This window comes from Microbacterium sp. Leaf203 (genome assembly GCF_001421275.1).
Taxonomy (GTDB): Bacteria; Actinomycetota; Actinomycetes; order Actinomycetales; family Microbacteriaceae; genus Microbacterium; species Microbacterium testaceum_A.
Genome location: NZ_LMKF01000022.1, coordinates 376,903 through 473,691, shown reverse-complemented (window position 1 = coordinate 473,691; position 96,789 = coordinate 376,903). Strand labels below are relative to the sequence as shown.

The window sequence follows — 96,789 nt, the reverse complement described above, 5'->3', positions numbered from 1 at the left end:
CGCCGGTGGTGGTGGCGCCGTCGGTGACGCTGTCGCCGATGCCCGAGACGGCGTTGCCGCCGACCGTGATGGGCACGCCCACCGGGAGGCCGATGACGTTGCCGCCGAGGATGCCGTCGGTTCCGTCGGTCACGGTGCCGCCGGTCGAGCCGGTGCCGCCCGTGGTGCCGCCGGTGGTGTCGGCGTCGTTCGAGACGCTGTCACCGATCACCGACACGGCGTTGCCGCCGATGGTGACGGGCAGGCCGACCGGGGCGTCGACGACGTTGCCGCCGCCGATGCCGTCGGTGCCGTCGGTGACGGTGCTGCCGCCGGTCGAGCCGGAGGTGCTGCCGCCGGTGGTTCCGGCGTTGTCGGTGCTGCTGTCGCCGATCACCGAGACCGCGTTGCCGCCGATGGTGACCGGAGCCTCGACCGAGATGACGCCCTGGTTGCCGCCGGCGACGCTGTCGCTGCCGTCGGTGCTGCTGTCAGCCGCGGGGGCCGCGGCCTCGGGTGCGGGCGCCGAGGAGTCGGCATCCGTGCTCTGGCTGTCTCCGATGACCGAGACGGCGTTGCCGCCGACCGTCACGGGGACGTTGACCGACACGAGGCCCTGGTTCCCCGAGCCCACGCCGTCGCTGCCGTCGGTGATGGTGACGGGTGCGGGTGCGGGGGCTGCGGGGGCCGACGTATCGGCGCCGTCGCTGGTGCTGTCTCCGAGCACCGAGACGGCGTTGCCGCCGACGGTGACCGGGAGGTTGACCGAGACACCGACCTGGTCGCCCGAGAGCAGACCGTCGACGCCTGAGGTGTCTGCGGCATTGGCGATGCCGGCTCCGAGGACGGCGAGGCCGCCTCCGACGAGCGTGCCCAGAAGGACACGCGAGTAGATCTTGCGCATGAGAGTTTCTCCTGTAGATGAATGAGGGTGCGCGAAAGCGCGGGGTCGTCTGCCGTGCGATGCACGGTGCGACCGTCCTCAGTCAGGAGAGACGTCGGTGCCGAAGACCGGGGTGCCGGGCAAGTCGTCGTCGACGACGTTCCGGCGGTCGAGAAGAAGCGAAGCGGTGAAGAGCTTGGCGCTGTCGGCGGTGGCGGCGCCCATGCCGCCCGAGCCGGAGTTTCCGGATGCCGACGAGCTGGTGCCCGTGCTGGCGCCGAAGGTCGTGAGGGGTTCGTCGGATCCCCGCGGCCCGGAGGGGGCGCTCTGCGCACCGGCGACGGCGGCAGAGACCTCGCCCGTCGAGGTGGCGCTGAAGACCGTCGCCGCCCCGCTCGAGGGGGCCGTGCGGGACGACGACGGAACGAGGGAGGGATCCGTCGAGAGGATGCCGGTGACGACCGCCGTGGCATCGCTCACGGCCGCTGCCGAGAAGATCTCGGCGGGCACGATGTCGATGATCGGGGTGGTGATGTCGCCACCGGGAACCGTCGGGACGCCCGGAATCGTGGGGATGACGGGGGAGATCGGGGGGAGGGTGCCGACGATGACGGGCAGGGCCGCGTCGACGGCGTCGGTGACGCCCGAAATGAGGTCTCCGAGGCCGATCGAGCTGACCACGTCGCCCACGACGGGGACCGTCTGAACGGTGTCGACCACGGGGGCGACGACCTCGCCCACGACCCCCGAGCCGGCGACGTCGGTGACGACGTCTCCGACCGTGTCGACCGTGCTGCCGACGGTGGAATCGGCGGTGTCGACGACCTCGGACACCGTGTTCGCAACGGTGTCGGTGGTGGTCGTCACGACATCGGCGACGGGGGCGGGTGCGACCTCGGTGACGACCTGCGTCACGGGAGCGACCGTCTCGGTGACGTGCTCGACCGTGGGCGAGACGACCGTTCCGACGACCTCGTCGACCGTGTCGGTGACCTGGTTCACGGTGGAGCCGATGGTGCCGAGCAGCCCGCCCGAGCCGTCGTCCGCAGAGGCGGGAGAGGCCGAGAGAGCGACGGAGAGAGCTGCTGCTCCGAGGGCGGTGGACACGCCGACGAGGAGCATCCGCAGCATGTGCGGTGCCCCCCGACCGGACGCGTTCTCCATGATTCGCCCCCCAAAGGTGAATCTCCGAAACCTGTGGGCGGCGACGTTACGCCCGGATTCACCCGGGCGGAAGAGGTCGGGTGAAATCTAAGTAGTTGGAGGGTGACGAGCGGGTGAAAGGCGACACGCCGGAGGGTGAAGAAAAATTTGACACGGAGGGCTCCGGGTCGGTAGGCGGACGACGAGTTATCCCCCGAGTTGTACACATGTGAATGCTCCTAGCAGGAACCTTCAACGTCCACTTCACACGGGATTTCCCCAGGAAAACTGTGGACAAATAAAGCCCAGATCAACGGCGCATACACGCCCGATATTCGCATCCATCCACGTAGTTCTCCACAGCACTTGTGCACAGCCCTGGCGGCGTTTCCCGCAGTCTCTCCACAGAGTTATCCACAGGTTCATTTGCGTGTGGAGGAAGCGGTATCTAGCGTGGGTGCAGCCCCTCGGGCAGCTGGATCACGTTGCCGCGCGCGTCGATGTCGGACGTCGGTGATTCCATGCTGCCGAGGCCGCCCCGAGCCCCGTTTCCGCGTCGTTCTGCACGCGCGCGAGGCCCGGCCAGGGGTGCCCGAGAACCGAAGGAGAGCCCGTGTCGATCGCCGATATCGCCGAAGAACGTCTCGGAAAGGCGCCGCGCCCCGAGCGCACGCCCCCGCACGACATGCTCGCCGAGCAGAGCGCTCTAGGCGGCATGCTGCTGTCGAAGGACGCCGTGGCCGATGTCATCGAGTCGCTCCGCGGACCCGACTTCTACGTGCCGAAGCATGAGCTGATCTTCGAGGCCATCCTCACCCTCTACTCGCACGGCGAGCCGACCGACGTCGTCGCCGTCACCGACGAGCTGATCAAGACGGGCGAGCTGCAGCGCGCCGGGGGAGCGGACTACCTCCACACGCTCACCTCGATCGTGCCGACCGCCGCCAACGCCGGCTACTACGCCTCGATCGTGGCCGAGCGCGCGATGCTGCGTCGCCTGGTCGAGGCCGGCACGCGCATCGTGCAGATGGGCTACGCGGGCGAGGGCGACCCGGTCGAGCTCGTCAACAGCGCCCAGGCCGAGATCTACAACGTCTCGGGCGATGACAGCGCCGAGGACTACATCCCCCTGACGACGGCCGTGGATGCCGCGGTCGAAGAGATCGAGGCCGCTCGCGGCCGCGACGGGTCGATGACGGGCATTCCCACCGGCTTCGCCGGTCTCGACCAGCTCACCAACGGTCTGCACCCCGGTCAGATGATCGTGCTCGCCGCGCGCCCCGCCATGGGTAAGTCGACGCTCGCGCTCGACTTCGCCCGCGCCGCCGCGATCCGCGCCAACGCGCCCTGCATCTTCTTCTCGCTCGAAATGGGTCGCAGCGAGATCGCCATGCGCCTGCTGAGCGCCGAGGGTCAGATCCCCCTGCAGAGCATGCGCAAGGGAACGCTCGACTCGCGCGACTGGACCACGGTGGCCTCCACCCGCGGTCGCATCAACGACGCGCCCCTCTACATCGACGACAGCCCCAACATGACGCTCGTCGAGATCCGCGCGAAGTGCCGTCGCCTCAAGCAGCGCGAGGGCCTGAAGATGGTCGTCATCGACTACCTGCAGCTGCTCACCAGCGGTAAGCGCGTCGAGTCGCGCCAGCAAGAGGTCAGTGAGTTCTCGCGTGCGCTCAAGCTGATGGCGAAGGAGCTGCAGGTTCCGGTCATCGCCCTCTCGCAGCTGAACCGTGGCGCCGAGCAGCGCGCCGACAAGAAGCCGGCCCTGAGCGACCTGCGTGAGTCGGGCTCGATCGAGCAGGACGCCGACATGGTGGTGCTGCTGCACCGCGAGGCCGCGTACGAGAAGGACTCCCCGCGCGCCGGCGAGGCCGACCTGATCGTGGCGAAGCACCGTAACGGCCCGACCGACACGATCACGGTCGCGTTCCAGGGGCACTACTCGCGGTTCACGGACATGGCGCCGGGGATGTAGTTCATCCGGCGGTAGGTGCGCCGTGCAGTTGGCGGCTTACGCGGCTATCCGACGTTCATCAGCATGCGGTGTTCACGTCGACGCCGCCGAGCACGCCGTGACGGCCGCAGCGTCGGTTCGGGATCGAGCCCTTCGAGGGGTGTGGGAACGTGTCCCCCGAATGGCGGGTGCCGGAGCGCGGTCGGCATCGATAGCCTCCGAATGAACTCGAGTGGGGGTCTTGAGTCAAGCGTGGCCCCCGACGAGATCCTTGGGGGACGGCGAAGGATGTCGTCACGAGTTGCCCAATGCCTATGGGGGCGAGGGAGGGAACGATGCAAGAAGAGCTTGTGCCCCCAGTGGCGATACAAGAGGGAGCCATCTTTCGCGTGCGCCTCTGGGCCCCTCCGTCCGCAGACGGCTTCGCGTGGCAAGTGGACGACTGGGAACTGACCAACGGTGATCTCGACCAAGCCCTGCGGTGGGCTGATGAGCATGCCCAGGGAAACCCGTACGAGCTCTTCGTACGGGCAGGATCACCCGACTTCTACCGCCTCCGCGGCAAGCCGGCTGACGGTGGCGGCACTCAAGAAACCATCATTCTTCGCACCGACTCGACCCGCGAATAAACGAGAAGTGCAGAGATGTCCGCGACTGATCGCCCCAACCGCCCGCGCCGCGTGACGCGCCGCCGCAGAATGGCGGCCGCACCCCAAGCAGAGCAGAACCAGGAATCGGCTTGGACATCAGAGAACCCGCTTCCGGAAGGCGTCACCATGACGTCCACCGGGGATGGCGCTGAGCTGACCTTCACGTTCGACAAGTAAGACGCGCGACCTGCGTCGGGCACCCATCGCGGTGTCCGACACAGGTCGCAGTCTCATACCGCTTCCCGTGCGAGACACCTCACCCCTCCGCCCTGACTCGGCACATCCCGCATGGCGACCCCCAGCCGACAGCTATCGAGCCGGCGTTCCGCATCGAGGCGACCCCCAGTCCTCCCACCCTGAGGAACCGACACGCTGAGACGATGACGTTGCTCGACGACTACGTCGTGAGGACGACCGCTGGTCGACCGCTGCTCATGGTGATGGATGCGGCGTTCGACGCGAGCACTCGTACGGGAACGCCGGTGCGGATCGCCTGATCATCATCGGTCTGGCCGGCACGATGATGAAGGGGTTGCCGCGAGTCGCGGTTCATCGACATGTCGTCGGGGACGTGACCAGGGTGCTCACGGCTTCCAAAACCCCAGCGTGCACAGCAGCACGGTCTCGTCGTCGGCGCCCGCCGGCGGGTCGATGGCCGGCGGGAAGACGCCCCACTGACGCCACTCGTCGGCGTGCGGGGTGACGTGTTCATTCATCCCCTCGATGAGCTCGGGGGAGAGGTGGAACGGGATGCCGAACTCCTTCGCGATCGACCACGCCTGGAAAGCGCGGTACGTCGCGAGGTGCGCGAAGCCCTCGTCGGCGGGGTAGTCCCCGTAGGTGAAGTGGAAGGTACCCGCGAACTCACCCGCGCGGACCGCGGCCGTGGCCTTGTCGTTGAGGGCGTCGTACGAGGCGATCGGATCGTCGCCCATCAGGTCGACATCGGCGAAGGGGTCGCCGTCGGCGGCCGCGCGTCCCGCGATCACGGCGGGAACCCAGGCTTCGTCGTAGGCGTGGCGCTCGAGGATGCCGAGCAGCGTCGGCGACTCGAGCTGACTCCACTCCTTCGGCACGGATGCCGAGAAGTCATCCGGATCGAGCTGATCGACGACCTCGCGGAGCGCGGCGTCGGCGTGGAGGAACAGAGTGGCGGGGCTCATGGTGGGGAGGGTACTCCGGGGTGACGACATGGGCTAGGCCAAGCCAGGACCGTCGCACGTTGGCGCCGGAGTCGACGACCTGCGCCAGTGCAGGCGTGAGTGGGCGCGAACGAGCAAGATAGAGAGGGTTGCGTCCCGAAGCGCGTGCTCCCGAGTCATTCAGGCTCCGAGACCGCGGCTGATTCACAACGGGCGCTGGGGGGAATGTCTTGACTATCGATACGCGTCAGATCATCGGCGGCTCCGTCGACGACCTGGCAGAAGGCCTGCGCCCGTTCATTGAGCGAGTATTCGCGGAACGTCTCCCCGGGGGACCTTCGTGGGTTCAGATCGTGGCTCACAAAGATGAGCTCGCGGGCAGACCCACCTCCCACCATCACGCAAATGACGTCGGACTGATGTTGCGAGTGATGACTGAGAAGCTGGGTAACCTCGGGTACCCCTTTGATGGTCACCTTTCTCGCCAAGCCACGAATTGGGCGAGCGAGATGCGCGAGGTGCGCAACAAGCATGCGCACCAGGTCGAGTTCAGTCTCGCCGAGACGTACCGCGCTCTCGACTCGGCTGAGTTGCTCCTCCGCGAAGTCGGCGCGATCGACGAAGCGCAGCGGATCGCGGCACGTAAGCCGGTAGTGCTCTCGGCTTTGGGTGGCGGGGCTGCCGGCCGCTCGCTCCCCGCGCCGCCTAGCGCGCCGACAAGCGCGAGGCTCCCCGCGCCACCGACAACCGTGCTCCCTTCATCGACCGACCCGGCCGCCTCCGCCGCACAATCCGTCGCGTCGGAAGCGGAGACGACATCGCCCCTCACCCGCCGTCAGCTGCGCGAGCAGCCCGAGACGGACGCATCGGTGCCCCCACCTGCGCCGACGCCGAGCGCGCGTCTCTCGCTCGACGCGGTCAGCGAGCTCAGCTATGCCATGGCGCACGCGCGCATCGTTCCCGTGCAGGAGGTGCGGGTCTCTTACGCCGGGCCCGAGCTTCGCGGAGCATCTCTCGAGATCGAGGCAGCCACGGCCGGCGGTTCCCTGGGGGCGCCCAAGGTCGTGATCCTCGACCTCGCGCCCGGTCTGAAGACACTCGCGGGGCTCGACCTGCTCTCGCTCGATCCCGCTCCGATGCTCCAGGTTGATACGGAGCAGCCTGGCTCCATCACTCTCACTCTGCGCGGACCGGACGGCGGATTGATCGCCGAGCATCGGCATCCGGTCACTGTTCTGGCCGCGAACCAGTGGATCGCCCGGGAGCTGCACCTCGGCCTCGAGCTTCTCGCATCATTCGCTCAGCCGCAGGCGGCCGCACTGACGCCTGTCCTTCAGCGAGCTTCGGACCTGCTGGGGCAGTCGAGCGGTCGCACGGAGCTTGACGGTTATCAGAGTGACAACCCGGCGAGGGTGGACGCCATGGTCGCGGCCATCTGGGATGCAGTGCGCGAATGCGACATCCGTTACGCGGAGCCTCCTGCGAGTTGGGGCCTGAGCGGTCAAAAGATTCGCACCCCGCAGGAGGTGCTCGAGGGACGGCTCGGAACGTGCCTCGACACGACGTTGACGCTCGCCGCGTTGCTCGAACAAGTTGGGATCAACTCGACGTTGTGGATGGTGGACGGGCATATCTTCCTCGGGTATTGGCGTGAGAACGGCAGCCTCGGTCTGCCCGCGACCACCGACATCGAGGAAGCGGTCAACCTCACAAAGCTGGGTCGGATCTCGTTGCTCGAGACGACGCAGGTGACCGGTGGTGCAGCATCCGCCACGTTCGACGTCGCCCGCGCTACGCCCCAGGCGTACCTCGAAGCCCGTCGCGATGAGATCCTCGGCATCACTGACGTGCGCGCGGCCCGGGAGAACGGCATCTTCCCGCTGCCCAGTCGTACCGTGGGTCCCGATGGTGAGGTGACCGTCGTCAAGTATCGACCGCTCGACCGCGTCCTGGCGCCGTTCGTCGCCGACCAGCGCGATGCGCAGGGCCGCGCACTGGCTCCACCGCGGGTGGCGCAGTGGAAGAACGCACTGCTCGACCTGAGTCTCCGCAATCGCCTCATCAACTTCACGAGTCGCGCCGGGTACCAGCTCGCGGTGCCCGGCGCGGCACTCGGCCGGCTCGAGGACATGATCAACGGAGGCGCAAGCGTCACGCTTCTCGCGTCCGACGACGTTCCCGAGATCGCGCGAGAGCGGGGCATCCGCTTCGGTCGCGACCGCGACGATGCCGAACGAGAGGCGCTTCTGGCCGATAAGCGGCAGGCGCACCTGACTGACGTCACGCAAGCGGCCTATACGGCGAGGCTGCGCGCTCTGGCCGCGAAAGCCAAGACGGTCACCGAAGAGACCGGCGCGAACAACCTGTACCTCGCGTTCGGCACCCTGCGTTGGGAGTTCAACGACCGGCAGCTGCAGTCGCCGCTCGTTCTCGTCCCGGTGACGTTGGAAAGTGTGTCGCGTGGCCAGTCCTTCCGCCTCGTCCTCGACGAAGCGGGTGCGTCCACGCCGAACTACTGCCTCCTCGAGAAGCTGAAGGTGAGCTTCGGCATCGAGGTGCCCGGGCTCGCGAATCCGGCGACGGATGCCGCGGGGATCGACCTGGGCGCAGCGTTCGATGCGGTACGCCAGGCGATGGTCGACGCCAAGCGGCCCTTCGTCGTCGAGGACACCGTGCACCTCGGCATCCTGCAGTTCGCGAAGTTCCGCCTGTGGAAGGATCTCGACGACAACTGGGAAGAGCTTGCGACGAACTCGCTCGTCACCCACCTCATCAGTTCGCCGAACGAGGCGTACGTCGACGCTGTACCGGCGCCGGTCGACGTCGATCTCGATGCGCTCTCGGCGCAGGTTCCCGTCTCCGCGGACTCTTCGCAGCTCGAGGCCGTGGTGGAAGCCGTCGAGGGTCGCACGTTCGTGCTCGAAGGTCCTCCGGGCACCGGTAAATCGCAGACCATCACGAACCTGCTGGCGCGGTCGTTGGCCTCCGGCAAGCGCGTGCTCTTCGTCGCAGAGAAGCGCGCGGCGCTGGAGGTCGTGAAAGATCGATTGGATGCCGTCGGACTCGGCGCCTTCTCGCTCGACCTGCACGACAAGGGTGCGCGGCCGAATGCCGTGCGCGAGCAGCTCCGGGCGGCGCTCGACGCCACTGCCCGGCCCGATCGGGCCGCGCTGTCCGCACAACGTGAGGCGGCGGAGTCCAGTCGCGGAGCGCTGTCGCGCTACGCGCAGCGGGTGCACGAACCGAACGCGGCGGGTCTGTCCCTGTACTCGGCTCGATCGCAGCTGCTGGCATCGGCGACGGACATTCCGCCACTGGATGTGCCCCACTCTCTGGTCGCCTCGGGAGATCACATCGACCAGCTGCGCGCGACACTGCGTGCGCTTCCCGCGGTCAGTGATCTCGCCCGTCCGGCAGCCACCCATCCGTGGGGGTTCGTCGACGATCCCGCTATCGATGCGGCCTCTCTGCACAGCGCGGCCCGCGCCTTCGACGAGGCTCTCGCAGCCGTCGGCCCGAGTGAGCTGGTGTCTCGCGCGCGTGAGCCCCAGCAGATGGAGGCGTGGGCGGGTGTCGCTCGGGCGCCGCGCCATGCGCTCGATGCCCTCGACCGCGTTCAGCCCGAGTCGATCGACGATCTCGCCCGGCGGCTCGCAACGGCGGCCGCGCAGCCGCCCGCATGGTTTGCGCAGGTCGATCCGCGGGTGTTCTCTCGGAACGTTCGCGAGATCCACGCCACCGCCCTGGCTGCGGATGCGTCCTCGTTCTTCGGCCGCAAGAAACGTCGGCGTGCAGTGCTGGCCCAGTTCGCGGCCGACCTGCGCGTCGAGCAGACCGCGATCGACCTGCGCGGTCTCTCTACGCTGACCGGCGCCATGGCCGAGACGGCTGCACAGGTCGACGAGCTGCGCGGTGAGCTGCAGCGACAGCCCGTCGCGGTTGCGCCCGCCGATTTCAATCCCTACATGCCCGGCGCGGCGGAGCAGGTGGGCGCAGCCCTCACGTGGGTGGGGTGGCTCTCGCGGACGCTCGCTTCCGATGTCTCGCCTGCCGGAGATCTCCGCTCCGACCTGCGCCGTGTCTACGAGACGACGGCCCCCGATGCGGCGTCGGCCGAGCGGTACGCGGCGCTCGCCGCGGCGTGGCGGGCGATGGCAGCTGCCGCAGGAGGCGGGGCGTCACGTGACCCCCTCGCCGCCTGGGCCGGCGATGAAGGAGTCGCATCGAGCTGGGAACGCACGCGTACGGCGCGGAACCCCGCGACGACCGAACCGGTCACTCTCGGCCGCTGGATCGACCTGCTCCGGCACGTGGAGCCCCTGCGGCGACATGGGATGAGCAAAGTGCGGGAGGCGATCCTGGCGGGGCGCGTCCGTGCTGACGACGCGGCGCTCGCCTTCGACAAGGGGGTCGCGTCGGCGTCCCTCGAAGAACGCGAGGACGCCACCGCACTGAACGACTTCGATCCCGCCGCGCACAACCGGACGATCGGGCGGTTCGCCGCGAGCTCGGCAGCCATCCGCGGCGAGCTTCCGCGGGCTCTGCCGGCTGACATCCTCTCCCAGCGGCGGTTCGACCCGACCTTCGACGGCGGCGAGATGGGCGCGCTCAAACGTCAGCTCTCGCGGCAGCGTGGTGGGGACAGCGTGCGGACGCTCATGGACAAGTACGGCGAACTGATCACCCAGATCACGCCGTGCATGCTGATGAGTCCGGAATCAGTCGCCCGGTTCTTCCCCGCCCGCGCCGGGATGTTCGACATCGTGGTGTTCGACGAGGCTTCGCAGATTCGCGTCGCGGATGCCGTGGGGGCAATGGGGCGAGCGCGTTCTGTCGTGGTCGTCGGAGACTCCAAGCAGATGCCTCCGTCGACCTTCGCCGAGGTGACGGCCGATGTCGACGAGGCTGAGGCTGATGCGGGTGTCGTCGCGGATGAGGAGTCCATCCTCACGGAGTGCACCCAAGCGCGGGTTCCGAGCAAGTGGCTCTCGTGGCACTACCGCAGCCAAGATGAAGCGCTCATCGCCTTCAGCAACCACCAGTATTACGAGAGCCGCCTGTCGTCGTTCCCGGCGCCACTGCGTGAGTTCACCGCGTCTGCACCCGGCGCGCTCGCCGCGACGAAGCCCGACTACGGTCTCTCGCTCGTGCGCGTCGACGGTCGGTTCGAGCGTTCGGGTGGGCGTGGAGTTCTTCGAACGAACCTCGTCGAAGCGCAGGCGATCGTCGACGAGGTGGTCCGTCGGTTCGCTGCCGCCGGCGACGCGGCGCCATCGATCGGCATCATCACGTTCAACGTTCAGCAGCGCGACCTCATCGACAACATGCTGCGTGACGCCGCGGACGAACGCATCGGTCGCGCGCTCGATGAGCGCGATGGATTGTTTGTGAAGAACCTCGAAAGCGTGCAGGGCGACGAGCGCGACACCATTCTGTTCTCGGTCGCCTTCAGCAAGAACGAGCGCGGAATGCTCCCGCTGAACTTCGGGCCGCTCTCGCGTGCGGGCGGAGAACGCCGGCTGAATGTCGCGGTGACTCGTGCGCGACGACAGGTCGTGCTGTATGCGAGCTTCGATCCCGCTGAGCTTCGTGCCGAGCAGACCTCGGCCCGTGGGCTCAAAGACCTGAAGTCCTACCTCGAGCTCGCCGCCCGCGGAGTCGCACCCACCGATGACTCCACGCTTCGGGTGCCCGTTATCGATCGGCACCGTGACGAGATCGCCGCGGTTCTGACCGAGCGTGGACTCGTCGTGAAGACGGACGTCGGACTCTCGGACTTCCGTATCGATCTCACGCTGGCATCCGTGTCCGACCCCGCCCAGCCGCTCATCGCCGTCCTGCTCGACGGCGAGGGGTGGCGCGCGCGCCGCACGGTGGCCGACCGCGATGGCCTACCTGTCGATGTCCTCGGCGGGTTGATGCGCTGGCCGGGGATCGAAAGGGTGTGGCTGCCGGAATGGCTGGATGATCCGGATGCCACGGCCGACCGCCTCGTCGCGGCGGTTCAGGCCGCCGAGGCCGGTGGTCGGTCTGTGTCAGACGCGCCGGTGGAGCGGGTCGAGGATCTCGATGAGCCCCCAATGGAGGAGCCGGTTGAGCTTCTGCGCGCGGCAATGCCGGCAGAACAGAAAGACGAGGATGCCGTCAGCGTGGCGCATCCGCACGTCCGCGCCTTCGTGCCCTGGCCGATCCCCGTGTCCGGGGGAGTCTCTGTGCTCGACGCTCTCCCGAGCCCGTCTGCTTCCGGGCGGGTTCGCTCCGCCATCGTGGAGGCCATCGCCGCCGAGGGGCCGATCTCTCGAGCACGCTTGGCGCGAGTGGTGGCGGAAGCATTCGGACTGTCACGTGTATCGGGCGCCCGGGCCGCAGCGATCCTCCGGCTTATCCCGGATGCTCACACTCGCCAGGGCGACGAGCAGTTCGTCTGGCCTGCGGACGCGGATGTGTCGACGTGGCGAGACGTTCGCACGAGTAGCCCGGGGGAGAGCCGACCGCTCGAGTCCGTCGCTCTGGAGGAGATCGCGAACGCGATGGCCGTTGTCGCTGAACTCGGCGGTGGGGTGCGCGAGGACGAGATCAAACGAGAAGCTCTGCGGCTGCTCGGTGGAAAGCGGATGACGACGCAGATCTCCGAGCGACTTGCCGAGGCGCTGACGGTGGCGGTGGCCACCCGACGGGTCGAGCTTGCGCCGTCGGGAGCGTATGTCGCGCGATTCTGATTCCCGACGGCGGATAGAGTGACGTCGATTTACCTTGGGGGCGCAACATGGTGCGAGGATTCGCAGTCATCGATCTCGAGACGACAGGTCTCTTTCCGCAGAAGCACGATCGCATCGTCGAGGTGGCGATCGTGCATGTCTCACCGACGGGCGTCGTCGAGGGAGTCTGGGAAACACTCGTCAATCCGATGCGCGACATGGGTGCGCAGCGCATCCACGGCATCAGCGCCGCTGCGGCCGCGCGAGCTCCGGAGTTCAGCGCGCTTGCCCCGTCCATCGCCTCGTTGCTACGCGGACGGGTGCCGGTCGCGCACAACGCCAGTTTCGACGCGCGATTCTTGTCTCACTCGATGCAGCAGGCCGGGCTGGCCTGTCCCGATCACGCGTACTGGATGTGCACGATGCAGCTCGCGGGCACGTTCCTGCCGGGCAATCGGAGTCTCGCCGACTGCAGCGCCGCCATCGGATATGCGATGGAGAACGCTCATCGCGCCTCGGCCGATGCCCTCGCTGCGGCAGCGCTCCTTCGCGCCTACATCGGCGCGGGTCACGATCCCGCATGGTGGGATGGGTGGCTCGCGACCCCGGGGGAGTGGCCGGATGAGCCGTGCGATACGACAGCGTGGCTGGCGCGCACGGACTCCGACACGGCGCCGCGGTCCGTTCTCGAGCGGCTGCACGTGGACGTAGCGGTCGATGCCGCCGTCGACGACGGCGCCCTGAGCCTCGACTACCTCGCTCTGCTCGACCGCGTCCTCCTCGATCGGTACATGTCCGCCACGGAGACCGAGGACCTCATCCGTTTCGCCGCCGACCTGAACCTTTCGAGCACGGCGGTCCGCCGAATCCACCGCGCCTACTTCGACGGGTTGGTTTCGGCGGCCTGGGCGGACGACCAGCTCACCGCTGACGAATGGGCCGATATCCAGAAGATCGGCGGCCTGCTCGAGATCGACGCGCAGACGATCGCCGGCGCCGCTTCGAAACCGGATGCCGCANCCCGCCGAGATCGAGCGGCGTGGTTCGACATCCTCACCGAGCGCGGTCTGATCCCGAAGGACAGCATGGTGAAGAAGGCCAAGGTGCTCGTGGCAGCCGATCCCGATTCGATGTCGGGGAAGGCGCGGCAGGCGCGGGCGTGGGGGATTCCGATCATCACGGAGGAGGGGCTGGAGAGGTTGATGGGGCTGGGGGCTGCTGACTAGCGGCGCCGCGGCGCCTCAGCGTGTAGGTGGCGCTCCGGATACGGCTTCGCGGTGATCGAGTCGTGTCACGAATTCGGGGGGCGCGAGGCGCACGCCGCGAATTGATCTGCGGTGTTTGACGTCGAGTACACCGCCGAGCTCGGTGAGGACGGGTTCGCCGAGCCGTGCACGGATGCGGAGCGTCCGCTGGTGATGATCCTGCGTGAGTATTTGGGGTACTGAGCGCCACCCCCGCGTTCTCTGTAACCGCTCCTATCGTGGTGCGACAAGCTGCATAAGTTGGTCGTAGTCAGACACGACGTCGTAGGTGACCTCTCGATCAGAATCTATGTTCAGCGTTGCGAAGAACCTACGCGCGCACTCGATCTTCGCGTTCTCGACGCCCTTGAGCTGAAGCGTGGACAGAGATCCTTTGGTCTCTGCGACGAAGTAGACGTGCTTGACACTGCCCTCGCGGAAGGCGATCGCCCAGTCGGGGTTGTAGTCGCCGACTGGCGTGGGGATGAAGAAGCCGCGCGGCAGCTTCGAGTACACGACGACCTCGTCGCTGGTGTCGAGCTCGGTGACGAACGATCGTTCCACCTTGGAGTCGGTGACCACGTATTCGTAGACGCTCTTCCTCAGCTTGTCCCCCGCCTTCGACAGGTCTTGGGCGGTTTGGCTCTCGGTAAAGATAGATGAGTCGTAATGGTCTTCGAGAGCGTCGTATGTGAGGTGCTCGACGATGACGGCCGCCTTCTGCTCGTTGATGAGCCGTGCCGTCTCGGTGATGAATTGCTCGGGGTTCTGCTTGAACTTCGCAAACGTCGCCGGGTTGATCCCAGTGAGGATCGCCGCGCAGGTCCGCCGGGTGAGCTGAGTCTTCTCAGCGATCTCGCCGAGCAAGTCGTACTTCACCGTCGAACCAGCTGAGAGTGCGGACTCTTCGATCTTGGTGGTCGCGACCTTGAATCCCTCACCTGCCTCGAGCTGTGTGGCTTCGAGGGAAGCGAGTTGGACGCCCCTCTGCACGACGTACTGCATGACGGTCACCGTAAGCGCCTTGTCGAGCGTGTGGATGCAGTTGCGGATCAGCTCGGTCGAGTCGAACTCCACCTGGTAAACCGCCTTGTGGTTGATCCGCCCCCACAGCTCCTGAAATTCGCGTCTGTGGAAGTTCGACTCGTTGAGAGGGACCTTCTTCGGCTTCCGCCCATCAGCCGGTGCAGGGATGTCAAGGTGGAGGGAGTCGATCAGCTCCGCGACCTGGTGGTGGTAATGCTCGAGCCCCGCCGGCATCGCCGGGATGTCGAGGTCAGCGCGGCCAATCCATTTGTCGGTGAGGTGCTGTTCGTAGTCGATGAAGCCATTCGTTGTGAGCCAGAACTGCAGTTGCTTCGCCTGGTCGTCTGTGATCGTGACCTTCTCGCCCGTCGTGGGATCCTCCACGACCTTGCCCGCAAAGAACTCTGGGCTTGCCTTGCGAGGTCGGGCGCTGAGCGACTCGACGATCTCCCTCTGCAGCGCGGCCACAAAATCTGAGTACGACTCGTCTGTGACGACGGTCAGCTCGTTGATGTCATGCACAGTGACGGGGTTGTCCATCCGCTCACCGTGTTGGTCGACCGCCAGGCGCAGGCCGCGCCCAATTTCTTGTCGTCGTGTGGTGGTGTTGTCGCTCTTCTTGAGCATTCCCATGACGAAGACGTTCGGGTTGTCCCAGCCCTCTCGCAGGGCCGAGTGTGACCATATGAACCGCACGGGCTCCTCGAATGACAGGAGTCGCTCCTTGTCCTTCAGGATGAGGTCGTAGGCCGCGACGTCGTCGGACTGGCCGGCGGTCTCACCCGTCTTTTTTACGGAGCCGTCCACCTGGTGCCCGGATTTCTTGTCAATCGAGAAGTAGCCCTGGTGGGTCTCGTTCACGGGGATCGACTCCAAGTGGGCGCGGTACCGCTCGGACGCTTCGTCGAGATCCATCTGGCTAAGAAAGTCGGTGACGAGCGCCTCGTACTCTTCCTCGAAGACGCGGGCGTACTCACCAAGCGTGTCTTCTCGGGCGTAATCGCGGTACTTACCGACCTCATCGATGAAAAATAGCGAAAGCGCCTTGATGCCCTGCGCGTACAACGTGCGCTCCTTGTCTAGGTGCGCCCGGATGACCTCTCGAATCTGGATCCGACGCTTCGCGTCGTCGGTCAAGTCATGGGTGACTTGCCCCGCGAAGATGCGTTCACCGTTCGAGAGCTCAATGAAGTCTTGGTTCGCGTCGACATCGATGACGACGAGATCCTTATACGCTTCGATGCCGTTCGAGATGTCGTGAAGCCTGGAGCCCTTCGACACGCGCACAGACTTCGGTCTCGGACTCGAGCTTCCCGCGGGCTGCATATAGAGTTCAACGCGCGCCTTCGGGAAGTCAGCTCCCTTGCCAACTTCGAGCCCGTCCACGTAGAGATAGGCGGTGCTGCCAGGCAGACCCTTCACCGTTATGCCGCGCACGGCGATTTTCTTCACCAGCTTCTTGTTGTAGGCATCCAGCGCGTCTAGACGGTGAACTTTCGTGCGTTCGATCTTGTGCGTCGCCGAGTACCGCAACGCGAACAGGGCGTTGAACAGACTCAACGCTGCCAGTGACTTGGATGCCTTTTTACCGTCGCCTTCGATCTTTTGAGGCTCATCGATGATCAGGATCGGCCGGTTCGCCGCAATCACGTCGATGGGCTTGCGTGACTGGAATTCATCGAGCGCCTCGTAGATGCGACGGGCATCTTTCCCTGTCGCGTTGAAGGCTTGCGTGTTGATGATCATCACCTGCACGCCGGCATCGGATGAGAATCGCTCGAGTTCGTGCAGGCGTGACGAGTTGTAGACGAACGTACGGGGCTTCGTTCCGTAGGTCTGCTGGAAGTGCTCGGCGGTGATGTCGAACGACTTCTTCACGCCCTCACGGATCGCGATGCTCGGAACGACGACGATGTACTTCGACCATCCATACCGCTTGTACAGCTCCATGATCGTCTTGATGTAGACGTACGTCTTGCCGGTGCCGGTCTCCATCTCGACGTCGAGGTTGATGGGCGCGGCAGGCGACGTCACCAGGCTCTTCGACAGAGGCAGACCACGCGCAGTCTGGATGCCGTGGACGTTCGCCAAGAGCTGCGGCATCGAGACGCTGATCGCGGAGTTGCGCAGACCCGCATCCTCAAGAAGCGTCGCGGCGGCGTCTCTGCCCGGGTCGATGCGGTACTTCACCCCGTCGGCGAACGGCTGACCCGCGAACACGTCGACGACGGCGTTGACGGCCTCGGTCTGGTACTGCTGGACCTTGAACTGAAGCTTCATACCGTGCCCACCTGCTGATCTTGTCTAGTCCGGTACCCGCGAATACAAGAACTCGCCCGATTTTCTGGGTGCCCACAGCCCGCCCCATGTATACCGCTTGTGTAGCTCATCGTTCCTAGACGCATAGCTAAACAAGCTCCCAACGCGGCTTCTGCTGGGTGCCGGCGTTGCGGATCCTTCCGTCCCGACGCATCTTGCTGAGCAGGTTCGTTACTTTGGATCTTTGCTGGGTGGCGTCTAGCACGTCAGGCAGATACTTGCCCAGCAGCCCGTCGATCTCCTTCCGGGACGCTCCACCGTACTGGCGGAGGTAGTCGATGATCAGCTGCGAGAAGTGCGCGTCGTCTTGCGCGCGCGTGCGGATATAGTCCGCTTTGCGTTCCGTGGCGGCGGCAACCGCCGCGCTCACATGCAGATGGGGGCGTCGTCCCTCGATGAGCTTGGCTTTGCGCAGCCGTGTGACTGCCTCGTCGGTGATCGGTAGACGCTTCTGCACCCGGTCAAGTGCGAGCACGTCGTCCAATGGCAGGTCGGTACGCACCATGAGCAGCTGCGAGTATGCCGCGTCGATGACAGCGCCGGGAATCGTCAGTCTGACCTCGTCCGACCGGGAGAGGTCGTAGTCCGGCAGCGGAAGGAACCGGCGCACTTGGTCCTGCACCATGCGATGGATGCCGTAGCCCATCTGGTCGATGAGGTTGAGTTCCGTCATCGCCTCGACGAGGAACGGGTTGCGGTACTTCCGTGGAATCCGCTCGTCGAGCGCATAATCGTCAGGGGTGCCGTCGTAGAACTCGCCGACGCTCTCGAAGACGAGCTTGTCGACATGCTCGGTGACGATGACCCGAGAGTCCTTTGTGTAGTCCTGATGCGCGATGCAGTTGTACAGCGCCTCGAGGATGCTTCGCTCGTCGTACTTGCTGATCTCGCGGTAGATGAGCTCATTGGGCGGCAGTAGCCGCAGTTGTACATTCCTAATCTGACTGGCCAGCTCAGTCGCGTTGAGAAGGAACGGGAGTCGGAAGTGTTGATAGGCCGATTCCTGTCCGACGAGCTTCCACGTCAACTGCGCGGGATGGGGACTCAATAGATGGGTCGAGGTGTCGGCGCCGAGTAGCAGGAGCGCTGCGCGCGTGATGTCTCCGTCGCGCGTCAGCCTGGCCTTGGCGAGGAACTTCGCGTCACTCCAGGAAGCGATGTCTGCAGCGGGAATGCGGGATGCGTTCCGCTCGGCAAATCCCTGGCGGGCGCGGGCTATCGCAGTGGGGTCGAGGTGCTCGATCGCGGCCGAGCGGACGGCAACCGCGGTCCAGTCGGCTGCCAATGTCTGAGCACGGATCTCGTCGAGCTTCGACAGATGCAGCGAATCCAGGCTCTCACCGCTGCGCGCGTAATAGTGCCCCTTCCACGCAATAGGGATTCCACGGGGTGCAGGAGGAACCTTCAGCAGGATTACGCGCCCATCGGGATGGGCGAGCTCAAGAATCTCGCCGAAGGTCGCACTCGGCTCAGCGCTCTCAGCGACCTGCATCTTCAGGCTCTGCAGCCGATCAAACTCTCGGCGGTAGGGAGTGCCGACGATCTTGCGGGTCGTGTTCCTGACACCGAACACGAGCCAGCCCGCGTCCGCACCGCGCAGGTTGGCTTCGTTCGACAGCGCCGAAAAGTACTTGCCGATATCGTTCGTCGAATACCCTTCGCCTGCTTCTTTGAACTCGACGACTTCGTTCTCCCAACCGGCGACAAGCTGATCGAGGAGTGCGGAGGTTTCGGCGGGAGTCATCTATACGGGCCTCAGATCGTTCGAACGTCAGTCTCGGGCGACACCTCGCGGAAGATCTGTTCGGCGTTAATTCGCGCAGCATCGGTCTTGAAGCCTGCGTCCAGAAACACGGCTCGTAGCGGATGCCGCGCGGCGATCCTCTTCAGGAGATCGTCGTTTAGCTCCTCGGCAAAGCACGCAATCAGAGCATCATCGTCGACAGAGAGGACACGCCGGGATGCAATCTCTTCGACGGCGATCGGAGCTGCGAGGTCCAGACCCCAGTCGAGCAGCACCTCGAAGAGCAGATCCTCGTCGGTGCGATCGGGCTTCACGCTATCAACAGATTCCGAGAGCACGGCCTGCACCAGATCGTCTGCGGTAGAGAGCGTGTCGGCCATGTTGCTCGTCTCGATGTGCAACGAGCGGAAGCCCACGTCGAGGCTCGCACTCTGCTGTCCCGCCCCTTGACTTATTTGGGCACCTGCGCGGCGTAAGCGGTCGCGGGCGACGTCGGCAATGGATACGTAATCAGGGTGGTCAACCGCCTCGTCAAGTTGCACAAGGATGAATCGCCTATGCCCGTGATCGGCTGCGTTGAGCTTCATTACGGCGTGGCCAGTCGAACCGGAGCCAGCGAAGAAGTCTATAACCAGGGCTCCTCGATCTCCCTGCGTCACCGAGCTGATCCACTTTGCCAGGACATCGACGTCCTTTGTGTAGGGGAACACGTCGCTATTAAGTAGTTTTTTCAATGCGTAGGCTGCGCTAGCGCGCTCTTGGCTGAAGACAGGCTTGATGGCCTGGGTATCCATCTCGTCAAGATATCGCTTCAGTCGAGGAGTGCTGGTGTGATCTGGGCCAAATATTACCCGGCCTTGGGAAATGCGCTCAGCCATCGTAGTGGGATTAAACCGCCATCCCTCCTTTGGCATCTTTACCGGGACCCCGGTCACCGGGTGAGCAAGGTCGTACCGCGACGTACCGGTAGCAGAGGGCTTCGCCAGATTGTCGGATTGGAACGGTCGACCAGTCGCGTCCAACTGGTCGTATCGGAAGACTGCTGGCTCGAGGTCACCTCGCATCTCACGGAGTCTCTTGCGGAAAACAGGAGTGGCTTCGTTTGGATCGTGCCCCGAGGCCTCCCAGACTTCCCTCGCCAACTCCAGCACCTGTGCGTGGCCTTTTTTGGGTTCCGTCCAACGCACATCTCGCTCGATCAGGCAGGCACTGTTCCTGGCATAGATGAGCATGTAGTCGATGCCTTGAGATGTGAAACGGGCGTCATTCTTGCTACCACCTTGCCAAACGACATTCGCAAGAAAGTTGTCACCTCCAAATACTTCATCAAGCAAAAGGCGAAGGTTCCCGTGCTCGTGATCTGCGATCGCGACGATGGCAACACCGTCGTCGGCCAGAAGGCTGCGCGCCAGTTTTAGTCGTGAGTACATCATGCTGAGCCAGTCGGAGTGAAACCGACCGTTTGCTTCGGTGTTTGCGACGAAGCGATCCCCGGTTTGTGACTTCTGACCAGACCGCTTCAGGTACTCGGTGGTCGACTCGGCGAAGTCATCGTCGTAGACGAAGTCATTACCGGTGTTATAGGGCGGGTCGATGTAAATGAGCTTGACCTTGCCAAGATAAGACTCCTGCAGCAGCTTCAGCGCCTCGAGGTTGTCACCTTCGATGAAGAGGTTCTTCGTCGTGTCGAAGTCCACCGATTCCTCGCGCACGGGTCGAAGCGTCTTGGCAATGGGTGCATTCGCTGCGAAGGCCGCAGCACGCTTGCCGGGCCAGTCGAGCTGATAACGCTCGTGGGGCCCCTCGACAATGTGGTCGGCGAGCTCCTGGCGGAGCAGGTCGAAGTCGACGGCGCGACGGGGGGCGCCATCGGCATCGTGTGACTCGGTGATGACCATCGGGAAGAGTTCCGCGAGCTTGTCGATATTCGCCTGTGTGAGGTCGGGGGATGTCATCCGGAGCTTCTCCATGGTCACTTCTGCTCTTCCAGTTCTGCTTGCTTCGACCGCAACATCCGGCGCAACTCGACCTTCCGATTGAGCTGCTGTTCTGAGCGGATCTTGCGCTCCAGCCCCGCGACCTCCCGCTGCAGTCGACGCACCGTCGCCAGCCTCACGCCAACATGCGGGAGGTCTTCGCCTGGTCGAACCTTGATAGGAGTCAGCGGCGCGAGCAGAGCGGAGTAGAGCGCGTCTAATGAGATCGCAGTCGGCAAGGGTACGCGTTGAATGTCCGCTGGCATCCATCGCGTCGAGTAGTACGCCGGTGCCTTCGACGTTCCCATGCCCCGCGGCTTGTGGGCAGCAACCATTCGAACCTCGCGGCGAGCCCCCGCTTCGCGCGTGATCTCAAAGAAGATCGGATTTGGGATCGCCTTGTCGATGACAGCCAGCACGGCGTCAGCAACATCGTTGCGCTTGCCATCTACCTGGAGTACTTCGATCTCGGGCACAGCGTCAGTGCTCGGCAGATTGATCGTTTCCTCTGCGATCTTATGCGTCCAGGTGATGCGCTGAACGTCGGCCACGAACTTTTCGCGCACTCCCGCAGTCACTAAGCCGTTCTCATAGAGCTTCTCTTTCGGGAGGCGGGCGCCGAGATAGCTGACGTTGGGCCACTGGTAGAGACCATCGGTCATTGCGTGCCCGCCGAATCCACGACAGCGATGAAGGCGATCAACTCGAAGTCATCGAGCCCCGCGATGTGCTGCGTGAGCGCCGTCGTGTGGCCGCCACGGAACAGGCTGTCGATATCGCGTCTTTCTGCGACGTCGGTCATCGATCGGATCGCATCCGTCAGGAGCGCCGAGTATTTGCCCATTTCCGAACCCTCTTTGGTGGCCTCATTGAAGATGTGGGTGACCTCGGCGACGGGCTCGTCATGGGGACGGGAGCCGGCGCGTACAAGGTCGAGTAAGCGCTTCGCTTCGGTGTGGTCAGCGATGACTCCCCCCGCGTCATCGACGTAGAAAAGGTAGTGCGGGTGGAGGCGGTTACCCCGGTTCGCGGCGGGGTCGGCGTTGACGTTCTTGAGGGCGAATATCACACCTGGCAGGAGGCCTATCGCAGGGTCTGCAGGTATAACTGCATGCAAGCCGCGCGGGGCGGTAGCGATGTCGCCGTACTGGTTCATGTATGCGAGCAGGTCCATACGGAAATCGTTGAGGCCGAGATCCGTGATCGATACACCTGCACGAACATCCTCGAGTTCGATGTTCTCGTTCTGCAGTTTGCGCAGCTGCTCCCTGCGGAAGGCGGCATCCGAATCCTCCGGGTTGAGCACGTTGTCGTCGGCTGAGCCGGCGAGGTCGGCGATTACCATCCGGTTCTCGACCCGCTCCTTGAGGTTGATGTACTCGTCGAGCGAGATATCGGGCCAGAAGTTGACGAGCTGGATGACCTCGTTCATTGAACCGATGCGGTCGATACGTCCGAACCGCTGAATGATCCGCACAGGGTTCCAGTGGATGTCGTAGTTGATGAGGTAATCGCAGTCCTGCAGGTTCTGACCCTCGCTGATGACGTCGGTGCCGATTAGCACATCGATGTCGCGGGTTTCCTTCGGCATCGTGAGGTGTCGCTGTTTGGACCGGGGCGAGAACATCGACATAATCTGCTGGAAGTCGAAGCCCGTGCCGATCGTCGACTTTACGCCGTGGCTACCGCCGGTGATCACCGCGCATTCCAGGCCCGCCGGCTGGAGATCCGACGCGAGCTCGCTGTAGAGATAACTCGCGGTGTCGGCGAAGGCAGAGAAGATGAGCACCTTGCGGTTCTCCGGGTTGAGGGGGTGCTCTGCCTTCTGCTGGACCATATGCCGCAGCTTGCGCAACTTAAGATCGTGCGCCGGGGTCACCTTGCGCATCTCGTCGAGGAGCTCGCGCAGTGTCTCGCGGTCATGCCAGAGGTCTCGCTGCCACGATTCGACGTCGATGTCGTTGATGTCGATGCGGATCTTCTCGCCAAACGACAACGCCTCGACGTTGGCGTCATCCTCATCGTCGAGGTCGAAGTCGAGATCATCTATGTCGCGGATCTCGGGGAGTGAGCCGGAGTGGCTGCTAAGCCGCGTCAGCGTGCTGTCGACGGCAGACTCGATCTTCGCCAACGTCAAGCGGAAGGCCTCGACCGAACTCTCGAGACGCTTGAGCAGGTTGACCGTCATGAGCTTCTTGAGACCCTCTTCGCGACCTTGCTGGCCGAGGTTCGAGCGAGCGCTGCCGGTCGTGACGTCGTAGAGGTCCTCGTACTTGCTGATGCGGCTCGGGAACACGTACGCGAGGGGCGTGTAGACGCCTAGCGTCAGCATCTGGAGTTGCTCGAAAATCTCGTTGAACGAGGGGACGTCCGCGAGGTCGGTGAGTGGCTCGCGGATCGATTCCGGCGGCAATCGTTTCGGGAAGGCACCGATCTCGCTCGTGTCGTAGAACGCCTGAATGTGCTTACGCGACCGTGCGATTGTGACCGCGTCGAGCAGCTCAAAGAAGTCGAAGTCGAGCATCTGCAGGATGCGGTCGGCCGTGCGCTCTTCCGCAGGCAGCTTGGACCACTCATTAAACACCGCCTGTGCGTCGCGGAATACTCGCTCAACTGATGTCGAGAGCGTGAGCTTCGCGGCGAGGGTGTCGCTCTCGCCCTCGTAGGCCAGCTGCAGCTGATTCTTGAGGTCGTTGAAGCGGTTGTTCACCGGTGTCGCAGACAGCATCAGCACTTTTGTCTTCACCCCTTCGCGGATGACCTGCCGCATGAGGCGCTGGTAGCGCGACTCTTTCTCTTCGGCGTAGTCGGCGTTGCGGAAGTTGTGAGACTCGTCGATGACAACGAGGTCGTAGTTGCCCCAGTTGATGCGGTCCAACCTTAGGCCCAGCGACTCACCTCGGGTGCGGGAGAGGTCGGTGTGCGCGAGAACGTTGTAGTTAAACCGGTCGCTCGCAAAGATGTTTGTCGTGAGATTGGCGTTGTAGTTCGTCCAGTTCTCCGCAAGTTTCTTCGGCGCGAGGACCAGGACGGACTTATTGCGGAGCTCGTAATACTTGATGACCGCCAGTGCGGTAAACGTCTTTCCCAGGCCGACGCTGTCGGCGAGGATGCAGCCGTTGTACGTCTCGAGCTTGTTGATAATGCCGGTCGCGGCGTCTCGCTGAAAGTTGTAAAGGCTTTGCCAGACCTTGGTGTCCTGATAGCCGGTGCGGTCGTTCGGGAGTACGTCTTCACTGATGTCGTCGAGGAACTCGGCGAAGAGGTTGTAGAGGATGAGGAAGTAGATGCGCGCCGGCGAGTTCTCGGCGTACACGCTCGCGATGTGGTCGTATACAGCCTGGGTGACATCGGTCAGCTGTGAGGGGCTCGCCCAGATCTGGTCGAACAGATTGAGGAAGTTGCTTGCCTCGGTAGCGCCTTCAAATTTCGTGACCATGTTGGAGACTGCGTTGCCGCGTTCGTACCCGAGGTCTGCAGTAGTGAACCCCTGCAACGGCATGTACGCGGCACCATTGTTGACGACAGCGAACTGTTGCATCTGATGGCCGCTGGCGTTCGATCGGAAGGTGACCTTCTCGCGTACCCAGGCGGCGCACTCGCGAGCGATCGCACGTTGCGTCAGCCTGTTGCGGAGACGGACCTCGAACTCCGAGCCATAGAGAGATGACTCGGAGTGCGGGATGAAGAACTCGCGACGATCCTTTCGCAGCTTGTCCGTAGCCTGACCATTGCTGAACGACGGGGACGTGAAGATGAACTCGAGTTCCTCGACACGCTCGAGTTCCTCGCGCAGTGCTTCGAACGCGAAGATCGAGAAGGTCGATGCAGCGATGCGCACCTTGGATCCGCGGGTGATCTCGGACTTGAGGTCATCACCGAGTAGGTCGGAGACGTTGTCTATGATTCGCACGGCTTCGCGTCCCCTCCTCGCCCTCACTGAACCTGTCCGCGGCCCGGACGGAATAACCCGCGGGAGCGCGGGTAAGGCCGATCCTAACCAGACCCTCGGAACCGGCGGCGCTCAACTCGCGCCCTCCACCTTTGCAGGAGCCGCACCCCTGCGTCTGGGCTCCTGGCGGCTGCGTCGGTGCGAAGTCCCGCCGCCGGCGGGCTGGGCGAGGAGGCTGCCAGCGGGCTCCCTCGGCCGAGGGGGCTCGTCTCGCGTCCAGCGCGGGGTCGGCGGCGGCGCCGTTTGCGAACAGATGTCGTTATCTTCTGGCTTGCGAAGCGCCGGTCTCTCGCGAAGATCAAACGCAGTGCGCAAGTATCGGCACGTGGAGACCTTCAAACGGACACCGTTGCAGCTGTTCAACCTTCCGCAGCACTTCTATATCCCGCTTTTCCAACGCCCGTACGTGTGGCGGGAGGAGGAGCAGTGGGCTCCACTCTGGAGCGACATCCGTCGGGTCGTAGAGCGCCGCGTCGGCGACCCGCGATTGACGGCTACTCATTTCCTCGGGGCTGTCGTGCTGCAGAGCCACCAGGCGCGCGTGGGTCGTCTTGCCACGTGGAACGTCATCGACGGGCAGCAGCGACTCACCACACTGCAACTCTTGGCCGACGCGACGTCGGCGATCTTGGCCGACGCGGGCGACTTACGGCTTGCTGCTCAGCTTGAGCGGCTCACGCACAACGACGACATCTTCGTCGAAGAGGGGGGCAGTCGCCTCAAGGTACGTCACTTGAACAAGGACAGAGCAGCGTTCGATGAGGTGATGACGGCGGAACCGCCGGTCGACCACCGCAGCCTCGTCCAACACGAATCGCAGATCGTTCTCGCGCACGCATATTTTTCACGCGTGGTCGAGCAGTGGCTCGGAGCCGCGGACTCCGAAGATTTCTCCACAAAAGCAAAGGAACTTGCGACGGTACTAGTCGACGGCCTGCAGTTGGTGTCGATCGAGCTCGAGGCGTCCGAAAATTCGCAGGAAATCTTCGAGACCCTCAATGCCCGCGGCACCCCGTTGACCGCGGCCGACCTGGTGCGCAACTTCGTCTTTCAGCTGCTGGCGGAGCAGGGCGACGACATGGCGAAGGCCTACGAGGAGGACTGGCCCTTCGAGACCAAGTTCTGGTCCAAGGAGGTGAGTGTCGGCCGCAACCTGCTAAGTCGTAGCTCCCTGTTCCTGAATCAGTGGCTCGTCGCACGTACTGGTGAGGACGTCAGCCCGCAGTCGACTTTCACCCGCTTCAAGTCCTATGTGGAGTTGGAGAGTGCGGTGTCGATGGCTGAACTCCTGCGGGCCATCAAGGTGCAGGCCTCCCAGTACGAGTCTTGGACCGAAGCCGCGGGCCGGCGAGGCGGAAGCCTGACTCGCACGGAGATGGCGGTTTACCGTATGCAGGCTGCAGGCGTAGAGGTCTTGAAGCCCCTGCTCATCTGGTTGCACGAGCCGAGCCGAGGGCGGTCAGAGAAGACGATTGACGCGATCATCAACGCCGCAGAGAGCTGGATGGTCCGCCGCCAACTCCTGCGCCTGACGGGAAGCGATCTGGGGCGCATCGTCACTGACGTCATCGCCGCCAACTCGGAGGCGTCCGAAGCCGAGCTCATTGATCGCGTCGTGAGCCAGCTCGCGCGACTCAATGTCACGAGTACTTACTGGCCAGGCGACGAGGAGATCCGTCAAACACTCGCTACAGAGTCCGCATACACGCGGTTCCAGCGCGGACGGCTGCGCATGATCCTCGAGGCGGCGGAAGACGAGTATCGCCGAGCGACAGGTCAGCCGCAGATCGAGCGGATGGGCTATCCGATCGAACATCTCTTGCCTCGCACCTGGACGGAAACCTGGCCGGTCGCGGACCGGGACCAGGCCGAAGAGCGCCAGGCCCGCGTGCACCGGCTCGGGAACCTCACGCTGTTGACTCGATCCCTCAATTCGAAGGTGTCGAACAGTGCTTGGCCAACGAAGCGGTCAGCTCTGCAGGACCACAACACCATCACGCTCACCGGCCGGGTCATCAAGCGGACCGAGACTGAGCCCTGGGACGAAGAGCTCATCGACGAGCGGACAAATGAACTGATCGAGACCCTCCTGCGGGTCTGGCCGGTTCCCGAGGGGCATCACGGGAAGGTGGTTGACCCGCAGACGAAAGCTGGCGACTGGGTCGAACTCAAGCACCTGGTCGAGAGTGGGATGATCGCTGCGGGCGACAGGATCGTCGCGACGCACCGCGACTTCAAGGGGCGCGAAGCGACGGTCACTGCTGACGGCGCGATTCTGCTCGACGGCAAGCGGCATACGTCACCGTCTGCAGCGGGATTTGCCCTGCGTCAGAAGGCCACAAACGGGTGGTACTTCTGGGCCGTGCGGGACGGGCGTCGGCTTCGGGATGTACGGGCGGAGTTTCAGAACTCGATGCCGGCGGATGTCGGGTGATTGCGCTCGGAGCGGCTGATGAGGTCGGGGTTGGTGCCCGGTCGTGATCTTCGATATATATCAGAAAGGGGGATGTCACAGATGAGCGGTGAGATTGAAGGCGTCAGCAAAGATGTCGATTGGAAGTCGTCGAGCGGTTCGATTCAATCCCCAGCGGTGAGTTCGCTGCCCGGTGACTTCCAGGACCGGGTCTTCCGAGCAATTGCGGTGCAAAGACCTGCAGCGACGGCATACATCAAGGAAGTCCGACGTAAGAGGCCCGACGCTACGCCGGCCGAGGTCATGAGGACTATCGAGTCCCAATACGTGGCGACGACGACCGCTGCAAGTGCCGCCATCGGCGCGTCGGCCTCCATCCCCGGGGTCGGTATTCCCGTGGCAATCGGTCTTGGCGTCGGCGACCTCATCTTCTTCTACGAGACCACGGCGTTGTTTGCCCTCTGCATGGCGGAACTCCGTGGGATTCCCGTTGATGACCCTGATCGCGCGAAGGCCATCGTCCTTGGCTCGCTGCTGGGCGAGAAGAAGCGCAACAAGGTCACGAGTCTCGTCCTGACGGCGCTTCCTGCGGGCGCAACTATCGCTGCAGGACGGACAGCAGCGACCGCCGTCGCGAGTGGCGCGTCATCGAAGTGGGGCGATCTTATTGCCGAGCAGATCCCGGAGTCCGCGCTCGTCCCTGTGACGATGGTCCTGGCACGCGAGGCGGTCGCCAAGGGCGCCGTGATGGGCACCGTAAAGATCAGTTCGAAGGCCATCCCTGTCATCGGTGCCGCGGCAGGAGCGGCGACCAGTTTTTACTTCGGCAGCAGCGTGGTGAAGTCGTGTCGCACCGGTTTCTCCGAACCGATGCAGTCCTGGCCCGAGTGGCTCGAGCTGACTGACGCAGATGGTGATGGCATCCCCGATCCTTCCAAAGCAGTCCTCGCGATGCGCGCCGCGTCAGAGTCCGCGAAGGACTTTGGAGAGAGCGTCTGGGGGAAGGTTGTCGACGCCACCGAAGTCTTCCGCAGCGTCGATATCGACGGCGACGGCATTCCGGATGAGGCTCGCGCGGTGACGGCGACAAAGAACGCGGCGAAGGCGGTGGGAGATGCCACCGGCTCGGCGGCACGAGTCTTAGGCGATGCCACCGGTACGGCGGCAAAGGCGGTCGGTGGCGCTGCTGTGGGAACGGCGAGCGCGGTGGCCGGCCTGTTTAAGCGAAACAAGCGAGCTAACGCGCCCGACGGCGCAGGGGAGATCTCGGAGGCCCCCGGCGAAGACGAGGCTGAGCAGCGAGGCCCCTCAACATAGTCGTGTGCACGGACCCCACCTACCTCACGGTCGGATTCTTGGGTGCCCCGGTAAGGTGCCGCTCCCATCGCGCGGGTCGCGCCCCGGCCACGACGTCCACGCCTTCGCGGGCGACGGGACCGTCTCGGTGGTAGACGACGACCGATGCGCTCTCGAGGCCGGATCGTGGTCGTGGGTGCGCTGGCGGCATCCTTCGGTCGGTTCGAGGTGGCGATGGAGGTCGTCGGGCCACCCGAGCTGGCGGAGGCGTTCGCGGCGCAAGCGGAGCGGTTCGCGCGTGCCGGAAGAGGATCCTCCGCCGGAGGAGGCAGGCGAGGAAGCTAGCGGCATGTGGTCATGCGCGGGAAGCCGGGGTTGACGATGAAGGTGCGGTGCGGTGCGGTGCCGCGACGAGGTCGGCGTCTGATGAGGCCGGTCGGCGGCCGCGACGCGCAGCGAGTGCGCGCCGCGACCGCACACGTCACTCGGCGGTGACCGACGCGCTCCACGTTACGCCGAAGCGGTCGGTCAGCATGCCGAAGCCGGCGCTCCACGCTGAGGCGGCGAGGGGTTCGACGATCGTGGCATCCGTCGACAGGGTGTCCCAGTAGCCCTGGAGCTCCTCGAGGGTGGGGGCGCTGATCGAGACGAACAGCGACTGGTCGGTGACCGTCGTGTTGTTCTCGCGGTGGGTGGAGCCGGGGGCGGCAATGCCTCCCTCGGTGCGGCCGGGGATGTCGTAGCCCATGATGCGGAAGCCGTTCTCACCGGCGACCAGGCCGAAGACGACCTTGTCGGCGCCGGGGATCTCGGCCGGCATGCCGAAGTCGGCGTAGGTGTTGACGACGAGGTGGCCGCCGAAGACGGACTGGTAGAACTCGAGCGCCTGGCGGGCATCGCCGCGGAAGTTCAGGTGAGTGGTGGTCTGCACGGGCATGGTTGCTCCTCGATGAATGGGCCGGGATCGGCTCGTGAGATCACGTTCCCACCCGTATAGGTCGGTTTCTGTCCTAGACCGCGACTACGGTCGGATGCATGGCCACGACGTCGCGATTGCTCACCCTGCTGTCGCTGCTGCAGGCGCGGCGGGACTGGCCGGGGTCGGTGTTGGCCTCGCGGCTGGACGTCAGCGACCGCACGGTGCGGCGCGACATCGATCGCCTGCGCGAGATGGGCTACCGGATCGAGACGACGATGGGCCCCGACGGGGGATACCGCCTCGACGCGGGAGCCGAGATGCCGCCGCTGCTGTTCGACGACGATCAAGCGCTCGCGGTCGCGATCGCTCTGCGCGCGGCTCCCGCGTTGGGTGCGGAGATCGGCGAGGCGGCGGTGCGTGCTCTCGCGACGATGCGGCAGGTGCTGCCGTCGCGGCTGCGGCATCGGCTTGACGCTGTGGAGGTGACGACGGTGGGCCGCCCGGGGGAAGCGCCAGTCGCTGCCGTCCCGCTGGAGGTGCTGCTGACGCTCGCTCAGGCGGTGCGCGATCGCGTCTCCATCCGCTTCGACTACCTGCCGCGGGAGGGGGACGGCGCCGAGCCCGGTCCACCGCGGCGGGTGGAGCCCCATCACCTCGTGGCATCCCACGGCCGGTGGTACCTGCTCGGGTGGGACCTCGAGCGCGAGGACTGGCGGCTTTTCTCGGCGGACCGCGTGCGACCTCGGGTGCCGCACGGTGCTCCCTTCGTGCCGCGGGTCGTGCCGGGCGGGGACGTCGACGCGTTCGTATCCGCGCGGTTCAAGGGGTCGGACACGAACGAGTGGCCCTGCCGCGGGACCGTGCTGTTGCACGCGCCGGCGCGAGACGTGCTGCCGTTCGCGGGTGACGGCATCGTCACCGCCGTCGACGACGAGCGCTGCACCCTCGAGGCGGGATCATGGTCGTGGGGTGCGCTCGCCGCATCGTTCGGGCGGTTCGAGGTGGCGATGGAGGTCGTCGGGCCGCCGGAGTTGGCGGAGGCGTTCGCGGTGCAGGCTGGGCGGTTTGCGGCGGCGGGCTCTTCCGCGGGGGAGCCGCGGCGAGGAAGCTAGCGGCATGACCCAGCCCCTCCGCTACGCCATCAACGTCTCCCTCGACGGCTGCGTCCATCACGAGGCGGGTCTGCCGCCGGATGCCGAGTCCATGGCGTTCTGGACCGACGAGCTGCGCCGCTCCGACACCCTCCTCTACGGCCGCGTCACCTACGAGCTGATGGAGGGCGCGTGGCGCCAACCGGAATCGGGGGAGTGGCCGGACTGGATGGATGCCAGTGAGGTCGCGTTCTCGGAAGTGATGGATCCGATGCGGAAGGTCGTGGCATCCGGGACTCTCAACTCTGCCGACTGGAACGCCGAATTGGTCCGGGATGACGTGGTCGAGGCTGTTCGGCGGCTCAAGGGGGAACCGGGGCGAGGGATCGCGCTCGGTGGGGTGACGCTTCCTGGTGCGCTCGCGGCGGAGGGGCTCATCGACGAGTTCACGTTCGTCGTGCATCCGGTGATTGCGGGGCGGGGGCCGCGGTTGCTTGAGGGCGTGCGGGATCAGATGAAGCTCGAGCTCGTGGAGCGGCGGGAGTTCCGCTCTGGCGCCAGCGTGCAGCGCTACCGGCCGGTGTAATGCGAAAGAGCCCCGCGCGAACGAGTCGCGCGAGGCCCTTCGAGCAGGACGGACTACGCCTGCAGGAACGGGTAGTCCGTGTAGCCGTGCTCGTCGCCGCCGTAGACGGAGGCCTGGTCGACCTCGTTCTCGTCGGCGCCCTTCTCCCAGCGGGTGACGAGGTCGGGGTTGGCGATGGCGGGGCGACCGACGGCGACCAGGTCGGCGAGGTCCTTCTCGACCACCGAGACGGCCTCGTCGCGCGTGGTGACGCTCGAGAAGCCCGAGTTGATGATGAAGGTGCCGCCGAAGGTGCGGCGGAGGTCCTGGATCAGGTCGCCGGCCGGGTCGGCGTGCAGCACGCTCAGGTACGCGAGGCCCAGGGGAGCGAGGCCCGATACGAGCGCCTCGTAGGTGGCGCGGGTCTCGGCGTCGTCGGTCTCCCAGACGTCCTGGATGTTGTGCGCGGGCGAGATGCGGATGCCGACGCGCGTTGCGCCGACCTCGGCCACGACGGCCTGCGCGACCTCGATGACGAAGCGGGCGCGGGCCGCGGGGGATCCGCCGTACTCGTCGGTGCGCTGGTTCGACGCGGGCGAGAGGAACTCGTGCAGCAGGTAGCCGTTGGCGCCGTGCAGCTCGACGCCGTCGAAGCCGGCATCCACGGCCTTGCGGGCAGCGGCGACGAACTCGTCGCGAACCGTGGCGAGCTCAGCGGTCTCGAGCGCGTGCGGCACGGCGTAGGCGACCTTCGTGCCGTCGGCGAGGCGCGTGTCACCCTCGATCGCGATCGCCGAGGGGGCGACGATGCGGTCGGTACCCGTGATCTCGGGGTGCGTGACGCGTCCGCCGTTCATGAGCTGCATGAAGACCGTGCCACCCTCGGCGTGCACCGCGTCGGCGACCTTGGCCCAGCCCGCGGCCTGAGCGTCGGTCACGATGCCGGGCTGACCCGGGTACGCGCGCGACTCGTCGCTCGGGAAGACACCCTCAGTGACCAGCAGGCCGATGCCGGCGCGCTGCGCGTAGTACTTCGCGACGATCGGTCCGGGGACTCCGTCGGCGCCGGCGCGCAGGCGGGTCATCGGGGCGAGCGAGACGCGGTTGCGGACGCCGATTTCTCCGACGGTGGTGGGGCTGAACAGGCTCATGGGTGTCCTTTCGTGGGGGAACAGGGCCGTGCCACCCAACCCGCGGTGCGCAGCGGGTATTCCGCATGCGCAGGTTGTCGGCGTGTCGTCAGGCGGGGTTGTGGCCGACGGGCGGGCTTCGCCAGGATCGGGGCATGAGCACTACCTCGAGGAAGCGATGATGGCGCGCGCTCCGTGGAACCGTCCGGGTGAGTCGGCGCAGACTCGTCGGCTCCGCATCGCGATGTTCTGGACGGCGGTCGTCCTCGTCGTGGCCGTCGTCGGCATCCTCGTCTACTTCGTCGTGCGGTCGGCGGGGATCGCCGGGCTCTGAGGGGCGCCCGCGTCAGCGCTGGTGGCTGAGGCGGCGGGAGGCCCGGGAACGGTTTGCCGTCACGTGCGACCGCCTCAACAGGCGTCGCGCAGACATACGCTGGGGTCCCAGCCACCCACCGGAGGACCCTGCGATGACCGAGAACCCCCTCGCCCACCGGCTCGACTACACGCTCGCCGAGCTGGATGACGACGCCCTCTCGGCCTCGCCTTTCGAGCTGCTGCAGCAGTGGCTGACGGATGCCGCAGACCAGCCCGAGCCGAACGCGATGGTCGTGTCGACGGTGGATGCCGAGGGCCGGCCCACGTCGCGGACGGTCCTGCTGCGCGGGATCGACGACGACGGCGCCCTGTGGTTCTTCACCAACCGCGACTCGCGGAAAGGGCAGGCGTTGGCCGGGAATCCGGCGGTGTCGATCCTGTTCCCCTGGTACGCGCTGCAGCGACAGGTCATTGTGCTCGGCACGGCCACGCCGCTGCCGCCGGAGCGCGACGACGCGTACTTCGCCTCGCGGCCGCGCGGCTCCCAACTGTCGGCGTGGGCGAGCCACCAGTCGGAGCCCGTGGCATCCCGAGCCGCTCTCGAAGAGCAGATGGCCGAGGTCACCGCCCGGTTCGCCGACGATGAGGTCGTGCCGCGGCCTCCGCACTGGGGCGGGTACCGGGTCGAGCCGCGCGAGATCGAGTTCTGGCAGGGCCGGCGGTCGCGGCTGCACGATCGGGTCGTTTTCACGCGGGATGACGACGAGTGGGTGGGGCAGCGGCGGCAACCGTGACCTGTACCGGGTCGTCGCGCAAGGGGCGCTCCCGAAAGTCCCTCGCGCCGCCCGGCCCCGTAGATTCGACCCATCCCGCACACGCGGGTCGCGACGCGAATCATCGGGGGTAGGGCCAGATCATGGCGAAGAAGAACACCGATGCGCGTCAGCTCGACGACAAGGCGTTCGTCCAGGCGACGTCCGAGGCGAAGTCGCGGTACGGCCGGTTCAACCTCGCGATCGTCGGTGCTTCGGGCGTGGGCAAGTCGTCGCTCGTCAACGCGGTGTTCGGGCGCGACTGGGCGAAGGTCGGGCGCGGCTTGCCGGTCACGCGCGGCGTGCACTTCTACAGCGACGACTCGCTCGGTATCTGGGACGTCGAGGGGTTCGAGATCGGCTCGCCCGTTCCGCCGGATCAGCAGCTGCGCACCCACCTCGACGCGATCGCCGCCCACCCCGGCGACCACCAGATCTCGGTCGTCTGGTACTGCGTGCGGGCCGCCGACGATCGGCTGACCCCAGCCGACATCGCGATGATCCGGGAGCTCGACGCGCGGGGGCTGCCGGTGATCCTCGTGTTGACGAAGGTCGACTGGATCAAGAACCCCCTCACCGGGCACCAGGGCATCGCGAAGGATCTGGAGGCGTTCGTCGAGTGGCTCAACGACCCCGTCGACCCGAACACCGGTGAACGACTGCGCATCCCGTACCGGCAGGTCGTCCTCACCTCGACCCGCGACAAGAACGGGAAGGGCAAGGGGCACGGCCTCGGTGACCTTGTCACGCAGACCCTCGAGCTCGCCCCCGAGCGCGACAAGGACGCGTTTCGCATCGCACAGCGGCTCAACCTCCCGTGGAAGAGGGAGATGGCGCGGCCGATCATCGCCGCGGCGGCCGCGGCCGCCGCGGGGGCTGCGACCGTTCCGCTTCCTGTCTCGGATGCTGTCACGCTGGCGCCGATCCAGCTGACGATGATGGGCCGCATCGCCGCGATCTACGACCTCGAGGTCAAGACGATGCTCTCGGCCGGCGCGCTCGCGCAGTTCGGCGTGCAGGTCGCGGGGCGGGCGCTCGCGACGAGCTTCCTCAAACTGATCCCGGGCGCCGGGATCGTCGTGAACGCGGCGGTCGCGGGTGCGCTGACGGCGGCGACGGGCGAGAGCTGGCTGAAGATCTGCGAACTGTTGCACACCGGCAAGATCGACGTGCGAAAGCTCGACCAGGAGTGGGCGAAGTACGCGCCCAGCTTCATGGACGTCGCACGCAAGCTCGTGGAGCGGCGCGTCACGAAGAGGGGCTGAGCCACACCTTCCGCACGCGCCAGTCCGCGTCCCACGCGACGAGGTCGGCGCGCATTCCCGACTCGAGGAGCCCCCGCGCGGGGTCGCCCAGCGCCGCCGCGGGAACGGACGTCGCCGCTCCCACGGCATCCGACGCGGCAAGACCCAGGTCGACGATGGCCGCGCGCACCGCGCGGTCCAGCGTCAGCGTCGACCCCGCGATCGTGACGCCGTCGTCGAGCAACGCGCGGCCGTCCGCGACGTGCACGTCGAGCTCGCCCAGGCGGTACGCGCCGTCGGCGTGGGCGGCGGCGGCCATGGCATCCGTGATCAGGGCCACCCGGCGCGGCGCCGAGGTCAGCAGCATGCGGGCGACCGCGGGGTGAACGTGCACGCCGTCGAGGATGAGCTCGAGGGTGACGCGGTCGTCCTCCAGAGCGGCCGGCACCGGACCCGGCAGCCGGTGGCCGATCGCGGGCATCGCATTGAGCGCGTGGGTGAGCAGGGTGGCGCCACGCGCGATCGCCTCGCGCGTGAGGGCGTAATCGGCCTCGGTGTGGCCGATCGCGACGCGGATGCCGAGGGCGGTGAGCTCCGTGATCGCGTCGAGAGCTCCGGGGAGTTCGGGCGCGAGGGTGACCTGCCGGACGAGGCCGGGCTCGGCATCCCGCACGAGGTCGAGGACGGGTCCGTCGGGGAGAGCGAGCGCGCCGGGGTCGTGCGCCCCGCGCCGGGCGGGTGAGAGGCAGGGGCCCTCGAGATGCACGCCCAGAATCGCGGGATCGGACCGTCGTGCGACGGCGACGTGAGTGAGCTGCCGACGCAGGACGTCGAGCGGAGACGAGACCAGGCTCACGAGGGTCGCCGTCGTACCGTGGCGGCGGTGCGCGGCGACCCCGGCGGTGATGGCATCCGTTCCGTCGTCGAAGGCGTGCCCGCCGCCCCCGTGCACGTGCAGGTCGATCAGGCCGGGGGTCAGGGTCGCCCCGCCCAGGTCGATGCGCTCGGACGCGCGCGGAGCGAGCCCCGTGCCCACCTCGGCGATCAGACCGTTGTGCACCCGCACCCACGCGTCGGGCAGGTCGCGCCGCGCGTCGACCACCCGGGCGCCCGTGAGCAGCAGGTCGGCGGTCATGCCGAGGCGATCTCGCGGTGGTCCCAGGCGAAGCGGTAATAGTCGCGGTGCTCGAGCTGAGCGGCGGCCGCCTCATCGACGATGACCACGGCCCGGCGGTGCAGCTGGATCGCGGATGCCGGGCACGACGAGGTCAGCGGCCCCTCGACGGCCGCGGCGACGGCGGGGGCCTTCGCCTCGCCGAAGGCGAGCAGCACGAGCACGCCCGCGTCGAGGATCGTGCCGATGCCCTGCGTGAGGCAGTGCGTGGGGACCTCGTCGATGCTGTCGAAGAACCGCGCGTTGTCGGCGCGGGTCGCGGGCGTCAGCGCCTTCAGGCGCGTGCGCGAGGCGAGCGACGAGCCCGGCTCGTTGAACCCGATGTGCCCGGTGCGGCCGATGCCCAGGATCTGCAGGTCGATGCCTCCGGCCGCGGCGATCGCGGCTTCGTACCGCTCGCCGGCCTCGGCGAGCGGACCCTCGTCGTCGCCCGGAACGCGCACGAGCGACGGGTCGAGTCCGAGGGGGCCGACGATGTCGCGATCGACCACGGCGCGGTAGCTCTCGGGGTGTCCGGCGGGCAGGCCCACGTACTCGTCGAGGGCGAAACCCCGCACGGCCGACAGGTCGAGCGAACGCTCCGCCAGGGCCGCCCACACCGGCAGGGGCGTCGAGCCGGTCGCGAGTCCCAGCGTCGGGTCGCTGCGGCGACTCAGCGCGGCGACGATGAGGTCGGCGGCGATGCGGCCGGCATCCGCCTGGTTCTGCACGATCGCGATCTCGGTCACGAGCGGGCCTCCGTTCGGGGGGTGGTCGGCTCAGCCAGGATGACAGGTGCGGTCCACGAGCGGGTGACCTCGGGTCGCTGCGCGGCCTCGAAGGCCAGCATCGCGGCCCCGATCCGGCCGGCGTGCGTGCCCAGGGCCGCGGTCGTCAACCGGGGGGCTTCTCGCCACGCGAGCGCCGCGGTCAGCCGTTCGCGCAGGGGCTCGAGGAACGCGTTCCCGGCCTGCGCGACGCCACCGCCGAGCACGATCACCTCGGGGTCGACGAGCAGGGTCAGGGTCGCGAGCCCCGTGGCCAGGGCGTCGAGCCCCTCCGACCAGACGCGGGCGGCGACGGGATCCGTGTCGACGCGGGCGATGACCGACGCGGCATCCGGAGTCTCTCCGTCGATCAGCGGGGCGCTCGCCGCGTACCGCCGGGCCAGGCCCGCGCCCGAGAAGTACACCTCGAGGCAGCCGCGCTGACCGCACGCGCAGAGCTCGCCGCCGGGCACCACCGGGATGTGACCGAGCTCGCCGGCCCCGGAGATGGCCCCCTCGACGGCCCGTCCGTCGGAGGTGAGGGATGCCGCGACCCCGGTGCCGATCGCCGCGAAGACGACGTTGCGCGAACCGGCGGCGGCGCCGTAGGCCCCCTCGGCCGCACCCGCGGCGCGCACGTCGTGGTCGACCGCGACGGGGAGTCCGGTGGCGTCGGAGAGGAGACGGGCGAGGGGGACGTCGGTCCACCCGAGCGTCGAGGCGTAACGGACGGTGCCGGTGGCGCTGTCGATCAGGCCGGGGCTGACGACACCCGCGCCGACGACCGAGCGGCCGAGGGCCCCGGCCGCCGCGACGAGGTCGGTGAGCAGGTCCGCGATGCGCGTGACCGTCTCGGCACCGGAACCGCCGGTCGCGATGCGCGAGCTGTTCAGCACGTGGCCGTCGATGTCGACGAGCGCGCCCTTCGCCGAAGTGCCGCCGATGTCGACGGCGATCACGGCCGGGTGCGACGCGCGGTCGCTCTCGCTCACCGCGAGCACCGTGTCGCGGATCACCGACTCGTCGGTGACGAGGTGTCCCCGACCGGAGGCGACCTGCGCGCGCAGGTGCACCTCACGGGCGCCGGTGCGCTCGAGCAGCGCTGTCACGTTGTGGGCCCGGACCGAGCCGCCGACGAGGACCGTCGGCATCCGGGTGCCCTCCGACCGCGCGCGCAGCGCGGCGAGCACGTCGGCCCCCTCGCCGGCCGTGGCCTTTCCCCCGGAGGTGAGCACGCGGGCGATGCCGTGGTGGGCGAGCGTGTCGTAGGCGTCGAAGAGGTCCACGGTGTCGTCGAAGGCCTTGTGGAAAGTGATCGGCACCCCTCCTGCGGCGGTCCGGATCGCCTCGAGTGCCTGTTCGTCGACGTGCCCGTCGACGGTGAGCGCGCCGAAGACGATGCCCACGGGCACCCGACTGGTGCGCGCCAGGGCGGCGATGGCGCGGACGTCGGCCCGCATGACGCGCAGCTCGTCGTCGGAGTAGACGAAGTCGCCGCCGCGCGAGCGGACCATGATCTGCACACCCACGCTCCGCACCGCGTCGAGGACGGACTCGATCATTCCGAGGCTGGGCGTCGTGCCCCCCTCGAGAAGGTCGGCGCACAGCTCGACGCGATCGGCGCCCGCCCGCTCGGCGGCGAGCACCCCCGCGAGGTCGTCGACGCAGATCTCCACGAGGGCGCGGGCGCGCGCGGGGGACTTCTGGGCGAGGGATGCCGGGTCTGCGGCGGTCGTCACGGTGCGGCGCTCGCTGCCGAGGCGTCGAGCCACGCCCGCACGTCGCGACCCACCTCGATCGAGCCGACCGGGACCCCGCCGCCGAGGATCGGCAGCTCGACGAGGTCGCCCGCGTCCGAGATGTCGGCGCCGAGGGCTTCGAGGACGGTGAGGGCCACGAGCGTCGTCGCGCGGGGGTTGCCGTCGAGGATCTTCATCGACACCGCGGCCCCGTCGGCCGTCGCCATGCCGATCACACCCTCGGCGCCGCCCTTCGACAGCAGCCCCGGTACGCGCAGCATGGCGTCGGTGTTGGCATGGTGGTCGCCGCCGACGAAGCGGGGGTACGACCGCATGGCATCCGCCACTCTCCGCTCCGACGTGCCGGGGTCGGCCGTCACGAGGGCGCGGAAGATGCGGGCGATGCCGAGGGGCGAGACGCTGAACAGGGGCGCTCCGCACCCGTCGACGGCGTCGTGCGCCACCGTCTCGCCCGACAGGCGTTCGAGCGTCGCGCGCACGAGCCGCTGCAGCGGGTGCGAGGGGTCGAGGTAGGTCGCCGTGTCCCACCCGTTGACCGCGCAGGCGAGCAGCATCGCGGCGTGCTTGCCCGAGCAGTTCATGCGCACGCGCGAGCGCTGCTCGCCGTCGCGGATGAGACGTTCGCGGGTGGGCTCGTCCTCGGGCCAGTCGACCGGACACCCGAGGGCGCTCTCGTCGAGGCCCGCACGGGTGAGCAGATCGCGCACGACGTCGACGTGCACGTCTTCGCCGGTGTGGCTGCCCGCGGCGATGGCGAGGTCGGCTCCGTCGATGTCGGCCCCGGCGAGCAGGCACGCGAGGGCCTGCACGGGCTTGACGGTGGAACGGGGCAGGATCTGTGCGCCGCTCCCGGTCTGCCAGGCCACCGATCCGTCGGCGGACAGGGCGGCGATCGAGCCGAGGTGGCGGCTCTCGACGACACCCGAGCGGATGACGACGGCGAGGTCGGCCAGGGGGGAGGGAACGGGGGGAAGGGTCGTCATGGGTGGTTCTTTCGATGCCGGGGCGAAGGCGGATCAGCGGTCGACGGGGGCGTTCGGGGTGGTGAGGCCGGCCGGGGCGACCTTGGCGGGGGTCGCGAGGCTGCGGCGGCCCGGTCGCTTCTGCAGGCGAGCGGCCAGGCCCGAGAGGCCGCCGTTGAGCGCGAGGAAGATCACGGTCACCACCACGAAGGTCTGGATGAGCAGGCCGTTGAAGCTCGACAGCACCTGCCCGCGGTACAGCAGCTCGGTGAACGCCACGATGTAGCCCAGCGACGTGTCCTTGAGCAGGCTCACCAGCTGGACCACGAGCGAGGGCGCGACGAAACGCAGCGCCTGGGGCAGGACCACCTTGCGGTCGACCTGCCAGCGGGTCATACCGAGGCTGAGACCGGCTTCGGTCTGCCCGCGGGGCAGGGCGAGGACACCCGCGCGGATGATCTCGGCGAAGGCGGCCGCGTTGGCGATCGTGAGCGGGATGACGAGCTTCCACAGCACCGGGAAGTTCAGGCCGAGCTGGGGGAGGCCGAAGAGCATCAGGTAGATGAGCAGCAGCACGGGGACCGTGCGGGCGACCTCGATGTAGGCGGTGCAGATCCAGCTGATCCAGCGGACGCGGCTGAGACGCCCGAGGGCGAGCAGCAGGCCGAGCACGAACCCGAACGCGGCGGTCAGGGCCGCGGCCTGCAGCGTGCCGAGCAGGCCGACGCCGAGGTACTCCCAGATCGCGATGTCGAGGAACGGCAACCACCGGTCGCTGTCGAGCTGGCCCTTCGACGCGAACTGCACGAGGGCGAGGGCGATGAGGCCCAGGATGACGACCGCGCTGACGAGCGACCAGATGAGGATGCGGCGGCGAGTACGGGGCCCGGGCTCGTCGTAGAGCGAAAGGGGGGAGGTCATCGGCGGATCCTCAACTTCTTCTCGAGGCGGCCGGCGGTGAGGCCGATCGCCAGCGCGAGCACCATGTAGATGAGCCCCGCCGCGGTGAAGATCAGGATGGGCTGAGCCTCGACGAGGTTGAGCTTGTTGGCGGCGCTCGTCAGCTCGACGACGCCCACCGCCGCGGCCAGGGCGGTGTTCATGGTGAGGGCGATCATGACGTTGCCGATGGGCTGGATCGCGGCCCGCAGCGACTGGGGGATGACGAGCACGCGCAGGGTCTGGCCGAGCGAGAACCCCAGCGCGCGGCTGGCCTCGATCTCGCCGCGGCTCACGGTGTTCACGCCGCTGCGGACGGCCTCGGCGACGTACGCCGCTTCGTAGAGCGTGAGCACGATGATCGCCGTCGGCGTCAGGGGCAGCAGGAATCCGGCATCCGGCAGGGCGAACACCGCCAGCACGAGGAGAACCAGAAGCGGGACGTTGACGAAGAACTGCACGTAGGCGAAGGCGGCCCAGCGCAGCACCGGCACCGGGCTGATGCGCGCGGCGGTGACGAGCGTGCCCAGCACGATCGATCCGATGCCCGCTGAGACGGCGAGCAGGATCGTCGTGCCGAGCGCTTGCGCGATCGGCCCGGCGCTCGAGGCGAAGAAGTCCATGGGGTCCTCAGAGGAGCGTGAGAGGGGAGGGGAGACCGGCGCCCGTCATGTGCGGAACGGACGCCGGTCGGTCAGGGGATCAGGAGCCGGGGACGCTGCCGATCGCGGGGGGAGTCGGAGCGCTCGACTCGACGGCCGAGCCCAGGGTGGCGTCCCAGATCTTGGCCCACGAGCCGTCGTCCTGGATCTTCTTCAGCCAGTCGTTGATGAACGACTTGAACTGCGCGTCGTCCTTCTTCAGACCGATGCCGTACGCCTCACTGGTGAAGGGCTGGCCGACGACCTTGATGCTCTTGTCGTCGATGGCGTGGCTCGCGAGCAAGGTGAAGTCCTGCACGTACGCGTCGCCGCGGCCCTGGGTCAGGGCCTGGAGGGCCTGCGGGTCGGTGGCGAAGCTGACGATGTTCGCGGTGGGCTGCTTCTCGGGCACGGCCGTGACAGCGGGGGTGTTCGCGCCGACGATGACCGTCTTGCCGCCCAGGTCGTCGATGCCGTTGATGTCGGTGTTGTCACTGCGGACGGCGACGGCCAGACCCGACTCGAGGTAGGGGCCGGCGAAGTCGACCTGCTCGGCGCGCTTCTCGGTGATCGTGTACGTGTTGAAGACGACGTCGACGGTGCCATTGGCGAGCAGGGCCTCGCGGGTCTCGGACGCCGGCGGGACGATCTCGACGTTGGGCTCGCCGAGGATGTAGATGGCGAGCATCTTGGCGAGGTCGGCGTCGAAGCCCTGCACGTCTTCGGGGTTCGTGGGGTCCTGCTGCGACAGCAGGGGGGCGTCGAGTGCCTCGGCGACGATGAGCTTGCCGCGTGCCTTGATCTTGGCCATCGTCGAGTCGGAGATGAGGGCCGCGGCGTCGGCGACGGGCGCGTTCGCGTAGACCTCTTCGAGGCTGCTGGCCTTGGCCGACGCGCTGGGGTCGGACCCCGGGACGGCCGCGGTGCCGGACGAGCACGCGGCGAGAGACGCGACCGTGGCCGCGGACGCCAAGAGGACGAGGCCTCGGCGAAGGATCGAGCGAGAGGAGATCACGGGTACTGCCTTTCGGTTGCGGGTGCGTGCGGAACGAGCCGCGTCGGGGGCGGGGAGGATGTCAGTGGGCGAGGATCTTCGACAGGAACGCCCGAGCGCGGTCGCTCTCGGCGTGGGTGAAGAAGCGCTCGGGGGTGGTGTCTTCGACGATGCGTCCGTCGTCCATGAAGATCACGCGGTCGGCGGCGCGGCGGGCGAAGCCCATCTCGTGCGTGACGACGACCATCGTCATGCCCTCTTCGGCGAGCGAGGTGATCACGTCGAGCACCTCGCTGACCATCTCGGGGTCGAGGGCCGAGGTCGGCTCGTCGAAGAGCATGAGCTTGGGCTTCATCGCCAGGGCGCGGGCGATGGCGGCGCGCTGCTGCTGACCGCCGCTGAGCTCGCCGGGGAAGCGGTCGGCCTTGTCGGCGATGCCGACGCGGTCGAGCAGAGCCAGTCCCTCTTCCCGCGCCTTCTTCAGCGGCACCTTCGACACGATGCGCGGGGCGAGGGCGACGTTGTCGAGAACCGTGCGGTGTGCGAAGAGGTTGAAGGACTGGAAGACCATGCCCACCTCGGCGCGCAGGTCGGCGAGCCCGCGTCCCTCGCTCGGCAGCGGGACGCCGTCGATGGTGATGGTGCCCGAGGTGATGGTCTCGAGACGGTTGAGGCAGCGGCACAGCGTCGACTTGCCCGAGCCCGAGGGGCCGACGATGACGACGACCTCGCCGCGAGCCACGTCGAGATCGATGTCCTTGAGCACGTGGTGGTCGCCGAAGTGCTTCTGCACCTCGCGGACCGCGACGAGGGGCGCGGAGGCGGGGGCTGCGGGGGAGGCGGGCGTCGACACGGGGGTGGATCCTTCCCGCGGACTCGCCGCGATATCGGGTACAGCCGACGCGGGAAGTGATTTCCGCGTCCTTGGTGAAATCAAACTAACGAGGCCATGTTACAGAGATAATTCGAGACAGAAACTCCAAGTTTGGAATAAGATACCGGTGTGAAGCCTCTCCACGCGGCCCTACCGACCTACAGCCCGCAGACGCTCGCCGTGCTGACCCCGCTGCGCACGGGCGCTGCGCGATCTCGAGCCGAGCTCGCCGCCCACACGGGCCTTTCGCCCTCGACCGTGACCGCGCGCGTCGATCCGCTGATCGCGGCGGGCGTGATCGTCGAGGACGGCACCGACGATTCACGCGGCGGTCGCCGACCCCGGCGCCTCGCGGTCCGCGGCGACCTCGGCACGGTGGCCAGCGTCGACCTCGGGGTCGAGCGCAGCACGATCGGGCTGGTCGACTACGCCGGCTCCTCCCTCGCCCACCGGCACCTCGTGCTGGATCTGGCGGAGGGCCCGGATGCCGTTCTCCGCCGCGTCGCAGAAGAACTCGCTGCGCTGGCGGCGGCGAACGGCGCGCCCACGGTGACGGGGGCGGCGATCGCGCTGCCCGGGCCGGTGTCGGCGGAGACGGGTCGGCTCGTCGCGCCGTCGCGCATGCCCGGCTGGCACGACGTCGACGTCGCGGCCCTTCTGTCCGACGTCCTCGGGGTGCCGGCCCTCGCCAGCAACGACGCCAACTGCATGGCGGTCGGCGAGCTCGTCGGGGGCGATCCCGAGGCCCTCAATCAGGTGTTCATCAAGGCCGGATCCGGGATCGGGTCGGGGGTCGTCGCGGGCGGACGGCTCTACACGGGCCGGAGCGGGGCCGCTGGTGACATCAGTCACGTCACCGTGCCCGGTGCGGCGCCGGTGCCCTGCTCGTGCGGGCGCGTCGGCTGCCTCGACGCCGTGGCGAGCGGGTCGGCCCTCACCCGCGCGGCCCAGGAGGCCGGACGCGACGTCTCCGACGTCGAGACGGTGATCGATCTCGCCCGAAACGGGGACGCGCTCGCCACCGGCCTGCTCCGTGAAGCGGGGAGCATGACCGGCGGTGTCCTCGCCACGATCGTCAACTTCTTCACCCCCGACCGTCTCGTCGTCGGCGGCTCACTGAGCGCCTCCGACGTCTTCATCGCCGCGATCAAGTCGAAGCTGTGGGCCGACTGCCTGCCCATGGCGACGGAGAAGCTCGAGGTCGCCGTGCCGCGCCACCCGCGCACGGGCGGCATCCTCGGGGCTGCGCGCCTGTTCCTCGACGCGGCCTTCGGGCCGGAGTCCGCTCGCTCGGCCCTGCGAGTCTCGGCTCGCGCCTAGCCTGCGGGGCCCGCTCGGGCGCGGCGGTGGGCCCGTCCCGCAGCGGGCCCACCGCCTCTGCTGATCCTCAGCGGGTCGAAACCACGTCCCAGTGCTCGCGGATCAGACCGCCGTCGACGCGGAACAGATCGGCCGCCAGCAGCGGGTCGTCGGGCTTGGCGCCCACCGCCTGCGAGAACGTCCAGACGATGTCGCCGTCCGACAGCGAGATGACCGACTGCTGCGCCGGGAACTGGACGCCGCTGCCGAAGAGCTGCCTAATCGCGGCCGTCCCGTTCGGGGCGATGGAGTTGTGCTGCAGGTACGCGGGGTCGAACGCCCGGTCGAGGATCGACACGTCCTTGTCGCGGAACAGCGTGTTGTAGGCCGAGACGGCGAAGACGCGGTTCTTCTCCTCCTGCTGCTCGGTCGGGGGCGGGGTGGGCTGCGACGGGCGGTAGAGGTCGCTGAACATCGTGTTCGTGTTCCCGCTGGCCGGGGTGCCGGTCGGTATCGCCTGGTCGAGCGACCAGTGTTCGACGATCTTGCCGTCCTGCAGGCGGAACAGATCGACGGCCGCGTCACCGCGGCGCTCATCGCTCGGGTCGGGGGCGATCTGCCAGTGCACCGCGACCAGGTCTCCGTCGGACGCGAGGTGTTTGATCACGGCCTGAGCGCCGGGGAGGCGTTCCCGGTCGGCCGCGAACTGTGCGAGGAGCCCCTGCGGGCCCGATGCCGTTCCGCTGCCGTGGGCGATGGCATCCGGAGCCACGAGCTGACCCGCGATCGCCTGCGCGAACGGGCTGTCGGGATTGGCGAACGTCGTGGCGAAGAGCGTGCGGATGAGGCAGGCGTTGAACTCCTCGGCGCCGACGTTCTGCCGGTCGTCGGAGGAGGCCGTGGACGCGGGCGATCCGGTCGTGGGTGCGGCGTTGGCGGGTGCGGCGACGACGAGTCCGGCGACGATGGCCGCCCCGGCGACCAGGGCGGCCGCGCGGGTGATTCGGGGGGTGAAGGGGGGCATGGTGTTCTCCTACGCAGTGCGGATCTTCGAGTCACCGTTCCGTCGACTCGTGGTCCTCTCGGCGACGGTGACCGGTGGAGACACGAGCACGCGATCGGCGGCTCGTGGAGTACAGGCAGGATCGCAAGATCCCGTCGCGCGCACACGTACGCACCTGATCGTTAGGTACTGACCTCGAGGTCGGATTCGTGGCGACGGCGGTCGACGCTGGGCGGATTCATAAGCCCGCCGGCCGCTCAGGCGTCGCGCAGATCGGGGTCCGACGCCACCCGGTCGGCCGCGCGACTGCCGACGATGCCGCCCGCGACGAGTCCGGCGATGATGACCACCGCGGTCAGGGCGGGATGGGCGTCTGACAGGGCCGGGACCGCCAGCGGCAGGACCGCGACACCGACCGCCACGAGAGCGAACACGCTATAGGGGAGCACCGCGGCGCGGTGCCCGGCCCGCCACGCCGCGTCGCTCTGCTGGATGGCGGGAAGCCGGATGCCGACTCCCCAGCCCCTCGGGATGACCCCGCGCCCGCACAGGGCGAGGATGGGGATGAAAGCGAGACCGACGACGGCGAGGATGATCGCCCCTGTGCTCATGGCGAGAGGATACGCCTGACATACGCTCGCCGTCGTACGCTCCACGTGATGTCCTCGTCAGATCGCGCCCCGCGGCTTCCGCGTGTGTTCCGGGAACGCCGGGGCCTGCTGTTGGCGATCGTGGTGCTCGTGATCGCGGTCGTCGCGGGGGCGAGTCTCACCAGCGCCAAAGATCACGCGGTGCGCGATTCCGTCGCTCCCGTCGAATGGCGCGGGGCCTTGGACGGAGCCGTGCCCGGGAGCGAGATGCGCATCCGGCTGCAGCGAGACGGTACGGCGGAGGTCGTCGACGCCCCGCGCGGAGACGTGACGCGTCAGGACCGCGACGAGGCCCGGCAGAACCGCAACGGCCGCCGGCACCTCTGCTTCGCGCCCGCGGGGACGGGCGTCTACACCGGGCCCGCCACCTGGGAGGTCGTCGGCGAGTGGGGGATCCGGGTGCAGTTCGACGATTCGTCGCTCATCCTGCGCGCGGGCAAGGGCGGCTCGGTGCTGCGCGACCCCGACTGGAACAGCCCGCGCATGCCCGAGTGCGGCGAGAACGGCAAGAGCTGGCGGTTCACGCGCGTCGACTGAGCACGGCCCACCCCGCCCCGGGCCGTGAAACGCTGGATCCGAAGGAGGGATCGACCATGACCGACCCCACACCCGCCGACCGGCTGCGCGCGGCCCTCGAGCACTCCGACGCCTCGGCCCGGCTGCAGGCCGCGCTCGCCGCGGGAACGCGACCCGATGATCGCTACGTCGACGTGCTCGTGGCGCGGTGCGCGGTCGAATCCGACTTCTTCGTGCGCGACATGCTCACGTGGGCGCTCACGCGCCACGACCCCGCGCGCACCGTGCCCGCCCTGCTCCCCTCGGTGGGGTCCGAGATCCCCCAGGCGCGGAGCCAGGCCCTGCACACCCTGTCGAAGATCGGCGACCCGGTCGCCTACACGGCGATCACGCCCGCGGTGCTGCGCGACAGACACCCCGAGGTGGCCCGGGCGGCCTGGCGGACGGCATCCGGACTCGTTCCCGACGATCAGCGCGAACGCCTCGCCGACGAGCTGTCGACGCAGTTCGGCCGGGGCGACCACGACACGCAGCGGAGCCTCAGTCGGGCGTTCGCCGCGATCGGCTGGCGCGCCGAGCCCACCGTCGAACGCGCGGCGGCCTCGCCGTACGACGTCGTCAGCGCGCACGCGCGGGCCACCGCGATCATCATGGACGACCCGGATGCCGACTTCGCCGCCGCCGCGGTCGAGGCGCGGCGCCTGGTCGCTCAGCGCGCGCTGCCCGCGGAGGACTGAACGCGGCTCAGTGGTAGTGCGTGACCCAGGCCCACAGCGGGGGCCGACGGCGTCGCGCCGACGTCTCCCGGGCCTGGTTCACGGCGCGGAGCGCGGTGACCGGCTCGGCATCGGTGGTGACGGCGGCCACGGCGGTGGAGTCCGCCGAGACCGCGGCGACGGCCGGTGAATCCTCCGGCACGGGCCCGCTCCGCAGCTCGTGCGCGAGATCGGCCACCTCGCCGGCGGTCGGACGCCCCGCGGGGTTCGGGTCGGTCATGGCCGTGAGCAGCACCTCCCAGCCGTAGCCGAAGCCCTGCGGCACTTCGGGGTCGTAGTCCAGGGGGCCGAGCACGAGTTCCTGCATCGCACCGCCGCTCAACGGACCCTCGGCCGTGAGCATCTCCTGCGCCAACAAGCCCAGGGCGTAGATGTCGGATGCCGGTGTCGCGGGCTCTCCGTGCAGTCGCTCGGGCGGGAGGTATTCGGCATCCGGATGCGTCTGCGCGGTGGCGGGCCGGGCGCCGAGCACCTGCGTCACGCCGAAGTCCGCGAGGACGGCGGTGAAGGGGCGGGGCGCGGCGCGCTCGGGGCGCAACAGCACGTTCGACGATTCGAGGTGCTGGTGGACGATGCCGACCTCGTGGATCGCGGCGAGGCCCTCGGCCACGTCTTGGAGCAGTCCCGCGGCGAAGTCGGGAGCCAGCGCGCCGTGGTCGTCGAGATGATGGCGCAGGGTCGGACCCGGGATGAGCTCCATGACCAGGTAGCCATGCCCCTCGCGCGTGAGGTGCGCGTCGTACAGCGTCACGAGCGACGGGTGATCGAGGGCGGTGAGGATGCGCGCGGCCGCGAGTCGCCGCCGGGGATGAGCGACCTCGTCGGGGTCGAGCGGAAAGACCTTCACCGCCACATCGCGCGCGAGCACGTCGTCGCGCGCACGGTAGACGGTGCCCTCGCGGTCGGAGCCGAGGGGCTCGATCAGCCGGTAGCGCCCCGCGAAGGCACCCCTGAGCGACGGGAGCGTCGCGTCGGGGGTGCTCATCGGATCTTCGTGGAGAGGCCGGTCGCCGTGCGGGTGGAGCTCGGACAGGGTCGTCACACGAGGGGGTCGCCGTTGTCGCTGGTGCGACGGGTGGTGACGCTCTGGCCGCTGGCCGGGTCGACGGTGGAGCGGGTCGTGGACTCGACCGAACGACGACGGAACATGAAGACCAGGCTGATCAAGAAGATGACGACGCCCGCGGCCATCAGGATGTACCCGATGGTCTGGAGATTCGCCACGCCACCGAGGTCGAGATTGACCGCGAAGGCCAGGATCGCGCCGATCACGAAAAGTGCGATGCCGCTGCCGATACCCATGGGAAACTCCCTCGTTGCTGTGCTTGTCTAGGGATCGCAACCGGTGATTTGGACCTTCGCCGGTCGCGATCGCTCAAACGTTACTGAGCGAAACGCTTTTGCTGCGACCGATGGCGCGGCGCATTCCCGGGGTGCATAATGGACGACCTTCAGCGCAGAGTCGACGCTTTCGCGGCGCTCGGAGACCGCGGTCGTCTGCAAATCGTCGACCTTCTGGCGGTCGGTGACATGTCGTCGAGCGAGATCGCCGCCGCCCTCGGGATGAAATCGAACCTCGTGGCCTTCCACACCAATGTGCTGCACGAGCGGGGAATCGTGCGGAGGGTGCGATCCGAATCCGACGGGCGCCGCACGTACCTGCAATTGATTCCCGAGGCGTTCTCGGCGCTCGGGGCCGTGCCCACCCCGGTCGCGGGGCGCGTCGTCTTCGTCTGCACGGCCAATTCCGCGCGGTCACAGCTAGCCCAGGCGATCTGGGCGGACCACAGCGACATTCCCGCCGCCTCCGCCGGAATGCATCCCGCCGATCGCGTGAATCCCGGAGCGATCGATGCGGCCACCCGACATCGCATTCCCCTCGACCCGGATGCCGTGCCCCGATCACTCGACCAGGTGGCGCGTCCCGGCGATTTCCTGATCAGCGTCTGCGACCAGGCGCACGAGCAGATGCGCGGTCGCGACGACGTGCACTGGTCCATCCGCGACCCCGCCAAAACCGGCAGCGTCGAGGCGTTCGACACGACCGTCTCCGAGCTGCGCTCGCGCATCGCGACGGTGGCCGCGCAGCTCGTCGGGGCGTGATCGAAACAGGAGCTGAGGGAATTCATAAGAATCTCTCGGGTTGTGATTCAATGCAGTAGCTCGCCTCGCCGATCGTCGGAGATCGGGACATTCCGGGCGCGGCCCATTCCATTGGCAATGCTCCCGATCGCCCGCGCGTGCGCTGCCTTTTCTCCTGAGAGGGACACCCGTATGTCTATCGACACTCCGCGCACCGCCACGGCATGGCGCCGCGCCGCAGCCATCGTTTCCGCCGGAATCCTCACCACCGCTCTCGCGGTCGGCGGGGCCAGCGCCGCGCAGGCCGTTCCCGTGCCGGTTCCCACGCTTGAGTCGAGCTCCGCCCTGGCGACGCCCACCGGTGCGCTCACGCTGACCGCGAAGGACTTCGCGCCGAACAGCGCTCTGGCCTTCACCCTCGACAACGAGCCGCTGACCGTCTCCTCGGTCAACGGCACGGCCGAGGTCGCGGACCAGAACGGCACGTACGAGGGCTTCACCCTCCTGCCCCAGAACACGACTCCGGGTGAACACACCATCACCGTGACGGGCGAGGTCGACCCCTCCGCCGTGCTCCTGCGCGCCCTGCCCGCCTCGGCGAGCGCCACGATCACCGTCGTCGCCCAGCCCGCCTCGTCGGTGATCCCGGCGACGCAGTCGTTGTCGTCGTACCTCAAGAACGGCGTCACCGCGACCTTCTCGGGCTTCGCCCCGGGCGCCACGGTCTCGTTCGGCATCTCCACCCCCGGAACGGGCGACCAGGCCGGCCCTGACGCCGTCGCCGACGCCACCGGCACCGTCACGCTGCGCTTCGTGCCCGAGGTCGGCACGAACTACGCCAACGAGGGCGAGTACTTCCTCAGCGCCTTCAGCGACGGCGGAGCCGTCCGCGCCGCGCCGCTCACCTTCGCCGTCACCGCGGACGCGGCTGCCGGCGCTCCCGTGGCTGGCCCCGCGACCCCGGTCAAGCGCGCCGCGACCTTCACCGGCTGATCGCCACGGTTCTTCGACGCCGGGCCGGGACTTTCGTTCCGGCCCGGCGTTCCCGTTTCTCGCCCCACCCCCAGGAGTCCCCCGTGTCCACCCGCACGACCGTCTGCGCCGGCGCCTCGGCGCTTCTGACGATCCTCTTGCTGGCGGGATGCACTCCCGCGGCCACCCCGGACGCAGTCCCCTCGGCGACCGTCGAGGCGCAACCGATCCCCACCGCGACCCCGACGGCTTCGGCACCCGCGGCGACCGCCACCTCGGCCACCGCCACCGGGCCGACGCTCGAGGTCTTCGCCGAGCCCGGCGGCAACGTGACGACCACCCTGACCAACCCGCAGGAATCCGGCGCCCCCCTCACCCTGCTCGTCGCCGCGACGCAGGGGGACTGGCTGCGGGTGCACCTCGCCCAGCGGCCCAACGGCAGCACGGGGTGGGTCAAGGCCGACACCGTCCAGCAGCACCGTCTCGAATACAGCCTCGAAGCCTCGACCGAAGCCAACACGCTCACCCTGCTCAAGAACGGGCAGGTGGTGAAGTCGTTCAGCGCGGCCACCGGCACCGGCGGTACGCCGACCCCGCACGGCGCGTTCTTCATCACCGAGCTGCTCGAGCCGACCAACGAGGGCTACGGCCCGTTCGCCTTCGGGCTCTCGGCGTTCTCGGACGTGCTCTCGAGCTTCGGCGGCGGGCCCGGCCAGATCGGCCTGCACGGTACCGACGACGTCGAGAGCATCGGCCAGTCGGCCAGCCACGGGTGCATCCGTCTGTCGAACGCCGACATCACCGAGCTGGCGAACCTGCTGCCGCTCGGCACCCCCATCACCATCAGCTGACGGCGGGGGCGGTCCTCACGACCCCGACCGCGCGGTCAGCGCCGGGATCAGCACCGGGGTGCGATCGCGGTAGGCGCGGTAGTCGGCCCGGTCGCCCCAGCGCTCGTCGGCGCGCTTCTCGAGCAGAGGGATGCCGCTGACCCGGGTCAGCAACAGCACCACGAACAGCGGCGACAGCACGGCGACCCACTGCCAGCCCTGCAGCACGGGGACGGCGACGACGAAGACACCGACCCACACGAGGATCTCGCCGAAGTAGTTGGGGTGGCGCGACCGCGACCACAGGCCCGTGCGGATGAACTCGCCCTTGTTCGCGGGGTCGGCGCGGAACGCCTGCTTCTGCAGGTCGGCGACGACCTCGAACACCATCCCGGCGAGCCACACGACGATTCCCGCGACCGCGAACCCGTCGAGGGGCGCCCGGTCGGCGGCATCCGCGCTCATGGCGATCCAGGCTGCCGAGGCGGTGAGGGCCACCCAGAGCCCCTGGATGCACCACACCTGAAAGAAGCGCAGCGGGTTCGTCTTGATCTCGTCGAAGCGTCCGTCGGTGCCCGCGCGGTGCACGCGCGCGAAGAGGAACGAGCCGAGACGCGCCGCCCACACGACGACCATCGCGGCGAGGATCCACCCGCGGGCGTCCTGCGCGGGGGCGAGCAGGGCGAGGGCGATCGAGACGGCGATGAAGGTGAGGCTGCCGGTCAGGTCGAAGAACCGCTCGGTGCGGCGCACGGCCGAGGGGATGAAGACGAGGAACTGGATGACGAAGGCCGCCGTCACGGCGATCGCGAAGACCGGGATGCCACCGACGAGCGCCCCGCGGAAGCTTCCGGCGACAGCGAGCCCCGCGCCGACGACGAGGGCCACCACGACCGCGACGAGCGCCGTCCGGTTCCGGGTCGCGGGCGACCGTTCCGAGGTGGAGGGAACGGGTGCGGTCATGATGCGGCTCCTCGGTACAGGGTGTCGATCGTCTCGGCGGCGCGGTGCAGGACCTCGCGGCGCTTGATCTTGAGAGTGGGGGTGACGAGCTCGCGGTCGTCGAGGTCGGCGAGCACGAGGGTGAAGCGACGCACCTGCTCGCTGCGCGACACGAGGGCGTTCGCCGCGTCGACGGCGGTCTGCAGGTGCGCGGTCAGGCGCGGATCGTCGACCGCGCGGAGGGCCCCGGGAGTGCCGGGCTCGAGCGCTGAACCGTTCGCGGCCAGCCACGCGGCCGACTGTTCGGGATCGAGGATCAACAGGGCCGAGAGGTAGGGCTTGCCCTCCCCGACCATGACGGCGTGCTGCACGAGCGGGCTCGCTTCGATCGCGCCCTCCCAGCGGGCGGGCACCACCGTCTTGCCGTTCGAGGTGACGATGACGTCTTTCAGACGCCCCTCGAGGATCAGGCGCCCCGCGTCGTCGATGCGCCCGAGGTCACCCGTGCGGAAGAACCCGTCCACGAACGCCTCGGCGTCGTGACGCGGATCGCGGTACCCCGAGAACACGCCCACACCCCGCGCAAGCACCTCCCCCTGCGGGCTGATGCGCACGGTCGAGCCGGGGAGCGGGAGCCCCACGGTGCCCGAGGCGATGCGCCCCGGGAGATTGCCGGTGAGCGGCGCGGTCGTCTCGGTCAGGCCGTAGCCCTCGATGACCGGAACACCGATCCCCCGGAAGAACAACGACAGATCGCGGTCGAGGGTGGCCCCGCCCGACAGGAAGTACCCCACGCGACCACCCATCACCGCGCGCAGGCGCGAGTAGAACAGGGCGTCGAAGACGACCTTTCGCACGCGGAAGCCGAACGGAACGCGGCGCGGGTGGCCGGCATCCTGGAGTTCGGCGAAGCGACCGCCGCGGATCGCGGTCGAGACCGCGCGGGCCCAGACCCGGTCGAGGTTCTTCTCGGCGGCCTTGTCGGCGGCGGCGGACTGGATCTTCTGCAGCACCCGCGGAACCGCCACGAGGAAGGTGGGGCGCAGCACGGCGAGAGCGGGGACGACCTGCGCCGGCTCGGAGAGGTGCGCGATGCGCATGCCGCTCGCGATGCAGATGAGCTGCAGGCCGCGGGCGAGCACGTGCGCGAGCGGCAGGAAGATGATCGTGTTGCCCTGCGGATTGACGACCTCACGGTAGGCGGCGGCGATGTTCAGCACCTGGCCGAGGAAGTTCGCGTGCGTGAGCACGGCCCCCTTGGGCTCACCCGTGGTGCCCGAGGTGTAGACGATCGTCGCCGGGTCGTCGTGGCCGGCGAGGGTGCGTCGGCCCTCGAGCTCGGCATCCGAGATGTCCGCGCCCCGAGCGCTGAGCTCGTCGAGCGAGGGGACGCCGTCGACGCCCGCCATCGCCCAGGTACCGAGCGTCTCGCTCTCGGCCTGCGCGAGCGCGTCGGCGAGCAGGTCGGCGTGGGCGCGCGTCCCGGCGACGGCGAGGCGCACGCGGGCGTCGCGCACGATCGCCTCGACCTGCGAGGCCGACGACGAGTCGTACACGGGAACGACCACACCCCCGGCGAACCACGTGGCGAGATCGGCGACGGCCCACTCGTAGCGCGTCGGCGCCATGATGGCCACGGTGTCGCCGGGTTGGAGCCCCGCACCCACCATCCCCTTCGCAAGGGCGCGGACCGCGTCGAGGAACGCGACGGTGGTGACGGGCTTCCACCCTCCGTCGGCCGGCACTTCGAAGGCGATGTGATCGGGCGCCTCCTCCGCGCGGCGGACGAGCAGATCGGTCACGTTGGTGAACGCGTCCAGGCTCGCCAAAGCGGGCGTGTACGTCTCGAACATCATTCCTCCGGGCGAGTGCACGGCCCTCGGGTGGGGGACCGCCACGCATTTTTCGGAGGAAGACGCCGATCGGATTGCCGCCGCGCGAGCGGGGTCAGGTGCTGTGCACCTCGACGGCGCGCGAGAGCATGTGGACGAGGAAGGCCTCGCCCGCCAGGATGGCGGCCAATCCGAAGAGGGATGCCACCCCCGAGCCGCCGTCGGTCGCCGACGACGTGAAGGCGATGGCGGACCCGCCCGCGACGGCGAGCACGGCCACGCCGATCGAGAGGGCCCGGATCGCGGCGGACGCGCGGGAGACGGCGAGGATCATGATCGCTGCCTGAACGATCGTGGCGCTCCCGCCCAGGAGGAAGAGGGGGGTGTCCCCCGAGAACGACAGGAAGAGGATCCCGAGCGCCGTGAAGACCACGGCCGCGGCGATGGCCAGGATCCGCGCTCGGCGGACCCTCGTCGTAGGCGGCAGATCGCCCCGATAGCCCGTGTTCATCGGCATCCCTCTCGCTCGTCCCGGCTCGCGGCCGGGAACCGCCAGCGTAGCCACGACGCCCCGCGGGGGCCAGGATCGCGGCCCTTTCCGTGCACGAGAAGGGATGCCGTCGCCGTCAAGCCCCGGCCCTTCCAGGCATTTCTTGACACTCGACCGGTAACTTCTCCCGGGTCGGTGTGGACTCGTGCGCCCCGCACGGGTCGCTCATCGCCGGCGCGAGAGACGACACGGAGGCGACGACCATCAGCACCATGACGGCACCCGTGGCTCGCGTGACGGCCGCGCCGACGGCATCCCGTCCCGCGAATCCCGCCCGTCACCTGCCCTCTCTGACGGGGCTCCGCTGGGCGACGGCGATGCTGATCTTCGGCCACCACCTCATGGCGGTCGAGTACTTCGGCGGCACCGCCGGGACCGTCTGGGCCTTCGTCTTCGAGGCCGGCAAGACCGGCGTCACCCTGTTCTTCATCCTGTCGGGCTTCGTGCTCGCCTGGGGTCACAAGCCGCACCAGAGCGCCGGGTCGTTCTACTGGCACCGCTTCGCCCGCATCTACCCCCTGCACCTCGTCGGGGTGGGGCTCGCCCTCGTCGCCGCGGCGACCCTCGTGCCGGAGATCCAGACCGCGGGACGAGCGCCCCTGGTCGCGAACGTCTTCCTCGTCAACGGCTGGGTGCCGGACTGGTGGCAGGCCGGCAACCCCGCCAGCTGGTCGCTCGTGTGCGAGGCGTTCTTCTACCTGAGCTTCCCGTTCCTCATCCGCCCCCTCGTGCGCCTGTCGGACCGCGCGCGCGGCGGCGTGGTCGTGGCCGCGCTCGTGCTCGTCGCTCTGGCCCCCCAGATCGCCGCGATCTCGCCCGTGCCGATGTCGGCGGCATCCACTCCGCTCCTGCGCCTGCCCGAGTTCGTGCTCGGCGTCACCCTCGCGCTGCTCATGAAGAGCGGAGGCTGGATGCCGTGGAAGCTGCGCTACACGCTTCCCCTCGCGGTCGCGGGCTACGCTCTGTCGGAGGCGCCCCCGATCCCCGGCACCGACATCCACCCGGGCCTCGCCGCCACCGTCGGGTCGTTCGCCCTGCTGGTCGCCTCGCTCGCCGCGGCCGACGCGCACGGTCGCTCGACCTTCCTCGCCCGCCCGCTCTGGCAGGAGCTCGGACGCATGTCGTTCGCCTTCTACCTCGTGCACCTGCTCGTGATCGCGTCGGTGTCGTCGTCGTGGCCCGAGGGGCATCCGCAGCTGCCGTGGCGGCGCGCTCTGCTGCTCGCGCTCGCCGCGTTCGCCATCGCCCTCGCGATCGCGTGGGTGCTGCACCGGGCCGTCGAGATCCCCGCGCAGAAGTGGCTGCTGCGCTACGACCGCTCGCGGCGCGTGTCCGAAGGCACCGGGGCTGCCGTCGGCGGGACGACGGGCGCGTCGACGGCCGCTCGCGCCGCCTCTCGCTAGGCTCGCGGAATGTTCGGAGCCCACTTCCTCTACCTCTTTCTCATGTGGGGCGTGGCCCTGGTCGCCGTCGGGGCCGTGCTGTACGTCGCGGTGCGCCTCGCCGTGCTGCACGCGCTGAAGTCGCACACGCGCTGGGTCGAGTCCGGCCAGCGCTGACGCGGACCGCGCCCGCCGCGAGAACAGGGGGCGCGACGAGAACAGGCCGATTCGCGGCGGATCGTCCTGTTGCGACGACTTCTCCTGTTCTCGTGGCGGGCGGGGCGCCGGGGTCGCCACACCCGACCCACCGATCGTCCAGAGTCGCCTCGGTACACTTCCCTGTGCCCGAAACACCCCTGAGCCCCGATCGAGACGCCGCGTCGGCGGCATCCATCGATCCGACCGAGCTCGAGATCGCGCTGCGCGTCATCGACGCCGCCTCCTCGCTCGACCCCGAAGACCCCGCGTACATCGCCCTGCGCCGCCAGACCGGCAAGCTCTACAAAGACGTCAAGCGTCAGTCGCGCAAAGAGAAGCGCCAGCGCATCGCCGACGCGGATCGCGCCGTCGTCGCCGCCACCGCGACCGGAGCCGCCGACCGCATCGACGACGAGACGCGCGGCATCCCGCTCGCCACGCGCACGACCACGCCGTTCGCGGGGGAGCTCATCAAGGCGCGCGCCTGCTACATCTGCAAGCAGGACTACACGCTCGTCGACGCGTTCTACCACCAGCTCTGCCCCGACTGCGCGGCCATGAGCCACGCCAAGCGGGACGCCCGCACCGACCTCACCGGCAAGCGCGCCCTGCTCACCGGCGGCCGCGCCAAGATCGGCATGTACATCGCGCTGCGGCTGCTGCGCGACGGCGCGCACACCACCATCACCACGCGCTTCCCGCGCGACGCGGTGCGCCGCTTCTCGTCGCTGCCCGACAGCGCCGACTGGATCCACCGGCTCAAGGTCGTCGGCATCGACCTGCGCGACCCCGCCCAGGTGATCGGGTTGGCGGAGTCCGTGGCATCCGACGGTCCTCTCGACATCCTCATCAACAACGCCGCGCAGACGGTCCGGCGCTCACCGGGGGCGTACAAACCCCTGGTGGATGCCGAACTCGCACCGCTTCCGGACGGCCCCCTGCCCGAGCTGGTCACCTTCGGCCACACGAACGACGCCCACCCGTTGGCGCTGGCGCAGTCCGTCTCGGCGCATCCGATCCTCGCCGCGGCCGCGCGCACCGCCGACGAACTGACCGCCGAGGCGATGGCCGCCGGATCGTCCTCGCTCGAGCGTCTCGCCGCGGGCACCGCCATCGACGCGGGCGGTCTCGTGCCCGACGAGGACCGCATCAACAGCTGGACGCAGCACGTCGACCAGGTCGAGCCCCTCGAAATGCTCGAGGTGCAGCTCGCCAACATGACCGCGCCGTTCCTGCTCGTGAGCCGCCTGCGCCCCGCGATGGCCGCATCGACCGCTCGTCGCAAGTACATCGTCAACGTGTCGGCGATGGAGGGCGTGTTCGGCCGCGGATACAAGGGCCCGGGCCACCCCCACACGAACATGGCCAAGGCCGCTTTGAACATGCTGACGCGCACGAGCGCGCGAGAGATGTTCGAGACCGACGGCATCCTCATGACCGCCGTCGACACCGGCTGGATCACCGACGAGCGCCCGCACTTCACCAAGGTGCGCCTGGCCGAAGAGGGCTTCCACGCCCCGCTCGACCTCGTCGACGGCGCGGCCCGCGTGTACGACCCGATCGTGCGCGGCGAGGCCGGCGAAGACCTGTTCGGCATCTTCCTGAAGGACTACAGCAAGGGCAGCTGGTGAGCTGACGCGCGAAGCGCGGCGGTCGCAGCGGGTCAGCCCGCGGGCAGGAAGTACTCGCGAGCGAGGGGCGCGATCTCGAGACCGGATGCCGTGGCCGCGGTGACCCAGCGGAGCTCGGCGATCTCGGCATCCGGGATCGGCTGCTGGTCGCCGATGTCGACGCGGAAGACCTCGGCCACGACCTCGAACCCCGGTTCGTTCGCGGCGCTCGCGGCGTACGACCCGAGGGGCTCGAGCTCGTCGGCGCGGACGCGCAGACCGACCTCTTCGGCCAGCTCCCGCGCGAGGGTCTCGGCGGGCGTCTCGCCGGCCTCGGGCTTGCCGCCGGGCTGCATGAACGCCGTCGTGCCGGCCTTGCGCACGAGCAGCAGACGCCCGTCGGCGTCGGTGATGACCGCGGCCGAGACGTGGATGCGGCGCGGGGGAGGGGCATCCGGGATCACTTGGGCACGGTAGCACTCGGGCGGGGGAGGGCCCGAGCGCGTCGAGCGTCCAGAACACCCGGACGTCTCTCGAGATCGTCCGGGTGTCGTGGACACTCACGCACGGGGGTGGCCCCGGGTCAGAGCGCGCCGCGCCGGATGCCGGTCACGATCGGCCGCGTCGACGCCAGGGCCGCGGCGACCAGCGCGAAGCCCGCGGTGAAGGTCAGCGCGATCGTCAGCACCGACAGGGGCGCCACGATCAGGCTGATCCCGACGATCGGGAACGCGAGCATCAGGCCGAGCGCGGCGCCGCCCACCGAGGCCCATCGCAGCGGCACCATCACGGTGATGCGGCGGGCGCGGCGGAGTTCGGCATCCGGGATGCCGAGCCGGTCGAGACCCACGATCAGCTCGCGCTCCTCGAGCACCGACGCCGCCTGCGTCACCCCCACCGCGCACGCGAGCAGCACGAAGGCGATGCCGAGGGTCACGAGGACCCCCGTGCGGATGTCGGACATCAGCGTCCCGGCGTCGCTCGCGACATCCGCGATCGAGAGACCGCATCCGGCCACGACGGCGATGAACGACACGAGCGCCATGCCCGACACCCGGCGCCACGCCGGTCCCGCGTGCGCGGCGAGCTCGCGACCGGCGACCAGCTGGGCGGCGGTGCGGGCATGACGGGCCATCGCCCGACCGCGGGCGGCGACGATCGGCGCGCCGATGAGGTTGAGCAGCGCGAGGGCCCCGGCGAACAGTCCGAAGAGCACGGCCATGGTCACGGCCGGCCCGAGCAGCTGACCGAGGGCTCCGAGATTCGACACGAGCATCACGACCCCGACGATCAAGACGCCGCCGACGACGAAGGCGGTCGTCCTCTTCGCGGGCGCCTCGCTGCGGGTGCGCACACCGAGCGGAGTCACGGCGACCTTGCGCAGGCTCGCGGCCGCACTGACCGCACCGATGAGCACCACGGATGCCACCACCCCGGCGCCCAGCAGCGGATCGACGACCACGGCCCCGACGCCCACCGGGCCGCCGAAGAACGGCAGCAACCCCACGAGGGGGAGGAGCGCAGCATAGAGGGCGACCCCCGCGACGGCTCCGGCGGCGGCGATCGCGGTGGCCTCGAGCACGGTCAGCGACCACAGCTCGCGCGTGCTCGCACCGAGCAGGCGGAGGGTCGCGAGCCGGTCGTTGCGGCGACGACTCGTCAGACGGGCCGCCGCGGCGCCCAGGGTGATCAGGGGCACCGCGAGCAGCACCAGGGCGAGGACGGCCAGGATGCCGTAGAGCCCGCCCTCGGCTCCGGCCCGGGGATCCACGAGGAACATGCGCGCGCCGCCGGCGACGACCAGCAGCAGCGCGGTGGTGACGGCGAACGCGACGACGGGGAGGGCGATCGCGGCCCGGCCCTGGCGCGCGGGGCGCGAGAGCAGGCGGGCAAGGGGCAGGACGGTGCTCATCGGGCCGCCTCCGTCGAGGTGGAGGTGGGGGCCGAGGCAGGGGCCTGGGCCGAGGTCGCGGCGGGGGCCGGCCAGAGCGGAGCCGCCTCCGGCGTCGCGCTCGCCGGACGCGCCGGCTCCGCGGCATCCCGAGCCGAATCGCCCACGATCCGCCCGTCGCTCACCCGCACGATCCGCGAGCAGCGGCGGGCGACGTCGGCATCGTGCGTGACCATCACCAGGGTGCGGCCCTGGCCCGTGGTCGCGCGCAGCAGGGCGTCGAGCACCTCGGACGAGGTGGCCGAGTCGAGGGCCCCGGTCGGCTCGTCGGCGAACACGACGGGAGCGCCGGTCACCTGGGCGCGCGCGATCGCGACACGCTGCGCCTGACCACCCGACAGCTGCCCGATGCGCCGGCCCTCGAGGCCCGCGAGCCCCAGGGCGGCGAGCCAGACGGCCGCGTGCCGCTCGGCATCCGGCCGGCGCATGCCCTTCAACAGCAGGGGGAGTGCCGCGTTCTCGACCGCGGTGAGTTCGGGCAGCAGCAGGTGCTCCTGGAAGACGAATCCGAGCGACTCGCGGCGCACCCGAGCTCGCTCGCCCTCGATCAGTCCGACGAGCTCGCGCGGGGCCGTGCCGGGGGCGCTCAACACGATCGAGCCCGCGTCGGGGGCGATGACCGCCGCGAGGCAGTGCAGCAGGGTGGTCTTGCCCGAGCCCGAGGCGCCCATCACGGCGACGGACTCGCCGGCGCGGATCGTGAGCGAGACGTCGTCGAGGGCGCGCAGCTCGCCGTACTGCTTGACGAGGCCGGAGGCGGTGAGCACAGGTGAGGAGGTCATGGTTCCATCCCAGCGATCCCGGCCACCCGGGGCGTCCGTCCCGCGAGGTATCCGCGTCGTCCTCGGGATCGATCTGTCGTTCACCCTCCGAATTGGTCTTTTCGCCCCGCAGAGATCGCACGCATGAGGTCCGCTCGAGCGTGCTCGGCGCCGGGCAGCGGAGGACGGCCGCCCCTCTCCGGTCGGCTGGCTCAGATCCCTGGGTGTCAGCCCGTGCGGAGGGTGTGTTCCTCGAACCACTGCTGGACATTGCTGAGTGAGGGCGGATTCTCGCCAGCGACCGTCCGAACGAAGCGGTCGCCCTCGTCGGGGTCGGCCGTCAGGGTGTACCCGTTGAAGTCGTAGAACACTGCGGTGAGGTACCAGCTCAGCCGTTCGTTGCCGTCCAGGAGTGGATGGTTGTGGTTGATCCCGGTGAAGAGCACGGCGGCTTTGCGGTGGATGCCTTCGTGGACCTCTTCGCCGAAAACCGGCATGGGGGCGGCGAGGGCGGAGAGCAGGCCGCCCCGATCTCCGTAGTGGAAGCCTTTATCCGCGATGAGCTCGTCGACGTCCTCGGGATGGAGGTATTCGGTCACTGGGAGAGTCGGTCGAGGAGCTCGGCGTCTCGGTTGTCCACCTGGGCGATGGCGTCGCGGAACCGGCGGCGCCGTTCGGCGCGTTCGTCCAGGTGCAAGACTGCCTGCTCGATAACGGCGTTCTTGCTCATCTGCATCACGGCGGCGAGGTGTTCGAGGCGCGCTTCCGCCTCGTCTGACAGGCGAACCGTCATGACCATGGTGGCGTCCTCCCTCTCTGGTTGCATCGAGATACGGCGCAGGGTCGGGGAGGGGTGGCGCCAGCGGTTCGGTGCCCCGTCTGGGCGGCGATCGCAGAGAACCCTGACAGATATGGCAAGGGCTCGATACGCGGTCCGCCGTTCACTCTCCGGTCTCCTCGCGCTCACCCGCGGCCGCCACACTGGGCTCCGTGATCCCCTTCAAGGCGACGGCGGCGGTGCTCGTGGCATCCGCCGTCTGGCTCCCCCTGGCCGCGGACGGCGCCGCGCCGAGCGATGACTCGATGGTCATCCAGGTGCAGGTGCCCGCGCGCACGGGCGCCCCGACCACTCCCACGCCGACGCCCGCCTCGAGCGCGGTTCCGGATGCCACGACCCCCCGCCCCGGCGCGCTTCCCGCCACGGGGGCCGAGGTTGCGCTGTGGGGTGCGGCCCTGGCCGTCGCGGCCGTGGTGGCGGGCGTGGTCATCCGCTCGCGGCGGCGCCGCGCCTGAGGCCCTGCGACGCGCGGCATCCCCGCCCCCAGGCTCGGTGATTCGCGCAACCTCAGCCCGAATCAGGCCCCGGCGACGGAGGTTGTGCGAATCCCTGAGCCTGTGCTCACGGCCGCACCCGCAGCGCGGGGTTCGACCGGCGGCCGCGACGCACCCGATCTCAGCGATTCGCACAACCTCAGCCCTGGCACGGCGCCGGCGACAGAGGTTCGGAGGATTCCTGAGCGTGTGCCACGGGGCGCGAACGCCGGAGCGGGGCGCCCGCTCAGTCGATCCAGAGCACGATGCCGCGGAGACCCGTGAGCACGGCCGCGACTCCCGCGCGCACCGCCGCGCCCGCGCGCTCGGGTGTGAACGTCGACGGATCGTACGCGGCGGCGGTGCCCAGACCCTCGCCGCGGTAGGCGGCCCCGGTCCAGTCCGCCGCGGTGACGTTCTCGGTCGGCTCGGCGAGCTCGGCGCCGACGATGAGGAACTGGCGGTCGAGGTGATTCGCGGTCACCGTCGCGAGCGGGTCGACGAGGGCGTCTCCCGCGCTGATGATCAGGTCGGGATTGAGCTCCATCGCGCGCACGGCCCCGTCGATCATGTCGTCGTCGGCGTGCACGACGCGCAGGTCGGCGTGGGTCTCTTCCGCCCAGTCGCGCACCGCGGCGACGAGGGTCGCGGTGGGAGCGTCATCGCCCACGGTGAGCAGGGCGACCCGGTACCCCGCGGGGGCGGACACCCCGTTCCACGAGCCGGGGGCGGGAGTGTGCGTCGACTCGGGCGCCGGAGCCGTCGCGGGAGCGAAGCCCGGCGCGGGGGACCCCACGGCCGCGGGAGCGGGGCGCATCGCCGACCAGCCCTCGTCGCTCGCGCAGCCCGCCAGGACCGCCACCACCGCCGCCGCCGACACCGCGGCCAGGACCCGTCGCTTCACCCCCTCACCCTGAACCGTTCAGGTGGCGCGCAGGAGAACACCGCCCGCACGTTTCGTTTCCGTTCGCCCCACCGCGGGCAACCGTTCACGACGAGCGCGCACGATCTCCGACGGAAAGGTGCACATGTCTGACTCTGTTCGACGCGTCCTCGCGCGCGTCCTGCTCGTGGCCGCGGGGATCGCGGCGCTGCTGTCCCTGGCGGCGCCGGCCTCGGCCCACGGCATCCTGTCGGTCGTCTACGCGAACCTCGAGAGCGGCGGCACCGGCGTCGTGCGCGCCGAGCTGCAGCTCGAGTACGACCTGCTCGTCGTCTCGGCCGCCGACGCCGAGAAGGACGACCCGCTCTACCAGGAGGGGATGGCCGCGTTCCAGGACGGCGACGCGACAGCGCAGGCCGCCGTGCTCATCTCGCACCGCGACACGATCGCCCGCTACGTCAGCGAGCGGTTCCGGATCACCGCGTCCGGGGCGGCGTGCACCGCGCGCATGGACGACGACATCTCGATGACGCGGCAGGACGGAGTGCCCTACGCCGTCGTCACCCTCGAAGACGCCTGCCCGCCGTCCGAGAACGGGCACGAGATCGCGGCCTCGCTCTTCCCCGACGCCGAGGGCTACGTCACCGACACCAAGACGATCCTCACGTACAACCTCGACCTGCACGAGGGCAGCACGGTGCTGGATGCCGAGCACCCCTCGTTCACCACCGCGCAGTCGCCGCTGGAGCGGTTCTGGGAGTTCTTCCGCCTCGGCGCCGAGCACCTGCTGACCGGGATCGACCACATCCTCTTCCTGCTCGCGCTGATCGTCGGATCCCGGCGCCTGCGCGAGATCGTGATCGCCGCGACGACGTTCACCATCGCGCACTCGGTGACGTTCATCCTCGCCGCGACCGGGGTGATCGCCGCTCCCCCCGAGGTGGTGGAGCCGACCATCGCCCTCTCGATCGCGGTCGTCGCAGCGTGGTACCTCTGGCGTCTCGTCCGCCGCGATCAGGCCGACGAAGACCTGTCGAAGGCCCACGGCTTCCTGCGGCTCGACCGCGCGGGCTGGCTGCGCGTCGCGGTCGTGTTCGTCTTCGGTCTCGTGCACGGTCTCGGCTTCGCCTCGGCGCTCGGCATCGACGAGCCCTGGTCGTGGACGCTGCTGTGGTCGCTGCTGGTGTTCAACGTGGGCATCGAGGCCGTGCAGATCGGCATCATCGTGATCGTCTTCCCCCTGCTGGTGCTGCTGCGCCGTCGCGCCCCGCGCGTGGGGATGTGGGTCAGCGCCGCGATCGCGGTCGTGGTCACCGTCGCGGGACTCGTCTGGTTCGTGCAGCGCATCCTCGGCATCGAGTGACGGGTGTTGGCGCAGCCGATACGTGTGCTGAGTCAACAATTCACTCGGACGACACCCGGCGGGCGGAGCGTGGGATGCGCTCGCCATCGGTGAGTGTGCACCAGAGACCCCCTCGAAAGAAACGGACAGCCATGTTCCTCACCGCATCGACGTCGCACGGGACGCGCACGCGTCGCCGTGTCTCGTGGATCGCAACCGCCGCGGTCGGCGCCTCCCTCGTCCTCACGGGCGTGGCGAGCGTCCCGGCGGCGATGGCCGACACCACGGCCACCCTCACCGGCGTCATCCTCGGCGTCGGTGCCGACCAGTCGCAGCGCATCGTGACCTGGTACTCCTCGGCCGACACCGCCCAGACGGTGCAGCTCGCGCCCACCTCGGCGCTGACGGGCGGCCAGTTCCCGGCGTCGGCGACGACCTTCTCGGCATCCGGAACGGCGAACATCGCCGCGAGCGGCGGCTTCAACCGTCACGCCACGATCACCGGCCTCGCCGAGAACACGGCGTACTCGTACCGCGTCGGCTCCGAGGGCAACTGGTCGGACACCTACGCCTTCAAGACGCAGTCGTTCGAGGGCGACTACGACTTCCTCTTCTTCGGCGACCCCCAGATCGGGTCCTCGGGCGACATCGCGAAGGACCAGGCCGGCTGGCAGGACACGATGAACGTCGCCGTCTCGGCCAACCCGAACGCCGAGATGCTCGTCTCGGGCGGCGACCAGGTCGACTCCGCGAACCGCGAGGACCAGTGGAACGCCTTCCTCGCCCCCGACGCCCTGCGGCAGATCCCGTGGGCGGCCACCATCGGAAACCACGACGTGGGCGGCAAGGCCTACGAGCAGCACCTGTACACCCCCAACACCGACCGCTCCGGCGCCTACTACCGCAAGGGCTCGGGCAGCATCGGCACCGAGTCGGGCGGTGACTACTGGTTCATCTACAAGGACGTGCTGTACATCGACTTGAACAGCAACAGCTACGCCACCTCCCAGGGCGGCGGCGGCGACGACGCGCACATCTCGTACGTCACCGACGTCGTGAACACCCACGGGGCGGATGCCAAGTACACGGTGCTCGTGTACCACCACGCGATCTACTCGCCGGCCGATCACGCGAAGGACTCCGACAACAAGGTCCGTCGCACCGACTTCCCCACCGCGTTCTCGAAGCTCGGCGTCGACCTCGTTCTCCAGGGCCACGACCACAGCTACTCGCGCTCGTACGAGATCAAGAACGGCGCCAAGGCGAACGCCGACGAGAAGCCCGGTCAGGACGAGGTCTTCGAAGGCCCCGGCGGCGTCGTGTACGTCACCGCCAACACGGCATCCGGATCGAAGTACTACGACATCACCACGCCCGACAGCAGCGGAACGAGCGGTGCCGGCAACGGCGCCGACCCGCTCAACCCGGCGAACTACTGGTACAACTCCGTGCAGAACCAGGAGCACGTGCGCTCGTACGTCAAGGTCCAGGTGAAGAAGGACCAGCTGGTCGTGCAGAACATCCGCTCCGGAACCTGCGACGCGCCCAACGCGGCCGTCGAGCTGAAGAAGGTGCTCTGGTGCGGCCCCGAGAACGGCTCGAAGCCCGCCGAAGCCGTGGGCACGATCCAGGACGAGGTCACCATCCACCCCAACCACGGCGACGGTCAGGACATCCAGGTCGACGTCCCCACGGGCGCTCCCGGTGAGTTCGGGTGGACCATCAACGGCCACAACGGCCTGGTCGACATGGGCACCGCGCAGGAGAAGAACCTGCAGTACTTCGAGGCCACCGGTCAGATCAACCCGATCACCGTCACCGACACCCGCGCGAGCAAGTCGCCGTGGTCGGTCTCGGCGTCGGTGGGCGACTTCGTCGACGACGGCAAGACCTTCAAGGGCTCGTTCCTCGGATGGGCGCCGAAGGTCGTCACCCCGGGTGCCGGAGCCGTCGCGGGTGCCGCGGTGAACTCCGGGTACGACGGCGGCGACGGTCTGTCGGTCTCCCGCCTGCTCGGTTCGGCTCCCACCGGTCACGACCGCAGCGCCGGAGTCGTCGGCGCCGACCTCGACCTGAAGATCCCCAACACCATCGACAAGGGAAGCTACCGCGCGACCCTGACCCTCACCGCCCTGGCCGGCTGACCAGAGCGAACAGCGCCGGCGGGGAGCTCGTCTCCCCGCCGGCGACCCTCTCGAAGGATCCCCCATGACTCGACTGCCCTCCCTGTCGCGGGTCGCCGCCCTCGCCCTCGCCGCCGCTGTGATCGCCGGGGGCGCGTGGAGTGCCGCGCCCGCCCTGGCCGCGACCGACGACGTGACCTGGACCGTGCGGACCGCCTCGAACGCGCTCGGCGCCGATCGCACGAACTACAGCTACGCGCTGAACCCCGGCGCCCACCTCGACGACGCCCTCGTGGTCGCCAACCGCGGTGCCGAGGCCGTCGAGCTCGACGTGTACGCCGCTGACGGCTACACCACCTCGACCGGCGCTCTCGATCTGCGCATCGCCGGCGAGCAGTCGGTGGGCGTGGGCGCGTGGGTCACCGTGCCGCAGCGTCACGTGACCGTCCCGGCCGGTCAGACGGTCGAGGTGCCGTTCGCGGTCGACGTGCCCCAGAACGCCACTCCGGGCGACTACGCGGGCGGGGTCGTCACCTCGCTCACGGTCGCCGACGCCTCCGCGAACGTCAACGTCGATCGTCGCCTGGGCATCCGCACCGGCATCCGTGTCGGGGGAGACCTCGCCCCGGCGCTCGCCGTCGACGACCTGCGCGTCGGGTGGGACGGCGGTTTCGTGCCCTTCCTCTTCGGCGACGCCACCGTGCACTACCGCCTGCACAACACCGGGAACGTCTCGCTCGCGGCCGAAGAGGCCGACGCGGTCACGGGTCCGTTCGGGCTCGCGCGTCTCGATTCCGCGCCCGACGACGCGGCCCCCACCCTGCTGCCCGGCGAGAGCTGGGAGCGCGACGTGCGGGTTCCCGCGGTGGCCGCGATGGGTGTACTGATCGCGTCGGTGTCGGCGACCCCGATCGTGACGGATGCCGCGGGCTCCATCTCGACCCTCGATCCGATCGAGGTGTCGACGTTCGGGTGGGCGATTCCGTGGCCGCTGCTGCTCCTGGTCGTGCTGATCGTCGCGGGGGCGGTCTTCGGTCCGCGTCTGCTGCGCGAGCGCCGTCGCCGGGCCCAGCAGGCGGAGGACGAGCGCGTGGCCGCCGCCGTCGAGCGCACGCTGGCCGAGAAGGAGCGCCAGCTCGTCGAGTGACCGGCGGGTCATCGACATCGTCATGGGGATCGACGTCGGCGACCCGCCGGAGCTTCAGTTGTACCCGAGGATCACGCCCGATTCGAGGTCGACGTCTGAAGACGCGAAGGCGGGGTGATCGGAACCGTCTGCTTCACTCACCCGACGATTCTGCCGCCGCCCCGGGGTGGGGCGAGGGTTCCTCACGGAACGCACACGGGAACGATCCGCGACGTGAGGACGACGAACGGACCGGGCCTCTCGGCTCGGTCCCTCGGTCGTGTATCGGTCGGTCAGAAGTGGATCGACGGCCCGTGCGCGATCGGTGTCGCGGGCCGGTAGTGGATGACCTCCGCCTGGACGGTGGCGGGCACGATCGCGGCGGTGACGGCGGGGCCGACCGTCAGCAGCGCCCCGAGGACGACGGCGACGACGGCGAGACGGGATGATCGGGCGGGGCTCACGGACGGGGGGATCACGGCTTTTCCTTCGATCGGTTCGGCAAGACGATCGTATGGTGAAAAACCTACGCGAAGGTGAGCAATCGGCTGAGAACGCCGTCGGCTACCCCCTCGGTGCGGGCGTCCGACCGGCTTCCCGGCCCTCGAACGCCGACGCCACGACATCCGCCACGTCGTCGAGAGCCGCGTCGTCGCGACTGCTCAGCCACCACTCGACCAGCCCGTCCACGCTTGCGCGCAGGGCGGCGGCGACGATCGGGATCGGGGTCTCGAGCGTCCGCCCCGTCGCCGTCGACCAGCGCTCGATGCTGTCCGAGATGGCGCGGATGCTCGCTTCGATCTCGCTCTGCGCGGCGGCCCGCAGGTCGGGATGGGAGCGGGCGGATGCCGTCAGCTCGCTCACGACGCGGTACTCGCTCTCGTGTCGGCGCAGGTCGCGCGCGAGTCCGCGCAGTGCGAGACGCACGGCCGCGGCGAAGTCGTCGAGGGCGAGGTCGTCGGCCCACACGGCCTCGAGGGTGCGCTGGGATGCGCGGTGGAGCACGGCCTCGACGAGGGCGGTCTTGGATCCGAAGGCGTAGGTCACCACGCGATGTGCGACGCCGGCGCGCTCGGCGACCCGGCGCAGGCTCAGTGCCGACGCGCCCGCATCGGCCACGACGGCGAGGGCGGCGTCGAGCAGGCGTTCGCGGCGCTCTTCGAGGGGGAGGTAGTCACGGGTGGGGGCCTCGGCGTTCACGGCGTTCTCCAAGCGATCGGGGCGGTCGAGTCTCGCATACTGAATATATCCACACGGACCAATTGGAGACGCGATGACCGACCTGCACATCACCCCCGCTCGAGAGGCCGACCTCCCCGCCGCCGCGCGCGTGCTCGCCGAGGCCTTCCGCGATGATCCCGTGATGGCCGCGATCCTTCCGGGCGGTCGCCGCATCGAGCGGCTCACGACCCTGTTCACCGCGCTCCTGCGGGGCGCCGCCTTCGAGACCGGCAGCGTCGACCTCGCTCGTCGCTCCGACGGGGACGAGATCCTCGGGGTGGCCGCGTGGGAAGGCCCCGGCGCGGCATCCCTCCCCTGGCGCCAGCTCCCCGGCTACCTGTCGGCCCTCGGCGTCGCCGGCATCGTCCGGGCGGCGGCCCTGTCGTCGCGGCTGGCGCGTCACCGCCCGCGGTCGCCGCACTGGTACCTCGCCCAGATCGGCGTCTCGCCCGCCGCGCGCGGACTCGGCGTGGGCGGTGCTCTCCTGCGCTCCCGCCTCGAGACGCTCGACGTCACGCGCACGACCGCCTACCTCGAGTCGTCGACCCCCGACAACCGCCGCCTCTACGGCCGCCTCGGCTTCGAAGAGCTCGCGCCGATCCCGGGGATCCGCGGGGCCTCGCCGATGGCCATGCTCCGCCCGCCCGCGCCCGCGCGGCACGCGGTGCCCGCCCGAGCGGTCTGAGGGGGCGTCCCGGGCAGGCATCTCGACGTCGAGCGTCCACAAAGTCCGCTCAGGCGCCGAGGAATAGACTGGGCGACATCGACACCGTCTCTCCGGGACCCTCCGTGACCACTCCTTCTTCCGAGCGCGCCTTCGACGTTCGCCACGTGCAGCTCGCGCGCGCCCTTTTCGCGGCGCTGGCCGCCGTCATGGTCACCTTCTCGTCCGACCACTCCGCCCCCCTCGGCCTCGGGGTGTTCAGCGGCTTCGCGCTCGCGACCGGGCTCGTCTTCGCCCTGTCGGTGTGGCTCGTCCACCCGCGCGGCCAGCGCCTGATCCCGGCGCTGCTCGCGATCGTCTCGATCGTCGCGGGCATGGTCGCCAGCGTCGGCACCTGGCGCACGACCGGCGTCTTCTTCGGCGTCGTGATCGCGTGGGCTCTCGTCTCGGGCGCGATCGAGCTGATCGGCGCCCTGCGCCAGCGCAAGACGGTCGGGGCCGCGGGTGCGCGAGACGGCGTGCTCATCGGCATCCTGAGTCTCGTCCTCGGGGTCGTGCTGCTGCTCCCGATCCAGCAGTACGCGCTCGACTACAGCATCGCCGGGGCGGGTTCGTTCACGCTGACCGGCATCACCATCGCCGTGGGTCTCTTCGGCGGGTACGCGGCGGTCGTCGCCGTGTTCCTCGCGATCGCGGGGTTCTCTCCGCGCCGCACCGAGCCCGTTCCGGCCGTACCCTCCGAGGAGGCCGCGTCATGACCGACAAGCCCACCACCCGCCGCGACCTGATGAAGCCCGTTCAGCTTCTCGGTCTGGCTTTCATCGCCGCCCTGTTCGCCGGGTTCGTCACGCTCATGTCGATGGGCTTCTTCCAGACGCGGCCCGCCGACCAGATCCAGCGCGCGCTGATCGTGGGCCTGGTCGCCGCGGGAGCGACGTTCATCGTCACTCTCGTCTCGCTGGCGCTGCTGCTGCTGGCCGTCGACCCCTCCAAGGTCACCGCCACGGTCGACCGTCCGCTGCTTGTTCCGAAGAACGCTCCGGATGCCGACGCCCCCGAGGCCGCGGCCGCGCCCGAGTCTCCGCGTGCCGACGACGGCCCCACCGAGCCGCGCGCCTGACGCGCCGATCGCGACCCGCGACTACCGGCGCGGGTCGATCATCGTCATCCCCGCGGGTGACGCCGAGTCCATCGTCGGCAGCAGGTCGGCCGCCTCGGCGAGTCCCACCACGCGCTCGATGAGCTCCTGCGGTCGCAGGGCGCCGCTCTCGATGAGCGAGAGCATCTCGGGATAGTCCACCGCGGCCATGCCGTGGCTGCCCAGCAGGTCGAGTTCCCACGCGATCACGCGGGCCATGGGCATCGAGGTCATGCCGTCGGCGGTCGGGAGCAGCCCGATCTGCACGTGCCGCCCGCGTCGACGCAGGCTCAGGACGGCGTCGCGCGCCGTCTGGGCGCTGCCGACCGCGTCGACCGAGACGTGGCTGCCGCCGCCGGTGATCTCGTGCACGGCCGCGGCGATGTCGGACCCGTCGGCGACCAGCGTGTGCTCGGCCCCGAGCCGCTTCGCCGCGTCGAGAGCCGCCGGGGTGCGATCCACCGCGATGACGCGCGCGCCCAGGGCGGCGCCGATCATCACAGCGCTGAGGCCCACGCCGCCCGCGCCGACGACGGTGATCCACTCGCCCGCCTGCACGCGCGCCCGCCCCGTGAGCGCGCGGTAGGCGGTGGCGAAGCGGCAGCCGAGGGCGGCCGCGGCCTCGAACGAGACGTCGTCGGGAATGCGCACGACGTTCGTGTCGGCCGCGCGCAGCACGACGTGCTCGGCGAAGCTCCCCCACTGGGTGAAGCCCGGCTGCTGCTGGTCGGGGCAGACCTGTGCGTTGCCGCCGAGGCACCACTCGCAGGCCCCGCAGCCCATCACGAAGGGCACCGTCACGCGGTCGCCGACGCTCCAGCGCTGCACGCCCTCGCCGACCTCGACGATCACGCCCGCCAGCTCGTGCCCCGGAACGTGGGGGAGTGAGACGTCATCGTGCCCGACCCACGCGTGCCAGTCGCTCTTGCACAGGCCCGTCGCGTGCACCTCGACGACGACCCCGCCGGCGGGGGCGCTCGGGGCCTCGACCTCGCGCACCTCGAGGGGTTCGGCCAGGGCATCCATGATCATCGCGCGCATGGCATCCATTCTCCTGCTCCGCGTGCGCGGCCCGCGCGCGGGGGTTCACGCCCGCGGACAGCGCCTCGCGCGCCGCCCGCCCGTCGCGTGTCCAGAACACGCGGACGCTTCGGGATTTCGTCCGGGTGTTCTGGACGCTCACGTCGCGTGAGCGGCGACGTCAGGCGTGCCGGCGGCGGCGCAGAAGAAGCAGACCCGCGCCGAGACCCCCGAAGACCAGGGCCAGGATGCCGAGGGCCAGAGGCATCTCGGAGCCGGTGGCGGCCAGACCGCTGCCGGCCGCCGCGGTCCCGCCCGATCCGCCGACGGTGCCCGCCGGGGTGCCGGGGGTACCCGCGCCCGTTCCGGAGCCGTCGCCCGCTCCCGCGTCCTCCCCCGGTGCGGCCCCCGCCACGACCGTGACGGTCGCGGACCGCGCCTGCTCGAGGTTGCCGGCCACGTCGGTGGAGCGGAACTGCACGAGGTGGTCTCCGGCGCCGGTGAGCGTCACGCTCGAGCCCGCGGTCCACGTCGTCCCGCCGTCGAGCGAGTACTCGGTCAGGGCGACGCCCGAGGTGGCATCCGTCGCCTGGAACACCACCGTCGCCTCGGCGGGTGCCAGGGCCTGGAACACCGCGGCCGGCTGCATGAGGCGCAGCAGCGTCGAGGGCTTCTCGGTCGAGGCCTCGGTGGTCGGGGCGGCCGTGTCGATGCGGATGGGGAGCGATCCGGCGACCTCGGGCACCTCGGTGCCGTTCCACAGGGCGCGGTAGTCGACGGTGTGGTCGCCGTCGGTGGTGACGTCGAAGTCCGGCCCCGTCTGCCACGCCCCGCCGTCGATGCGGTGCTGCACCTCGACGTCGGTGTTGCCGTCGTGCGACAGGCTCACCGGTACGGGAGCGGCGGTGTACCAGCCGGCGGCGTTGGGCTGCGTCCGCAGGAACGGCTCGATGTGCGCGATCCCGCCGGCCTCGGCCACGAAGAACTCGGGGATCTTCAGGTACGACCCGGGGGTCGCGAAGGTGAAGCGCAGGCCCGTCGCCAGGACCTTCTGGAACGACAACGTCGTCTCGACGCCGTTCGTCACCGTGGGCGCGTCACCGGTGAGGGGCAGCGGCTTCCACTGGTTGTCGTGGTAGTCCCGGTACTCGAGCGAGACACCCGCGATCGATCCCTCGAGGTTCGTGAAGCGCACCTCGTTCAGACGGTGGATCTCCAACGTCTCCATCGTGAAGGTCGCGGAGTCCTTGTAGCCCGCGTCGGTCCAGGTCGACCACGCCGTGCCGAGTCGGCCGTCGCACGCGTTGGAGGCGGGCATCGTGGCCCACTTCGTCTGGTGGAAGGATGCCGACACCGTCGTGCCCATATCGCGGCACACGTTCACGGCCGAGGCGTTGCCCCACACGTCGACCTCCGAGATCGACTGCCACGTGTTCGCCTGGCTCGTCAGCCGGAGCCGCAGGGCGCTGGCCGCCGGAAGCGTGCGGGCGTCGATCACGGCCGTGGGGGCCGGGGCGCTGGCATCCTGAGCGAGGGTCGCCTCGACCGCGGTGTCCTTCCATGCGCCCGAGGCGTCGCGGTACTGCACCTGGATGCGCGAGGGCCAGGTCGCCGTCGCCCCGTCCTTGTAGGTGTGCACGACGATCGAGTCGAACGTGCGGTCGGTGCCCCAGTCGAACTGCAGCCAGCTGTCGCGCGGGTAGCCGTTTCCGGTCCAGTCGTCCCAGCCCTTGGCCGTGGGGTTGCCGTCGGTGAGGGTGGCGACGAGGTCGGAGCGGCTCGACGCGGTGACCGTCGCCTCGGGGGCGATGTCGGCGATGCCGGGCTCGGCGACCGTGATCGTGCGTTGGAACGAGCGACCGGCGGTGAAGTTCGCGTCGGCGGCGAGGGTGCCGGTGATCGTCTGCGGGCCGAGCGCGCTCGTGTCGACCGTCGACCAGGTGACGGCGACCGGGGCGGTGCCGGCGGAGGTGTCGACGGGGACGCTGGTGGGCAGCTGCGGGGTGGCGCCGCGGCGGACGGTCTCGGGCAGACCGGTGGTCACGGCGCGCCAGGTGCCGTGGCCGAAGCCCTTGTCATCCCAGTACGAGGCGTCCCATCCCTTGCCGTAGCGCGCGGGGTCCTCGGCGGCGGGGTTGTGCATCTCGAGGCGTCCGTTCTCGCCCACCGTGAGCGGGAGCCAGACGTAGGTCGAGTCGGACTTGCCCTCGTTCCAGCGGTCGCCCATGTAGACGAACTTGCCCGGCTCGAGTTCGAACACGTTCGTCGTCTGCGAGCCGAACGTCGAGCGGCGCACGTCGCCGATCGAGAGCAGGCCGTCACCCCCGTCGGGGATGGCGTTGTACGAGACGGTCTCGTTCACGTCGTTCGCGTCGACACCGCGGATCCACGTGCCCATCAGGTTCTTCGTCGTGTAGTACGTCTGCGGGTTGGGCGCCCAGCCGGTCGCGCCCGAGGTGACGACGCTGTAGGTGCCGTCGCGCTCGAAGATCGCGGGCGCCTCGAGGTGGCCGCACTCCTTGACGATCTGGAAGTCCTTCCCCCGTTCGGGCGCCGCGGGGGTCCCGTCGGCGAAGACGTAGGGGTAGCGGCCGTCTTCGGAGTACTGGTTGACGTCGAGGGTGTCGCGATCGGTGGTGTGGGTGACGTTCGTGTAGGCGTCGTCGAGGGCGGCGACGTAGAGGCTGTAGTTCTCCTCCGACGAGTACGAGATGTAGGCCTTGCCGTCGTCGTCCTGGAACACCGTCATGTCGCGCGCCTGACCGGGGACCGCGTACTGCGTGCAGGCCTGGTAGTCCGTGCGGTTGGGCATGCGGAAGGCGCCCGTCATGCGGAACGGGCCCGCGGGCGAGTCCGATACGGCGACGGCCGCCATCGACCGCGCGTAGGTGCTGCCGCCGGGCTCGGTGCGCCCGTCGGCGTGCCACCACATGACCCACTTGCCGGTCTTGGCGTTGTGCAGCACCTTGGGGCGCTCGAAGATCGCGGTGTAATCCGAGTTCTGCGTCGAGTTGAGGTGGTACGCGAGGGCGTCGATCTTCTCGGTGCGCGGCTGGCCGTTCTCGTCGACGGTGTCGTACAGATCCTCGAAGTAGGGCGTGAGCAGGTCGTCCCGCGTCGAGATGCTGCGGAGCGCGTCTCCAAGGTTCGTCCAGTTCTTGGCATCCGTCGATCGATACACCGCGACGCCGGGGCTGTTCCAGTAGCCGTTCGTGCGGTCTTCGCCGTACCAGTAGTAGACGGTCTGGCCGTTCTCTTCGGTCGTGACGACCTGCCCGCCGTGCGCCTGGATGTGCCGGCCGTCGGTGTCGTACCAGGCCGGTTGGAAGTAGTCGGCCGCGCCGAGGCCGGGGTCGGCGAGCGGCTGGAAGTTCGTGTAGGTGACGGGCGGGTCGATCCGGGGCACGCCGTCGTTCGGATCGGTCGGCACGCCGCCCGCGGCGCTCGCCGCGAGGGGGGATGCCAGGGCTCCGGCGACCACGGCAGCGGTCACGGCCGCGAGGAGCGTGCGCACGAAAGAGGAAGAGGGGCGTCGAGGCGTCATCGCGTCTGTTCCGATCTGCGCCGCGACGGTGCGGCGCACGACGGCCCGGGGGCCGCGGTGGGGGATGTTGACGTCAACACTATGGGGCACCGGTGCGCGACGTCCAGGGGCAGTTCGCGGTGGGGTGCTCGCCGACGCGAATGCCGCCGGCACGACGCGGGCGCGAGAACACGTCGAGTGTCCAGAACAGCCGGACGCTTCCGAAGATCGTCCGGGTGTTCTGGACACTCACGGAGGGGGCGGGGCGGCGGCGCGTACCGCGCCCGCAGCGCGTTACAGCGCGTCGACCACCTGCGACGCGAGGCCCGCGTACGCGGCGGGGGTCAGCGCGAGCAGGCGCTCTTTCGCGGCGTCGCCGATGTCGAGACCGCGCACGAACTCCGCGAGCTCGGGGCCGCCGACGCGGCGTCCGCGCGTGAGGTCCTTCAGCAGCGCGTAGGGGTCGGTGATCTGCGAGCGACCGGCGGCGATCTCGGCGCGCACGACGGTCTGGATCGCCTCGGCGAGCACTTCCCAGTTCACGTCGAGGTCGGCCAGCAGCACGTCTTCGGCGAGCGAGATCTCGGTCAGGCCCCGCTGCAGGTTGTCGAGCGCGAGCAGCGAGTGTCCGAAGGCGACGCCGATGTTGCGCTGCGTGGTCGAGTCGGTGAGGTCGCGCTGCATGCGGCTGGTGACGAGGGTGGATGCCAGAGTGCTGAACAACCCGCCGGCGATCTCGAGATTCGCCTCGGCGTTCTCGAAGCGGATCGGGTTGATCTTGTGCGGCATCGTCGACGAACCGGTGGCTCCCGCGACGGGGATCTGCGTGAAGTAGCCCAGCGAGATGTAGGTCCAGATGTCGGTGGCGAGGTTGTGCAGGATGCCGCCCGCGTGACGCGCGCGGTCGTACAGCTCGACCTGCCAGTCGTGCGACTCGATCTGCGTGGTGACCGGGTTGAAGCCCAGGCCGAGCGACTCGATGAACGCGCGCGTCAACTCGGGCCAGTCGACGTCGGGCTCGGCGGCGACGTGCGCCGACCAGGTGCCGGTGGCCCCCGAGAACTTGGCGAGGTACTCCCCGGCGTCGAGCTGACGGATGACGCGCTCGAGGCGCCACGCGAACACGCCGATCTCTTTGCCCATGGTCGTGGGCGTGGCCGGCTGCCCGTGCGTGCGCGAGAGCATCGCGGCGTCGCGGTGCTGCGTCGCGAGCTCGGCGAGGGCGGCGGTGACCGAGCGGAGCTTCGGCAGCCACACGCGCTCGACCGCGCGCTGCACGGTGAGGGCGTAGGCGGTGGAGTTGATGTCTTCGCTGGTGCACGCGAAGTGGGTCAGCTCGGCGAGGGCGGTGAGGCCCAGGGTGTCGAGGCGGTCGCGCACGAGGTACTCGACGGCCTTGACGTCGTGGCGGGTGACCGCTTCTTTCTCTTTCAGCCACGCGATCTCGTCGGCGCCGAACTCCTCGTAGAGGGCGCGCAGGCGCGTGCGGTCGGCGTCGGAGACGGGCGAGGTGCCGAACAGCGAGCGGTCGGTCAGGGCGAGCAGCCACTCGACCTCGACCTCGACGCGGGCGCGGTTGAGACCGGCCTCCGACAGGTAGTCGCCGAGGTCCGCGACGGTGGCGAAGTACCGTCCGTCGAGCGGGCTGAGGGGCTGCGGGGGCAGAGAGGACACGGGTCTCCCGGGGGTTGCGCGAACGGGTCAGCCCGCGGAACGGATGGCGGGCTCGAGCTGTCGGAACAGGGCCCTGCTGGCGCGTTCGATCATACCGAGCACCTCGTCGAACATCGGGGCCCCGGCGTAGTACGGGTCGGGGACGTCGAGGGTTTCGGCATCCGGAAGGAAGGACTGCAGCAGGGCGATCTTGTCGGCGTCGTCTTCGTCGCGCGCCCACCCGCGCAGCACGCGCTCGTGGCTGCGGTCGAGGGCGACGACGAGGTCGTTGCGCTCGAAGTCGGCGTACTGGAACTGCCGGGCGCGGTGCGAGGAGCCGTCGTAGCCCAGGCGGTCGAGAGCCGCGAGGGTGCGGTGGTCGGCGCGCTCGCCGACGTGCCAGTCGCCGGTGCCGGCCGAACTCGACGCGATGTGCGCCCCGAGGCCCGAGGTGTCGGCGATACGGCGGAACACGACGTCGGCCATCGGCGAGCGGCAGATGTTGCCACTGCATACGAACACGACGCGGAACGGCGCGTCGGGGTTCGCGGTCATCCCCCCATCATGGCGGTGATGGGCCTCGAACGCATCAGCGGCGTTCGCGCTCCTCGCGCCGCGGACGCAGGATGCCGCCCAGGACGGCGTTGATGATGCCGATGAGCAGCGCCGCCACGACCGTCAACCAGAACTCGCCGGTGCGCAGGCCCCAGTCCCAGTTCTCGGTGATGACGCCCGTGAGCCACAGCAGGAAACCGTTGATGATCAGCGAGATGAGCCCGAGCGTCAGGATGTAGAGCGGGATCGCGACGATCTTGACGACGGTGCCGATGATCGTGTTGACCAGCGCGAAGATGAGCCCGACCACGAGCAGCGTGAGCAGGACCTGGAACCACTCGCCCGGGGCGAAGGGGATGAGCCGCACCTGCAGGGCGGGCAGCAGCGTGACGATCCAGATGGCGAAGGCGTTGACGGCGACGCGGACGACGAAGCGCATGCCCCCATCGTGGCACGGCCCGCCGTCGCGCCGCGGGGTTGTGGAGAACGCCCCGCGCGCTCGAGGCCTAGGGAGGACTCGCGGGGGGAGATGCCCCCGAAAGTGGGACTGACGCGCACGGCGGGCCCCGGTTAGGCTCGCGGGGTGAGTGAAGACCCGGTCCTGCCCCGTATCCGCCCCGAGATCGCCGCGCTGCCCGCGTACCGGCAGGGACGACAGGCCAGCCCCGACGCCTTCAAGCTCTCGAGCAACGAGAACCCCTTCGAGCCGCTTCCCGGCGTCCTCGACGCGGTCGTCGCCGCGGGAGCCTTCAACAGATACCCGGATGCCACGGCCGCCCGCCTGCGCGAACGCCTGGCCGCACGGTACGGCGTCTCGCCCGACGAGGTGCACGTCGGAGCCGGCAGCGTCTCGGTGCTGGCGCAGCTCCTGCTGGCGACCTCGGGCCCCGGCGACGAGGTCGTCTACGCCTGGCGCTCGTTCGAGGCCTACCCTTCGCTCGTCGCGGTCGCGGGGGCGAAGAGCGTGCAGGTGCCGTTGACCGCCGACTCGCGTCACGACCTCCCCGCGATGGCCGCCGCCGTCACCGAGCGCACGCGCCTGGTGATCGTGTGCAGCCCCAACAACCCCACGGGGCCGACCGTCGGTTACGACGAGTTCGCCGCGTTCGTCGACGCCGTGCCGCGCGACGTGCTCATCGTCCTCGACGAGGCCTACGCCGAATTCGTGACCGACCCCGCGTCGGTCGAGGGCAGTCGGGTGCGCGCGGTGCTCGGTCGCCCGAACGTCGTCGTCCTGCGCACCTTCTCGAAGGCGTACGGGCTCGCGGGTCTGCGTATCGGCTACGCGATCGGTCACACCGGAGTGCTCGACGCCTCGCGCAGCACCGCCATCCCGCTGTCGGTCACGGCGGCCGGAGAGGCCGCGGCGATCGCGAGCCTCGATGCCGAGAGCGAGCTGCTGCACCGCGTGAAGGTCATCGCCGAGCGACGCGACCGCCTCGTCGGCCGCCTTCGCGAGGCCGGGTGGGATGTCCCCGACGCCCAGGGCAACTTCGTGTGGCTCGCCGCCGGCGATCGCACGGTCGAGGTCGCCACCGCTTTCGAAGAGGCCGGGCTCATCGTGCGTCCGTTCCCGGGCGACGGCATCCGCATCTCGATCGGCGAAGAGGAGTCGCTCGACCGCGTGGTCGAGGTCGCCGCGTCCACCGCCCCACACTGATCCGCGGCGGCGCCTTTGTCGACAACGAACGCCGAATCACGGCATCCGTTGTGCACCTCATGCGGTCTCGCGCATGGGTCGCGCGTTAGCGTGGGTTCATGACCCCGCTCGACGACCCCGCTCTCGTGCGCGTTCTGGCAGCCGACGGCACGCTGGCCCCCACGCCCGCCGCCGAGCGCTACCTGCCGCTCATCGACGCCCTGACCGACGCCGAACTCGAGACCTTCTACCGCGACATGGTCTCGATCCGCGCGTTCGACGTGCAGGCCACCAACCTGCAGCGCCAGGGGCAGCTCGCCCTGTGGCCGCCGTCCTTCGGGCAAGAGGCGGCGCAGGTCGGCTCCGCTCGCGCGGCCCGCGCGCAGGACCACGTCTTCCCCTCGTATCGCGAGCACGTGGTCACCCGCATCCGCGGCGTCGACCCGCTCGACATCATCCGCCTCATGCGCGGACTCACCCACGGCGGGTGGGACCCGACGGACCCCAAGAACGGCAACACGCACATCTACACGCTCGTGCTCGGTGCGCAGACGCTGCACGCCACGGGCCTGGCGATGGGCCTGGTGTTCGACGGCAAGAGCGGCAGCGGCGACCCCGAGCGCGACGAAGCCGTGATCGTCTACTACGGCGACGGCGCCTCGAGCCAGGGCGACGTTCACGAGGCGATGGTCTTCGCCGCGAGCTTCCAGACCCCCGAGGTGTTCTTCCTGCAGAACAACCAGTGGGCCATCTCGGTGCCGGTCGCGACGCAGTCGCGCTCGCCGCTGTACAAGCGCGGTGAGGGCTACGGCATCCCGAGCCTCCAGGTCGACGGAAACGACGTGCTCGCGAGCTACGCCGTGTCGAAGGTCGCCCTCGACGAGGCGCGCGCAGGCGGCGGCCCCCGCGCGATCGAGGCGATGACGTACCGCATGGGCGCGCACACGACCAGCGACGACCCCACCAAGTACCGCACCTCCGACGAAGAGAAGGCGTGGGCCGGGCGCGACCCGATCGCCCGCATGCGCGCCTACCTCGAGGGACGCGGCGCCTCGCAGCAGTTCTTCGACGACGCGGATGCCGAGGGAGCAGCCCTCGCCGACGACGTGCGCGTACGCACGAACGAGCTCGGCGGCATCCCGCGCGTGCACATGTTCGAGAGCGTCTATTCCGAAGCCCACGCGTTGATCGCCGAGGAGCAGCGCTGGCTCGACGACTACGAGAACTCGATGGAAGGGGGCGCGCAGTGACCGACAACATGCCGATCAGCCGCGCGCTGAACGCCGGACTCCGTCGCGCGCTCGAGACCGACGACCGCGTGCTGCTCATGGGTGAGGACATCGGCCCGCTCGGCGGCGTCTTCCGTGTGACCGAGGGCCTGCAGAAGGACTTCGGTCCGCGCCGGGTCATCGACTCCCCGCTCGCGGAGTCGGGGATCGTCGGCACCGCGATCGGTCTCGCGATGGGCGGCTTCACGCCCGTGCTCGAGATCCAGTTCGACGGCTTCGTCTTCCCCGCCTTCGACCAGATCACCTCGCAGCTCGCGAAGATCACGAACCGCCACGAGGGCGCGGTACGCATGCCCGTCGTCATCCGCATCCCCTACGGCGGACACATCGGCGCGGTCGAGCACCACCAGGAGAGCCCCGAGGCGTACTTCACGCACACGGCAGGGCTCCGGGTGGTCAGCCCCTCGAACGCGAATGACGCCTACTGGATGATCCAGCAGGCGATCGAATCGCCCGACCCCGTCGTCTTCCTCGAGCCGAAGGCCAAGTACTGGCAGAAGGGCGAGGTCGACCTCGAGGCCCCTGCGCTGCCGCTGCACGCGAGCCGCATCGTGCGCCGCGGCACCGACGTCACGCTCGTCGGACACGGCGCGATGGTGACGACCCTGCTGCAGGCCGCCGCTCTCGCCGAGAGCGAAGGCACGAGCTGCGAGGTCATCGACCTTCGTTCTCTCTCGCCCGTCGACTACGGCCCCCTGCTCGACTCGGTGCGCCGCACCGGCCGCATGGTCTACGCGCAGGAGGCGCCGGGCTTCACCTCCCTCGGCTCCGAGATCGCCGCGACCGTCATGGAGAAGGCCTTCTTCGCCCTCGAGGCACCCGTGCTGCGGGTGTCGGGGTTCGACGTGCCCTTCCCGCCCGCGAAGCTCGAGGGCACCTATCTGCCCGACGCCGATCGCATTCTCGAGGCCGTCGACCGGTCTCTCGCCTACTGACCCTTCCCGCTTCCCACCCGTGGACCGCGAGACTGCACCCCGCTGACGAGTCGGTGACATTCCGTCGCCGACTCGTCAGTGAGATGCTGTTTCGCGAGCAAAGGACACCATCGTGACCGAGCAGACCTTCGTTCTCCCCGACGTCGGAGAAGGCCTCACCGAGGCCGAGATCGTGCAGTGGCGCGTCGCGCCCGGTGACGCCGTCGCCGTCAACGACGTGATCGTCGAGATCGAGACGGCCAAGTCGCTCGTCGAGTTGCCGTCGCCCTACGCGGGCACGGTCGGAGAGCTGCTGGCATCCGAGGGCTCGACCGTCGAGGTCGGCGCGCCGATCATCACGATCGGATCGACGGATGCCGCCGCCCCGGCGCCCGCGGCCCCGGTCAGTGTTCCCGAGCCCAGCGACCCCGGCGGAGCGGTCCTCGTCGGGTATGGCACGGGTGGCGCGGTGTCGTCACGTCGCCGCAAGCCCGCCGAGCGCCCCGTGAAGGCCTCGGTCGGCGTGGTCGCCAAGCCCCCGATCCGCAAGCTCGCGCGCGACCTCGGCGTCGACCTCTCGGCGGTCACGCCCAGCGGCCCCGCCGGAGAGGTGACCCGCGACGACGTCGTCAAGCACGCCGAGCAGGCGAGCGTCTTCCGCAACATCGAGACGCCTGCGTGGGGCGCCGTGCGCGAGGAGACGATCCCGGTGGCTGCTCCCGCGGCGCCCGCGCCCACGGCATCCGCCCCCGCCTCCGACGCCCGCGAGGAGTCGATCCCCGTCCGCGGCGTGCGCAAGGCGACCGCCAACGCCATGACTTCGAGCGCGTATTCGGCACCGCACGTGTCGGTGTGGGTCGACGTCGACGCCTCGCGCACGATGGAGCTCGTCAAGCGCCTCAAGGCCTCGCCCGACTTCGCCGACGTGAAGATCTCGCCGCTGTTGATCATGGCGCGCGCCGTGATCTGGGCTCTGCGCCGCACGCCGATGATCAACGCCGCCTGGGTCGACAGCGAAGACGGTGCGCAGATCTCGGTGCGCCACTACGTGAACCTCGGCATCGCCGCGGCGACCCCGCGCGGCCTGCTCGTGCCGAACATCAAGGACGCGCAGTCGATGAACACGCGCGAACTGGCCAAGGCGCTCGAAACCCTCACCCTAACCGCGCGCGAGGGCAAGACGAGCCCGGCCGACCAGACCGGCGGCACGTTCACGATCACCAACATCGGTGTCTTCGGAGTGGATGCCGGGACCCCGATCATCAACCCCGGTGAGGCGGGCATCATCGCGCTCGGCGCGATCCGCCAGAAGCCGTGGGTCGTCGACGGCGAGGTGCGCCCCCGCTGGGTGACCACGGTGTCGGGCTCGTTCGATCACCGCGTGGTCGACGGCGACGGGATCTCGCGGTTCATCGCCGACGTGGCATCCGTGCTGGAGGAGCCGGCGCTGCTGCTGGACTGAGCGGCGCGCGCCACTGCCGGCGCGCAGGGGGCTCAGGGTAGCGAAGGGTGCTTTTCGACCGGCGTGGGCCGCGTGGGGATCAACAGCGCCAGCACCAGGGCGATCGCGGCCGCCCCGATGCCCATCAGGAACGACACCTGGAACGCCTGCGAGGTCGGGACGCGCGTCTCGCCCGAGCCGGTCGATAGGGTCGCGAGCACGACGCCGACGATCGCGGCGGCCGTGCTCGTCCCGAGCGAGCGCGCGAGGGCGTTCAGGCCGTTCGAGGCGCCGGTCTCGCTCGGCGGCACCGCGCGCATGATGAGCATGGGCATGGCGGCGTAGCCGAAGCCGATGCCGAAGCCGATCAGGATGTTCGCGACGACGAAGTGCCAGACCTCGGTCGAGAAGACCAGGCTGAAGCCGTACGCGAGGATCAGCGAGATCGAGCCGGCGACCAGAAGGACGCGCGGGCCGATCGTGCGCGCCAGGGTGCCCGAGATCGGCGAGAGCACCATCATCACCAGGCCCGAGGGCATGACCACGAGGCTCGCGGCCAGCAGCGACAGGCCGAGTCCGACGCCGGTCGCGACAGGAAGCTCGAGCATCTGCGGGTATGCGACGTTCGAGGTGAACAGAGCGAAGCCCATGGCGACGGATGCCAGGTTGGTGAGCAGCACGGGGCGGCGCGCGGCGACACGGAGGTCGAGCAGCGGGTTCTCGACGCGCAGCTCGTACCAGCCCCACACGAGCAGAACGAGGATGCCGCCGATGGCGAGGCCGAGCGTCAGCGGCGAGGTCCAGCCCCACGAGTTGCCACGCGAGACCGCGAGCAGCACGCCGATCAGGCCGATCGCGAGGCCGACGGCGCCGAGGTAGTCGAAGCGTCCCGCGGTGCGCAGCACGCTGACGGGGACGATCCACAGGATCAGCACGAAGACGATCGCGCCGAGGGCTCCGGCGATCCAGAACAGCCAGTGCCAGTCGGTGTTCTCGGCCACGAGGGCGCTAATCGGCAGCCCCAGGGCGCCGCCGACGCCGAGCGTCGCGCTCATGAGGGCGATCGCGCTGTCGACGCGGTTCTCGTGCAGCACGTCGCGCATGATCGAGATGCCCAGCGGCACGACGCCCACCACGGCGCCCTGCAGCGCGCGACCGATGATCATGCCGATGATCCCGGTCGACAGCGCCGCCACGACCGAGCCGAGCATCATCACGATCAGCAGCACGAGCACGATGCGGCGCTTCCCGTACATGTCGCCCAGGCGGCCCGCGATGGGGGTGATGACGGCGGCGGCGAGCAGCGTCGAGGTCACGACCCAGGCGGTGTCGTCGCGCGAGGCGTTCAGCAGTTGCGGCAACTGCGACTGGATGGGCACCACGAGGGTGAACATGAACGAAGAGCACAGGCCCGCCAGGGCCAGGATCGCAACGACCAGCCCCTGGGGGCTGTTCCGGGACAATCTCTTACGCGCGCTTTCATCCCGTGACATCGCTCTCCAGGCTACGCCTCCGCTGTGAGCCCGCGGGTCGATGAGGCGTGCGATCATCGCCGATGCCTCGGCATCCACCCAATCGATTACTCCGCGTGACAGCCCGTTACCGGTCGTAACGCCTCGAATTCCGATCCCGGATGCCACGTGCTGACGTGGTCTCATGACTACTCGCCGCACCGCACGCCTGGCCACGATCCTCAGTGCTTCCGCCGCTGCCCTGATGCTGACCCTCACCGGTTGCGCCGGGGGTGCGGCATCCGGAGACGACTCCTCGCGCATCGTCCTCGGCGCCGACGACGGCAACGAGGCGCACTGGACGGTGCTGAAGCAGAAGCTCGCCGAGGAGGGCATCGACCTCGAGGTGCGCACCATCAACGACGGCGTGCAGCTCAACCAGGGCGTGCAGGACGGCGAGCTCGACGTGAACCTCTTCCAGCACCTCATCTACCTGTCGCAGTTCAACGTCGAGAACAACGGCTCGCTCGTTCCGGTCGGTGCGACGGCGGTGTACCCGCTCGCGCTGTACTCCGAGAAGTACCAGGACGTGAAGGACCTGCCCGAGGGCGCGAAGGTCGCCATCCCCAACAATCCGACCAACCTCGCCCGCGGTCTGCTCAACCTGCAGACGGCGGGGCTGTTGACGCTCAAGGACGGCGGCACCGCCTTCTCGACGCCGGCCGACATCGTCTCGACCAAGGTCGAGCTGCTGCCCGTCGACACGAACCAGACCGTCACCGCGCTCAAGGACGGCAGCGCCCAGGCCGCGATCGTCAACAACACGCAGGCGCAGAAGGGCGGGCTCGGCGACGAGCTCATCATCTTCAAGGAAGACCTGAACAACCCGCAGCTCGCTCCGTACATCAACGCGTTCGTCACGCGCGACGACAAGAAGGACGACCCGCGCTGGGCCAAGCTCGTCGAGGCGTACCACTCGACCGAGGTCGAGGCGGCGGTCACCGAGCTGAACCAGGGCAACCTGCAATTCAAGACCGAGTGGACCGGCGCGCAGCTGCAGGACGAGCTGACGAGCCTCGAAGACGCCCTCAAGGCCCAGAAGGGATGACCGCGGTCATCGAGCTGCGGGGCGTCACGAAGAGCTTCCGCACCGATCGCCGCACCTCCACCACCGCCGTCGACGACGTGTCGCTCTCGGTCGAGGAGGGGTCGATCGTCGGGGTGATCGGATACTCCGGCGCCGGCAAGTCCACCCTCGTCCGGCTGCTCAACGGGCTCGAGCAGCCGACGTCCGGCACCGTCGAGGTGCTGGGAGTGAACGTGGGGGATGCCACGGAGGCGAAGCTCCGCGACCTGCGGCGCCGCGTGGGGATGATCTTCCAGCAGTTCAACCTCTTCACCTCGCGCACGGTGGCGGCCAACGTCGCGTACCCGCTGAAGGTGGCGGGGTGGAAGAAGGCCGACCGCGACAAGCGCGTTGCCGAGCTGCTCGACTTCGTCGGCATCGGCGATAAGGCGAAGCAGTACCCGCGGCGCCTGTCGGGCGGGCAGAAGCAGCGCGTCGGCATCGCCCGTGCGATCGCGACCGACCCGCGCATCCTGCTCGCCGACGAGGCCACCAGCGCCCTCGACCCGCAGACCACGGCCGAGGTGCTCGACCTGCTGCGAGAGATCAATCGCCGCCTGGGCATCACGATCGTCGTCATCACGCACCAGATCTCGATCGTGCACGAGCTGTGCGATCAGGTGATCGTGATGGACGGCGGACGGGTCGTGGACAGCGGGGACACGTACCGCGTGTTCGCCCACCCCCGCGCCGACCTCACGAAGCGCTTCGTGGCCGCCGTGACGCAGGGCGTGCCCTCGGGCGAGGCGCTGGCGGCGCTCGCCGCGGGCGGGGGAGAGCTCGTGAGCGTCGAGGTCAACGAGTTCTCGAGCGAGGACGTCTCGGCGGTGTTCCACCGCCACGGCGTCCGTCATTCCGTCGTCTACGGCGGGGTGACCGACGTCCTCGGCCGACAGCTCGGCACCCTGACCTACCGCGTGCACGCCGACGACCTCGATGCGGTGGTTGCGGAACTGCGCGCGCACACCGACGTCGTCCTTCCGGCGAGGGAGGTGCGCTCGTGAACAAGTGGGGCACCCTGACCCCGGTGCTGATCCAGTCGATCGGCGAGACCGTCTACATGGTGGCCGTCTCACTGCTGATCTCGGGCGTCGCGGGACTCGTCATCGGGGCGCTGCTGTACGCGACGCGCCCCGGGAATCTCTTCGCCAACCGAGCGGTCTTCGCGGTCGCGAACCTCGTGATCAACCTCATCCGGCCGATCCCGTTCATCATCTTCCTCACCGCCGTGGCCCCGGTCACGCGCGCGGTGACGGGGACGACCCTGGGAACGGATGCCGCGATCGTGCCCATCACGATCATGGCCACGGTCGTGATCGCCCGCGTCGTCGAACAGAACCTCGTGGCCGTCGATCCCGGAACCGTCGAGGCGGCCCGGGCCGTGGGCGCGCGCCGCATCGGCGTGCTCTTCGGCGTGGTCATTCCCGAGGCCCTCGCCCCGCTGATCCTCGGCTACACGTTCATGTTCATCGCGGTCGTCGACATGTCGGCGATGGCCGGGTACATCGGCGGCGGCGGACTCGGAAACTTCGCGATCATCTACGGCTATCAGCAGTTCAACCAGCAGGCGACGTGGGTGACGGTGGCGATCATCGTCGTCATCGTGCAGGCGGGCCAGCTGATCGGCAACGCGCTGGCGCACCGCATTCTGCGCCGCTGACGGGGCGGCGGGGGTGGCGCGTCCGCCCCCGCGCTCCGCGCATGCCGAACAGCCCGCCTACCCTCGGAGGATGAGCCTCCCCCGCACCCTCGCTCGCTGGCTGCTCGGTGCCGCACTCGTGTTCACCGGCACCGCGCATCTGACCTTCGCCCGCGACGCGTTCGTCGCTCAGGTGCCCGCATGGCTTCCGCTTCCGGTCGACGTGACGGTCGTGGCATCCGGGGTCGTCGAGATCGCCCTTGGACTCGCCCTCCTCGTCCTCGGCCGTTGGCGCGTTGCGGTCGGCTGGATCGTCGCGGCCTTCTTCGTCGCGATCTTCCCCGGCAACATCGAGCAGTTCGTCCGGGGCACCGACGCCTTCGGCCTCGACACCGACCTCGCCCGCGGCATCCGCCTGCTCTTCCAGCCCGTGTTGGTGATCTGGGCGCTGTGGTCGACCGGGGCGTGGAAGGCGTGGCGAACCCGAAGACGAGTTCGCTGAGCCGCATCTCGCATCCCGCGCCGCGCCGCGGCACCCCCTCTCGAGTGTCCAAAACACCCGGACGATTTTCGAATCCGTCCGGGTTTTTGGACACACAACGGAGTGAGGGCCCCGCTCCGTGGAGCGCGCGCGGTATCGATTTCGTCTCGGCATTTCCCGCCCGCGCATCTTGCATTCGTAATCCGTCCAGGTGCCTTTAGCGCGGTCGGGCGATCTGCATTCCCCTGAATAGACTCGCGAAGTCGTCCAAACGGGGGAAGGGGAATCCATGCGATTCCGGAATGCAGTGGTCCGAACGAAGGCGGCGGTGGCCGCGTGACGAATGCGACGCCGGGGTGGTACCCCGACACCGAGACTCCCGGACGCCTGCGCTGGTGGGACGGCCGCCAGTGGACGAACGACTTCACCCCGCTGCCGCCCGCGCCGACCGTGACCACCGCCCCTCCGCCGGCGGCGCCGGGCGAGGCGCGCCCCTGGTTCTCTCGCGTTCCGGTGTGGGGCCGGGTCGTGGCCGGCCTCGTCCTGCTCGTGGCGCTGTGGCTGCTCGCCCCGTTCGTCGCGATGGTCGCCCTCGTCGTGCTCGTCACCGGGATCGTCTCGCTCGCGCGCAACACCCCGACCTGGCTGCGGTTCCGCTCGCGATCGAGCGCCGCGATCTGGACGGTCGCCGCCGTCGTCGCCTTCGCGATCGCGGGAGGCATCACGGGGGCCACCTCGCCGAAGAACGCGTCTTCCGTCGCTCAGGCGGTGCCGGCGGCCACGGCTTCTCCGACGCCGTCGCCCACTCCCACGGCATCCGCCACCCCCTTCGCCGACGATCAGGCCGCGCTCGCCGCGTTCGCGGGACAGCCGGGTACCGTCGCCGACGCCTCGGCGACCACCGACAAGACAGCGCTTTCGGTGCTCGACACCCTCGCCGTGAAGGGACGCGCGCCGAAGACCGGGTACGACCGCGCCCAGTTCGGTCAGCGCTGGCTCGACGTCGACCGCAACGGATGCGACACCCGCAACGACATCCTCGGCCGCGACCTGAAGGATGCCGTGCGCTCCGGAACCTGCCGAGTGACCGGCGGCACGCTCGCCGACCCGTACACGGGGCGGAGCATCGCCTTCGTCCGCGGCCAGGGCACCTCGGAGCTCGTGCAGATCGACCACGTCGTCGCGCTGTCCGACGCGTGGCAGAAGGGCGCCCAGCAGCTCACCGCCGACCAGCGCGCGAGCTTCGCCAACGACCCCCTCAACCTGCTCGCCGTCGACGGCGCGGCCAACACGCAGAAGAGCGACGGCGATGCGGCCACCTGGCTCCCCGCGCAGAAGAGCTACCGCTGCACCTACGTCGCCGCGCAGATCGCGGTCAAGGCCACCTACGGGCTGTGGGTGACCGAGGCGGAGCGCGATGCGATGAAGCGGGTGCTCGAGGCGTGCCCCGATCAGCTCGTGCCGACCTCGGCCTTCGCCGCTCCGGCGCCGGCCCCGGTCGTGGAGCCCGAGCCGGTCGTCGCTCCGGTCGTCGCGCCCGAGCCGGCCCCGGCGCAGCCTCAGCCCGCCCCCGCCGAGCCCGCGCCGGCGCCGCCCGCAGAGGACGCGTACTACGCCAACTGCGACGCCGTTCGCGCGGCGGGCAAGGCGCCCCTGTATCGGGACCAGCCGGGTTACCGGTCGAAGCTGGACCGCGACAACGACGGCGTGGCCTGCGAGTGATGAGCGCGCCGCTCACCCGCTGAACGCCTGAGACGCGCCGCTCCCTCATCGGGGGCGGCGCGTCTCACATAGTCGGCAGAGGGCCGGATGCCCTGGCCCCGGGCCCGGGCCGGGCGAGACCGGCCATGGTCCCTTCGCTCAGGCGGAGGCGGCCCCGCGCGTCAGCCCGAGGATGCAGCCCTCGACCGCGGCGACCCGCACCCGCTGGGTGTCGGCGTGCAACACGCTCTGGCTCACCGCCCCGACGTGAGCGGCGACGACCGCGCGCGTGAAGAGGGCGGGGTCGATCACCGGATGCAGGCCGATGCGCGAGAGGCACTCGACGAGCAGCGGCTGCAGCGTGTCGTGGAAGTGATCGGTGTGCGCGGTGAGCAGCATCCGGACCTCCTCGTCGTGACGCGCCCGCGTGATGAGCACCGAGCGGATCGCGTACCACTTCTCCTCGGGAGGGAGCCCCTCGACGACGCCGCGCACGATGTCGTCGAGGGTCGGCTGCTCGCTGCTGCGGGCGTCGCCGAGCATGTCGCTCAGCAGCTCGAACACCAGCTCCGCCTGCTGCTCGTAGACCGCGAAGAACACCTCGTCGACCGAGCGGAAGTTCGAGTAGAACGCCCCGCGCGTGTACCCCGCGCGACGCGTGATGGCCTCGACGCTCACCGAGGTGCTGCCGGTCTCGTCGAAGATCGCCTCGGCGGCCGCGATCAGTGCGGTGCGGGTGCTGCTGCGGCGTCGCACGGGCTTCGGCGCCTCTGCGGGGGTGGTCGTCACGGGCTCCACGTTACGCAGCGGCGGCGCGGTTCACCCCGTCGAGGTAATCGACGACCGGGCGGACGGGGGCGAGGGTCAGGTCGGTGACGATGTGCGAGGCGCTGACGATCTCGCGCACGGGGAGGTCGGCCATCGGGGCGAGCGCGTGCTCGAAGAGTTGCAGGCGGGCGGGTCCGGTCCACGCCTCCTTCACCACGATGTCGGTGATCTCGGTGCGCACGAGGTGCGCCGCGCGCACGCCCTGCGTGAAGACGTCGGGCACGAGCTTGACCATGAAGGTCGGCACCGTGATCTGCGCCTTCGCCTCGTCGAGGTCGAGCGGCTCCCACTTGTAGCCCATGGTGGCCGTGGCCACGCGCTCGCCGCCGCGATCGAGGGTGCCGACGAGGGCACCCTGGTCGACGCGCAGGTCGGGGGTTCCGGTCACCTTCGGGTAGGCGCTGAGCTCTCGCCCCGACACGGTGGCGGCGAAGTTGTCGAGGTACATCGCGTGCAGGTACTCGCCGCGCTCGCCGTCGAGGGTGACGGGGATCGCCTGTCCCGACTCGACGTAGGGGCCGTAGCCGTCGACCTCGCCCATCTTCATGACCTCGAAGCGCACGAGCGGCTCGTCGATCTCGAGCGGCTCCGGAACCACGGCGCGCAACGCCTCGGCATCCGTTCGATAGACGACGTTGAAGTACTCGCGGTTCAGGAAGCGCGTGGCCCGCAGCGGGTAGACGGGGGCGGTCAGCGGCGTGGTGCCGCGGCGGAGGATCTCGAGGGGGTTCATCGGTCATCACCTGTTCAGTACGAAGTGTATTGAGTACAGTGTGTATCGAGAGATTCGCATCCGCAAGGCGACCCTCTGCTCCACGAGAGGAAACGACATGAGCGTCCAGCTGCCCCAGAACATCGCCACCCGACCCGTCACCGTGATCGGGGGTGGCACGCTCGGTCGTCGCATCGCGCTGATGTTCGCCAGCGGAGGGGCCGACGTGCGCATCTTCGATCTCGCGGATGCCGTGCGCTCCGCCGCCGTCGCCTACGTCGAACAGACGCTGCCCTCGGTGGTGGCAGCCCGTGAGGGGGCCGTCGCCGGAACCGTGCAGGGCGCCGACGAGTTGGCATCCGCCGTCTCGAACGCCTGGCTCGTCGTCGAGGCCGTGCCGGAGCGCATCGAGCTGAAGACGTCGGTGTTCGGCGACCTCGACCGCCTCGCGCCGGCGGACGCCATCCTCGCGAGCAACTCGTCGTCGTTCGCGTCGCGCCTGATGATCGACGAGGTCGCGACGCCCGAGCGCGTGCTCAACATGCACTTCTACATGCCGCCGCAGCAGAATGCGGTCGACCTCATGAGCGACGGAAAGACCGCGTCGGAGGTCATCGCCTTCCTGCAGGAGCAGCTCCCGAACTTCGGGGTCTTCCCGTTCGTCGCCCGCCAGGAGTCGACCGGCTTCATCTTCAACCGCATCTGGGCCGCCATCAAGCGCGAGGCCCTCGCGGTCGTCGCCGACGGCGTCTCGACCCCCGAAGACGTCGACGCGATGTGGCGGGTCAACTCCGGCGCCCCGGCGGGCCCGTTCCAGATGATGGACCAGGTCGGCCTCGACGTCGTGCTCGACATCGAGCAGCACTACGCCGACGAGAACCCGCACCTGCCCGAGGGTCCGCGCGAGCTGTTGAAGAGCTACGTGGATGCCGGCAACCTGGGCGTGAAGTCGGGCCGCGGCTTCTACGACTACAGCGAGAAGGCCGCCGCCGCCTGACCCGCGGGGCGTCAGGCGCGCGCGGCCTCGGCCTGCAGCACCTCGACCAGCACGTCGAGGCCGCGGTGGGCGTCGGCATCGCCGATCACGGCGGGCGGCACCACGTGCACGCGGTTGTCGGCGGTGAAGCCGAGCACGCCTTTCTCGAGCATCGCGGCCTTGATCGCGCCGATGCGTGCGGCGGCCAGAGGCTCGCGCGTGGCCTGGTCGGCGACGAGCTCGACGGCCCAGAACACGCCGCGACCGCGCACCTCGCCGACGAGCGGCGAGTCCTCGGCCAGCTGGCGCAGACGCGGGCCGATGACCTCCTCGCCGATGCGGCGAGCGTTCTCGATCACGCCCTCGTCGGCCATCGCCTGCTGAGCGGCGACGGTGGATGCCGCAGCGAGCGGATGACCCGAGTACGTCAAGCCACCGGGGAAGACGCGTTCGTCGAATACTGAGGCCACGGCATCCGAGATCGCCACGCCACCCACGGGGACGTATCCCGAGTTCACGCCCTTCGCGAAAGTGATGAGGTCGGGCCGCACGTCGAACGCATCGAACGCGAACCACTCACCCGTGCGGGCGAAGCCGGCCATGACCTCGTCGAGGATCAGCAGGATGCCGTAGCGGTCGGCGATCGCGCGGACGCCCTCGAGGTATCGGGGCGGGGGTACGAGCACGCCCGCGGTGCCGGGGATCGTCTCGAACAGGAACGCCGCGATCGTGTCGGGGCCCTCGGCCTGCACGGTGCGCTCGAGGTGGCGGAGGGCGCGCTCGCACTCCTGTTCGGGGGTCTCGGCCCAGAACTCCGACCGGTAGAGGTAGGGGCCGAACACGTGCACGTGTCCGCGCGAGTACTCGTTCGGCATGCGGCGCCAATCGCCGGTCGCCACGATCGCCGACCCGGTGTTGCCGTGGTACGAGCGGTAGTGCGACACGATCTTGTCGCGACCCGTGGTCAGGCGGGCCATGCGGATGGCGTTCTCGTTGGCATCCGCCCCGCCATTGGTGAAGAAGACCTTCGAGAACCCCTCGGGGGTCCGCTCGAGGATGAGCTCGGCCGCGTGCGCGCGCGTCTCGTTCGCGTGCGCGGGAGCGACCGTGGTCAGCTGCGCCGCCTGCTCCTGGATCGCGGCGACGACCCGCGGATGCTGGTGCCCGATGTTGACGTTGACGAGCATGCTCGAGAAGTCGAGGTAGCGTCGGCCGTCGGCATCCCAGACCTCCACTCCCGAGCCCCCGGCGAGGGGGAGCGGTGCGAGCGAGCCCTGCGCCGACCACGAGTGGAAGACGCTCGTGCGGTCGCGGTCGCTGATCTCGGCGTTGCGGGGAGTCGAGAGGGGTGTCGGCATGCCTCCAGTGTGAAAGCGTCGCGCCGTGCCGGGGAGCGCCGATCTGTCGGTAATCTCTACGGACGATCGACAGTTTGGCCCGCCATGCCCGCGACGCTCCGCACCCTCCTCGACGACCCGTCGTTCCCCCTGCGCGTGCTGACCCGACTCGACGACGACGCGCTCGATCGGCCCCTGTCGTGGGTGCACAGCTCCGACCTGGTCGATCCGACCCCGTACCTGGAGGGCGGCAACCTGCTTCTGACCAACGGGGCGCAGTTCTCTCCGGATCCGGATGCCGATGAGGCGCTGGCCTATTGCCGACGCCTCCGTGAGCTCGGGGTGGCGGGCCTCGGCTTCGCGACCGACATCATCCACGACCGCGTGCCCGAGACCGTGGTGCGCGCGGGCGAGGCGGCCGACCTGCCGATCGTCGAGATCGCCGATCGCGCGCCGTTCATCCGCATCATCCGCTTCGTCGCCGACATCATCGCCGCCGAAGGAGCCGCGCGCCTGTCGTGGCTGCTCGATGCCCAGCGCGCGGTGGCCCGTGCCGCGGTGCGCGAGGACGGCCTGCGTGAGATCCTCGCCACTCTGTCGCGCCTGCTCGACGCCTGGGTCGAGCTGTACGACGCGGTCGGCGGTCGCCTGTCGTCTCCGGGCCTGCGCGGGGCGCCGGCCGAGGTCGAGGCCGAGGTCGGCCGCGACGTGCGGCGCCTGCTCGAACGGCGGACCGCTGCGAGCCTCGTCGTGCCCTCGGCCGGCCACGCGCTGGTCCAGACGATCGGGCAGAGCGGGCGACTGCGCGGCGTGCTCGCGGTAGGCGGACCCGAGCCGCTCGACCCCGCGGGCCGGGATCTCGTGGCCTCGGTCGTGGCGCTGGCGAGCATCGCGCTCGAGCAGCAGCGCGGACTGCAGTCGGCCCTGCGCGGCGTGCGTGCGGGCGTCGTCGACCTGCTCGTCGACGGACACGGCGACACGGCGCGGCGCGTGGCCGCGTCGGCGCTCGGGGGTCTTCCCGCGGCGCCGTACCTCGTCGGGGTCGTGCGCGGGGCGGCAGCGCTTGCGGGACTGCACGACGAGCTCGACCTCGTCTCGAGCGACCCCGCCCGCATGTTCTCTGCCGAGCGCGACGACGACATCATCGTGCTCGTGGCGGACGACGCGGCCCCCGCGCTCGCGGCGCTCGCCGCGCGACGGGGTCTTCACGTCGGAACAGCGCGCCACGAGGCGGGTGACGATCTCGCCGAGAACCTGCGCCGTGCCGTGCACGCGGCTCGCGACGCCGAGGCGGGCACCCTCCGCGCCTACGACGACCTGGCCGGCCGCGGCCTGATGGGTGCGCTGCGCGAACGCGGCGGCGAGGTGCTCGCGCGCTCCCTTCTGCAGCCCCTCGAGGCACTGCCGGCCGCCGAGCAAGAACGCATGCGTGAGTCGGCGCGGGTCTGGCTCGACGCCAACGGCGCCTGGGATCCCGCGGCGCGGAGCCTCGGCATCCATCGCCACACCCTGAGGGCGCGCATGGCGCAGCTCGAGCAGGTGCTCGAGCTCGACCTGTCGAGCTTCGCCGCGCGCGCCGAGCTGTGGGCCGCACTGGAGCTGGCGGGTCCTCCCGCCCGCGCGTGAGGGGTCACCTTCTGTCGCTTCGGCGCGCGCCAGGCGACGCTTCTCGACCCCTCACGCGAAGCGCGGGACGGAACGACGGATGCCGCGACCCGAGGCTCGTGGGAGCCCGGGGGCACGGCATCCGGTGCCGACGACTCAGCTGTTCTGGGGGAAGCCGAGGTTGATGCCGCCGTGGGTGGCGGGGTCGAGCCAGCGGCTGGTGACGGCCTTCTCGCGGGTGAAGAAGTCGAAGCCGTGCACGCCGTAAGCCTTCGCGTCGCCAAACAGGCTCTTCTTCCACCCGCCGAACGAGTGGTAAGCCACCGGCACGGGGATCGGCACGTTGATGCCGATCATGCCGACCTGCACCTCGTGCTGGAAGCGGCGGGCGGCTCCGCCGTCGTTGGTGAAGATCGCCGTGCCGTTGCCGAACTCGCCGCCGTTGATGAGGGCGAGGCCCTCTTCGTACGTCTTCACGCGCACGACCGAGAGCACGGGGCCGAAGATCTCCTCGGTGTAGGCGCGCGAGGTGGTCGGCACCTCGTCGAGCAGGGTGGGGCCGAAGAAGAAGCCCTCCTCGTGCCCGTCGACCGAGAATCCGCGGCCGTCGACGACGATGGTCGCGCCGTCGGCTTCAGCGATGTCGACGTACGAGGCCACCTTCTCGCGGTGCGCGCCCGAGATGAGGGGGCCCATGTCGGGCTCGTCGGCATCCGCTCCGTTTCCGATGCGGAGCTTCGTGATCCGCTCGGTGACCTTGGCGATCAGCTCGTCGGCGACCGGCTCGACGGCCAGCACGACCGAGACGGCCATGCACCGCTCGCCCGCGGCGCCGAAGCCGGCGTTGATGGCGGAGTCAGCCACGAGGTCGAGGTCGGCGTCGGGCAGCACCAACATGTGGTTCTTCGCGCCGCCCAGGGCCTGCACGCGCTTGCCGTTCTTCGACGCGGTCTCGTAGATGTACTGCGCGATGGGGGTGGAGCCGACGAACGAGATCGACTGCACCTCGGGGGCCTCGAGCAGTCCGTCGACGGCGACCTTGTCGCCCTGCAGCACGGTGAAGGCGCCGGCGGGAAGGCCCGCCTCCTTCCACAGGCGCGCGAGCCAGAGCGAGGCGGAGGGATCCTTCTCGCTCGGCTTCAGCACGACGGCGTTGCCGGCGGCGAGGGCGATGGGGAAGAACCACATCGGCACCATGGCGGGGAAGTTGAAGGGGCTGATGATGCCGACGACGCCGAGCGGCTGCTTGAGCGAGTACACGTCGACGCCGCTGGAGGCGTTCTCGCTGTAGGCGCCCTTGATGAGGTGCGGGAAGCCGGTCGCGAGCTCAACGACCTCCTGGCCGCGGGCGATCTCGCCCATCGCGTCGGAGAGCACCTTGCCGTGCTCGGCGGTGAGGATCTCGGCCAGCTCGCCCTTGCGCGCGTTCAACAGCTCGCGGAACGCGAACAGCACGCTCTGGCGCTTCGCGATGGAGGAGCCGCTCCACTCGGCGAAGCCGCGACTGGCCGAGGCGATGGCGGCCTGGATGTCGGCCTCGCCGGCCAGGGCGACGTGCGCCTGCACCGCGCCGGTGGCGGGGTTGTAGACGGGGGCGGTGCGTCTGCCCGTCGGGGCGCTCTCGGCGCCGTCGATCCAGTGCGCGATGACGGGGAGGTCGTGGTCGGTCATGGATCCCAGTAAAGAGATCCCGACCCGGGTCCGCCGTCGACAATCGGGCGACCGCACCCGTGAGGGGAGGACAGATCGGCAGGATGCCGGATCCTGAGAACCTCGTATGCGGTACACCCTGAGTTTGAGAACGATTATCAACGGCGATACGGTTTCCTTATGACCCGCCGCATTCTCGCCCCCGTCGTCCTCGGGGCCGTCTCCGTTCTCGCGCTCGCCGGCTGCGCCGGAGGCACCGCCTCGCCCGCTTCGTCGGACTCGTCCGGAAAGGTCAAGGTCGTGGCATCCACCGACGTCTACGGCTCGATCGCCCAGGCGGTCGGCGGCGAGTACGTCGATGTGGCCTCGATCATCACCTCGCCCAGCCAGGACCCGCACGAGTACGAGGCGAGCGCGCAAGACCAGCTGACGCTGAAGAACGCCGGTCTCGTGATCGAGAACGGCGCCGGTTACGACGCGTTCATGGAGTCCCTCATCCAGGCCAGCGGCACGGCGGCTCCCGTGCTCACCGCCGTGGAGTACAACCACGACTACCCCGGGTCGAAGGATCACTCCGACGACGACGCGAGCCCCGCCCCGAGCGAGAGCGCCGACGATCACGCGCACGCCGAGGGCGACGGTCACGACCACATCGAGGGCTTCAACGAGCACGTCTGGTACGACCCCCACACCATCGAAGACCTCACCGAGGCCATCGCCGACGAACTGGGCAAGATCGCGCCCGACCACGTCGCCGACTTCAACGCCAACGCCGAGGCCTTCACCCAGCAGATCGCCGGTCTCGAGGACTCCCTCGACGCGATCAAGGCGAAGGATGCCGGCAAGAAGATCTTCGTGACAGAGCCGGTGCCGGTGTACCTGACCACCACCGCGGGCCTCGACAACGCGACCCCCAACGAGTTCAGCGAGGCGGTCGAAGAGGGCCAGGACGTCCCGCCCGCGACCCTGCTCGAGTCGCTCCAGCTGTTGGACTCGGGTCAGATCACCGTCATGATCGTCAACCCGCAGACCGGCGGCGCCGAGGTCACACAGGTGCAGAACGAAGCGAAGTCCAAGAACATCCCCGTGATCGAGTTCACGGAAACGCTCCCCGAGGGACAGACTTACATCTCGTGGATGCAGAGCAACATCACGGCGCTGTCCGACGCGCTGGCGGCGTGAGCGCGACCGCACCGCTGCGCATCCGCGGAGCCGCCCTCGAAAGAGGGGGCCGGGAGCTCTGGGCCGGGCTCGACCTCGAGGTCGAGCCCGGCGAGCTCGTCGCCGTGCTCGGACCCAGCGGCTCGGGCAAGACCACGCTGCTGCGCGCGATCCTCGGGCTCGAACGCCTCAGCGGGGGATCGATCGAGGCGCTCGGAGCCCCGGTGCGCCGCGCCGGCAACCGCCGCATCGGCTACATCCCCCAGCAGCGCCCCCTGCCGCGCGAGACGCCCCTCCGCGGCCGCGACATCATCGGTCTCGGGGTCGACGGGCAC

Annotated in this window: 81 protein-coding genes and 1 pseudogene (1 of these 82 only partly in view); 39 read left to right on the top strand and 43 right to left on the bottom strand. The window is 69.1% G+C overall.

Annotation, left to right across the window (positions count from 1 at the left end; translation table 11 throughout):
* Both ASE56_RS17200 and ASE56_RS03425 read right to left on the bottom strand, forming a co-directional pair.
* Positions 1-883 (bottom strand): chaplin family protein (locus ASE56_RS17200; RefSeq protein ID WP_056224949.1); only part of this gene is annotated, 883 nt, incomplete at its 3' end.
* 78 nt (positions 884-961) lie between these two features.
* Positions 962-1,993 (bottom strand): hypothetical protein, encoded by a 1,032-nt coding sequence (locus ASE56_RS03425; RefSeq protein ID WP_056224947.1) that lies wholly within the window; start codon positions 1,991-1,993, stop codon positions 962-964.
* Positions 1,994-2,618: 625 nt separating this feature from the next.
* Between ASE56_RS03425 and dnaB the strand changes: the two genes are divergently transcribed.
* Entirely contained in the window at positions 2,619-3,986 is a 1,368-nt protein-coding gene (gene dnaB, locus ASE56_RS03420) for a replicative DNA helicase (RefSeq protein WP_056224944.1), read from the top strand.
* 1,213 nt (positions 3,987-5,199) lie between these two features.
* On the opposite strand, the gene ASE56_RS03410 is transcribed toward dnaB, so the two are convergent.
* Entirely contained in the window at positions 5,200-5,778 is a 579-nt protein-coding gene (locus tag ASE56_RS03410; RefSeq protein WP_056224939.1) for a hypothetical protein, read from the bottom strand.
* A 209-nt stretch (positions 5,779-5,987) separates the two neighbouring features.
* Here ASE56_RS03410 and ASE56_RS03405 point away from each other — a divergent pair, with 209 nt between their 5' ends.
* Positions 5,988-12,476 (top strand): DUF3320 domain-containing protein, encoded by a 6,489-nt coding sequence (locus ASE56_RS03405; protein WP_056224936.1) that lies wholly within the window; start codon positions 5,988-5,990, stop codon positions 12,474-12,476.
* Positions 12,477-12,523: 47 nt separating this feature from the next.
* A pseudogene (locus tag ASE56_RS18020) lies at positions 12,524-13,474 on the top strand (exonuclease domain-containing protein); the annotation flags it as partial.
* A 459-nt stretch (positions 13,475-13,933) separates the two neighbouring features.
* On the opposite strand, the gene ASE56_RS03395 reads toward ASE56_RS18020, so the two are convergent.
* The 5 genes from ASE56_RS03395 to ASE56_RS03375 all read right to left on the bottom strand — a co-directional run bounded on the left by ASE56_RS03395 (position 13,934) and on the right by ASE56_RS03375 (position 24,677).
* Positions 13,934-17,005 (bottom strand): type III restriction-modification system endonuclease, encoded by a 3,072-nt coding sequence (locus ASE56_RS03395; protein ID WP_056224934.1) that lies wholly within the window; start codon positions 17,003-17,005, stop codon positions 13,934-13,936.
* A gap of 127 nt (positions 17,006-17,132) precedes the next feature.
* A complete protein-coding gene (locus tag ASE56_RS03390) occupies positions 17,133-18,788 on the bottom strand; it encodes an RNA-binding domain-containing protein (RefSeq protein WP_056224932.1) in 1,656 nt (551 codons plus the stop codon).
* A gap of 11 nt (positions 18,789-18,799) precedes the next feature.
* Entirely contained in the window at positions 18,800-20,743 is a 1,944-nt protein-coding gene (locus tag ASE56_RS03385; protein ID WP_235556919.1) for a site-specific DNA-methyltransferase, read from the bottom strand.
* Between the two features lie 17 nt (positions 20,744-20,760).
* Positions 20,761-21,426, bottom strand: coding sequence for a DUF4391 domain-containing protein (locus ASE56_RS03380; protein WP_056224929.1), 666 nt, complete (start codon positions 21,424-21,426; stop codon positions 20,761-20,763).
* Positions 21,423-24,677 carry a helicase-related protein gene (locus tag ASE56_RS03375; RefSeq protein ID WP_056224926.1) on the bottom strand — a complete coding sequence of 1,085 codons (3,255 nt, stop codon included), beginning with the start codon at positions 24,675-24,677 and terminating at the stop codon, positions 21,423-21,425. Before ASE56_RS03375 ends, ASE56_RS03380 begins: the two co-directional genes overlap by 4 nt.
* Before the next feature lie 364 nt (positions 24,678-25,041).
* Here ASE56_RS03375 and ASE56_RS03370 point away from each other — a divergent pair, with 364 nt between their 5' ends.
* Positions 25,042-27,150: a DUF262 domain-containing protein gene (locus tag ASE56_RS03370; RefSeq protein WP_056228123.1), complete on the top strand. Its 2,109-nt coding sequence runs from the start codon at positions 25,042-25,044 to the stop codon at positions 27,148-27,150.
* A gap of 72 nt (positions 27,151-27,222) precedes the next feature.
* Entirely contained in the window at positions 27,223-28,446 is a 1,224-nt protein-coding gene (locus ASE56_RS03365; RefSeq protein ID WP_235556918.1) for a hypothetical protein, read from the top strand.
* A 460-nt stretch (positions 28,447-28,906) separates the two neighbouring features.
* On the opposite strand, the gene ASE56_RS03360 is transcribed toward ASE56_RS03365, so the two are convergent.
* Positions 28,907-29,362 (bottom strand): VOC family protein, encoded by a 456-nt coding sequence (locus ASE56_RS03360; protein WP_056224921.1) that lies wholly within the window; start codon positions 29,360-29,362, stop codon positions 28,907-28,909.
* Positions 29,363-29,460: 98 nt separating this feature from the next.
* Here ASE56_RS03360 and ASE56_RS03355 point away from each other — a divergent pair, with 98 nt between their 5' ends.
* Positions 29,461-30,456 carry a YafY family protein gene (locus ASE56_RS03355; RefSeq protein ID WP_056224919.1) on the top strand — a complete coding sequence of 332 codons (996 nt, stop codon included), beginning with the start codon at positions 29,461-29,463 and terminating at the stop codon, positions 30,454-30,456.
* Between the two features lie 4 nt (positions 30,457-30,460).
* The gene (locus ASE56_RS03350; protein WP_056224916.1) at positions 30,461-31,021 is read left to right on the top strand and encodes a dihydrofolate reductase family protein; all 561 of its coding nucleotides are present in this window, start codon (positions 30,461-30,463) and stop codon (positions 31,019-31,021) included.
* Positions 31,022-31,074: 53 nt separating this feature from the next.
* Here the strand turns inward: ASE56_RS03350 and ASE56_RS03345 are convergent, their stop codons facing one another.
* Positions 31,075-32,151: an alkene reductase gene (locus ASE56_RS03345; RefSeq protein WP_056224914.1), complete on the bottom strand. Its 1,077-nt coding sequence runs from the start codon at positions 32,149-32,151 to the stop codon at positions 31,075-31,077.
* Positions 32,152-32,311: 160 nt separating this feature from the next.
* Between ASE56_RS03345 and ASE56_RS16820 the strand changes: the two genes are divergently transcribed.
* From ASE56_RS16820 to ASE56_RS03335, 3 genes are all read left to right on the top strand, one after another.
* Positions 32,312-32,464 carry a hypothetical protein gene (locus ASE56_RS16820; RefSeq protein ID WP_156371591.1) on the top strand — a complete coding sequence of 51 codons (153 nt, stop codon included), beginning with the start codon at positions 32,312-32,314 and terminating at the stop codon, positions 32,462-32,464.
* A 133-nt stretch (positions 32,465-32,597) separates the two neighbouring features.
* A complete protein-coding gene (gene pdxH / locus ASE56_RS03340) occupies positions 32,598-33,239 on the top strand; it encodes a pyridoxamine 5'-phosphate oxidase (RefSeq protein ID WP_056224911.1) in 642 nt (213 codons plus the stop codon).
* A gap of 122 nt (positions 33,240-33,361) precedes the next feature.
* Complete coding sequence (locus ASE56_RS03335; RefSeq protein ID WP_056224909.1) at positions 33,362-34,522, top strand: GTPase family protein; 1,161 nt, start codon at positions 33,362-33,364, stop codon at positions 34,520-34,522.
* Here ASE56_RS03335 and nagA read toward each other — a convergent pair.
* From nagA to ASE56_RS03295, 8 genes are all read right to left on the bottom strand, one after another.
* Entirely contained in the window at positions 34,506-35,636 is a 1,131-nt protein-coding gene (gene nagA, locus ASE56_RS03330; RefSeq protein WP_056224906.1) for an N-acetylglucosamine-6-phosphate deacetylase, read from the bottom strand. The two genes, ASE56_RS03335 and nagA, sit on opposite strands and share 17 nt — an antisense overlap.
* A complete protein-coding gene (locus ASE56_RS03325; RefSeq protein ID WP_056224903.1) occupies positions 35,633-36,403 on the bottom strand; it encodes a glucosamine-6-phosphate deaminase in 771 nt (256 codons plus the stop codon). Before ASE56_RS03325 ends, nagA begins: the two co-directional genes overlap by 4 nt.
* Positions 36,400-38,193, bottom strand: coding sequence for a copper homeostasis protein CutC (locus ASE56_RS16475; RefSeq protein WP_082450298.1), 1,794 nt, complete (start codon positions 38,191-38,193; stop codon positions 36,400-36,402). Before ASE56_RS16475 ends, ASE56_RS03325 begins: the two co-directional genes overlap by 4 nt.
* On the bottom strand, positions 38,157-39,164 hold the full coding sequence (locus ASE56_RS03315) for an asparaginase (RefSeq protein ID WP_056224900.1): 1,008 nt from the start codon (positions 39,162-39,164) through the stop codon (positions 38,157-38,159). Before ASE56_RS03315 ends, ASE56_RS16475 begins: the two co-directional genes overlap by 37 nt.
* Positions 39,165-39,197: 33 nt before the next feature.
* A complete protein-coding gene (locus ASE56_RS03310; RefSeq protein WP_056224896.1) occupies positions 39,198-40,064 on the bottom strand; it encodes an amino acid ABC transporter permease in 867 nt (288 codons plus the stop codon).
* On the bottom strand, positions 40,061-40,705 hold the full coding sequence (locus ASE56_RS03305) for an amino acid ABC transporter permease (RefSeq protein WP_056224894.1): 645 nt from the start codon (positions 40,703-40,705) through the stop codon (positions 40,061-40,063). The genes ASE56_RS03310 and ASE56_RS03305 overlap by 4 nt, the downstream gene beginning before the upstream one ends.
* Positions 40,706-40,784: 79 nt before the next feature.
* Positions 40,785-41,738: a glutamate ABC transporter substrate-binding protein gene (locus tag ASE56_RS03300; RefSeq protein WP_235556917.1), complete on the bottom strand. Its 954-nt coding sequence runs from the start codon at positions 41,736-41,738 to the stop codon at positions 40,785-40,787.
* A gap of 61 nt (positions 41,739-41,799) precedes the next feature.
* Positions 41,800-42,570, bottom strand: a complete 771-nt coding sequence (locus ASE56_RS03295; RefSeq protein WP_056224891.1) for an amino acid ABC transporter ATP-binding protein — start codon at positions 42,568-42,570, stop codon at positions 41,800-41,802.
* Between the two features lie 150 nt (positions 42,571-42,720).
* Between ASE56_RS03295 and ASE56_RS03290 the strand changes: the two genes are divergently transcribed.
* Positions 42,721-43,911, top strand: a complete 1,191-nt coding sequence (locus ASE56_RS03290) for an ROK family transcriptional regulator (protein ID WP_056224890.1) — start codon at positions 42,721-42,723, stop codon at positions 43,909-43,911.
* A 67-nt stretch (positions 43,912-43,978) separates the two neighbouring features.
* Here the strand turns inward: ASE56_RS03290 and ASE56_RS03285 are convergent, their stop codons facing one another.
* Positions 43,979-44,914, bottom strand: coding sequence for a nuclear transport factor 2 family protein (locus ASE56_RS03285; protein ID WP_056224889.1), 936 nt, complete (start codon positions 44,912-44,914; stop codon positions 43,979-43,981).
* Positions 44,915-45,150: 236 nt separating this feature from the next.
* A complete protein-coding gene (locus ASE56_RS03280; RefSeq protein ID WP_056224888.1) occupies positions 45,151-45,504 on the bottom strand; it encodes an SdpI family protein in 354 nt (117 codons plus the stop codon).
* A 48-nt stretch (positions 45,505-45,552) separates the two neighbouring features.
* Here ASE56_RS03280 and ASE56_RS03275 point away from each other — a divergent pair, with 48 nt between their 5' ends.
* A complete protein-coding gene (locus ASE56_RS03275; protein ID WP_156371590.1) occupies positions 45,553-46,080 on the top strand; it encodes a hypothetical protein in 528 nt (175 codons plus the stop codon).
* 56 nt (positions 46,081-46,136) lie between these two features.
* A complete protein-coding gene (locus ASE56_RS03270) occupies positions 46,137-46,796 on the top strand; it encodes a HEAT repeat domain-containing protein (protein ID WP_056224885.1) in 660 nt (219 codons plus the stop codon).
* Positions 46,797-46,803: 7 nt separating this feature from the next.
* Here the strand turns inward: ASE56_RS03270 and ASE56_RS03265 are convergent, their stop codons facing one another.
* Entirely contained in the window at positions 46,804-47,820 is a 1,017-nt protein-coding gene (locus ASE56_RS03265) for a serine/threonine-protein kinase (protein ID WP_056224882.1), read from the bottom strand.
* 53 nt (positions 47,821-47,873) lie between these two features.
* Entirely contained in the window at positions 47,874-48,137 is a 264-nt protein-coding gene (locus tag ASE56_RS03260) for a DUF6458 family protein (RefSeq protein ID WP_056224881.1), read from the bottom strand.
* A 138-nt stretch (positions 48,138-48,275) separates the two neighbouring features.
* Between ASE56_RS03260 and ASE56_RS03255 the strand changes: the two genes are divergently transcribed.
* From ASE56_RS03255 to ASE56_RS03245, 3 genes are all read left to right on the top strand, one after another.
* A complete protein-coding gene (locus ASE56_RS03255) occupies positions 48,276-48,938 on the top strand; it encodes an ArsR family transcriptional regulator (RefSeq protein WP_056224879.1) in 663 nt (220 codons plus the stop codon).
* 171 nt (positions 48,939-49,109) lie between these two features.
* Positions 49,110-49,910: a hypothetical protein gene (locus ASE56_RS03250; protein WP_056224876.1), complete on the top strand. Its 801-nt coding sequence runs from the start codon at positions 49,110-49,112 to the stop codon at positions 49,908-49,910.
* Between the two features lie 83 nt (positions 49,911-49,993).
* Positions 49,994-50,740: a L,D-transpeptidase family protein gene (locus tag ASE56_RS03245; protein WP_056224873.1), complete on the top strand. Its 747-nt coding sequence runs from the start codon at positions 49,994-49,996 to the stop codon at positions 50,738-50,740.
* A 15-nt stretch (positions 50,741-50,755) separates the two neighbouring features.
* On the opposite strand, the gene ASE56_RS03240 is transcribed toward ASE56_RS03245, so the two are convergent.
* The 3 genes from ASE56_RS03240 to ASE56_RS03230 all read right to left on the bottom strand — a co-directional run bounded on the left by ASE56_RS03240 (position 50,756) and on the right by ASE56_RS03230 (position 54,010).
* On the bottom strand, positions 50,756-51,682 hold the full coding sequence (locus tag ASE56_RS03240; protein ID WP_056224870.1) for a DUF1295 domain-containing protein: 927 nt from the start codon (positions 51,680-51,682) through the stop codon (positions 50,756-50,758).
* On the bottom strand, positions 51,679-53,514 hold the full coding sequence (locus tag ASE56_RS03235) for a long-chain fatty acid--CoA ligase (protein ID WP_056228113.1): 1,836 nt from the start codon (positions 53,512-53,514) through the stop codon (positions 51,679-51,681). The genes ASE56_RS03240 and ASE56_RS03235 overlap by 4 nt, the downstream gene beginning before the upstream one ends.
* A gap of 94 nt (positions 53,515-53,608) precedes the next feature.
* A complete protein-coding gene (locus tag ASE56_RS03230; protein ID WP_056224868.1) occupies positions 53,609-54,010 on the bottom strand; it encodes a hypothetical protein in 402 nt (133 codons plus the stop codon).
* A 245-nt stretch (positions 54,011-54,255) separates the two neighbouring features.
* Here ASE56_RS03230 and ASE56_RS03225 point away from each other — a divergent pair, with 245 nt between their 5' ends.
* The 3 genes from ASE56_RS03225 (at position 54,256) to ASE56_RS03220 (ending at position 57,254) form a co-directional block, all read left to right on the top strand.
* Positions 54,256-55,446 carry an acyltransferase gene (locus tag ASE56_RS03225; RefSeq protein ID WP_156371589.1) on the top strand — a complete coding sequence of 397 codons (1,191 nt, stop codon included), beginning with the start codon at positions 54,256-54,258 and terminating at the stop codon, positions 55,444-55,446.
* 9 nt (positions 55,447-55,455) lie between these two features.
* Positions 55,456-55,602 (top strand): hypothetical protein, encoded by a 147-nt coding sequence (locus ASE56_RS16815; protein ID WP_156371588.1) that lies wholly within the window; start codon positions 55,456-55,458, stop codon positions 55,600-55,602.
* A 164-nt stretch (positions 55,603-55,766) separates the two neighbouring features.
* The gene (locus ASE56_RS03220; protein ID WP_056224861.1) at positions 55,767-57,254 is read left to right on the top strand and encodes an SDR family oxidoreductase; all 1,488 of its coding nucleotides are present in this window, start codon (positions 55,767-55,769) and stop codon (positions 57,252-57,254) included.
* Between the two features lie 32 nt (positions 57,255-57,286).
* Here the strand turns inward: ASE56_RS03220 and ASE56_RS03215 are convergent, their stop codons facing one another.
* The 5 genes from ASE56_RS03215 to ASE56_RS03195 all read right to left on the bottom strand — a co-directional run bounded on the left by ASE56_RS03215 (position 57,287) and on the right by ASE56_RS03195 (position 60,744).
* Positions 57,287-57,697: an NUDIX domain-containing protein gene (locus ASE56_RS03215; RefSeq protein WP_056224856.1), complete on the bottom strand. Its 411-nt coding sequence runs from the start codon at positions 57,695-57,697 to the stop codon at positions 57,287-57,289.
* Between the two features lie 119 nt (positions 57,698-57,816).
* Complete coding sequence (locus tag ASE56_RS03210) at positions 57,817-59,145, bottom strand: FtsX-like permease family protein (RefSeq protein ID WP_056224853.1); 1,329 nt, start codon at positions 59,143-59,145, stop codon at positions 57,817-57,819.
* Entirely contained in the window at positions 59,142-59,966 is an 825-nt protein-coding gene (locus ASE56_RS03205) for an ABC transporter ATP-binding protein (RefSeq protein ID WP_056224851.1), read from the bottom strand. The genes ASE56_RS03210 and ASE56_RS03205 overlap by 4 nt, the downstream gene beginning before the upstream one ends.
* 206 nt (positions 59,967-60,172) lie before the next feature.
* Positions 60,173-60,544 carry a type II toxin-antitoxin system death-on-curing family toxin gene (locus ASE56_RS03200; protein ID WP_056224850.1) on the bottom strand — a complete coding sequence of 124 codons (372 nt, stop codon included), beginning with the start codon at positions 60,542-60,544 and terminating at the stop codon, positions 60,173-60,175.
* Positions 60,541-60,744, bottom strand: coding sequence for a ribbon-helix-helix protein, CopG family (locus ASE56_RS03195; RefSeq protein WP_056224849.1), 204 nt, complete (start codon positions 60,742-60,744; stop codon positions 60,541-60,543). Before ASE56_RS03195 ends, ASE56_RS03200 begins: the two co-directional genes overlap by 4 nt.
* Positions 60,745-60,935: 191 nt before the next feature.
* Between ASE56_RS03195 and ASE56_RS03190 the strand changes: the two genes are divergently transcribed.
* Positions 60,936-61,238 carry an LPXTG cell wall anchor domain-containing protein gene (locus ASE56_RS03190; protein ID WP_056224848.1) on the top strand — a complete coding sequence of 101 codons (303 nt, stop codon included), beginning with the start codon at positions 60,936-60,938 and terminating at the stop codon, positions 61,236-61,238.
* 265 nt (positions 61,239-61,503) lie between these two features.
* On the opposite strand, the gene ASE56_RS03185 is transcribed toward ASE56_RS03190, so the two are convergent.
* Positions 61,504-62,160, bottom strand: a complete 657-nt coding sequence (locus ASE56_RS03185; RefSeq protein ID WP_056224847.1) for a hypothetical protein — start codon at positions 62,158-62,160, stop codon at positions 61,504-61,506.
* Between the two features lie 124 nt (positions 62,161-62,284).
* On the opposite strand from ASE56_RS03185, the gene ASE56_RS03180 reads away from it, so the two are divergent.
* The 3 genes from ASE56_RS03180 to ASE56_RS03170 all read left to right on the top strand — a co-directional run bounded on the left by ASE56_RS03180 (position 62,285) and on the right by ASE56_RS03170 (position 66,751).
* Positions 62,285-63,502 carry a HupE/UreJ family protein gene (locus ASE56_RS03180; protein WP_056224845.1) on the top strand — a complete coding sequence of 406 codons (1,218 nt, stop codon included), beginning with the start codon at positions 62,285-62,287 and terminating at the stop codon, positions 63,500-63,502.
* A gap of 131 nt (positions 63,503-63,633) precedes the next feature.
* Positions 63,634-65,625 (top strand): metallophosphoesterase family protein, encoded by a 1,992-nt coding sequence (locus ASE56_RS03175; RefSeq protein WP_056224843.1) that lies wholly within the window; start codon positions 63,634-63,636, stop codon positions 65,623-65,625.
* 64 nt (positions 65,626-65,689) lie between these two features.
* On the top strand, positions 65,690-66,751 hold the full coding sequence (locus ASE56_RS03170; protein WP_056224841.1) for a DUF916 domain-containing protein: 1,062 nt from the start codon (positions 65,690-65,692) through the stop codon (positions 66,749-66,751).
* Positions 66,752-67,023: 272 nt separating this feature from the next.
* Here the strand turns inward: ASE56_RS03170 and ASE56_RS03165 are convergent, their stop codons facing one another.
* On the bottom strand, positions 67,024-67,209 hold the full coding sequence (locus tag ASE56_RS03165; protein WP_056224839.1) for a hypothetical protein: 186 nt from the start codon (positions 67,207-67,209) through the stop codon (positions 67,024-67,026).
* 85 nt (positions 67,210-67,294) lie between these two features.
* Positions 67,295-67,930: a TetR/AcrR family transcriptional regulator gene (locus ASE56_RS03160; RefSeq protein WP_162234483.1), complete on the bottom strand. Its 636-nt coding sequence runs from the start codon at positions 67,928-67,930 to the stop codon at positions 67,295-67,297.
* Between the two features lie 73 nt (positions 67,931-68,003).
* Here ASE56_RS03160 and ASE56_RS03155 point away from each other — a divergent pair, with 73 nt between their 5' ends.
* The 3 genes from ASE56_RS03155 to ASE56_RS03145 all read left to right on the top strand — a co-directional run bounded on the left by ASE56_RS03155 (position 68,004) and on the right by ASE56_RS03145 (position 69,735).
* A complete protein-coding gene (locus ASE56_RS03155; protein ID WP_056224836.1) occupies positions 68,004-68,636 on the top strand; it encodes a GNAT family N-acetyltransferase in 633 nt (210 codons plus the stop codon).
* Positions 68,637-68,740: 104 nt separating this feature from the next.
* Positions 68,741-69,373, top strand: a complete 633-nt coding sequence (locus ASE56_RS03150; protein WP_082450295.1) for an acyl-CoA synthetase — start codon at positions 68,741-68,743, stop codon at positions 69,371-69,373.
* A complete protein-coding gene (locus tag ASE56_RS03145) occupies positions 69,370-69,735 on the top strand; it encodes a hypothetical protein (protein ID WP_056224835.1) in 366 nt (121 codons plus the stop codon). Before ASE56_RS03150 ends, ASE56_RS03145 begins: the two co-directional genes overlap by 4 nt.
* A gap of 21 nt (positions 69,736-69,756) precedes the next feature.
* On the opposite strand, the gene ASE56_RS03140 is transcribed toward ASE56_RS03145, so the two are convergent.
* From ASE56_RS03140 to ASE56_RS03120, 5 genes are all read right to left on the bottom strand, one after another.
* Positions 69,757-70,794 (bottom strand): zinc-dependent alcohol dehydrogenase family protein, encoded by a 1,038-nt coding sequence (locus tag ASE56_RS03140; RefSeq protein ID WP_056224833.1) that lies wholly within the window; start codon positions 70,792-70,794, stop codon positions 69,757-69,759.
* Between the two features lie 160 nt (positions 70,795-70,954).
* Positions 70,955-74,266, bottom strand: a complete 3,312-nt coding sequence (locus tag ASE56_RS03135; RefSeq protein WP_235556916.1) for a discoidin domain-containing protein — start codon at positions 74,264-74,266, stop codon at positions 70,955-70,957.
* A 324-nt stretch (positions 74,267-74,590) separates the two neighbouring features.
* Positions 74,591-75,970 (bottom strand): adenylosuccinate lyase, encoded by a 1,380-nt coding sequence (gene purB / locus ASE56_RS03130; protein ID WP_056224831.1) that lies wholly within the window; start codon positions 75,968-75,970, stop codon positions 74,591-74,593.
* Between the two features lie 27 nt (positions 75,971-75,997).
* Entirely contained in the window at positions 75,998-76,504 is a 507-nt protein-coding gene (locus ASE56_RS03125) for a low molecular weight protein-tyrosine-phosphatase (protein WP_056224830.1), read from the bottom strand.
* A gap of 34 nt (positions 76,505-76,538) precedes the next feature.
* Positions 76,539-76,943: a phage holin family protein gene (locus ASE56_RS03120; protein WP_056224828.1), complete on the bottom strand. Its 405-nt coding sequence runs from the start codon at positions 76,941-76,943 to the stop codon at positions 76,539-76,541.
* Positions 76,944-77,087: 144 nt separating this feature from the next.
* Here ASE56_RS03120 and ASE56_RS03115 point away from each other — a divergent pair, with 144 nt between their 5' ends.
* The 4 genes from ASE56_RS03115 to ASE56_RS03100 all read left to right on the top strand — a co-directional run bounded on the left by ASE56_RS03115 (position 77,088) and on the right by ASE56_RS03100 (position 81,808).
* Positions 77,088-78,164: a histidinol-phosphate transaminase gene (locus ASE56_RS03115; protein WP_056224826.1), complete on the top strand. Its 1,077-nt coding sequence runs from the start codon at positions 77,088-77,090 to the stop codon at positions 78,162-78,164.
* A 98-nt stretch (positions 78,165-78,262) separates the two neighbouring features.
* Entirely contained in the window at positions 78,263-79,393 is a 1,131-nt protein-coding gene (locus ASE56_RS03110) for a thiamine pyrophosphate-dependent enzyme (protein WP_056224824.1), read from the top strand.
* An 8-nt stretch (positions 79,394-79,401) separates the two neighbouring features.
* Positions 79,402-80,367 carry an alpha-ketoacid dehydrogenase subunit beta gene (locus tag ASE56_RS03105; protein WP_081349711.1) on the top strand — a complete coding sequence of 322 codons (966 nt, stop codon included), beginning with the start codon at positions 79,402-79,404 and terminating at the stop codon, positions 80,365-80,367.
* A 112-nt stretch (positions 80,368-80,479) separates the two neighbouring features.
* Complete coding sequence (locus ASE56_RS03100) at positions 80,480-81,808, top strand: dihydrolipoamide acetyltransferase family protein (protein ID WP_056224819.1); 1,329 nt, start codon at positions 80,480-80,482, stop codon at positions 81,806-81,808.
* 32 nt (positions 81,809-81,840) lie between these two features.
* On the opposite strand, the gene ASE56_RS03095 is transcribed toward ASE56_RS03100, so the two are convergent.
* Positions 81,841-83,280: an MFS transporter gene (locus tag ASE56_RS03095; protein ID WP_056224817.1), complete on the bottom strand. Its 1,440-nt coding sequence runs from the start codon at positions 83,278-83,280 to the stop codon at positions 81,841-81,843.
* A 163-nt stretch (positions 83,281-83,443) separates the two neighbouring features.
* On the opposite strand from ASE56_RS03095, the gene ASE56_RS03090 reads away from it, so the two are divergent.
* The 5 genes from ASE56_RS03090 (at position 83,444) to ASE56_RS03070 (ending at position 88,206) form a co-directional block, all read left to right on the top strand.
* Positions 83,444-84,346, top strand: coding sequence for a MetQ/NlpA family ABC transporter substrate-binding protein (locus ASE56_RS03090; protein ID WP_056224816.1), 903 nt, complete (start codon positions 83,444-83,446; stop codon positions 84,344-84,346).
* Positions 84,343-85,368: a methionine ABC transporter ATP-binding protein gene (locus tag ASE56_RS03085; protein WP_056224814.1), complete on the top strand. Its 1,026-nt coding sequence runs from the start codon at positions 84,343-84,345 to the stop codon at positions 85,366-85,368. Before ASE56_RS03090 ends, ASE56_RS03085 begins: the two co-directional genes overlap by 4 nt.
* A complete protein-coding gene (locus tag ASE56_RS03080; protein ID WP_156371587.1) occupies positions 85,365-86,024 on the top strand; it encodes a methionine ABC transporter permease in 660 nt (219 codons plus the stop codon). Before ASE56_RS03085 ends, ASE56_RS03080 begins: the two co-directional genes overlap by 4 nt.
* Before the next feature lie 70 nt (positions 86,025-86,094).
* Positions 86,095-86,505, top strand: coding sequence for a hypothetical protein (locus ASE56_RS03075; protein ID WP_056224811.1), 411 nt, complete (start codon positions 86,095-86,097; stop codon positions 86,503-86,505).
* Positions 86,506-86,820: 315 nt separating this feature from the next.
* Positions 86,821-88,206, top strand: coding sequence for a DUF1524 domain-containing protein (locus tag ASE56_RS03070; protein WP_082450294.1), 1,386 nt, complete (start codon positions 86,821-86,823; stop codon positions 88,204-88,206).
* A 138-nt stretch (positions 88,207-88,344) separates the two neighbouring features.
* Here ASE56_RS03070 and ASE56_RS17470 read toward each other — a convergent pair whose 3' ends face one another.
* Together ASE56_RS17470 and ASE56_RS03060 are read right to left on the bottom strand one after the other, a co-directional pair.
* Positions 88,345-88,974 (bottom strand): TetR/AcrR family transcriptional regulator, encoded by a 630-nt coding sequence (locus ASE56_RS17470; RefSeq protein WP_200914111.1) that lies wholly within the window; start codon positions 88,972-88,974, stop codon positions 88,345-88,347.
* A gap of 10 nt (positions 88,975-88,984) precedes the next feature.
* Positions 88,985-89,746: an acetoacetate decarboxylase gene (locus ASE56_RS03060; protein WP_056224808.1), complete on the bottom strand. Its 762-nt coding sequence runs from the start codon at positions 89,744-89,746 to the stop codon at positions 88,985-88,987.
* 97 nt (positions 89,747-89,843) lie between these two features.
* Here ASE56_RS03060 and ASE56_RS03055 point away from each other — a divergent pair, with 97 nt between their 5' ends.
* Complete coding sequence (locus tag ASE56_RS03055) at positions 89,844-90,722, top strand: 3-hydroxyacyl-CoA dehydrogenase family protein (protein WP_056224806.1); 879 nt, start codon at positions 89,844-89,846, stop codon at positions 90,720-90,722.
* Positions 90,723-90,733: 11 nt separating this feature from the next.
* Here ASE56_RS03055 and ASE56_RS03050 read toward each other — a convergent pair whose 3' ends face one another.
* Positions 90,734-92,059 carry an aspartate aminotransferase family protein gene (locus ASE56_RS03050; RefSeq protein WP_056224804.1) on the bottom strand — a complete coding sequence of 442 codons (1,326 nt, stop codon included), beginning with the start codon at positions 92,057-92,059 and terminating at the stop codon, positions 90,734-90,736.
* Between the two features lie 84 nt (positions 92,060-92,143).
* Between ASE56_RS03050 and ASE56_RS03045 the strand changes: the two genes are divergently transcribed.
* Entirely contained in the window at positions 92,144-93,664 is a 1,521-nt protein-coding gene (locus tag ASE56_RS03045) for a PucR family transcriptional regulator (RefSeq protein ID WP_056224802.1), read from the top strand.
* Positions 93,665-93,799: 135 nt separating this feature from the next.
* Here the strand turns inward: ASE56_RS03045 and ASE56_RS03040 are convergent, their stop codons facing one another.
* Positions 93,800-95,314 (bottom strand): CoA-acylating methylmalonate-semialdehyde dehydrogenase, encoded by a 1,515-nt coding sequence (locus ASE56_RS03040; RefSeq protein WP_056224799.1) that lies wholly within the window; start codon positions 95,312-95,314, stop codon positions 93,800-93,802.
* Between the two features lie 159 nt (positions 95,315-95,473).
* Between ASE56_RS03040 and ASE56_RS03035 the strand changes: the two genes are divergently transcribed.
* Together ASE56_RS03035 and ASE56_RS03030 are read left to right on the top strand one after the other, a co-directional pair.
* Positions 95,474-96,475 (top strand): metal ABC transporter solute-binding protein, Zn/Mn family, encoded by a 1,002-nt coding sequence (locus ASE56_RS03035; RefSeq protein WP_056224797.1) that lies wholly within the window; start codon positions 95,474-95,476, stop codon positions 96,473-96,475.
* Positions 96,472-96,789 carry the 5' portion of a metal ABC transporter ATP-binding protein gene (locus tag ASE56_RS03030; protein ID WP_056224794.1) on the top strand. Its footprint extends 498 nt past the window's final position, so only the first 318 of its 816 coding nucleotides appear in the window; the start codon lies at positions 96,472-96,474; its stop codon lies beyond the right edge, outside the window. Before ASE56_RS03035 ends, ASE56_RS03030 begins: the two co-directional genes overlap by 4 nt.

Excerpts from the sequence above, each read along its gene's own strand:
- ASE56_RS03425 (WP_056224947.1), bottom strand. The coding sequence starts at position 1,993 with ATGCTGCGGATGCTCCTCGTCGGCGTGTCCACCGCCCTCGGAGCAGCA.
- ASE56_RS03410 (WP_056224939.1), bottom strand. The coding sequence starts at position 5,778 with ATGAGCCCCGCCACTCTGTTCCTCCACGCCGACGCCGCGCTCCGCGAG.
- ASE56_RS03395 (WP_056224934.1), bottom strand. The coding sequence starts at position 17,005 with ATGAAGCTTCAGTTCAAGGTCCAGCAGTACCAGACCGAGGCCGTCAAC.
- ASE56_RS03390 (WP_056224932.1), bottom strand. The coding sequence starts at position 18,788 with ATGACTCCCGCCGAAACCTCCGCACTCCTCGATCAGCTTGTCGCCGGT.
- ASE56_RS03385 (WP_235556919.1), bottom strand. The coding sequence starts at position 20,743 with ATGACATCCCCCGACCTCACACAGGCGAATATCGACAAGCTCGCGGAA.
- ASE56_RS03380 (WP_056224929.1), bottom strand. The coding sequence starts at position 21,426 with ATGACCGATGGTCTCTACCAGTGGCCCAACGTCAGCTATCTCGGCGCC.
- ASE56_RS03365 (WP_235556918.1), top strand. The coding sequence starts at position 27,223 with ATGTCACAGATGAGCGGTGAGATTGAAGGCGTCAGCAAAGATGTCGAT.
- ASE56_RS03360 (WP_056224921.1), bottom strand. The coding sequence starts at position 29,362 with ATGCCCGTGCAGACCACCACTCACCTGAACTTCCGCGGCGATGCCCGC.
- ASE56_RS03355 (WP_056224919.1), top strand. The coding sequence starts at position 29,461 with ATGGCCACGACGTCGCGATTGCTCACCCTGCTGTCGCTGCTGCAGGCG.
- ASE56_RS03350 (WP_056224916.1), top strand. The coding sequence starts at position 30,461 with ATGACCCAGCCCCTCCGCTACGCCATCAACGTCTCCCTCGACGGCTGC.
- ASE56_RS03345 (WP_056224914.1), bottom strand. The coding sequence starts at position 32,151 with ATGAGCCTGTTCAGCCCCACCACCGTCGGAGAAATCGGCGTCCGCAAC.
- ASE56_RS16820 (WP_156371591.1), top strand. The coding sequence starts at position 32,312 with ATGGCGCGCGCTCCGTGGAACCGTCCGGGTGAGTCGGCGCAGACTCGT.
- pdxH (WP_056224911.1), top strand. The coding sequence starts at position 32,598 with ATGACCGAGAACCCCCTCGCCCACCGGCTCGACTACACGCTCGCCGAG.
- ASE56_RS03335 (WP_056224909.1), top strand. The coding sequence starts at position 33,362 with ATGGCGAAGAAGAACACCGATGCGCGTCAGCTCGACGACAAGGCGTTC.
- nagA (WP_056224906.1), bottom strand. The coding sequence starts at position 35,636 with ATGACCGCCGACCTGCTGCTCACGGGCGCCCGGGTGGTCGACGCGCGG.
- ASE56_RS03315 (WP_056224900.1), bottom strand. The coding sequence starts at position 39,164 with ATGACGACCCTTCCCCCCGTTCCCTCCCCCCTGGCCGACCTCGCCGTC.
- ASE56_RS03310 (WP_056224896.1), bottom strand. The coding sequence starts at position 40,064 with ATGACCTCCCCCCTTTCGCTCTACGACGAGCCCGGGCCCCGTACTCGC.
- ASE56_RS03305 (WP_056224894.1), bottom strand. The coding sequence starts at position 40,705 with ATGGACTTCTTCGCCTCGAGCGCCGGGCCGATCGCGCAAGCGCTCGGC.
- ASE56_RS03285 (WP_056224889.1), bottom strand. The coding sequence starts at position 44,914 with ATGCCCCCCTTCACCCCCCGAATCACCCGCGCGGCCGCCCTGGTCGCC.
- ASE56_RS03280 (WP_056224888.1), bottom strand. The coding sequence starts at position 45,504 with ATGAGCACAGGGGCGATCATCCTCGCCGTCGTCGGTCTCGCTTTCATC.
- ASE56_RS03275 (WP_156371590.1), top strand. The coding sequence starts at position 45,553 with ATGTCCTCGTCAGATCGCGCCCCGCGGCTTCCGCGTGTGTTCCGGGAA.
- ASE56_RS03270 (WP_056224885.1), top strand. The coding sequence starts at position 46,137 with ATGACCGACCCCACACCCGCCGACCGGCTGCGCGCGGCCCTCGAGCAC.
- ASE56_RS03265 (WP_056224882.1), bottom strand. The coding sequence starts at position 47,820 with ATGAGCACCCCCGACGCGACGCTCCCGTCGCTCAGGGGTGCCTTCGCG.
- ASE56_RS03260 (WP_056224881.1), bottom strand. The coding sequence starts at position 48,137 with ATGGGTATCGGCAGCGGCATCGCACTTTTCGTGATCGGCGCGATCCTG.
- ASE56_RS03255 (WP_056224879.1), top strand. The coding sequence starts at position 48,276 with ATGGACGACCTTCAGCGCAGAGTCGACGCTTTCGCGGCGCTCGGAGAC.
- ASE56_RS03250 (WP_056224876.1), top strand. The coding sequence starts at position 49,110 with ATGTCTATCGACACTCCGCGCACCGCCACGGCATGGCGCCGCGCCGCA.
- ASE56_RS03240 (WP_056224870.1), bottom strand. The coding sequence starts at position 51,682 with ATGACCGCACCCGTTCCCTCCACCTCGGAACGGTCGCCCGCGACCCGG.
- ASE56_RS03235 (WP_056228113.1), bottom strand. The coding sequence starts at position 53,514 with ATGTTCGAGACGTACACGCCCGCTTTGGCGAGCCTGGACGCGTTCACC.
- ASE56_RS03230 (WP_056224868.1), bottom strand. The coding sequence starts at position 54,010 with ATGCCGATGAACACGGGCTATCGGGGCGATCTGCCGCCTACGACGAGG.
- ASE56_RS03225 (WP_156371589.1), top strand. The coding sequence starts at position 54,256 with ATGACGGCACCCGTGGCTCGCGTGACGGCCGCGCCGACGGCATCCCGT.
- ASE56_RS16815 (WP_156371588.1), top strand. The coding sequence starts at position 55,456 with ATGTTCGGAGCCCACTTCCTCTACCTCTTTCTCATGTGGGGCGTGGCC.
- ASE56_RS03210 (WP_056224853.1), bottom strand. The coding sequence starts at position 59,145 with ATGAGCACCGTCCTGCCCCTTGCCCGCCTGCTCTCGCGCCCCGCGCGC.
- ASE56_RS03205 (WP_056224851.1), bottom strand. The coding sequence starts at position 59,966 with ATGACCTCCTCACCTGTGCTCACCGCCTCCGGCCTCGTCAAGCAGTAC.
- ASE56_RS03195 (WP_056224849.1), bottom strand. The coding sequence starts at position 60,744 with ATGGTCATGACGGTTCGCCTGTCAGACGAGGCGGAAGCGCGCCTCGAA.
- ASE56_RS03180 (WP_056224845.1), top strand. The coding sequence starts at position 62,285 with ATGTCTGACTCTGTTCGACGCGTCCTCGCGCGCGTCCTGCTCGTGGCC.
- ASE56_RS03175 (WP_056224843.1), top strand. The coding sequence starts at position 63,634 with ATGTTCCTCACCGCATCGACGTCGCACGGGACGCGCACGCGTCGCCGT.
- ASE56_RS03170 (WP_056224841.1), top strand. The coding sequence starts at position 65,690 with ATGACTCGACTGCCCTCCCTGTCGCGGGTCGCCGCCCTCGCCCTCGCC.
- ASE56_RS03155 (WP_056224836.1), top strand. The coding sequence starts at position 68,004 with ATGACCGACCTGCACATCACCCCCGCTCGAGAGGCCGACCTCCCCGCC.
- ASE56_RS03145 (WP_056224835.1), top strand. The coding sequence starts at position 69,370 with ATGACCGACAAGCCCACCACCCGCCGCGACCTGATGAAGCCCGTTCAG.
- ASE56_RS03140 (WP_056224833.1), bottom strand. The coding sequence starts at position 70,794 with ATGCGCGCGATGATCATGGATGCCCTGGCCGAACCCCTCGAGGTGCGC.
- ASE56_RS03125 (WP_056224830.1), bottom strand. The coding sequence starts at position 76,504 with ATGACCGCGAACCCCGACGCGCCGTTCCGCGTCGTGTTCGTATGCAGT.
- ASE56_RS03120 (WP_056224828.1), bottom strand. The coding sequence starts at position 76,943 with ATGCGCTTCGTCGTCCGCGTCGCCGTCAACGCCTTCGCCATCTGGATC.
- ASE56_RS03110 (WP_056224824.1), top strand. The coding sequence starts at position 78,263 with ATGACCCCGCTCGACGACCCCGCTCTCGTGCGCGTTCTGGCAGCCGAC.
- ASE56_RS03105 (WP_081349711.1), top strand. The coding sequence starts at position 79,402 with ATGCCGATCAGCCGCGCGCTGAACGCCGGACTCCGTCGCGCGCTCGAG.
- ASE56_RS03095 (WP_056224817.1), bottom strand. The coding sequence starts at position 83,280 with ATGTCACGGGATGAAAGCGCGCGTAAGAGATTGTCCCGGAACAGCCCC.
- ASE56_RS03090 (WP_056224816.1), top strand. The coding sequence starts at position 83,444 with ATGACTACTCGCCGCACCGCACGCCTGGCCACGATCCTCAGTGCTTCC.
- ASE56_RS03085 (WP_056224814.1), top strand. The coding sequence starts at position 84,343 with ATGACCGCGGTCATCGAGCTGCGGGGCGTCACGAAGAGCTTCCGCACC.
- ASE56_RS03075 (WP_056224811.1), top strand. The coding sequence starts at position 86,095 with ATGAGCCTCCCCCGCACCCTCGCTCGCTGGCTGCTCGGTGCCGCACTC.
- ASE56_RS03060 (WP_056224808.1), bottom strand. The coding sequence starts at position 89,746 with ATGAACCCCCTCGAGATCCTCCGCCGCGGCACCACGCCGCTGACCGCC.
- ASE56_RS03055 (WP_056224806.1), top strand. The coding sequence starts at position 89,844 with ATGAGCGTCCAGCTGCCCCAGAACATCGCCACCCGACCCGTCACCGTG.
- ASE56_RS03050 (WP_056224804.1), bottom strand. The coding sequence starts at position 92,059 with ATGCCGACACCCCTCTCGACTCCCCGCAACGCCGAGATCAGCGACCGC.
- ASE56_RS03045 (WP_056224802.1), top strand. The coding sequence starts at position 92,144 with ATGCCCGCGACGCTCCGCACCCTCCTCGACGACCCGTCGTTCCCCCTG.
- ASE56_RS03040 (WP_056224799.1), bottom strand. The coding sequence starts at position 95,314 with ATGACCGACCACGACCTCCCCGTCATCGCGCACTGGATCGACGGCGCC.
- ASE56_RS03035 (WP_056224797.1), top strand. The coding sequence starts at position 95,474 with ATGACCCGCCGCATTCTCGCCCCCGTCGTCCTCGGGGCCGTCTCCGTT.